Annotated in this window: 72 protein-coding genes and 1 pseudogene (1 of these 73 running past the window's edge); 39 read left to right on the top strand and 34 right to left on the bottom strand. The window is 47.3% G+C overall.

Annotation, left to right across the window (positions count from 1 at the left end; all coding sequences use genetic code 11):
• The 3 genes from EZE20_RS05300 to EZE20_RS05290 all read right to left on the bottom strand — a co-directional run.
• Positions 1-454 carry the 5' portion of an SdrD B-like domain-containing protein gene (locus tag EZE20_RS05300; protein WP_165933414.1) on the bottom strand. The gene continues 10,274 nt to the left of window position 1, outside the view, so 454 of the gene's 10,728 nt are visible here — the first part of the coding sequence; it begins with the start codon at positions 452-454; its stop codon lies beyond the left edge, outside the window.
• A 255-nt stretch (positions 455-709) separates the two neighbouring features.
• Positions 710-1,012, bottom strand: coding sequence for a hypothetical protein (locus EZE20_RS05295; RefSeq protein WP_132115276.1), 303 nt, complete (start codon positions 1,010-1,012; stop codon positions 710-712).
• Positions 1,013-1,305: 293 nt separating this feature from the next.
• A complete protein-coding gene (locus EZE20_RS05290) occupies positions 1,306-3,201 on the bottom strand; it encodes a tetratricopeptide repeat-containing sensor histidine kinase (protein WP_165933413.1) in 1,896 nt (631 codons plus the stop codon).
• A gap of 349 nt (positions 3,202-3,550) precedes the next feature.
• On the opposite strand from EZE20_RS05290, the gene EZE20_RS05285 reads away from it, so the two are divergent.
• From EZE20_RS05285 to EZE20_RS05275, 3 genes are all read left to right on the top strand, one after another.
• Positions 3,551-4,273 (top strand): LytR/AlgR family response regulator transcription factor, encoded by a 723-nt coding sequence (locus EZE20_RS05285; RefSeq protein WP_165933412.1) that lies wholly within the window; start codon positions 3,551-3,553, stop codon positions 4,271-4,273.
• A 139-nt stretch (positions 4,274-4,412) separates the two neighbouring features.
• Positions 4,413-5,240, top strand: coding sequence for a helix-turn-helix transcriptional regulator (locus EZE20_RS05280; RefSeq protein WP_165933411.1), 828 nt, complete (start codon positions 4,413-4,415; stop codon positions 5,238-5,240).
• A gap of 56 nt (positions 5,241-5,296) precedes the next feature.
• A complete protein-coding gene (locus EZE20_RS05275; protein WP_132115268.1) occupies positions 5,297-5,737 on the top strand; it encodes a helix-turn-helix transcriptional regulator in 441 nt (146 codons plus the stop codon).
• A gap of 58 nt (positions 5,738-5,795) precedes the next feature.
• On the opposite strand, the gene EZE20_RS05270 is transcribed toward EZE20_RS05275, so the two are convergent.
• Positions 5,796-7,367 (bottom strand): autotransporter outer membrane beta-barrel domain-containing protein, encoded by a 1,572-nt coding sequence (locus tag EZE20_RS05270; protein WP_132115266.1) that lies wholly within the window; start codon positions 7,365-7,367, stop codon positions 5,796-5,798.
• Between the two features lie 506 nt (positions 7,368-7,873).
• Between EZE20_RS05270 and EZE20_RS05265 the strand changes: the two genes are divergently transcribed.
• From EZE20_RS05265 to EZE20_RS05215, 11 genes are all read left to right on the top strand, one after another.
• Positions 7,874-9,118, top strand: a complete 1,245-nt coding sequence (locus EZE20_RS05265; protein WP_132115264.1) for a GDSL-type esterase/lipase family protein — start codon at positions 7,874-7,876, stop codon at positions 9,116-9,118.
• A gap of 64 nt (positions 9,119-9,182) precedes the next feature.
• Positions 9,183-12,635 carry a PVC-type heme-binding CxxCH protein gene (locus tag EZE20_RS05260; protein WP_132115262.1) on the top strand — a complete coding sequence of 1,151 codons (3,453 nt, stop codon included), beginning with the start codon at positions 9,183-9,185 and terminating at the stop codon, positions 12,633-12,635.
• Between the two features lie 216 nt (positions 12,636-12,851).
• Positions 12,852-13,178 carry a rhodanese-like domain-containing protein gene (locus tag EZE20_RS05255; RefSeq protein WP_132115260.1) on the top strand — a complete coding sequence of 109 codons (327 nt, stop codon included), beginning with the start codon at positions 12,852-12,854 and terminating at the stop codon, positions 13,176-13,178.
• A gap of 7 nt (positions 13,179-13,185) precedes the next feature.
• Positions 13,186-13,434, top strand: coding sequence for a hypothetical protein (locus tag EZE20_RS05250; protein ID WP_132115258.1), 249 nt, complete (start codon positions 13,186-13,188; stop codon positions 13,432-13,434).
• Positions 13,412-13,636, top strand: a complete 225-nt coding sequence (locus EZE20_RS05245) for a hypothetical protein (RefSeq protein WP_132115256.1) — start codon at positions 13,412-13,414, stop codon at positions 13,634-13,636. The genes EZE20_RS05250 and EZE20_RS05245 overlap by 23 nt, the downstream gene beginning before the upstream one ends.
• Positions 13,637-13,701: 65 nt before the next feature.
• Complete coding sequence (locus EZE20_RS05240; RefSeq protein ID WP_132115254.1) at positions 13,702-14,775, top strand: c-type cytochrome; 1,074 nt, start codon at positions 13,702-13,704, stop codon at positions 14,773-14,775.
• A gap of 48 nt (positions 14,776-14,823) precedes the next feature.
• Positions 14,824-15,555, top strand: coding sequence for a DUF2490 domain-containing protein (locus EZE20_RS05235; protein WP_132115252.1), 732 nt, complete (start codon positions 14,824-14,826; stop codon positions 15,553-15,555).
• A 128-nt stretch (positions 15,556-15,683) separates the two neighbouring features.
• Positions 15,684-17,882, top strand: coding sequence for an alpha-galactosidase (locus EZE20_RS05230; RefSeq protein ID WP_228713564.1), 2,199 nt, complete (start codon positions 15,684-15,686; stop codon positions 17,880-17,882).
• Positions 17,883-18,140: 258 nt separating this feature from the next.
• Positions 18,141-19,004, top strand: a complete 864-nt coding sequence (locus EZE20_RS05225; RefSeq protein ID WP_132115250.1) for a dienelactone hydrolase family protein — start codon at positions 18,141-18,143, stop codon at positions 19,002-19,004.
• A gap of 431 nt (positions 19,005-19,435) precedes the next feature.
• Complete coding sequence (locus tag EZE20_RS05220) at positions 19,436-20,293, top strand: sugar phosphate isomerase/epimerase family protein (RefSeq protein ID WP_132115248.1); 858 nt, start codon at positions 19,436-19,438, stop codon at positions 20,291-20,293.
• Positions 20,294-20,320: 27 nt separating this feature from the next.
• Positions 20,321-23,185 (top strand): PVC-type heme-binding CxxCH protein, encoded by a 2,865-nt coding sequence (locus EZE20_RS05215; RefSeq protein ID WP_132115246.1) that lies wholly within the window; start codon positions 20,321-20,323, stop codon positions 23,183-23,185.
• A 72-nt stretch (positions 23,186-23,257) separates the two neighbouring features.
• On the opposite strand, the gene EZE20_RS05210 is transcribed toward EZE20_RS05215, so the two are convergent.
• The 4 genes from EZE20_RS05210 to EZE20_RS05195 form a co-directional block, all read right to left on the bottom strand.
• On the bottom strand, positions 23,258-23,656 hold the full coding sequence (locus EZE20_RS05210) for a VOC family protein (protein ID WP_132115244.1): 399 nt from the start codon (positions 23,654-23,656) through the stop codon (positions 23,258-23,260).
• Positions 23,635-24,420, bottom strand: a complete 786-nt coding sequence (locus tag EZE20_RS05205; protein WP_132115242.1) for a sialate O-acetylesterase — start codon at positions 24,418-24,420, stop codon at positions 23,635-23,637. Before EZE20_RS05205 ends, EZE20_RS05210 begins: the two co-directional genes overlap by 22 nt.
• A gap of 120 nt (positions 24,421-24,540) precedes the next feature.
• Positions 24,541-25,551, bottom strand: coding sequence for a phytanoyl-CoA dioxygenase family protein (locus EZE20_RS05200; protein ID WP_132115240.1), 1,011 nt, complete (start codon positions 25,549-25,551; stop codon positions 24,541-24,543).
• A gap of 483 nt (positions 25,552-26,034) precedes the next feature.
• Entirely contained in the window at positions 26,035-27,894 is a 1,860-nt protein-coding gene (locus EZE20_RS05195; RefSeq protein WP_132115238.1) for a M61 family metallopeptidase, read from the bottom strand.
• A 247-nt stretch (positions 27,895-28,141) separates the two neighbouring features.
• Between EZE20_RS05195 and EZE20_RS05190 the strand changes: the two genes are divergently transcribed.
• Positions 28,142-28,747, top strand: coding sequence for a DNA-3-methyladenine glycosylase family protein (locus EZE20_RS05190; protein ID WP_132115236.1), 606 nt, complete (start codon positions 28,142-28,144; stop codon positions 28,745-28,747).
• 26 nt (positions 28,748-28,773) lie between these two features.
• Here EZE20_RS05190 and EZE20_RS05185 read toward each other — a convergent pair whose 3' ends face one another.
• Complete coding sequence (locus EZE20_RS05185) at positions 28,774-31,158, bottom strand: alpha-L-rhamnosidase-related protein (RefSeq protein WP_132115234.1); 2,385 nt, start codon at positions 31,156-31,158, stop codon at positions 28,774-28,776.
• 230 nt (positions 31,159-31,388) lie between these two features.
• On the opposite strand from EZE20_RS05185, the pseudogene EZE20_RS05180 reads away from it, so the two are divergent.
• Positions 31,389-31,687: pseudogene (locus EZE20_RS05180) on the top strand (HigA family addiction module antitoxin).
• 75 nt (positions 31,688-31,762) lie between these two features.
• On the opposite strand, the gene EZE20_RS05175 reads toward EZE20_RS05180, so the two are convergent.
• The 4 genes from EZE20_RS05175 to EZE20_RS05160 form a co-directional block, all read right to left on the bottom strand.
• Positions 31,763-34,240 (bottom strand): zinc-dependent metalloprotease, encoded by a 2,478-nt coding sequence (locus EZE20_RS05175; RefSeq protein WP_228713562.1) that lies wholly within the window; start codon positions 34,238-34,240, stop codon positions 31,763-31,765.
• A 139-nt stretch (positions 34,241-34,379) separates the two neighbouring features.
• Positions 34,380-35,804, bottom strand: a complete 1,425-nt coding sequence (locus EZE20_RS05170; RefSeq protein WP_132115232.1) for a sulfatase family protein — start codon at positions 35,802-35,804, stop codon at positions 34,380-34,382.
• A 268-nt stretch (positions 35,805-36,072) separates the two neighbouring features.
• Positions 36,073-37,146 (bottom strand): formylglycine-generating enzyme family protein, encoded by a 1,074-nt coding sequence (locus tag EZE20_RS05165; protein WP_228713560.1) that lies wholly within the window; start codon positions 37,144-37,146, stop codon positions 36,073-36,075.
• Positions 37,147-37,158: 12 nt separating this feature from the next.
• Entirely contained in the window at positions 37,159-38,685 is a 1,527-nt protein-coding gene (locus EZE20_RS05160; RefSeq protein ID WP_132115230.1) for a sulfatase family protein, read from the bottom strand.
• A gap of 229 nt (positions 38,686-38,914) precedes the next feature.
• On the opposite strand from EZE20_RS05160, the gene EZE20_RS05155 reads away from it, so the two are divergent.
• Positions 38,915-40,711, top strand: a complete 1,797-nt coding sequence (locus EZE20_RS05155) for a M61 family metallopeptidase (RefSeq protein WP_132115228.1) — start codon at positions 38,915-38,917, stop codon at positions 40,709-40,711.
• A gap of 6 nt (positions 40,712-40,717) precedes the next feature.
• Here EZE20_RS05155 and EZE20_RS05150 read toward each other — a convergent pair whose 3' ends face one another.
• Positions 40,718-42,727: a histidine kinase gene (locus EZE20_RS05150; protein WP_132115226.1), complete on the bottom strand. Its 2,010-nt coding sequence runs from the start codon at positions 42,725-42,727 to the stop codon at positions 40,718-40,720.
• Between the two features lie 303 nt (positions 42,728-43,030).
• On the opposite strand from EZE20_RS05150, the gene EZE20_RS05145 reads away from it, so the two are divergent.
• The 4 genes from EZE20_RS05145 (at position 43,031) to EZE20_RS05130 (ending at position 48,545) form a co-directional block, all read left to right on the top strand.
• Complete coding sequence (locus EZE20_RS05145; RefSeq protein ID WP_132115224.1) at positions 43,031-43,519, top strand: amidohydrolase family protein; 489 nt, start codon at positions 43,031-43,033, stop codon at positions 43,517-43,519.
• A gap of 836 nt (positions 43,520-44,355) precedes the next feature.
• Positions 44,356-45,591, top strand: a complete 1,236-nt coding sequence (locus EZE20_RS05140) for an AAA family ATPase (RefSeq protein ID WP_132115222.1) — start codon at positions 44,356-44,358, stop codon at positions 45,589-45,591.
• Positions 45,588-46,094 carry a hypothetical protein gene (locus EZE20_RS05135; RefSeq protein ID WP_132115220.1) on the top strand — a complete coding sequence of 169 codons (507 nt, stop codon included), beginning with the start codon at positions 45,588-45,590 and terminating at the stop codon, positions 46,092-46,094. Before EZE20_RS05140 ends, EZE20_RS05135 begins: the two co-directional genes overlap by 4 nt.
• 648 nt (positions 46,095-46,742) lie before the next feature.
• Entirely contained in the window at positions 46,743-48,545 is a 1,803-nt protein-coding gene (locus tag EZE20_RS05130) for a hypothetical protein (RefSeq protein WP_132115218.1), read from the top strand.
• 114 nt (positions 48,546-48,659) lie between these two features.
• Here EZE20_RS05130 and EZE20_RS05125 read toward each other — a convergent pair whose 3' ends face one another.
• Positions 48,660-51,602, bottom strand: coding sequence for a DNA polymerase III subunit alpha (locus EZE20_RS05125; RefSeq protein WP_132115216.1), 2,943 nt, complete (start codon positions 51,600-51,602; stop codon positions 48,660-48,662).
• Positions 51,603-51,607: 5 nt separating this feature from the next.
• On the bottom strand, positions 51,608-52,747 hold the full coding sequence (dinB, locus tag EZE20_RS05120) for a DNA polymerase IV (protein ID WP_132115214.1): 1,140 nt from the start codon (positions 52,745-52,747) through the stop codon (positions 51,608-51,610).
• Positions 52,748-52,820: 73 nt separating this feature from the next.
• On the opposite strand from dinB, the gene EZE20_RS05115 reads away from it, so the two are divergent.
• Both EZE20_RS05115 and EZE20_RS05110 read left to right on the top strand, forming a co-directional pair.
• Positions 52,821-53,660, top strand: coding sequence for an XRE family transcriptional regulator (locus EZE20_RS05115; protein WP_132115212.1), 840 nt, complete (start codon positions 52,821-52,823; stop codon positions 53,658-53,660).
• 97 nt (positions 53,661-53,757) lie between these two features.
• The gene (locus tag EZE20_RS05110) at positions 53,758-56,670 is read left to right on the top strand and encodes a DEAD/DEAH box helicase (protein ID WP_132115210.1); all 2,913 of its coding nucleotides are present in this window, start codon (positions 53,758-53,760) and stop codon (positions 56,668-56,670) included.
• Positions 56,671-56,698: 28 nt separating this feature from the next.
• On the opposite strand, the gene EZE20_RS05105 is transcribed toward EZE20_RS05110, so the two are convergent.
• Positions 56,699-59,083 (bottom strand): FtsX-like permease family protein, encoded by a 2,385-nt coding sequence (locus tag EZE20_RS05105; protein ID WP_132115208.1) that lies wholly within the window; start codon positions 59,081-59,083, stop codon positions 56,699-56,701.
• A gap of 773 nt (positions 59,084-59,856) precedes the next feature.
• Here EZE20_RS05105 and EZE20_RS05100 point away from each other — a divergent pair.
• The 6 genes from EZE20_RS05100 (at position 59,857) to EZE20_RS05075 (ending at position 69,550) form a co-directional block, all read left to right on the top strand.
• Positions 59,857-60,543: an RNA polymerase sigma-70 factor gene (locus tag EZE20_RS05100; RefSeq protein ID WP_132115206.1), complete on the top strand. Its 687-nt coding sequence runs from the start codon at positions 59,857-59,859 to the stop codon at positions 60,541-60,543.
• A gap of 114 nt (positions 60,544-60,657) precedes the next feature.
• On the top strand, positions 60,658-61,671 hold the full coding sequence (locus EZE20_RS05095; RefSeq protein WP_132115204.1) for a FecR family protein: 1,014 nt from the start codon (positions 60,658-60,660) through the stop codon (positions 61,669-61,671).
• Positions 61,672-61,706: 35 nt separating this feature from the next.
• Positions 61,707-65,204 carry a SusC/RagA family TonB-linked outer membrane protein gene (locus EZE20_RS05090; protein WP_132115202.1) on the top strand — a complete coding sequence of 1,166 codons (3,498 nt, stop codon included), beginning with the start codon at positions 61,707-61,709 and terminating at the stop codon, positions 65,202-65,204.
• A gap of 31 nt (positions 65,205-65,235) precedes the next feature.
• Positions 65,236-66,645 (top strand): RagB/SusD family nutrient uptake outer membrane protein, encoded by a 1,410-nt coding sequence (locus EZE20_RS05085; RefSeq protein ID WP_132115200.1) that lies wholly within the window; start codon positions 65,236-65,238, stop codon positions 66,643-66,645.
• Between the two features lie 81 nt (positions 66,646-66,726).
• A complete protein-coding gene (locus EZE20_RS05080) occupies positions 66,727-68,088 on the top strand; it encodes a sulfatase family protein (protein WP_132115198.1) in 1,362 nt (453 codons plus the stop codon).
• Between the two features lie 31 nt (positions 68,089-68,119).
• On the top strand, positions 68,120-69,550 hold the full coding sequence (locus tag EZE20_RS05075; RefSeq protein ID WP_132115196.1) for a sulfatase family protein: 1,431 nt from the start codon (positions 68,120-68,122) through the stop codon (positions 69,548-69,550).
• Between the two features lie 134 nt (positions 69,551-69,684).
• Here EZE20_RS05075 and EZE20_RS05070 read toward each other — a convergent pair whose 3' ends face one another.
• Complete coding sequence (locus EZE20_RS05070) at positions 69,685-70,410, bottom strand: zeta toxin family protein (protein WP_165933408.1); 726 nt, start codon at positions 70,408-70,410, stop codon at positions 69,685-69,687.
• 1 nt (position 70,411) lies between these two features.
• On the bottom strand, positions 70,412-70,705 hold the full coding sequence (locus tag EZE20_RS05065) for a hypothetical protein (RefSeq protein WP_132115192.1): 294 nt from the start codon (positions 70,703-70,705) through the stop codon (positions 70,412-70,414).
• Positions 70,706-71,382: 677 nt separating this feature from the next.
• Between EZE20_RS05065 and EZE20_RS05060 the strand changes: the two genes are divergently transcribed.
• The 9 genes from EZE20_RS05060 (at position 71,383) to EZE20_RS05020 (ending at position 89,785) form a co-directional block, all read left to right on the top strand.
• Positions 71,383-73,950, top strand: a complete 2,568-nt coding sequence (locus EZE20_RS05060; RefSeq protein ID WP_132115190.1) for a TonB-dependent receptor — start codon at positions 71,383-71,385, stop codon at positions 73,948-73,950.
• Between the two features lie 367 nt (positions 73,951-74,317).
• A complete protein-coding gene (locus EZE20_RS05055) occupies positions 74,318-74,992 on the top strand; it encodes an RNA polymerase sigma-70 factor (protein WP_132115188.1) in 675 nt (224 codons plus the stop codon).
• Positions 74,993-75,053: 61 nt separating this feature from the next.
• Positions 75,054-76,046 (top strand): FecR family protein, encoded by a 993-nt coding sequence (locus tag EZE20_RS05050; protein WP_132115186.1) that lies wholly within the window; start codon positions 75,054-75,056, stop codon positions 76,044-76,046.
• A 5-nt stretch (positions 76,047-76,051) separates the two neighbouring features.
• Positions 76,052-79,663, top strand: a complete 3,612-nt coding sequence (locus EZE20_RS05045) for a SusC/RagA family TonB-linked outer membrane protein (RefSeq protein ID WP_132115184.1) — start codon at positions 76,052-76,054, stop codon at positions 79,661-79,663.
• Positions 79,664-79,710: 47 nt separating this feature from the next.
• Positions 79,711-81,114, top strand: coding sequence for a RagB/SusD family nutrient uptake outer membrane protein (locus EZE20_RS05040; protein ID WP_132115182.1), 1,404 nt, complete (start codon positions 79,711-79,713; stop codon positions 81,112-81,114).
• Between the two features lie 106 nt (positions 81,115-81,220).
• Entirely contained in the window at positions 81,221-83,716 is a 2,496-nt protein-coding gene (locus EZE20_RS05035) for a PIG-L family deacetylase (RefSeq protein WP_132115180.1), read from the top strand.
• A complete protein-coding gene (locus tag EZE20_RS05030) occupies positions 83,716-84,867 on the top strand; it encodes an acyltransferase family protein (RefSeq protein WP_132115178.1) in 1,152 nt (383 codons plus the stop codon). The genes EZE20_RS05035 and EZE20_RS05030 overlap by 1 nt, the downstream gene beginning before the upstream one ends.
• A 106-nt stretch (positions 84,868-84,973) precedes the next feature.
• Positions 84,974-86,254: a Gfo/Idh/MocA family oxidoreductase gene (locus EZE20_RS05025; protein WP_132115176.1), complete on the top strand. Its 1,281-nt coding sequence runs from the start codon at positions 84,974-84,976 to the stop codon at positions 86,252-86,254.
• 66 nt (positions 86,255-86,320) lie between these two features.
• Positions 86,321-89,785, top strand: coding sequence for a DUF1080 domain-containing protein (locus EZE20_RS05020; protein ID WP_132115174.1), 3,465 nt, complete (start codon positions 86,321-86,323; stop codon positions 89,783-89,785).
• Between the two features lie 95 nt (positions 89,786-89,880).
• On the opposite strand, the gene EZE20_RS05015 is transcribed toward EZE20_RS05020, so the two are convergent.
• From EZE20_RS05015 to EZE20_RS04990, 6 genes are all read right to left on the bottom strand, one after another.
• Positions 89,881-90,060, bottom strand: a complete 180-nt coding sequence (locus tag EZE20_RS05015) for a hypothetical protein (protein WP_132115172.1) — start codon at positions 90,058-90,060, stop codon at positions 89,881-89,883.
• A 174-nt stretch (positions 90,061-90,234) separates the two neighbouring features.
• Positions 90,235-91,425: a glucuronyl esterase domain-containing protein gene (locus EZE20_RS05010; RefSeq protein ID WP_199879873.1), complete on the bottom strand. Its 1,191-nt coding sequence runs from the start codon at positions 91,423-91,425 to the stop codon at positions 90,235-90,237.
• 41 nt (positions 91,426-91,466) lie between these two features.
• The gene (locus tag EZE20_RS05005) at positions 91,467-93,581 is read right to left on the bottom strand and encodes a pyrroloquinoline quinone-dependent dehydrogenase (protein ID WP_132115170.1); all 2,115 of its coding nucleotides are present in this window, start codon (positions 93,579-93,581) and stop codon (positions 91,467-91,469) included.
• Positions 93,582-93,814: 233 nt separating this feature from the next.
• Positions 93,815-95,350: a SulP family inorganic anion transporter gene (locus EZE20_RS05000; RefSeq protein ID WP_132115168.1), complete on the bottom strand. Its 1,536-nt coding sequence runs from the start codon at positions 95,348-95,350 to the stop codon at positions 93,815-93,817.
• Between the two features lie 313 nt (positions 95,351-95,663).
• Positions 95,664-96,110, bottom strand: a complete 447-nt coding sequence (locus EZE20_RS04995) for a DinB family protein (RefSeq protein ID WP_132115166.1) — start codon at positions 96,108-96,110, stop codon at positions 95,664-95,666.
• Positions 96,111-96,287: 177 nt separating this feature from the next.
• Positions 96,288-102,272, bottom strand: a complete 5,985-nt coding sequence (locus EZE20_RS04990; RefSeq protein WP_132115164.1) for an SdrD B-like domain-containing protein — start codon at positions 102,270-102,272, stop codon at positions 96,288-96,290.
• Between the two features lie 877 nt (positions 102,273-103,149).
• Between EZE20_RS04990 and araD1 the strand changes: the two genes are divergently transcribed.
• Positions 103,150-104,154, top strand: a complete 1,005-nt coding sequence (gene araD1, locus EZE20_RS04985; RefSeq protein ID WP_132115162.1) for an AraD1 family protein — start codon at positions 103,150-103,152, stop codon at positions 104,152-104,154.
• Positions 104,155-104,170: 16 nt separating this feature from the next.
• On the opposite strand, the gene EZE20_RS04980 is transcribed toward araD1, so the two are convergent.
• The 9 genes from EZE20_RS04980 to EZE20_RS04940 all read right to left on the bottom strand — a co-directional run.
• The gene (locus EZE20_RS04980) at positions 104,171-105,457 is read right to left on the bottom strand and encodes a sensor histidine kinase (protein WP_132115160.1); all 1,287 of its coding nucleotides are present in this window, start codon (positions 105,455-105,457) and stop codon (positions 104,171-104,173) included.
• On the bottom strand, positions 105,457-106,827 hold the full coding sequence (locus EZE20_RS04975; protein ID WP_132115158.1) for a sigma-54-dependent transcriptional regulator: 1,371 nt from the start codon (positions 106,825-106,827) through the stop codon (positions 105,457-105,459). Before EZE20_RS04975 ends, EZE20_RS04980 begins: the two co-directional genes overlap by 1 nt.
• 81 nt (positions 106,828-106,908) lie before the next feature.
• Entirely contained in the window at positions 106,909-108,075 is a 1,167-nt protein-coding gene (locus tag EZE20_RS04970) for an ABC transporter permease (RefSeq protein ID WP_132115156.1), read from the bottom strand.
• A gap of 44 nt (positions 108,076-108,119) precedes the next feature.
• Positions 108,120-109,370 (bottom strand): ABC transporter permease, encoded by a 1,251-nt coding sequence (locus EZE20_RS04965; RefSeq protein WP_132115154.1) that lies wholly within the window; start codon positions 109,368-109,370, stop codon positions 108,120-108,122.
• 21 nt (positions 109,371-109,391) lie between these two features.
• Positions 109,392-110,054: an ABC transporter ATP-binding protein gene (locus tag EZE20_RS04960; protein ID WP_132115152.1), complete on the bottom strand. Its 663-nt coding sequence runs from the start codon at positions 110,052-110,054 to the stop codon at positions 109,392-109,394.
• A gap of 9 nt (positions 110,055-110,063) precedes the next feature.
• On the bottom strand, positions 110,064-111,506 hold the full coding sequence (locus EZE20_RS04955; RefSeq protein WP_132115150.1) for a TolC family protein: 1,443 nt from the start codon (positions 111,504-111,506) through the stop codon (positions 110,064-110,066).
• A gap of 6 nt (positions 111,507-111,512) precedes the next feature.
• Complete coding sequence (locus EZE20_RS04950) at positions 111,513-112,760, bottom strand: efflux RND transporter periplasmic adaptor subunit (protein WP_132115148.1); 1,248 nt, start codon at positions 112,758-112,760, stop codon at positions 111,513-111,515.
• Between the two features lie 226 nt (positions 112,761-112,986).
• A complete protein-coding gene (locus EZE20_RS04945; protein WP_132115146.1) occupies positions 112,987-114,618 on the bottom strand; it encodes a T9SS type A sorting domain-containing protein in 1,632 nt (543 codons plus the stop codon).
• A gap of 365 nt (positions 114,619-114,983) precedes the next feature.
• On the bottom strand, positions 114,984-115,343 hold a 360-nt coding region (locus EZE20_RS04940), incomplete at its 5' end, for a transposase family protein (protein ID WP_165933407.1).

Below are 115,343 nucleotides of genomic sequence, written 5' to 3'. Positions count from 1 at the left end.
CGGCCGCATTCAAAGCCAAGCCCATTGGTGTAAGGATGGTTGTGTTTTGGAAGATACGTACCCAAAGTAATTTACTACCATCAGGCGAGTATTTCGACAAACTCACGTAGGCCTGGTCAACACCACCTGTTCCGATGTACTGAATATCGGATGTCTGAAAAACAGGTATTACACCGGTCCCCTTCCTGCCTGAACCCAATACATACAAAAAACCCGTGGAGCTTCGTTCAATAGCAAAAGCTTTTGAGTTGGCATTAATAAATGAGTTGTTATGCCCGGTATACTGACTCCATTGGAGCGATTGCCCGAATGAGACAGAAGCTATAAAAACGCACCAAAGGCTGAACAAGGCCGACCACATGGTGTGCCGCCGTGCGTACATTGGCCGAAGCCAATAGAAAGAACCGACGTGCAACGAGCCGGATGGTTGGCGATTTAGGATAGATTTTATCATATTAGTTGACAATAGAAACATTACTGAGAACATTGTAAGTGGATTCAGTAAGAGAAAGAATGAAGGAATAAGTAAACTATTTGGTCCATTTTTTAACATTATGGATATAAAGTGAGAATGTATGCTTCAAAGATTATTGGCTTATGCCTGTTTATTGTTTGACTTTGAATCTACATTGCTTCTACTTTAACATAATGGCTCTAAAATCTTGGTTATTAAGGTTTTAGATTTTGATCAACCATGATCCCATCAGCATTAGTGATAATCGGAACCGTTTTGATTGCCCAACTGCCCCTGATTTTGTTCAAACCGCAGGATAGCGGCCTTTTTTTTCAGGGCATTTTCCATGGCTTCTACTTGCTGAGGGCTGAGGTCGGCCTTTTTGAGTCCTGGCGGAATTGCTTTCTCAGGGATACTCCCCGCTTTATCAACCCGGGCCAACAGCTGTGCGCTGACGTTTCCGGCAATCGCCAATAGAAAAATAAACAGGAAGCCTTTACGCCTCCAATCACTCAGGAAATTGAGAGGGGGTTTTGCTGTGTAAACTGTTGCAGTCATAAGCTCTGAACTTGAATGTGTCAACACAAATACGTGCAAACAAACGACCACAGAAGTAGACAAAACGTCATTTAAGACGCTCATTTAGTCTTTTTTTGGCTAAAAAGTTTATTTTGATCCTCGATGAATACAGGAGATCCAAATGCAGGTACAGTAGGGCTTAAAGCACTGTACATAAATAGCAGAAACAAAGTAGGGGCAATAATCGTACGGATAACGAAGACAAAAAGTCTTAAAATTGACTCATTTCGTCAATTTTAAGACTTTTAAATTTTTGATGATCGTGCCAATTGTCAAATGTGTATTTCAAAGGCAAGTAATCCATCCACGTAAGAAACCTGCACAGATGTCTGCAAACTATCGGCAAATTCTTTGATGAGGAGTAGTCCAAGTCCGGTATTATCTTCGCCGTAGATCAGTGGTTTTTGACCCGATAAATGCTGCTGAAGATCCAGCAACTTACCTTCTGAAAAATGGCTGACGGTATTTTGAATTATGATACGGGTGTGTTGGGCGGTGGTATCCATTAAAAAAATAACCGGCTTGCCGCGTTCGCAGTGTTTAATGGCGTTGTCGAGTAAATTCCTGACAATTGCCGACAACATATCCGGGTCAGACACAAGCGTCATATTCTCCGCAATCCGGGTTTCCAGCTCAACCCCTTTCACCAACGCGGAATCCTTATATACAGGCAAGAAACCATTCAGCCAGGAAGAAACATCGATGCTTTGCAGGCGCGGCTGAATTTGTCCCAACTGCGAGCGGCTCCACTCAAAAAGGTTGGTCAATAAATGAGAAAGATTCTGTCCGGTTTGATCAATTTGCCGTGCGACGGTCTGAATACGATCTACCTGTTGGCTTTTGATTAAATACCCCAAAGTGTCACTTAAGCCCTGATAGGTATTGATCGGACTACGCAAATCATGAGCAATAACCGTAAATAATTTATCCCGACTTCGGGTAATTGTTTGTAGGGCCCGATTGGTGGACCGAAGCCGAATAGCCAGAAAACTAACGATTGCCAAAAGCAGGAGTGCCACAAGCAAACTGCCGATTATGAGCCGGTTTCGATCTTCTATTAGCTGCTTTTCCAGATTCAAGGTATTGATTGTGGCTTGTTTCTTCTCCGTTTCGTATTTGGTTTGCAGGTTTAGCAGGTCACGAGTTTTTAATCGATCAGCACGGGCCCGGTTCAAGCCATCGTATTCAATTAAATAGGGCATAATCCGATCGAGCTTTTTGGTTTGAATGGCAGCTAATGCCAACCCGAAATTTGCTTCAATGTATACATATTCATGAAAATGAATTTTGGGAAATGGAGTTGCAATAATTTTCTCTAAAAGTTTTTCCATTTCATCATAATCTTCTAGTCCTTCGTTGGCCGACGCAAGATTTGAGTAAATCGTAACCCGGTTATACGGACTACAATGCGAAGCGTTCTTTAAAGATAAATTCAGCGTTTCGATGGCTTTTGTATATTTCTGATTAATTAAATAAAAGTAACTTAGGTTAAGATAAATATCCTTTAACATGAATGTCATTTCCGGGTATTTTCTTACCAATTGAATAATTTTCCTGAATTCTTTTTCTACTTCCGTAAGCGGCATTTCCTCATAAAAAAGATCTCTGTCAGCAAGGTACCGGGGCAGCAGACTAATCCGGTCGCGCTCATCAGATGACTTTTCTACCAGCTCAACGGTTTTATCAAAATAATACTTCGCTCCTTTTGTATCTCCAATACTATCGTTGAAATTATCGGTATTCAGCCGCACCAACGCAAGGTGACAATGCGCCAGGCCGGATGTGTCTTTTGTTCGTTCGAAATAGGAAAGCGCCTGCTGAAAATACCCAAGTGCCCGGGGAGCATCTTCGGATTTGTAGCGTAACCCTAGAATATAATGGTACATCGCCGTGCCAATTCCCGAGGGCTTTCGTGCAAGTAACCTCTGAATGCTGGATAGATCATTCCCGAAATGATCCGAAATTTTATACCGACTATATTCCAATCGCAGCAATTCGTGCAGGTATCGGTCCGGTTCATTTTTTCGGGTATAGACTTCCTTTTCAAGACTATCGGGATTCATGTTGACAATAAAGTAATCCCGAAAAGAAGTAGTTTTTTTTGGTTGAGAAAAGCTGTCTTGAACAAAAATCAAAACGATAAAAAATAGAACTAATAGATACTTCATAAAATAGAGGGTATGTAACAAAAAATTCCTTACTCGGAACAAAAAGGCGATTAAAGAATTGCTCTTTTTACAAAAAGTCATTTTAATAGCCAAAAAGTCATTTTTGGTGAAAACGCCGATTGAATTTCTTTTTAGTTTTTTAAAATCAAGTATTTTTCATCCGAAAGTCTTTTCTAAACTAAATGTAGAAATATTCTTTTAATTTTTTATTCATAAAATATGCAACATGCTAATTCAAGTACTAATTAATTTTCATAAAACAGATACATAAAAAAATTATATTTTTATGTATCAAAACATAACTTTGCCGAACTGGTTAAAAGCATACCTTCCCCCTACCCTATCCTACATGCAAGATATTACCCTACTCGTCCTCGAAGACAATGAGATTGATCAGATACAGATCGAAATGATGCTAAATGCTGAAATCAGCACAACTTATAAATACAGGGTACTAGCGTGGTGTACCTCGCTTGAAGAGCTTATCTTGGCCCTCGAAACCCATCAACCCGACCTCATCCTTTCCGATATTTTTATTGAAGGTAAACCGGAAGGGTTGAAGTTGCTTAAAAGTCTTAAGAACAGTACTATACCCATTGTCATGATGACAAGCTCCTCAGAATTATCGGTTTATCAGGAAGTAATGCATTATAAAAGACTACATTATCTGGCAAAACCTCTAAACAAATTCACCCTTCATTCTGCCCTGGAAAAAACCCTGGAAGAGTATTTACAAGCGAAACATTACAAAGTGCTGGACCGTCAGTTCATATATCTAAGTCATAAAACAGGGTATACCGAACGGGTAAATTTTCGGGACATCGTTTATATAGAAGCAGAGGGGAATTATGCTCAATTTTTCACCCGTGAACGAAAGTATGTACTTAAAAAATCGCTGGCCCGACTGCTGGAAGAAGACCTTGATGGTAGTTTTTTAAGGTTACATAATAAATTTGTAATAAATAACTTACATGTGCTAAAAATCACGGACAACTCCGTAATTCTAACCGGAGAAATTGAACTTCCGATTGGAAAAAGTTTTCGCAAGGAGGTTCATGCCTACTTCAAATAGGTCAATTTTTACTTGTATATATTACTTTCCTGGCAATTCATCACCAAAAAAAATCCAGTTATCACCCTTTTTGTGTAGACTTTTCTCAACACATATAGAATCTATTGAACTTGTGCATGTACTTCCTCTCCTACACACAATGATAGATAACAAAATAATTCTTAATCAACGAATCATTCACGGCCTTGAAAGTCAGGAAGAGATTTCCTACCTGAACCTTAAAAATATTATTCAACTGGAACCAAATGACGCACTTTTTGAACCGCATTTCATGGGCTTTCTCTTGAAATCTCCCCTTAGTATTGAACCTATTTGTAACCAAATCACTACCCGGATGGCAGGCAAACATGTACTGATTGCTCTTGAAAGTAGGCAGCTTACAGGGTATGTCTTTGTAAGTTATCAATGGTTAATCCAGGAGCTTAATGTATCTCTAACCCTGGAAAAATTTGCTGAATGTGCCCGATTATTGGCACTTCAATGGGAAAAGGAAGAAAGTATACTTGCCTTGCGTCACCGCGATTTTCGGTTACGCTACATGGTAAGTGCCTTTCCACGTTTGCTAACCCGCACGTACTTTGCCCAACAACTCTATTCGTATATTCAGGAAATCAGTCAGTTATTGCATAAACCTGGCCTGGATGTTGCCGTGGATAATGAATGTCAGCTCATTCTGGATCTGGAAGAGCGGATCAGTCACTCCTTTCATGTGCCTGTTCCGTCGGTGCAGGAAATGGCCCGACGTACGGGCATGAGCATCAGTAAGTTCAAATTGCTTTTTCAGGAATTATTCGGAGAAAGTCCGCATCAACATTTTTTAACCAAAAAAATGGCCTACGCTGATCTGTTGCTGCAATCAGAAAAGTATTCTCTTTCCCAAATTGCCTACATGCTTGGGTACAGTCATCCTTCCGGATTTTTACGAATATTCAATCGTCACCGTCAACACAGCAGCACACTTTTGTGATTCAAACCGAAACACGTACATTTTCATTTTTCAGTAGTCTTAAACAACTTTTATCTATGGAACCCTCAAACACACTGAACAGCCAAAAGAGCATCACTTTATCTATGGAAAACTCCGTAGGACTAGAAACACTCATTGATGCGCTACAGCAAAATTTTACAATTCAAATTTTAGATACACGACATTTTTCATTGTCAATAAAAGACAAAGGACAGCAAAGATTTTCCAGCAAGCTGATGTTTTCCACGACAGATGCCAGTCTATTGCCTGTGGTTCGGGTTGGCGCTCCTATTCAAAAATCCCTGAAGCCTCGGGATATTCGGATTTTGCAGTTATTAGATGAGGGTTGTACCTACCAGGAAATATCGCAGCAAATGAATATTTCGGTCAATGGCATGCGCTATTACATCAAAAAGATTTATAGGATGTTGGGAGCATCCAATTCCCGGGAAGCACTTCATGCCTACACGCAATTACAAAGTTCGCTTATGTCCTGAGCAGGCTGGTGAGGCGTACCTGCCTCACCAGCCTGCTCAGGGATTTGAAATGCGGTACTTATTTTTTCAGAACTATCTGTCGTAATTCATTTAATTCCTGCCGAAGCGCTGCAAGTTCTTCATTACTTTTTTGCAGGTCGATAATGTACAACGTCAATTCTTCAATTTTCCTGGTTTGAAGGGACAGGAATTCTTGAAGTGGTATACCGGCTTGTGCAATTTGCTCGGATGATGGAAAGTTTGGCAAATGCCGGTTGGCATGAATAAATCGTTCTAAATCAGCTAAAGGAAGCAGCCTATACGAAGGCTCAAACACATAATCAGCCCAGGAATTCGGATCAGCCGCCTGTACCAAAATATCCTGTATTTCAACCAAACCATCCTGATTTACTGTAAGGAACTTTTGGTCTGTTTGCTGATTTTTAAGCTGAGAAAATACCAAGCCTGAATTACCCGCTTGCCCGCTATTGATTTCTACCTTCGCCTGTGGGGTATGGGTGCCAATGCCGAGTTTTGTGCCTTCATTGCCCAGGATCAAGGTATTTTTTTGGTCAGAATTTAGCGCAACATCCAATCCCAAGGCCAGATTTTCTCGCTCATCCCACTGCAAAAGTGGTCGATTCTGAATCTGTATGGAATTGTCAAAAGCCAAAAAGTTGATATTCCCCCGGATAGTGAGCCGCTGATTCGGAAACGCCGTGCCAATTCCGACTTTCACCTGTGAGGTATCACCCAGCACCATGCCATCCTGAACACCCACTTTGGCATTATGACCAATAGCCGTAGCTCGCTGTAAGGTGGGTCCTTGATTTCCCAGGCCATCCGTCCCAAAACCAACGTAAGTATTGCCCGAACCGGCAGTATTTTGAAACCCTACGGATTTACCCAGAAAAACATTTCGATCACCCGTGTTTTTATAGCCCGTGCTATCGCCCATCAGGACATTGGCACTACCCATGCTTCCCGGCTGTTGGTTGCGCTGTCCGGCAAAATTTCCGATCACTATGTTTTCGGAGCCAATTGTATTGTAATAGGCAGCAAAACTTCCCAGGAATATATTGTCCCGTCCGACTGTATTGAGAAATCCGGCACTCCGTCCCAGAAAATTATTTCGTAATCCTGTGGTATTGTTGTGACCTGACTTACCACCAATAAATACATTGTTACTTGCAAAATTCTTAAAACCAGCACTATCACCTACCATTATGTTGTTGGTGCCAATACTGCCAAAGGTGCCATTGCGAAAACCAGTAACACTACCAATTGCGACATTCATGGAACCAGTGTTGTTGCCCTCCCCGGCGCGGTGGCCCAAAAAAACATTATGACTTCCGACGGTGTTGCCGAAGCCGGAATTATAACCCATAAAAACATTAAATCCTCCGGTTTGAGTAAAGCCACCCGCACTTCGTCCGATCATTATATTGTGTGAACCTGTGGTAAGGATTAACCCTGCGTGCTTGCCAATAACTACACTATTTTGACTTGTCATGTTGACGGCTCCTGCCGAACTACCAATCAATATATTGTCTGTTCCGAAGTTATTGACAACAGGCTCCACAACTCTAATAGTTTGAGCCCTGAGTTGAGTGGCGATCAGTACGAAGAAAAAAAGTAGCAGAGATTTCATAGATTTTGTCGGGTTTATTAGGGTGAAGTTTTTCCGGGAGCGTTCCACAGTTTGCTAAGTTAAACCTATCTATATAAAAAAATTTGTATACTGAGTAATTGGTTAGCTTTCCTGGTCATCAGGTATTTTTCCATTTTCAGGTGGTATAATCTGAAATTGAGACGTGCACGACATTTTAGGTTTGCAAGAAGACTTAGTCTACTATTTTCAACTGGTAAGGACTGGAAAAGACAGGTGAATGAAAACACTTGGTACTTCCAGTGCGCAGATAAAGCGCCTACATGTTATATTTTAAAATTTCGACCTAAATTTTCCAGCTCTTTTCAGTTCAAACTCAGAGTTTCCAGTGGACAGACACATCTTTTTTCCTAGTATAAGAATTGAGTTCCGGACTTTTTATGGAACAGACCGATCATATTTTCAAATTAGTAACTTATTTTTACATAATCATTCTGTCTAATTGCTCACATTAGTATACCCAAACGATTGAGTTGAATCCATTTTGTATGAAACAGAAAAAGGTGTTGGCCGCCTGTGGGCCATTTGTAGTACTTCTTGCGCTTTCCTTCGGCAGCGTTTTTGCCCAAAAAACAACCCAAAGTACGCTTACTTCTGCGGACGCCTTTATACTCAAAGAGCAGGAACGGGTGGTATTTCTGGGCAATTCCATTTTTGAAAATGACTTTCAGTTTGGCTATCTCGAACTCGCCCTGACAACTCGCTATGCCGGTCGAAACATTACATTCCGAAACCTTGGCTGGACGGGAGATAATGTATGGGGAGAAGCCCGGAGCACGTTTACCAATCCTCCCACACCCTACCAACACCTTATGAATCAGCTCAATAAAGCTCAGCCAACGCTGGTTTTTGTAGCGTATGGCGGTGTAGAGGCGCAGGAGGGAGAATCAGGTTTGCCCCGTTTCAGGGAAGGACTAACAAAATTGCTGGACCACCTCGACTCTTTGGGCGCAACCTCCATTCTGCTTTCACCAACGCCGGTACAATATGCCGATTCGTCGGCCAATGTGTCGGGAAGAAATGCTGATTTGAGACGCTATGCCGCCGAAATTTCTGCGACTGCCAAAACCCGCGGACTTCGGTATGTGGATATCCTGACCCCGCTGACAGAGATCAGTAAGTCACAATCTATCCTGGAAAATGGCGTTCATTTGAACGAATTGGGATATTACCATTTGGCGGGTATTTTAGAAAAAAATCTGGGCCTGACCCCACGCTCACAGTCGGTTTCGTTGCAAATGAAAAAAAACGGAGTAAAAGCTCCGGCATCAGTGCAAATCCTGGAATCAGAGCCCAACTCCATCATACGCTTTGCAATGGAGCCCGGTTACCTGCCGCTTCCTGCTCCTCAGTCCGGCCAACTACCAGATGGTATGCTCCCTACCCTCGCTATTTCTGGTTTAAGAAAAGGTGTATATGCCCTCACGGTTAATAATCAATTGGTCGCAACGGCTACTTCACACGCATGGGAAAAAGGGATTTCAATAACAGAAGGGCCTGCATTTGTACAAGCTGCTGCTATTCGGGAAATGATTATCAAAAAAAATGAACAGTTCTTTTTTCAATACCGACCCTTGAACCGAACCTACATTCTGGGCTTTCGTGCCTATGAACAGGGACGTCATGCGCAGGGACTGGAAGAACATAGTCTTATAATAAAATGGCTGGAAGGACAAATTGCGCTTAAAAGTCTCCCAAAATCAAATGTGTATCAACTTAGTCTGGTGAAATAGCATGAATCGCAACTCTTTTTTTACTGATAAATTTCGCAGCCTATGGTTTGCTTCCCGAAGCACTATGACCAAAATCTGCTTTTTGCCACTTTTGGTACTTATTACCGCCACAGCTCCGCTCGTTTCCACCTCCGATGATCCCGATCCGGATGTACAGCGGGAATTGGAATCCTTTAAAATTGCCGATGGTTTTGAAGTTACACTTTTTGCATCAGAGCCACTTGTCGCCAAGCCTATACAGATGAATTGGGATGCCGAAGGACGTTTGTGGGTGGTAAGCAGTACGGCGTATCCGCACCTGAAAACGGGCGAGGAAGCCAATGATAAAATATTCGTTCTGGAAGATACGGATGGTGACGGGAAAGCTGACAAATCAACGATTTTTGCCGAGGGCCTCATTACTCCAACGGGGATTTTGCCGGGAGATGGCGGTGTGTACGTAGCTAATTCAACCGAAATCCTGCACTTTATGGACACAGATGGCGACGGGAAAGCAGATAAAAAACGGCGGATTGCGCATGGGTTTGGTACGGCCGATACGCACCACCTGATTCATACTTTTCGCTGGGGTCCCGAAGGACATTTATATTTCAATCAATCGATTTATATATTTAGCCACGTAGAAACTCCCTTTGGCGTCAAACGACTGGAAGGCGGTGGCGTGTGGCAGCTCAACACCAAAAATCTGGATATGAATGTCTACGCCCGTGGGCTGATCAATCCCTGGGGTTTGCAGTTTGACCGTTGGGGACAATCATTCCTTACCGATGGAGCAGGTGGCGAAGGAATCAATTATGCCTTTCCGGGAGCAACCTTTGTAACTGCCCCCGGCGCGGCACGGATTCTCCGTGGACTCAATCCCGGGCAGCCCAAACACAGTGGTCTGGAAATCGTTTCGGGCCGGCACCTTCCGGATTCGTGGCAGGGCAGCCTGATAACTAACGATTTCCGGGCAAATCGCATCAATCGTTTTCAGCTGGAAGAACAAGGCAGCGGATATGCTTCCCGGCAAGTGGAAGACCTTTTATGGACCGATCACGTGGCGTTTCGACCGGTAGACATTTCCGTCGGACCCGACGGAGCGATTTATGTAGCGGATTGGTACAATCCAATTATCCAGCACGGCGAAGTAGATTTTCATGACCCGCGCCGCGATCAGCAGCGGGGGCGGATTTGGCGCATTGTGGCAAAAAACAGACCCCTGGTCAAAAAGCCAAATCTGGTAAAAGCCACAATTGCTGAACTCCTGGAAGCCCTGAAACTACCCGAAGACTGGACCCGCGCACAGGCCAAACAGGTACTGAAAGCACGCGGCAAAGCGGAGGTGATTCCTGCCTTGCAAAAATGGGTACAGGACCTTGACAAATCACAGGCCGACTACGAGCACCATTTACTGGAAGCTCTGTGGATGCACCAAACGTTTGATGTACTGAACGAACCTTTGCTTCAAACGCTGCTGGCAGCCCAAAAACCGCAGGCAAGAGCCGCTGCCGTTCGGGCGCTGGATTTGTGGTTCCCGCGTCTTTCAGATCCTGAAAAATTGCTTTCCAAAACCATTACCGATAGTCAACCGCAAGTTCGGCTCGAAAGTGTCATCGCCCTTCGAAAGGTAAAAACGCCGGAGGCTGCCCGTACTGCACTTTCAGTGTTGGATAAACCAATGGATGAATTTCTGGATTTTGCCCTGTGGCAAACCGTTCGTGAATCAGAACCTTTGTGGGCTGAGCAGTTGAAAACTACTCCAAATTATTTTGGAGATGTCAAAAAAACAGTATTTGCACTGAAATCTACCAGCAGTGCTTCGGCAGTTTCACAACTTACCGGACTATATGCAACGGATCAGATTCCGGAAGAGTACCGAAAGGATGTTCTTGGTTCGATCGCTAAATTTGGCAAACCGACTGATGTAACACAGCTATTCAATAAAGCAGTGCAGGATATTTCAACCCAATCCAAACATGCTGCCAACGAACTCAGTACGCTGGAAGATGCCGCAAGGCGGGGCGTAGTTCCTGCTGACGATATCCTTCGCATTAGCCAATTCATTACCCACGAAGACGATGCCGTTAAAAATTCCGCTATCCGGCTCATCGGCCTTTGGCGGCTTGATGCGCTCAATAATCAACTTGTAAGTTTGGCACAAAAAGGAAACAAAAGCGTCCGTCAGGCTGCTCTGGCAGCTTTGGTTTTGATGAAAAGCGAAGAGGCAAACACCGCCTTACTGGCAATGACTACCGGCAAAAATCCGGTCGATTTGAAGTTGGCTGCTACTGCACAGCTTGCATCTGCAAATGCTCCGCAGGCCGCTCGTATTGCAACAGAACTCCTGCGGAGTCTGCCTGCTGAAACCGACGTCACAGACTTATACAAAGCATTTCTGGGAAATAAAGTGGCGACCAAAGCACTGGCAACTGCCTTGAATTCTCAGAATATTCCGGAACAGGCCGCTATGGAAGGCCGGAAAATTCTTCAGCGTTCGGTACCCTTTAACCGTCGAAACGGAGAAGACGTGCTGATGCTCGTTCAGGCGCTTGAAGCGTCAGGGGGCGTACTGCCTATTGAAAAAATGCCTCAGGAACTTACCGACGCCGAAATCAGCAGTTTGGCCCAAAGCATCGCCACGGCAGACGCCGCCAAAGGTGAACTCATTTACCGGCAAAGCAACCTGGCCTGCCAAACCTGTCACGCCATTGGAGGAGCTGGCGGGCGAATTGGCCCCGATCTGAGCAGCCTGGGTACAAGCTCTCCCGCAGAAACGATCATTCGCTCCATTTTATACCCCAATCTTTCCATCAAAGAAGGCTATGAATTGCAGCGGATCATTAAGAAAGACAAAGGAGAAACCATGGGTTATCTGGTGAGTAACGGCACAGCCGATCTGGTGATCCGGGATGTAAGCGGGCAGGAAGTATCTATACCCAAAAGTCAGGTTGAGGCGATTGAGAAAATTCCTGGCTCGCTTATGCCACCGGCCCTAACCGCTGGTCTAAGTCAGGAAGAATTTAAAAACCTCGTCGCATTCCTTTCTAAAATGGGTGAATCAGGACCTTTCCGGGTTCCAAATAATCGCCTGATCCGCAACTGGAAAACGATCAGTCCGACACTCGGAACCCGGCAAAGTGTAGCCGCAGAAGGTCCGGTTTATATTGCCAAAATCAGTGCCCGGAGTGCCTTTTTCCCAGTTTTTAGTAAAGTAGCCGGGGATGTTCCTATGGCAGACCTCCCAATAATTGATGCCGGCACCAATAAAAAATATAGTTTTGTCCGTTTTGACCTTGAAGTAGTTAGTGCGGGTGTACTTGCGCTCGAATTTAATTCAAGCGCTGGAATTTCAGCTTGGGTCATGGGCAAAGAGGTGAAGCTTCAAAACAAACTATTGAGTACGAACCTTCCGGTAGGTGTACATACCTTCACTGTAAGTATTGACCGGGGAGTGTTTGTGGAAGAATCTTTGAAAATTCAATTGCAGGATGCCCCATCCGGCGGAGCCCAAACCCGGCTCGTGATGAGCAGGTAGCATAATTCAAAGCAAAACGCATGCAGCGCCTGTTGGGCGCTGCATGCGTTTCTTTTTTGCCAAATACCTAAAAATTTACGGGTCCGTCTGCAAGTATCTGTTTTTTTACTCAGAATAATCAAATTAAAAATGTCTTTGTAACAATTATCACGTTTTCGACCATTGCAATTATTCACCTTTGTCTTAGAATTAATTATCACGTAAATCTAAATGACCATGTTTGATTTTTTTAAGACTAAGAAAAAATATGAAAATGCATCCGCCGAGAAATTCCAGCAACTGATGCAGGAAAATCCTGACGCCGTGATTCTTGACGTTCGCACAGCAGGCGAATTTCGTCAGGATGCGATAAAAAAAGCCCGCAACCTGGACATGATGAGCTTTGACTTTGGCCAGAAAATCGGACAACTCGACAAAGATAAAACGTATCTTGTGTACTGCCGGAGCGGCAACCGCAGTGCCCGGGCCTGTGGTTTGATGGCTGATGCAGGCATCGAAAAAGTGTATAATCTTTCGGGAGGAATCATGAGCTGGCCCTACTGATCGAATCATGACTACACTACTCAAAAACTGGGATTTTATCCGCGTATTACGGTTGGCCATGGCTCTATGGATTGGATATTCGGCCATTATCGATCAGCAGCCATGGCTTGGAGTAATGGCGGCTTTCCTGGGCTATCAGGCAATTTTTAACGTCGGATGCTGCGGAACCGCCGGTTGTTCGGTGCCCGGACGCTCTATCAAAGACAATACAGCTGAAACAAAAGAAATTGATTATGAAGAAGTTAAGCCTTTATAAGTGGAAAATTGCCGGTACGTTGCTCGGTGGTTTGGGTGGATACCTGTATTGGAGCCAAATTGGCTGCCTGACCGGAACGTGTCCACTCAAATCGCAGTGGCAAACGATGGTTCCTTATGGATTGTTGATGGGTTATTTGTTAACTGACCTGATCGAAAATCTGAGCCAGAAGCTGGGCGGCAAGTCGGCTGATAGTATATAGTTTTTACCCACACTACCCTTCTTTCTCTGATTGATTTTTAATTTTCTAAAACCACTTTTTCTTGCATGGAAAACAAACCTCTAACAGAACCCAACCCATTTACCAAACGCCTGCTTCGAACCCTGAAAGTACTCAATACGCTTTTTGTGCTTTCGGTACTTTCAACCCTCGGGATCATTGGTATGTACTATTTTGGGATTCCAAACTGGTTTGAGCAAAAATCTGTGCAGGCCGAAGTCCCGGCAGAACAACCCAATCCTGACTTTACCGATCTTCTAACCGCACCTTCCGAAAGGCGCCTGCTGCGACTGCCCCCGGCACAGCGGCAACTTGTGGAATATGGTCGTGAACTCATAGCGCACACCTCCGACTACCTCGGCCCGAAGGGAAGCGTGCTCGCAAGTTCCAACGGTATGAACTGCCAAAACTGTCATTTAAATGCCGGAACGCAGCCTTGGGGCAACAACTATCTGGCCGTACAGGCAAATTATCCAAAATTCAGAGCGCGCTCCGGGCAGGTTGAAAATCAGGTAAAACGGGTGAATGACTGCTTTGAAAGAAGTCTGAACGGAAAAGCACTGGATTCAACAAGTCGTGAAATGCAGGCCATTCTGGCCTACATTGCCTGGGTGGGTACGGATGTTCCTGCGAAAACTACTCCCCGGGGTTCAGGCATATATAAACTAAAAAATCTGGACCGGCCAACGGACCCGGTAGCGGGTAAACAGGTGTACGAATTAAAATGCCAAAGCTGCCATCAGGCAAATGGTGAAGGAGTGATGGCCGCCAACGGTAAGAGCTATACGTACCCACCGCTATGGGGCGAGCACAGCTACAACTCCGGTGCAGGGCTTTACCGGATTTCAAATTTTGCAGGGTACGTAAAGTACAACATGCCTTTCGGCATTACTTACGAACATCCGCAACTTACTGACGAAGAATCGTGGGATGTAGCCGCATTTGTTAATTCTCAACCCCGGCCTGCCAAAGATTTGTCGGCCGATTGGCCCGACATCGCCGCCAAACCATTCGATCATCCGTTTGGTCCCTATGCAGATCCATTTTCCGAAAAACAGCATAAATTTGGACCCTACGGCCCGATTCAGGCGTGGAAAAAAGAACATGCAAACAAAAAATAGCGTAGGGTTGCTACCATGTAATTAGCCTGACGAATAGAATTTAGGTGTATGGCCACAAGAATATTTCTCTGCTTATTTATTTGCTTTAATTCCTTTCAAGATATTCAGGCGCAGGATATTCATCAGTCTTTTTACTGGATTCGGTATTTCAATACACTCCATTTTTCGCCCCGCTTAACCTGGCAAAATGAAGCCGATACCCGGCATTTTTTCAGTAATAATAAACAACATCAGGCGATTTTTCACAGCCGGCTTGCCTACAAAATCCGTCCGAAACTTCAACTAGCAGCAGGCTTTACGCATTCGCTCCAACGGCCTAATGATCCACAAGTATCGCCGCGTCAGGCCAAACCTGAGTTTCGCGGGGTACAGGAATTTACTTACAATACAGAATTCCTGCATCCAACCTTTGAACTAAATGGCCGCATTCGTACGGAACAGCGTTTTTTAGGCACAAAACCAATTGCCGAAGACCAAACCTACACGTTCCGATTCCGGCATCGCTACCGGCTTCAATTCAGTTACCTGCTCAAACCTGCCAAACTTGCTTTGCGGGTGTCGGACGAAATCCTGGTCAATACAACCGGAACTAATCTTTTTGGTGACCTCGATCAAAACCGGGTGTACGTGTGCCTTGAAAAGAGATTTTCTCCTGTTTTTGCTACCGAAATTGGCTACCTGCATTTAAAACAGCCAATCACCGACAAACCTCAGTCCTTTCAACGCGACATTGTCCGGCTGACATTCTACCATAGCGTGAATCTTGCCCGGGACCCGTAGAACCTGGAACTGTTCAAAAAGTAAAACTGGCAAAGTAAGCAGTCATTATTTCTAAAAAATCTGTTTGGAAATAGGCAAAAAAAACGGTTCTTTTCATTTCTAAACCGAAACCTCTTGCCCTTGTCATCATGCGCCATTTTCTATTTTTAGGTTTGTTGTTTTTTGTCTGTACCACGAGTCACGCACAATCACTTTCTGACAAACTTAAACAACTCCCGATTTATCAAACTTTCACCGATCCTCAGCCTGATTGGCTGCTTGACTCTCAGCCTTATACGGCCAGAATTTTTCAGGATTCGCAGGCCAAAGATCTCGTGCTTGGCAACGGACTGATCAAACGCCGCATCCGGTTGTCTCCCAATGCAGCCACGGTTGACTTTCAGAATCTCAAAACACAGGAGCAATTTATTCGCTCCCTTAGGCCCGAAGCACGGGTTACGATCAACGGGCAAACGCATGCCGTTGGCGGGCTGTATGGCCAACGGGAACATGCCTATTTCCGGGAAGAATGGCTTGATACCCTGCGCGCCAATACTTCTGATTTTCAACTCATTGATTTCAAAATAACTGACTTTACTCCTCGTATAGCCTGGAAACCTACCACCTGGTCTTCCTCTACGGCTTTGCTCAAAGGACAGCAAGTGACGTTATTTTTTACATCCTTACAAATTCCCGAGGTTTTAGTGCAGGTACACTATGCTGTTTACGATGGTATGCCGGTACTTTCCAAGTGGGTTACGGTGCAGTCAATTGGCCAGAAACCAGTGGTTGTTGATCAGATTGTTCACGAAATTCTGGCCACTCCCGAAGAAGAATCGGCCGTGGTAGGCTCGCCGGACCAAATGAAAAAACCGCAGAAATTGTACGTGGAAAGCACCTACGCGTTCAATAACGCCATGCGCTACGAACTTTCGGATCAGGCGACGCACTGGAAACGTGATTCGCTGTATAGCTCGCAGGTAAATTACAACTATGACACACCCTGTTTGCTGGAGGTTTATCCCAAAGGCGGAATTGGTCAAACGCTACAACCCGGCCAAAGCATCCGCTCGGTAGAAAGCTATGAACTTCTGCTGGATGGCTACGACCGCGAACGAAATGGGCTGGCCCGGCGACGCATGTACCGGAGCATTGCACCCTGGATCAATCAAAATCCGATTTTTATGCATTTGGTCAGTACGGAGCCTGAGCAGGTAAAAGCCGTCGTGGATCAATGTGCAGAAACAGGCTATGAACTCGTCATTCTGAGCTTCGGAAGTGGCCTGAATATGGAGGACACATCAGCAGTTAACATTCTGAAATTTAAGCAACTGGCAGACTACGCCCACGCCAAAGGCATTAAACTGGGGGGCTATTCACTGTTTAGCAGTCGGCGCATCGACGATGCCACTGACGTGATTGACCCCGTTTCGGGTTTGCCCAACAAAGGCGCCCAATTTGGTCATGCGCCTTGTCTGGCAAGTCAGTGGGGCCTGGATTATATACAAAAAATCAAAACGTTTATTTCCAAAACCGGCTTTGACCTTCTCGAACACGACGGCCCCTACCCCGGTGATTTGTGCGCCTCCACCATGCATGCCGGACATCAGGGTCTTGCGGATTCCCGCTGGGCGCAGATGGAGCTACAAAAAGAACTTTATAGCTGGCTGAACGAACGGGGCGTCTATATTAACGCTCCGGATTGGTATTTTCTGGATGGTACGCACAAAATTGCGATTGGTTACCGGGAAGTAAACTTCTCCCTTTCAAGGCAGCAACAAAAGATTCTTAACCGGCAAAATATCTTTGATGGTACCTGGGAAAAAACTCCTTCGATGGGATGGGGATTTGTGCCCCTGACTAAGTATCAGGGCGGCGGACCCGAGGCCGTTCTTGAACCTCTCAGCGAACATCTTACCGACTACCTGCAGCTCATGATGCAGTACTATGGCGCGGGCGTTCAGGCCTGCTACCGCGGACCAAGGCTTTACGATACGCCGGAAACCAAAGCCACCGTACAACAAGTCGTAAGTTGGTACAAAACCTACCGGCAGATCCTGAATGCTGACATTATTCACCTGCGCCGGGCCGATGGCCGCGACTGGGACGGAATCATGCATGTAGATCCAAATCTACCCCAAAAAGCCCTGATAATGCTCTACAATCCCTTAAAACAGCCCATTACCCGCAAAATTCGTATACCTCTTTACTACACCGGCCTAACTACGGAGGCACGCATTCGGGAAATGGACGGAGCTACACAAACGTTGACGCTTAACCGGGCTTTTGAAGTAGAGCTACCAGTCAGGCTGGCAGCGGAGGGGTACAGCTGGTTTGTCGTTGAGTAAAGAGCCATTTGTTATAAATATCTGTAACTTTTCAAATCCAATTCCCGCTGAAAACCTAATCCAGCTATCTCATTCGTATATATTTATTGAATTTTGAACACGGTTTAATAAAAAAACTATGACAGGATTTAATAGAATTTCCACAACGCATTTTGGTAAACTCGTGACAATTAGTGATTCAGTTATTATCAATTAGTAAAGTTTAATTCGTATTAAAAGTTTGTACATTTATACATACCTAAATCACAACCAAACGCTATGAAGCAGGAGATTATTAATCTGTACGACGAATATACCCACAAACCCCTAAGCAGACAGGAGTTTCTGGGCCGGCTCAGTAAGCTAACGGGTGGAATGACAGCCGCTTTGGCGGTTTTGCCTTCGCTGGAAGGAAATTACGCTCAGGCCCAAACCACCGCCGAAGACCTTGTCACCGAGTACATCACCTATCCGGCTGTCAGCGGTACGATGCGTGCCTACGTAGCCTATCCGGCAGCGGGACATGCAAAGGCCAAAAAATCCTATCCCGCTGTGGTAGTTATCCACGAAAACCGGGGCCTGAATGCACACATTGAGGATGTTGCCCGGCGCGCCGCACAGGCTGGATTTCTGGCAATTGCCCCCAATGCCATTTCTGTTTTGCCCGACAAACCTGCCAATGAAGATGAAGCCCGGGCACTTTTTCCCAAACTCGATCCTCAGGAAAGCATCACCAATTTTGCGAAAGCTTTTGACTATTTATCCACTCGAAAAGACACGACCGGAGCTTTTGGTTGTGTGGGTTTTTGCTGGGGAGGTGCCATGGCCAATAACCTGGCAGTTCAGGTTCCCACACTGAAAGCGGCTGTTGCCTTTTACGGTCGTCAGCCCGTAACTTCGGAAGTTCCAAAAATTCAGGCCGCCGTGCAGCTTCACTATGGCGGACTCGACGAACGCGTCAACGAAGGCGCCAAAGCCTATGTAGATGCCTTGAAAGCCCACGGAAAAACCTTCGAAATGTATATGTACGAAGGAGTAAATCACGCGTTTCATAATGATACCTCTGCCGCCCGTTACGATGAAAAGGCGGCTACTTTGGCGTGGCGACGAACAATTGACTTCTTTGAAAAATACGTCATTTAAGTAGCTATGAGCATTTAGCGATTAGCTGTTAGCTTTTTTATTTACTTGATTTTCAGGGTATTGTAATAAATTTTTTGTGTAAAACAGTATAATCTAATTCTGCACGATTACTTAAGTATTTGAGTAAATTTAAATTATGTCTGAAAGTACCACAAAGTCTTGATTTACAATAACATATCCCCTAATGGCTAATGACCTAATTCCTAACAGCTACTTTGGTAATTGAGTGTATTTATGATTGTCTGGGCATTAGAAATAACTTTCTTCTGGTGCCTAGACATCTTTACTTATACATAGTTAATATTTTTAGCATCCCTGACATTTTAGCTATTATTGTAAATATCTAGTCATTTTCTGCATATTTTTTGGGAGTTTGGTTAAAGATTTGGGCTATACTTTGCTTTTACCTATCTATACAACTTCCTGAAAATATGATTGATCGTCGAGAAGCCTTAAAAAAAGCGGTCCTGCTGGCAGGTGCCGGTTTTTCTCTTCCCTCTTTGCCACTTTTCAAGCCCCTGTACCATTTAGGTGCCTGCGATTGGTCTATTGGCAAGCGCATGCATGTCGAAACCTTTGAGGTTGCCCGCCAAATTGGTTTGCAGGGGCTGCAGATCAGTTTTAACACATCCGAAAACGAACGCGGACTAGCCGATGCGGCTACGCTTAAATCCATTCAACAGGCTTCACAGCGATCGGGAATTCCGGTTTCTAGCCTGGCAATCGGTGAGCTTAACCGCGTTCCCTATAAATCGGAGCCCAAAACCGAAGAATGGGTTTGGCAAAGTGTAGAGGCTGCCAAAGCACTGAAAGCGCCGATTGTTTTGCTGGCATTTTTTAATAATGGTGATCTGCGCAGCGACTCAGCCGGGAAAACCATGGTAATTGAGCGCTTGAAAAAAGTAGCGCCTTTTGCCGAAAAACAGGGTGTTACTCTCGGGATAGAATCCTACCTGAGCGCTCAGGAACACGTTGAGATTATTGAAGCCGTAGGTTCATCTGCGGTAAAGGTTTACTACGATTTCCGGAATTCGGCAGACGCCGGCTATGATATTTATAAAGAAATTCTGTTTCTGGGCAAAGACATGATTTGTGAAATTCACATGAAAGAAAATGGTCAAAGGCTTGGGGAAGGTACACTTGACTGGACCCGAATCGCGGAAGCAATTAAAAAAATTGAGTATAGCGGCTGGATGCAAATTGAATGGGCCACGCCAAAAGGCGTAGATATGGTAGAATGCCATCGCCAAAACCGCGCGTTTCTGGAACGTCTGTTTACTTTTTCCTGAATTGAATTTTCGTTAACAACCTGATATATGAAGTTAAATAAAAAGAGTACCTGGGCTCTCAGCGGCTTTTTTTTACTGGCCGGGGGGCTTGGGTTAGGATTGATTCAACCTACCGAAGATCCATCGCACTTGTATTTGCCCGATGATCTGGAAGCCACACTTTGGGCCGAAGCACCGATGCTGTACAATCCAACGAATATGGATATTGATGCCAAAGGCCGGGTTTGGATTACCGAAGCGGTGAATTATCGTGATTTTAAAACCAACCCCGAGGATCGTTTGTCGCATGCCTCCAAGGGTGACCGGATAATGATTCTTGAAGACCGTGACGGGGATGGCAAAGCCGAAACTTCGACGGTTTTTGTGCAGGATACTTTGCTGACTGCGCCTTTGGGTATTGCCGTTATTGGCAACAAAGTCTTTGTTTCCTGCGCCCCAAATTTAGTTGTGTATACCGACGAAGACGGCGATGACAAACCCGACAGGCGCGAGGTATTTCTGACGGGTTTCGGAGGGTTCGACCACGATCATTCGCTGCATTCGCTGGTGGCCGGGCCGGATGGCCGCTACTATTTCAATACCGGAAATGCCGGGCCTCATACCGTTACGGACAAAAGCGGCTGGACGCTCCGAAGCGGGAGTTTATACTACGGAGGAACTCCGTATAGTACATCAAATCAAGGCAATAGAAAATCCGACGATGGCCGGGTTTGGGTAGGCGGACTCGCCCTGCGTATCAACCCGGATGGAACGGGGCTTAAAGTGATGGGGCACAATTTCCGAAATAGTTACGAAGTTTGTCTGGACAGCTACGGCAACATGTGGCAAAATGACAACGACGATCAGGTGATTACCTGCCGGGTTTCGTTCCTGCCCGAAAATGGAAATGCCGGTTATTTTTCCTCGGATGGTACCCGCTACTGGCAGGCAGACCGCCGACCCGGACAGTCGATGTTTGATGCGCATTGGCATCAGGAAGATCCCGGTGTAATGCCGGCCGGAGATAATACCGGCGCCGGCTCTCCCACCGGAATCGTGATGTACGAAGGGGATGAGCTGGGGGCAGAGAACCGGGGCACTCTGCTGAGCTGTGAGGCGGGTCGCAATGTTATTTTTTCCTATAAACCCGTTAGTAAAGGCGCTGGATTTGAGCTGAACCGAACCGATTTTATCCGTTCTTTTCCCAAAGCCTCCGAGCGTTACGAGTGGTTTGAGACCGATACCGACACCCGAAAATGGTTCCGTCCGTCCGATGTTGCCGTGGGGCCCGATGGAGCAATTTACGTAGCCGATTGGTACGACCCCATCGTGGGCGGGCATGCCATGCAGGATAAAAAAGGATACGGCAGAATTTTTAGAATTACACCCAAAGGTAAAAAACTTCGGACCCCTACACTGGATCTCACCACCGTATCCGGACTGCTGAACGCCTTGAAAAGTCCGGCAGTAAACGTACGAATGCTGGGTTTTGAGGGACTTCGGTCCAAAGGCGACGCAGTGGCCGATCAGGTGGCGGCACTTCTTACCGCCCCCAATCCCTACCACCGGGCAAGAGCCATATATCTACTGGCGCAGCTCGGACCGGCAGGTAAAAAGATCGTCAGATCACAGCTCAGTTCTCCCGAAGCCGCACAACGCCTGACGGCTTTCCGCGCTTTACGCGCCATTGAAGACCCAAATAACCCCGACCTGTCAATCTATACCATCCTCGCCCGTGATCCCGATGCCGCCAATCGACGGGAGGTGAGTGTTGCCCTGAGGGATATTCCGTTTGAGAAAAGTAAACCGATACTTAACGAACTCATTTCCCGGTTTCAGGGTACAGATCCCTGGGAACTCGAAGCATTGGGGACCGCTGCCGACGGAAAAACCGAGGCCGTCTATGCGCTGGTAAAAGAGACCTTTGACTCCAAACCTACCGAATGGTCTGCCGCCCGGGCCAATCTAACCTGGCGCCTACATCCTTCATCAGCTGTGGATGATCTTAAAATCAGGGCTTCTTCTGCGAATGTAAGCGATACGGAGCGCCGCAAAGCCCTGACAGCTCTGGCGTTTATTCCACAAAAAGAAGCTGCCGATGCCATGCTTTCGCTGACCAATTCTACCTTGCCTGATGTCTCAACGATGGCACTTTGGTGGCTTGATTTCCGCAAAACCAATGATTGGTCACAGGTATATGACTGGGAAGAAGTAGCCGAAAAAAGTATGACGCCAGCCTATAAGGAAATGATAGAATTGCGAAAGGTGGTTATGAACAAAACCGCGACCGACCAGGAGCGTCAGCAAGCCGCTTTGCGGATGGCTCAGGACCCAAATGGTGGCAATATGCTCATCGAAATGAAATCGCAGGGACAATTGAGCGGATCTATTTCAAACGCCGTTGGTGAAACACTTTTCAACAATCCGGATCAGAACGTTCGGGTGCTGGCGAGTCAGTATTTTACCCGCAATGGCAAGGCGCTGAAAGTTGATTTCATTGCCCGAATGAGCTCCGTCCCCGCTCAGGGCAAAACCCTGTTTACAACCTACTGTGCTTCCTGCCATACCCACGGGGAGTCCGGTGGGGACATTGGTCCGGACCTGACGATGATTCACAAAAAATTTGATAAAATAAGCCTGCTTGATGCCATCATCAACCCTTCGGCCAGCATGGTTTTTGGATATGAGGCCTACACCTTTACGACCAAAAAAGGAGAAAGTATCTTCGGTTTTCTGCTTAGCGACGGGCCAACGATTGTCGTCAAAGATGCAGGCGGACAACGGCATACGCTAAAAGCGGATCAGGTAGTAAAGCGGGAAAAGCTTCCCAACTCGCTCATGCCCGACCCTACGGCGTTGGGGCTGGATGAGCAGAAATTAGCCGACATTTCTAGTTACTTACTCCAATTTTAATCAAATGCCCTGCACTTTCAGATAAATTTTAACCTGAAAGTGCAGGGCAATAATTTTCGTTAGAAAGGTAGCTTAGATGGGGCCTCGTTCGAGAATTTGGATCATATTTCCTTCTCCATCCAGCGCGGTACGGACTTTTCCCCCGCCAATTGCCTCAATTATTTCACTCTCCCAGCGAATTCCCTTACGATCCAGAAATGCTACGGCCTGCTCCATATCGGCAACTCGAATCGCCAAATGCGACCAGCCCGGTGTCCAGGTAGTGCGCGTCTGACGAAGCGTATCATCTTTGGGCATTACTTCCAGTAAGGTACCATCCGGTGCTTTCAGCATCCAAACGGGTTTTGGGTGTTTGAACCATTTCTCATACCCCAAAAATTCACAGTACCAGGCGCTGAGAAATTCAACATCATCAGCGGCAATTGCGGGATGATCGATTCCAATTACATTTAGTTTTTCTGTACTTCCCATAATATTTTTGCGTATCGTTTTCCCAGTTCCCGGGCCGAAGCCGTATCAAAATGCGTTTGGTCGCCTTTGTCGGTTAGCCCGGCAGCAGAAACCATGTATACATTCGGATGCGACTGCGGAAACTGAGTCATTATTTGGTTGATGGTGGCAGCCTGTGGTTGTTTATTGACAAAAAAATCTCCCAACGTCCCGATTAGTATCGGCGTTTTGGGAGCCTTCAACTCTTTGCGGAGCCGTTCAAAAAATTGTTCCAGTTTTTTTTCGTACACCTCGCTTTTCTGCACAGAACTATCCGACTCGCCCTGATGCCACAGAATAGCCCGGATTCGTCCCTGTTTGGTAGCTATTTTCACCCGTTCAATCATCGCGTCATAGGGGTAAATCCCCGTTTGGGCATGTTTGGCGCCCGGTTGCCAATCGTCGATTCCGCTGCCACCTACGGCACAGGGAATCAGGCCAATTGCTTTCGTATGTCCGTAGGTTTTTAAGGCCTCTGCAAAAGCAAGGCCCGGACCAACGCCCACAACTCCTGGTTTATCAAAGTGCAGCGGATCGCTGGCCTCCTTCCATTTCCCCTCCGCATTGATTGCCCATATTCCCGGCATTGCCTGATGAGCATCTACTGCGCCGCGGCCCGCCATGTTGGATTGGCCGATTAACAGATAGAGATCCATCTTTCGGGGAGCAAGCTGTGCACCCGAGAGCAGCATCCAGCTAAAAAAACCTAAAAGAAAAATACCCGGACGTTTGTTCAAAAGCTGCATACACTACTAATGTTTTGACTTGAAAACTACAAAAAAGGACGGCCCCAGGACCGTCTCGTTTTTGTGACAATGTACTTGGAAAAGCATCAGCAGACGTTTTTCTCCTTTCGTTGCTTTATTTTATGCAGGTAAAATATTCTCCTGATCGCTGTAATCAGGATGTTTGTAGATGGATACACCATTGTAGGTTTGAACAACAGGTTCCTGCTGAGGTTTGAAGCGATGAAAAGGCAAGGCTTCTTTGGTAGAATAATGGCAAACAAACGATTTGCGGGTCTTATCCGGATTTGTAATCAGGCCGCCGCCGTGGGCCAATGCCGAATGCCAAATGAGCACATCCCCGCGTTTTATCAGGAGGGTTTCCTTTGGATAGCCTTGTGCCACGCACTGCGTATCCAGGTAATTGGCAAATTCAAGCGGTGTTCTTTTGGATCGGTTCGTGAATAAAATTCCGTTGCTAAAATTAAATTTAGGTAGTTTGTGCGAACCCACATAGTAGTACAACGGACCCGAATCAATCGTAATATCTTCCAGAGGAATCCATGCCGCAGCCAAATGACTTGCGATTTTGGCGGTTACCCACGGAAAATCCTGATGCGTAGGCTGCTGACTCCCGTACATAAACGTCAGGCTTTGCATGACCACTACCTGCTGTTGAAAGATGGCTTCCAGAAAATTGGTAATTGCCGGATGCGTCATCAGGTTTTTGCCAGTCTCCGACAAATGATGAAAATCGTTAAGCTTTACGTACTTTCCTTTTAGATCTTCCTTGGGGAATTCGCCGATCAGCCGTTCCTGATTGGGCTCAAACTTAGGAAGGTCAATACGAGTCATGAGTTTATACTTTTCGGGATGTTCCAGCAACTCTTCCACATCTTGCCAATAGCGCGCAATCAACTCATCAGAAATGGCTTTCTCCAAAATTACATACCCATTTTTCTGCCAGAATCTCAATTTCTCTTCCAGATTGTAGGTCAGAGGAAAACGGGGTTTAAACTGTCGGACAAACGCTGCAACATCGGCAGCTGAATGATCGATCCAGGGTAGCTTTTTTGGATCAAACTCAGTCGGAGGAAACAGGTCTGCCTGAACCTGAGTTGCTTTTCGTTTCAGTTTCGCTAATAAACTCATAAGAAGTGTGTTAAGTTAGGGGATTGGTTGAACATTGCCGCTTTTGGGACGTCCTGGGAAATAATCTTTAAAACTACTAATTATTGGAGAATAGTTGAGGATAGTTAGTAAAAGGCATTGTATCAACTCTGTGAATTTGAGCCACTACGCTGTCATCGCCTGGTCTAGCCGAATAGAATACAAGCTGAAATTGGAAGTTTCTTTACAATTTTTGGGCTACCTGAGGTTTATATACGCCTTTGGTGGTGAGCTTACAGAATAATTGAAAAGAGGCCCGTAAAAGCCACTGCATTACCTATTTTATTCCACAAAATCCACTCCGGTTGAACGTGAGAATTAGAAAAGTAACGGATTATTTACGTCGCCGTTATTTTCAGTGATCTTGCCTGCGTCTGTTATTTTGTAAAAACATACATTCACGATTCTATAAAAAAAACCGCAAAGAACGAACTCTGCGGCTTTTGATAGAATACAAGTTATAAATTACCTGGCCGAATCACCCATCCAGGATTTGCGCAATTCGAGTTCTTTTGCCGTAGGACTCGCAACAGGTTCCAGGGTTGGGAAAGTAATCGTCGTTTCGCGCAGGTCGGCGGTAAGTTTTACTTCCGAAGCCTCATCGGCTGCTGCTTTGCGCTTTACGGTAAACGATACCACGTCACCCTTCTTAAATTCTTCGTCATAGCTCTGCAACACAGTCGCGTAAGTCTCCACTGTAAACGGCTGATCGTTTATTGCCACAATCTCATCCATTGGCTGCAAACCCAGTCGTTTGCCCAAATCCGTAGCCATGCTTGTGTTGGCAATCATGATGTTTTTTGTGCCGGGAACAAGGGCAAAATTTACACCAAACGCTTTTTCTACTTCCTGCTTTTGCCCTTCGGCTTCAAAGGTAATACCGATGTTAGCAAACAATTCTTTCAAAGGAAGCGGCTCGCCCCCTTCTACGTGACGACGGAAAAATTCGCGGATTTCCGGATAGGTTAGTTTAGTAATCTGATCAAATAGCTCATCATCTTTAAATGATTTATCCTTTCCATACATTTTGGATAAATCCTTCATCAAATCTTTTGTTCCGTAGGAGCCACCCGACAGCTGCCGTAGTTTTAGATCCAGGCTCAGTCCGATCAGCGCCCCTTTTTCATAAACATTGGCATATTCGTCTTTGTAGGTTTCCAGTACATTTTCTGACATCAACGTAAAAGACAGCGTATCACTGTATCGTGTGCGGGCATTTTCAATTTTTTCAGTTTGGCGATCCAGGTAGGTTGTCAAATCGATGATTCCGGCCTGCAATTGCGCATGATGTGCAGCGTATTCGGTCAGGCCTTCGTACAGCCACAGGTGTTTGGACATCTGTGGCTGTATGTAATCGAAATTGCCAATTTGCTCACTATGAATATTGAGAGGGGTCAGGATGTGAAAAAACTCGTGAGCGGCCACATTTTTCATCGTTTCCGACAATTGGGCAGCCGAAAAAGTTTCAGGAAGATAATAAAACGATGACAGCGAATGTTCCAGCGCACCGTAGCGGGTGAGGTCTTTGCGGTCAGACATGTAAATGATGAAGGCATACTTGTCAATCGGCAAAGTTCCGCCCAAATAATCTTTCTGCGCTTCCAGTACCGGTAAAATATCAGCAGCCAAATCTTTGGTAGCGAACTTGTTGTTGGGCGAAAACACCGAAACAAGAATATCGGCATTGCCCACTTTAAGCCAAACCGTATCGGGCCGGTTGTACATCATAGGTGCATCGGCCAGCTCGTGGTAGTCGCTGGTAACATATACGTCCGGACCAGCATTCCCTTTGGTTTGGTTGACCAGCGCGGTCGAGCCATAAAACCCGTCGGGTTTGGTAATGCTCACGCGGTAAGGCATTTTTTCCATGCCCGAAAAATACCCGAAAAAGCCAAATGAATTCAACACAAAAATCGTGTCTTCCTGGATATTGGTCCCACTTGGTTCAAATACGTCTTCTTTGATTTCCGGCGAATCCCAGGTATCATCAATCTGGTAGGAAATGCGGTGCAGTTTTTTTGCTTTGGCAATTTTCCAACTGTTTTTTTCCAGGCGCTCTACGCTCAAAGGATTTCCTTTTTTATCAAATGCCTGAAAATTACTGGCATAGGAGCCGTAATTATTGATAGAGTACGTGCCCGGCACAATTTTGGGTAAATTGTAAACCGCCGTTTTTTTCTTAATGGGTGGTGTCAGCAGCTCAACCGTAAGCTTATCGTCTTTTGGCTGCGTCAGGTCAAGAGAAAACTGGTATTCTTTTTGGGCGAATCCCGAAAGGCTGACCGTAAGCAGTCCAAGGAGAATCAGATAATTTGCTGTTTTCATTCTTTGAAAAATAGAATTATTTAATGTTCAGGTAAAAATTAGTGTAAACACTTGTAACGCAAAGTAAATATAAATAAGTATCTTCTTACTAGAATTACCCGGACAAACGGCTAAATTTCAGGATAAAACGGGACAACTGTAAACATAAATTTTTCATGGAAGATTTTACGCGACTAATGACGCCAAGCCTGGAAGGAAGTCTTTCGTTTGGCTGGGTTAAGTTTTCACATACAATAAAAGAAAATAAATGCCTGCGAATGCACAATCCTTAGCGGTCGCTGACCCCACATTGGCGGCAATTATCAGCCAAATTCCCGAGCCGAAGGTAGTTTCTACCATGAATGTTTTTCAGGATTTATTGAGCTGTATTATCGAACAGCAGATTCATTACCGAAGTACCAAAAAAATATTTGAACGCATGCTGAAGCGTGCGGACATTACTATTCTTACCACCGATAATTTTGAACAGTTTGAAGAAAAGGCACTTGTACACATAAAGGTGTCCCTGCGTAAACTTGAAACGGTGGTGGCGGTGGTTGATTTTTTTAAAGAAAATTCTGTTGACTGGAATTCGTTAAGCGATCAGCAGGTCAGAAAGAAGCTATCGGCGATTCGGGGAATCGGCGACTGGACAATCGATATGATCCTGCTCTATACGCTGAATCGGCCCAATATTTTTCCTGCGGATGATTTTCATCTCAAAGAACTGATGATCAGGCTCTATGGTCTGAATGCCGCAACAAAACTTAAAGCCCAAATGATGGAAATTGCTGAGAAATGGAGCCCCAATAAATCATTGGCAGTAAAATACCTTTTGGGTTGGAAAGAATTTCAGAAACAAAAAGGAAAATGAAAATGCCAGGCCGTTCTCCTCTTTTCTCACAAACTCAATTGATTCATTCCTTCTTTCAAAGCAATCGTTTTTCCTTTCCACACCAAACTTCCCGAAATCGTTTTTGGTAGCTGAATCTCAATTTTCCAGGCTCCGTTTTCCTGCTTGTAGGTGGTCGAAATCGTTCCTTTGGGATGAGGGATGCTGCCGCCAATGTCGGTAAACTTTCCCAAATGAGGCGCTATTTTTACTTTGGAAAAACCCAGTCCATCGCTGTCGATACCCAAAATTGTGCGGTAAAATTCAATATTAGGACTTGATCCCCAGGCATGACAATCAGAGCGGGTCGTGTTCACATCCGAGGTTTCGGCCCAGGTCGTCAGGCCCATTTGGATGTTCTCCCGCCATATATCCAGCCATTTCAGGTAATCATTTCCAAGCCCGGCCCTGATAAGTGCCTGATGCAAATAGTACTTAAAATATATTGACGCCGGTGCCATTTCTTTGTTTTGAAGCAACTGCTGCGCGATTCCTTTCATCTCCTGTGCAGCAGCCACGCCCGTCAGAATAGCCAGGGCGTTGGTATGCTGTGAGTACACATCTTTCTCTTGCCGATCTGCAAATAGTTTTTTTGTTGTATCCCAATATTTACTTCTGATAGTCTTTTTTAGCTGCTCGATTGAGACCTGATAACTCGCCGCAATTCCTTCAATTCCCAAATCAGTTTCCAGTTGGGCCGCCAGCTGAAACGCCCACAAAAGTTGCAGATCAAGCATGGCGGAAGTTCCATCGGCACCCATCGGGCCAATCCCGGATTTCCAGCCTTTTGACGAATCATCTACCCAATCCGTAAAGGTCCATTGCGGGAGGTTTTTTAGCGATCCATCGGCCTGCTGGTAGGATTTAAAGTAATCCAGTATCTGCCGCGTACCGCCCACTTTTTGCTTAATGTATTGAATATCTGACCCATAGCGACTGTAATCGTAAATCATTCCGATGTACCACAGCGAAAAGGTGGGGATATACTGCGGCGTGTAGGACGGGTGCCGGCTGAACGTAACGCCTTCGGGCTGCCGTGACTGATCCATCAGGTTTAGCGCATTCTTTACCAAACGATCATCCCCGCTGTTATAGAGCGAAACCATCGCCTGAATCCTGCCGTCGCCAATGTATTGTAACTGCTCATAATAGGGGCAATCCATGTAGGTTTCGGTGGCACACAGGCGAGCTGTACGCCAGCCAATGGCAAGCATTTGGTTGATTTCTGAGTCTTTGGTTGTGGTTGAAGATTGTAACTCAAATGGGTATCCTGTAAACGTACCCGAAAGATCATGAACTACCAAAGGCTCCTCTTGGGTAACAATTTTTAGCTGTACGTAGCGATAGGTCCGGTAGGTAAGCGGCGTGAATAGTTGCCGGGTAGTTCCATCAGAAATCAGACTATCGGTACGCCCTAAAAACACTTTTCCTTGGGTTTGGTCTCTGTTGCCTTTTGCAGGATAGCCCGTATACATAGTTTCGGCATAGCTCAGGCTAATCGACGCATTTTTGCCGTTGCTAAATTCTATCTGCGGGTAAGCGTTTGTTAAATAGGTTTGATCCAAAATAATCGTTGCCGCTGTGTTGGCCGGAACTGACCAATCCTTTTTTTGCAACGGAAATTCAGCCGGAATTCTAACACCTTCATTTGAGAACACCACGGCGCGCAGCCGCTCCGGTTTCATTTCCATAGGCGGAATAATTGAAGGCACAAGCATCCACCCGCTCATCGTACCGTAGGGCCCGAGTTGGTTTTTGGGCGTTCCGGCAAAAATCGCTTTCGCTTTTTGCCAGTTTGAGTCATTGAACGATTCGCTTTGCCAGTTTTTTAATGCGTTGGCCATTGTCCGAATTTCCCCGGGACCCGATACGTAGTACGCTTTTACCTGAAATGGCAAAGGCGCAAAACTTCGGTCCTGTTCACAAAGCCAGGTCGTGTTGGTATTCAGGATTGACTCTACCGACGTTGCTCCCTGCAAAATAAAGCCCGTTCGGTAGCTAATTTGGGCTTCGGGTTTAAAATTGCCTTCGTTCCATACCTGCGCGGCAATGATATTTTTTCCCGCTTTCAGATACGGAGAAATATCCACGGTTTCGTAGTTCCAGTGACTCAAATCGCCTCGGGCCGGACCCAGCGACACGAATTTTTCATTCACATACAACTTGTAGCGATTATCCGCTGAAACATGAATCACAAATTTTGTGGGCTTGGTAGGAAGATCTACCGATTTTCTAAAAACATATACCCCATACCCATCGGTTGTAGCCGTCGGAACGGTGATCCAAAGAGCCTGCCAGCTGTTGTTAAGCACATCCGGTTCGACTGTTTGGGCACGTGCTGTTCCAGAAATGAGAGCCAGAATTAACAGGAAAAGTGTATATATTCGATTCATAATGAATGGATTATCAGATTTTAGTTTAGGTAATTCCTTGCTACGATCATTTTCTGTTTCAGCTTTTTACTTTGAAAAAAGGAATCGTTGTAAACAATTTGCCTGGAAAAATTTAAAAAGGTACATTCACTAAATTTCTAATCCGTTGAAGACTGCCGGGTAACTTTTTATTGATGGTTTATAGCCTGAAAAGCAGCGACTGACTATCATTAACTATAAAAGAATAGAACATGGAAAAACTAGCAAACATACACCCTGGTGAAATTTTACATGAAGAATTTTTGCGTCCTTTTGGGATTACGGCTTACAGACTATCAAAAGATACCGATATACCGCAGACGCGGATTTCTCAATCAAAGGCAAAAGAAGAATTACGGCTGATACTGCCCTCAAACTAGCTGCTTATTTTGGAAAGACGCCAAAATTCTGACTTGGCTTACAGGATGATTTTGATATTGAGGAAGAGGGAGAATATATAAGCGAGCTTTTGATCAAAATAAGAAATAATGCACCTCAGCTTGCCGGTTAACAGATAATGTGCTAAAAAATCAATCATTAAAAAATCCCCAAATCTTAGTGTTTCAGAAGATTTGGGGATTTTACTTTATTCTCCTTTTGGCGTCAGGATTCGTTCAATCCTCACGAGTGCATCCTGCACGTGGTAGCGCGAAAGGTCATCCTTAAAACGGTTTTGGGAAGATTTTAACTGCTGCTGCAACTGGACCAACTCGGCCCGCACAATCGAACGGATATCCGACTGACTCACCGAAACGGGCGTGCCGTTGCGGCTGACCGTTGGTTTTTCGTTTAGCAAATACTGCATGCGGTCAAGATAAGCTTTTTGCAGATTTCGACGGTAAATATCAATGGAAGTTTCTTTGTAGGCTTCGTTCCAGATTCCTTTTTGCAGCTGTTCGACCATCGTCAGGGCCGTGTAAGGCACATCGTTGATTTCATTTTCCATTAACCGCGCCATCCGGTCAGGCGAAAGCAGATTGTTCAGATGTCGGGCCTGCAAACTTCGGATGCCGTCGACATAGCTGGCATGATGTACGTTGCGGGAAATTTTGGCCTGATGCAACCATTCCGGTGACGTAAACGCATGAGCCAAAAGCCAATCGACCGATGCTTTCTGCTGATTGGCAGTCACCGCCTCATACTTATAACCGGGCTGATTGGGACGCAGGCGATTTTCGTACACACCACCCACGTTCGTGACCACATGCCCGATGTACCGGCTCCATACGCCCATCAACTCGTCGTTGAGCTCTTCGAGATCATCGTAATCGTTAGTTTGGGCGGCGGTCCAGTCATAAAGATTTTTCGCCACAACTTTCAAATTATTAAGTCCGTAGGTGCTGGCTTTTACCACGTCATCTCCTACGCCTTCGGTCTGACTGCTCGGGTCAAAACCTCCGCTTCCGCTTCCAAACTGATAGATAGGATCGCCGCTTTTTTCATTGATCCAGCCAGAAAGAGTCGGTTGTTCCGCCTCGGCACTTTTGGCATCGGGCAAATACCGATAGCCCCAGTTGATAGCATAGTGGTCGTAGGGTCCCAATTGGCGCACGAAGCGTATGCCGGGGTCGCCGGGTTGCGCCACATAGTTATAGCGGGCGTAGTCCATAATGGTAGCCGCAATGCCGTACTTCTGCGTAAAAGGCCCAGACCGCAGCGAGTCGGTGGGGTATGCGGCACTGGCCTTCATGTTATGGGGCAGGCCCAGGGCGTGTCCAACTTCGTGGGTAATCACCTCTTTCATCATCTCTCCCAGCTCTTCCATCGGCGTATCGAGCGTACGAGCTCCCGGATTGGCCGCTCCGGTTTCGAGCAGGTAGCGATTGCGGTACGAGCGCAGGTGGTTGTGGTACCAAATGATGTCACTTTCAATAATTTCTCCTGAACGCGGATCCGATACACTGGGGCCCACCGCATTGCGCGTGGTACTGGCTACGTAGCGAATGACCGAATACCGTACGTCTTCGGGACTGAAATCGGGGTCTTCTTCGGGCGTTGGGGGATATTTGGCAAGAATAGCATTTTTAAAACCGGCTGTTTCAAAAGCTTCCTGCCACTGTTCCACTCCCGCTTTGATGTATGGTCTCAATTTTTCAGGAGTAGCCGGATCGAGGTAATACACAATCGGCTTGATGGGTTCTACGAGCTCGCCGCGCTTATAAGCGGCAATATCCTTAGGGACAAGTTGCCAGCGACGGATGTAGGTTTTTTCATCGGCCTTCAAAGCCTCCGAGCCGTAGTCGAGCTGTCGGATTGTGAAGTAGCCGACCCGGTAGTCGTTGATGCGCGGCTGCATAGGTACTTTGGGTAACAGCACCATCGACTGATTCATCAGGATACTTAGCGTTCCAGTGGCTGAATTGGTAGGCGGCTCAGCAGCGTCATAGGTAAAATCCTGCTTTACTTCCAGGTTCAGCGGAAAGCTCTTGACGCTGTAAATAAAACTGCGTGTATCATCTAACCGACTCACCTTGTAGGTTTTGCGCATGTCAGCATCCAGTCCGCTGAATGCTTTTACGTCGCTGCTCAAAAACCTGGTTACGTCAATAACGTAGCCTGCCGAGTCAGGTGCAAGCGCTGCAATATCAAACGCATACAGCGTTGGCTGATAGTTGTTGGCCTTCACCGACAAATAAATAGGCAGAGAATCAGCCGCTACTGAGCCGTACGATTTGGATTTTAGCAGAATTTTCTCGCCCCATTTCTGCCATTCCACCATTTGTTCATTCACCGAAGAACCTGCATTTACGTAACCGCCGCCAAGCCCGGAAGGCAGGCTGGCAAACCGGCTGATCCACAAGAAATCACGGCCCAGCAATGAGTCAGGAATCTGATAATAGTACTTTTCTCCGACGCGGTGTATGGTAAATACTCCCTCATCCGTAACGGCGTCTTTGCCGATAACATCCTTAAACTTTTTGATTCCTCCTTTCGCCGCAGGCTTTATTTCCTCTGTTTTGGCCGTTGGTGCGGCAGCTTGTGGTGGAGTTTTGGCGACATTACAGGCAACCAATGCCATTCCCAACAGACAGAGACATCCTATGGACTGGTAAAATTTTAACATTGTTTTTTTGTATTTATTGATGAAAAAAAGGAGCAGTAGGTACTGCTCCTTAAATATACAGGTAATTTGAAATACGAAAGACTAATTAACTATTTGTAACCTGTTATTAATTGTTAATTTTTATAAATTTACACAATCACTACTCATTCACTCGTCCCACAGCCCGGCGATTAGCTCCTGTTTTCTGGGTCAGATCGTCCCCCAAATCTTCCCGGGCTTCATCGGCAATTTTGGTCAGGGCAGCCACTACTTCCGGAAATTCCTTTTCAACATTGTAGCGCTCGCCGGGGTCGCGCCGCAGGTCGTAGAGCCCGCCTTGGTGGTTGAAGTTCTCGTTAGCTTTGCCAGGCATACCTCCTTTCCCCGGTAAAAATCCTTCATTGGTACGGCCCGGATGCGCAAAAACGAGCTTCCAGTTGTCATGCCGGACGGCTTGCAGCGAATTCTTTCGGTAGTAATACAGAAACGTCTGCCGGGGCTGCGCGTCAAGTTTACCTTTCAAATTAGCCAACAAACTCACCCCATCAATTTTTTTGACGGGCAATGTCGCACCCGTTGCCTCGGCAATGGTGGGCAGTATATCCATGCCCGCCACCATCGAATTACATACCGCGCCTGCCGGAATCACCCCCGGCCATTCCATCAGGCACGGCACCCGGTGGCCGCCTTCAAAGGTGGTTCCTTTGCCTTCCCGAAACCCTCCGGCGCTTCCGGCATGATCCCCGTAGGTGAGCCACGGGCCGTTGTCGGAGGTCACAATCAGCAGCGTATTTTTGTCTAAGCCCTGCTCGCGAAGGGTTTTTCTGATCTCGCCAATGCTCCAGTCAAGCTCCATGAGTACGTCTCCGTATAAACCCTGTTTGGATTTACCTTTAAATTTATCTGACACAAACAGCGGTACGTGCGGCATAGGATGCGCCAAATAGGCAAAAAACGGCTTGCGCTTATTGTCCTTTATAAACTGAATCGTCCGCTCAGTAAACCAGGTCGTAAATTGCCGCTGATCAGGATTGGTACCCACGACCTTGTCCTGTTCAATGAGCGGCAGGGGCGGGTAATAGTTTTTGTTGACCGGGTGATTGGGCCACATGTCATTGGAATAGGGAATGCCAAAAAATAGATCAAATCCATGATTGACGGGTAAAAATTCTTTCTGAAATCCCAGGTGCCACTTGCCAAAAGCCGCCGTGGCGTATCCTTTGGTTTTCAGCAGCTCGGCAATTGTTTCTTCGTCGGCATTGATTCCCGTTTTGGCCGTGTGGTCGGTGGCTCCACTAAACCCGACACGATTGGGGTAGCAACCCGTCAGAAGTCCGGCACGCGAGGCCGAACAAACCGCCTGTGGGGTGTAATAGTTGGAGAAGAACAGCCCTTTGGCCGCCATGTCGTCAAAATTTGGCGTTTGGTAGTCAATAGCGCCCGTGCGGCCCAAATCGCCAAAACCCATATCGTCAATGTAGATCAGCACGACATTGGGAGGGCGCTCTTTGGTAGAAAACTGAAAGGCAATTAAACCAAATATTCCGGTTAAAAGTGTTAAAAGTATGGCTGCTTTTTTCTTCATTTTCAAGTAGCGAATAGTTTATTTGCAATAATTTAAAAGGCTAGATTATAAGCATTTGTGTAAAGTCATTACCTCTGTTAGGAGTGGATAATTTACATTACCAACGGGTCGCTCCTAACGGAGCTGATGGGCTTTTGAACACAGAATGATACTACAAACAGGATGCCTCGCTGAGGCTGATTTTGTGTAATTCAGGCAAGAGTTTAATTCCATGATCTGATTTAAATCTTCAATATCAAGGTAAATAGTTGACATAAAATATCTTTTTTTACTTCCGATCCATCACGCAGCGAAAGCCCAGATTATCGCTACCACTTGTAACCTCACCTTTACCCCTACTCCCGGCTTTGTAACGCACGCAGTAGCTATCGCTGCACAGGAATGAACCCCCGCGCTGTACCCGTTTCACGACCCCCGGTTCGTCGGGATCGTAACTATCGGTGGGGCCCGTCGGGTTTTTGGCCGCGCTGTTCATATACGTATCCGGCCGGTACAAATCAAAGCACCATTCCCAGACGTTACCGTCCATATCATAGAGTCCGTACGGATTTGCAGGAAACGACTTAATCGGTGCCGCTTTGGCAAAGCCGTCTTCTGTGGTGTTTTTATCCGGGAAACTTCCCTGATAAATATTTGCAACCCATTGATTACCAGGCTTCAATTCTTCTCCCCAGTAGTATGTACGGTTTCCCTTTCCTCCCTGTGCGGCAAACTCCCACTCGGCTTCGGTCGGCAGGCGCTTGCCCGCCCATTTGGCGTAAGCAGCCGCATCTTCGTAGGAAACATGCACCACCGGATATTTTTCGCGACCTTTCCAGCTACTGCCTTTGCCTTCGGGCATCGCCCAATTGGCCCCCGCCACGTATTCCCACCACTGCAACGGATTATCCAGCGAAACGGGCTGTGAAGTAGAGGTAAATACGGCTGAGCCCGGCACGAGTTTCTCGACCGGAACGCCCGGATAATCAGCAGGGTTTAACGGCCGTTCGGCCACAGTTTTATAACCCGTAGCCTGCACAAATTCTGCAAACTGCTCGTTGGTGACTTCGTGGGCATCCATATAAAATCCATCGACGGTCACTTTATGCAGTGGCCGGGAATCGGGAAATTCGTCGGCACCCATCAGAAATGTCCCGCCCGAAATCCAGACCATGCCCGTTGTGTCGCCACCCTGAACCCGACTAAATCCTGTGTTATCTTCCGCCTGCGTAGATTCTGAGCTTGCGGTTGTATCCTTGTTTTTATCTTCACCCGACTGACAACCTAGCTGTAAAACAGCCAACATTGCCAGCACACAAACCACTTTTCCTCCTGGTTTTTTATACATTTTAATCGATTTCATTTTTATCATAAATTATTGTTTTGCCGATGCAAGTACGTCCATTGCTTCTTTATCTTCATAGGTTTGCATGAGCATTTTGAGGCTATCTTTTAGCTGTTTAGTGATTTTTTCCGTTCCTTTTTTACCGTACAGATTGGTCATTTCGGAAGGATCTTTTTGCAAATCAAAAAGCTCCCACGAATCGGCACCTCCATAGAAATAGGCCAATTTATAGCGGGTAGTGCGGATGCCAAAATGTGGATATACGTGGTGCGGCTGCGGAAATTCGTAGTAGTGGTAATACACATTTTTTCGCCAGGGAGTTTTGGCGGTTTGTCTGGAATTTAGTAGCGGGAAAATCGATTTCCCCTGCATATCGGCGGGGGCTTTCACCTGGGCAATATCCAGCACGGTGGGGGCCCAGTCAATGTTCAGGATCATTTCCTGCGGCCTCGAACCCGGTTTGATCACTCCCGGATATCGAATCAGAAAGGGCGTTTTCATGGATTCCTCGTAGATAAACCGTTTGTCGAACCAGCCGTGTTCGCCCAGATAAAATCCCTGATCCGAGGCATAAATCACCACGGTGTTTTTGGCTAATCCCTTCTTATCCAGGTAGTCCAGCAGCTTCCCAATGTTGCGATCCAGTCCGTTGGCGGTGGCGTAGTAGTCTTTGAGGTAACGTTGATACTTCCATTCTACGAGCGCTTTTCCACTCAGGTTTTTTTGGTTAAAATCTTCCTGAATTTTATCATAGTATCCTTTAAACACTTTTTTCTGTTCGGGTGTAAACCGGCTATAAATCCATCCTTTATCGTAGTCCGGCCCAACCTTCAAATCTTCTTTCAGGCGCATGGTTTTGTCAATCGTCATGTCCTGCTGTCGGGCCGACTCGCGCCCGGCGTACTCGTCGTAAAAATTGGCCGGAATTGGAAAATCAACGTCATCATACGCGCCCAAATCTTCCAACGCCGGTGACCATTCGCGGTGTACGGCCTTATGGCCTACAATCAAAAAGAACGGTTTGCTGGTGTCGCGTTTGTCGAGCCATTCGGTTGAAAACTGCGTAATCAGGTCGGACACATAGCCCGTGTAGCGGGTGGTGTCCTGCGGTTGACTGATAAAGTCAGGGTTGTAGTAGTGGCCCTGTCCAGGCAGAATATTCCAGTAATCAAAGCCTTTGGGCAGGCTGTTGAGGTGCATTTTGCCGACCCAGGCAGTTTGGTAGCCGTTCTTTTGCAACTCCACCGGAAACAGCGTTTGACCGGTATCAAAGAGCGTGCGGTCGTTTCGTTTGTAGCCGTTTTTGTGACTGTATTTTCCCGTCAGCAGCGTTGCACGACTCGGTCCGCAGATTGAATTTGTGACAAAACTATTGGTAAAAAGTGCTCCTTCCTGGGCCAAACGATCAATGTTCGGAGTTTTGACGATGCGGTTGCCGTAGGCACCAATGGCTTGATAGGCATGATCGTCCGAAAAAATAAATACGATATTTGGCCGTTCCGTTGTTTGCGAAAAACCCAGCAGCGGGGCCAGAAAAAATAGAATCAGGTACTTCATGCAGATGGCTGATAAAAGGATGGTGGCGGCACGTATCGTGCTCTAATTTTTTTGGTAGATTTCCTAAAAAAAGCAAGTTTCATTCAGAATTACTTTTCCGGAAGGTAAAAGCTTTTTACTTGCGGTTGTCTAGAAAGTGAAATCCGTATCTTGCAAAGATTCTGATTTGGGCTATTTTCGTCTTTCTGTTTTTTATATATGATCAACTTATTTTATAGATCTACCTTTCATGAACTATCTATTTTTGTTTTGTATAGCGCTCACGAGCGTATGTGCCCAAACCTATCACGACTATCAAATTTCTTTTCCGCAGGCAGTTCACCACGAGGCGCAGATTGCGGCTACCTTCACGGGCCTGGAAGACAAAACGCTGGAACTGCGCATGAGCCGCACCTCACCGGGGCGCTATGCCATTCATGAATTTGCCAAAAATGTCTACAATCTTAAAGCTACCGACGAAAACGGTAAATCTCTGACTGTGACGCGCCCCAACCCCTACCAATGGGACATCAGCGGGCACCACGGCACGGTGCGGGTGAGTTATACGCTTTTTGCCAACCGCGGCGACGGTACCTATTCGCAGATCGACGAAACGCACGCCCACCTCAACATTCCGGCCACGTTTTTGTACGCGCCGAAGTATCCGCAGCGGCCCGTTCGGGTAAAATTTGACGTTCGTCAGGACTTGAAATGGAAAGTGGCTACGCAGCTTAAAGACTTGGGCAACAATGTCTTTATGGCGCCGGATCTGGACTATTTTATGGATAGCCCCACGGAAATAAGTAATTTTTCGCTCCGGGAATTTACCGAAACTTCCAACGGAAAATCCTATTCCATTCGCTTTGCGCTGCACCACGGGGGCACGGAGGCCGAGCTGGATACCTACATAGCTCAGGTGCGCCGGATTGTGCAGCAGGAAAAATCGGTCTATGGCGAACTGCCCGATTTTGATTTTGGTCAATACACCTTTCTGGCCTGTTACCTCGGACATGTGTCGGGCGACGGCATGGAGCACCGCAACTCTACCGTACTAACCAGCACGAGAAGCCTTAAAGACGGTGGTATGAAAGGAAATGCCAGCACGGTTTCGCATGAGTTTTTTCACTGCTGGAACGTTGAGCGCATCCGGCCCAAATCGCTGCAACCCTTTGATTATACCGAAGCCAACATGTCGGGTGAACTGTGGTTTGCCGAAGGTTTTACGCAGTACTACACGAGCCTGATCCTGCGCCGGGCGGGGATTATTACTTCGCAGGAATACGTAGAAGGGCTATCAGGAAGCCTGAATTATGTCTGGAATTCGCCCGCACGAGCTTTTTTTACGCCCATCGAAATGAGTTATCAGGCACCGTTTGTTGACGCCGCTACGTCGCTCGATCCGGTCAACCGCGAAAATACCTTTATTTCTTACTACACCTACGGCAGTGTGCTCGGTCTGGCGCTAGACTTGTCGCTGCGAAACCTGGACAACGGACTTTCGCTTGATGGATTCATGCAGGCTGTTTGGCAAACCTACGGCAAACACGAGCAGCCCTATACTGTCCGCGACCTGCAACTGGCGCTGGAAACATATGCAGGAAAAGAGTTTGGTCAGTCGTTTTTTAGCACCTACATTTTTGCCTCCAATATGCCCGATTATAAGCGTCTGTTGGCTGGCGTGGGCGTTGATTTTGCGCAAAAAGATGCCTCACGCGCCGCTTTGGGCGTTTCGCTGCAAGTACAGAATGAGGCAGCTACGCTGGTCTCACATCCTACGCAGGGCAGTGCGGCCTACGCAGCGGGTCTGACCAAAGGCGACCGGATTGTATCGCTGGGCTATAAACCCATTGCGCCCGGTACTACCGCAGAAAAGCTCCTGGCCGAATTTAAAGTAGGCGAAACGGTTGAAGTTGGCTACGAGCGATTTGGAAAAAAGCAGACCACTAGCCTGACTTTTCAGGCAGATCCATCGTACCGTACTTCGTTGCAGGTGAGCCCGTCGGCCGCTGCTCAGAAGAAACAAAAGGAATGGCTGGAAGAAAAGTAAAAACCATTACGGAGCCGTCGGAATATCTACGTGCCGTTCCGACGACTCCGATTCGTAGTTGAGGTGGTAAGTAATGCGCACGAGGGTACCGACCGGGTCGACATCCAGAATATCAACCTGCATCTGAGAAACGTAGGTTTGATTAAACAGCACGATTCGCTGATTGATAATTTCCATGCCCAGCGATTTTTGAAATTTAAGTGAATGCTGCTTCATCTCTGCCGACTTTTTGCGGCCAATGCCATTGTCCTCAATTTCAATTAGCAGCGTGTTTTCGTTAGGTAACGTCAGACGTACGGCCAACGTTTTGTCGGGCAGCGGACTGGGCATCAGGCCGTGCCAAATGGCGTTTTCGACAAAGGGCTGCAACAAAAGCGGCGGAATAACGATCGCTTCCTGATCGATGTCGGGCGTAAGGTCAATGCTGAATCGGAAGCCGTCGCCAAATCTGTTTTTCTCAATTTCGAGATACAGTTTCAGTACGTTTAGTTCTTCCTGCAACGAAATGGTTTTAGCCCTGGAATGATTCAGAATCGTGCGCAGCAGTCTGGAAAATTTTGTTAAATAACTGGATGCCTTCGTGTTATCTTTGGTCAAAATCAGGTATTCCAGACTATTAAGACTGTTGAATAAAAAGTGTGGATTCAGCTGACTGCGCAGCGCTTTCATTTCGGTTTCGGCCAATTGCCGCTCGTAGCTGTTCTTTTTTTCAATCATTTGCAGATGCTCCTGCTGACTTACCTGCCGCTCATCGTTGAGCAGCTTGATGCGATGCGCCAGCGCCAGGGCAAACACCAGAATTTCTAGCAAAACCCCGAACGTAATCGTAAATAAATCGTCGACCGAGCCGGGCAATTTGACGCCCTTCAGCAGGATTTCGCTGCTGCGAAGCCAGGCCAGAATCCCCACCACGGCCAGCACGCTATATCCCCAAACGACATAACGCGTCAGCGGCGACTGCACCCGCAGGGCGATCCAGCCAATGGTGAATAGATGCACTACCAATCCAACAAAGCGAATAGCCCGGTAAGCAATCAGGTGAAACCCGCCGTCGTTGGTCATGCTCATCACTACACCATACAAAACCGCATAACCCATAAAAACCCAGGCCACTCGCCGCAGCCACTGATTAATCCGGGGATGGTTTTGGGGAAGTTCGAGCAGTTCGCTGATGAAGTAAAAATAGGCCGCAGTAGCCGCCCAAAGTACAACTTCCGGCAGGTGAGTGCGCAACATGGGTGCATAGCTAAGCCATTGGCCCAAAGGCGTGTACGTCCGGCTTTTGAGAATCGCATACAGAAACGCGCCGAGCACATATAAAGAGTAGTACTGATAGAGCCTGTGACGATGACGCAGAAAAATTAACCCTATAAAAACCAGCCAAAAGGCCAGCGCCCCCTGCACCCAGGTGCGGTACGAAAACTCAGGAAGATTTCCCCGTACGTCCGAAAAGTGGCGGCGGTAGTGGTACAGCTCACTTTCCATCAACAGGCTCAGCGCTGGTCGAGGCGAGTTCAGGCCCGTCCAGAAGGGCAGCCAGCTCTGTGCGTTGGCTACCCGGATCGTGAGCGGTAGGCTTCCTTTGGCCGGAATTACCAACGGAATGTACATGTCTGACTCCGCCGACGCCCACTGGGGAGTCGGGATCATCGAACCAGCCTGTACTGATTCAGCGCTTTCTCTGCTCGAAAAATAAACCGTAACTGTTTGATTTACTGTGGTATAAATGAAAAACTTCTTCTCTTGATCAGCGCTATTTTTCAGTACAACCCGCAGCCAGTACGCCCGGTCACTTCGGGTGGGGCTGTCAGGCTGAAGAGGTGCCCAGCCCGGGCGCGACAGCGCATCTGACAGGGAGGTTTCGAGGGAGGTTTCAAGTACCTGCGTACGCTCATATAAATAAAAGCGGTCGGGCAAAGTTTGCGTATCAAGCGTATCGAGAGGCCAGGCCGACAAGCTGCCGCTCAGTACAAACAAAATCCCCAGCCACAGGGCCCGAACCAACGTTTGAGTCATATAGGTAAACAAAAAGTGCGTACAATCATTGGCTCGATTGGGTTCATTTTTTTTCTTCCAGCCAAATACCACCGAAAGGTTATAGATTTTTTTAAAAATTACAATCAGCCATCGATCTACCGGTCATTTCAGGCAAAATTTCTGCCTGTATAGGCTTCGACAAATAGTGTCTTTTGGGTACAAAAAAAACTATTTAAATGAGCTTTTTACTACTGAAAATATAGTTGACAGGACTGCATTTCGTGCCATAAATTTTATCTAAGTTTGTCCTCATTTTTCACAATTTAATCCAAACTAACTCGTATGAAAAACCCCTTCACTATCCTTTCCCGCCTGCTTTGTTTGCTCATACTTACGGGTACACTCTCCCCGGCAGCTCAGGCACAAAGCACCTTTCAATGGGAAGATTACCGCCTGGAAATCACGGTCCCTGATGATTTTAAGGTAAATAAGAACACAAGCGAAACCTTCGAAATGAGCGGCGAAGGCATGGAACTGATCATGGAAATTGTAGAAGAAGACATTACGCTCGAAGACCTTGAAGAGGCCACCGTAGCCGGTGCCGAAGAAATGGAGCTCGACGAAATCGATGAAGCCACGGCAGTTTCTTCCAACGGGCTGAAAGGCTTTTATGTAGAAGGTGTCAAAGATGGCTCGCGGATTATGTTTGCAGGCATGCTTGACCCCCGCACCCAAACCAATTTTTTCATCGCCATCGTATTTGACGACGAAGACAAGCAGGCTGAAAAAGACGCCATCAAAATCCTCAACAGCATCAAGCGGATGCGTTGATTGTTTGGTTTTAACCGCTATTTTTGCCATAAAAGCCAAAATAGCGGTTATAGCTTACATAGGGCAGAAATGAAGTACGCTAAGACTTTTGTATTGTTTCTTATATTTATTGGATGCTCAAAAGAGTATGAATGTGGAGAAACAGAACCGTTCTCTCCACTGTCTTCCACATATATTGTGCTTCAAAGTATAGAAGGAAAAGAATATTGCATTTCATATTCAGAATTAACCAAAGTAACTACGTTTGATTATCTAAAATTAATGGTAGGAAAAGAAGAAAGAGTCAAAATATTTTGTGGAAGTATAAAACTCGATATAAATGATTTTAATAAAATGATGAAAGATCCTCATTCTCCGTTTATGAGGTTTTTCATTCACTTAGCAAGGAAAATTCAGATAGCCTCGCTAATTTAGCATTCGAACATAGCGGTGTAGTGCAATTAAGTAAGATTCCATATAACCAAAGGGGACATATTATAGCATTAGGCATTAGTAAAGGGTATATGACGCATTATGATGATTATAGGGGCGAGTATTATTGGACAAAAAAGACGTTAACTGAGTAACCAAACATTCCACGATCTATGAGTATTTTAAAAAAATCTCCTCTACATCATTAATGTTAATCTAAATAACTTCTGCCTTGGTAAAAAACCTTTTAAGATAACTAATAGTTAATTTTATAAAAGAAAATTTAGCTTTCAAATCAGCTCATTTTTAAATTGAAGTAAATGTTTTCAATTTAAAACAGCTAGCTATACCAAGATATTCATGTGCCGAAAATTTTTAAAAAAAGAAAAATAATTAAACTTTTAAACCACATCACCATATCAGAAATGAGCAAAATAAAGATAAAAAATTTCGGACCAATCAAAGACGGTTATCAGGATAATGATGGGTGGATTGAAATTAAAAAAGTGACGGTCTTTATTGGAAATCAAGGTTCGGGTAAAAGCACGGTTGCTAAGCTTATTTCTACTTTCAGTTGGATAGAAAAAGCCTTAGTGAGAGGCGATTATAACAAAAAATGGTTTGAAAGAAAAAATAAACTCAAAAACCAGTATTTAAATTACCATCGGCTGGAAAACTATTTCAAAGTTAACGGTATTGATCATTCTGTTATTGAATACAAAGGCGAGGCATTCAATATAAACTATGAAAATGGTTCTCTTTACATTGAAGAAGTAAATGATACCTCCTATCAACTTCCTCAAATAATGTATGTTCCTGCGGAGAGAAATTTCATTACTTATGTCAAAACACCAAAAGAATTAAAACTTTCTTCCGATTCGTTAAAAGAGTTTTTAACTGAGTTTGATAACGCAAAGAATGATTTAAAAGGATTGCTCCGATTGCCAATTAATAATACAGAAGTTGAGTATGATAAACTGAATGACACACTAAATCTCAAAGGAGAAGGGTTCAAAGTCAAATTGACCGAAGCATCAAGTGGATTCCAATCACTTGTTCCTCTGTACTTAGTTTCTCACCACCTGGCCCATTCCGTTAAGAAACAAAGTGACTCTGATAAAGAGCCCATGAGCAGTGAAGAAATGCAACGTTTTAAAAAAGGAGTTGAAGATATTTGGAGCAATGACAACTTAACTGACGAACAAAAGAGAATCGCACTTTCGGTTTTATCATCTAAATTTAATAAAACAGCTTTTATCAATATTGTTGAAGAACCAGAACAAAATCTTTTTCCTTCTTCTCAACAAAAAATGCTTTTTAGTCTTTTAGAATTTAATAATATCAATAAAGGAAATAAATTGATAATTACGACTCATAGTCCGTACCTAATTAATTGCTTATCGCTATCGGTAAAGGCCAATTTTATTAAAAACAGAATAATAAACGATACGGATCTGGAAAAACTCAATGATATAGTCCCAGGCAAATCGACTTTAAATGGAGATGAACTTGCTATTTATGAGCTACATGAGAAAGATGGCTCTATAACAAAACTTGAAACTCAAAATGGGCTTCCGTCAGACGCTAATGAACTGAATGAACAACTCGATGAAAGCAATGAACTATTTGCTCAACTACTGGAAATTCAGCAAGGGATATGAGTATCGAGTTTGAAATAGCCAGCTGTCAGACTCAATCTGACAAAAAAATCTTTGGGCTTTGTGACAACCCGGGTCCTGCCAAAGACCCTGCTTACATTGATGAACTTGATGGCGCTAAGTGGATTGCAGTGGTTGAAAATGAAAATAGGCATCAAACTACCTTCACGGCAATTGACAACTGTATTGAAATTAAGGGAGCAGACGGAAAAATGGAAAAGCGTTGTGATGGTATGTTAACTTACAACTCTACTGTAATTTTTGTCGAACTTAAACAACGTGGTGCAAAAGGCAATTCCTGGGTTGAAGAAGCTGAGCTTCAATTAAAAAACTCAATAAAACATTTTGAAAAGACTGAATTTTCTGAAAGTTTCAATCAAAAAAAGGCTTATATATCAAACAGTGAGCATCCAAAATTTAAAATAAGCCAAATTGGACGAATGGAGAAGTTTTTCCGCGACACAGAGTACATTTTAAGAATTGAAGCACGAATTAAGTTAGTATGAGATGAAAAGAATACTAGCTCCAACCAGCAGTTTGGTTTGATGCGTGTAAGTGGATTTTAATTCAATTTCAGGCAGCGGCATTTCGAGGATTTCATAGAAGGTGGGAATTATGGAATGCCCTAATGATGCAATCGGTTGACGATAATCATTTGTATAAATTGGCCAATTTTGATAGACGTAATCTATGAATTTATATAAATTTGTAGATTATAATCTGTATTTTATACTAAAATGATTAAAAAACAGCTGGAAAATCTACTTAGAAAATGGTGGAATTCGGGAAATTTATTGTATTGAGGAATTTGGCGGCTGCATGCATTTGAGTTTAAATGGACCCCCAAAGCCAAGGCAAAGTTTTCAAAAACGTTTACCGAAGCCTACCCGGATGCGATAACCCAGGTCATTTCAAGAGACAATTTTGAGGAGTTTTTAAAATAGAATGGTTCGTTAATTTACGAATTTCTCTCCCTTAATCCTTCACCCCCAACCTTATATTCAATAACGGCAAACGGCACCACAACCACCCTACACCAACCTCCAAAATGACCTATGTCATAAATCGGGCTGGTGTGGGTCAATTTTTTTGGGGAAAGTTCCGGGTAGTTTTGAGCCAAACTATTTTCCATTGAACCACTCACTTTTTATAGGATGATGCATACCTTTCATATTCCGGTTTTAGGACTTGGCTACTCGGTTGATACCCCCCTAAAAGTTTCTCCTCTTGGCATTTCTTCGGTGGCCTCTATCGTCGATGATGAAATGATTGAACGGATGCGCAAGTACCATACCATCAAAAACGGCGAGACGTTTACGCCAATCGCTACCACGGAGCCCGATTTCAGAAGTCGGCGCATTACGGCCTATCTGGATTTGATGCAGCGGATGGTAGATAAAAAATTTGCCGACATCCAGCAGCAACCTTTCACGCCGGGGTCGGATATTACCCGCTATTTTGAGCTTTTGCCCGATCATTCGCCGTTCAAAAAACGCTATCTGCACTATCTCCAAACGACGGCACCGGACCAAAAAGCACTCCTGGAAGACGAGCTGAGAAACGGACTGATGAAGGGCGATATTGATGTGAATATTATGTCAAAAGTCGATAAGTTAAATAAGGATGTGTTGGGAGAATCGCTGGGTGATGAGTTTTCGGATGCGTCGGCGGCCCTGCGTGGGTTTGCCCAAAGTACGCTGCGCTCGTCGCTGATTTTGTCGGCGGGCATGAACCCCCGACTGTATAATTACCTCGAACATTTTGAAGATTTTTTCCCGGATGAAACGGGGACGCTTCGCAAAAAGATTATTCTGAAAGTCAGTGACTTCCGCTCAGCATTTATACAGGCCAAGTACCTGGCCAAAAAAGGGATTTGGGTGTCTGAATTCCGGATTGAGTCGGGCTTGAACTGCGGCGGGCATGCCTTTGCCACCGACGGCTATTTGCTCGGGCCGATTCTGGAAGAATTTAAGGAAAAGAAACAGGAAATGCGCGACGAGTTGATGGGTCTGTACGCGGCGGCTCTTGCCAAAAAAGAGTTGGAAATACGCGTAGCGCCGGTGCAGAAAATTACCGTTCAGGGCGGCATTGGTACGGCCCAGGAAAATGAATTTTTACTCAAACACTACGAAGTAGACGCCACCGGCTGGGGGAGCCCGTTTTTGCTGGTTCCGGAAGTTACCAATGTAGACGATCAGACGCTGAAAAATCTGGCAGAAGCCGACCGCTCGGATTATTACGTCAGCAATTCATCGCCTTTGGGGGTTTTGTTCAATAATTTCCGGCGAAGCAGTGCCGAAAGACAGCGGCTTTCCCGCATTGCCAAAGGCCGGCCGGGCAGTCCCTGCAAGAAAAAATACCTGGTTTCCAATACCGAATTCACTGCTGAGCCCATCTGTACGGCTTCCCGGCAGTATCAACACCTGAAAATCAAACAGCTCCACGCGCAGAATCTGCCGGAAGCGGAGTTGCAACAACAGGTGGAGGCCGTCACCGAAAAACTCTGCCTGTGCGACGGACTGAGTACGGCAACGCTCATCAAAAATCAGCTGCTGATGCCGCGCGAAGACAAAGCCGTTTCGATCTGTCCGGGGCCAAATCTTGCCTGGTTTTCAAGGGTTTATTCACTGGACGAAATGGTTAGTCATATTTATGGTAAAATGAATTTGCTTAGCCACGTGACCCGCCCAAACATGTTTATCAACGAGCTGAGCCTGTATCTGGAACATTACCGTAAAGATCTCGAACTCAACGCCCGGCAGTTTACTGATAAAAAAGCCCGCTACCTGTCCAAGTTTAAAGAGCAGCTGCTGGTAGGTATCGACTATTACAAAAGGCTCATTCCGCAGCTGAGCAATCAGGCAGCGGCCTATCAGCAGGAAATGACCGCTCAGCTAAAAGCCATTGAGGAAGAGTTGCTGCAGGTAGGTCAGTCGCAAACTGTTACGGCTGCCTGAGTTTAGTTTTTTGCCGCAGGTCGGGTAGTAATTTTTGAGAAAATTTCTATCCTTAGCCGGCTAAAATACATGCTCATTTTAGGCCAATTACTCCTGCCGGATGCCGGCTGCGCTCTATTCACTCCGGGGATCGGGCCACAGCGGCATCCGGCCAATTTTTCGTACATCGAGCGAGGGATGGCCAAACTCGGTGATGATTTTACCTTCAATCAAAAAAACACCGTGACCCGCTAACGGGTACCTTTTGAGGGAAGGCGGGAAGTGAACCGTATCGAAGAAATTGCCCTCTATGTCAAGAAATGTACCAAATTTCATGTAGCTGCCGTTGCGGGTCGGAACGGTTTTGGAGCATACAAACTCTCCAACCATTCGCACAAGCTGCCCGTCGTGATTTTTCATGCTTTGGGCTACCACGTTGCCGGTGTAGTCGCTTTTGGTCAGGGTAAACATGGGTTTACTTACAGGAAAACCCAGGAGTTCCAGCTCATCGTACAGATCTTCCAGCGGCGAAGTTTCCAGGGGCGGTAAGGTAGGTTTCTGCGCTTCCCGGTGCTCAAAAAGTGGCTGCCCTTTCGGCACGACGGCGGAAGAATTCATCAACAGGTGTGCTTCCCACAGCAGTTCTTTTTTGCCAATGCCCGTAAACCGAAACGCCCCGACCCGAATCAGGATAATCAGCTGTTCGAGGCCTGCCCCCGTACGCATGACGAAATTTTCCAGGCCCGAAAATTCTTCGTGCTCTCTTCGGTGCCGGGCAATCTGCTGCCCGAGTTTTGCTTCCAGATTCAGCAGGCAGTCAAAACCCAGATAAATGTCGCGCCCGTAGATGCTGGTTCGGTACTCGCTCTTATTGACACAAGGTAAACAGATAATCCCTCCTGCCCTGCGGGCTTCGTTGACGTATACCATGCGGGGGTAGAAGCCTCCGTAGTTGTTGAGAACCGCCACCATAAATTCCCGGGGAAAGTACGTTTTCAGATAAAGACTTTGGTAACTTTCCACGGCAAAGGAAGCGCTGTGAGCCTTGTTGAAGCTATATCCGGCAAAACTTTCCATTTGCCGCCATATTTCCCGCGACGTTTCTTCGGCGTAGCCTTTCTGCCGGCAGTTGGCAAAAAACTTATCCTCGATTTCTTCCAGATGTTTTTTACTGCGGCTTTTGCCCGACATCATCCGCCGCAGCACATCCGCATCGGCCAGGTCGAGCCCGCCGTAGTGGTGGCCGATGCGCATAACGTCTTCCTGATACACCATGACCCCGTAGGTTTCTTTGAGTTCGCGTTCCATGACTGGATGTAGATACTGCACCGCGTCCGGGTTATGATGCCTTTCAATGTACGCTTTCATCATGCCACTCGACGATACACCCGGCCGAATGATGGAACTTGCCGCCACGAGCGTGAGGTAGTTGTCGCACCGCAGCTTGGAGAGCAGCTGCCGCATCGCGGGACTTTCAATATAAAAGCACCCGATGGTATCGGCGTTGCGGAGCTGAGTTGCCAGCTGAGGGTCCTGAAAAAAAGGCTTTGGAGTAGATACATCCACCCATTTCCCCTGATTTTTCTCAATCAGTCGAACGGCCTCCTTGATGTGGCCGATGCCGCGCTGCGAAAGAATATCGAATTTTTCAAACGCAATATCCTCCGCCGTATACATATCAAACTGAACCGTTGGCAGGCCCTTGGGCGGATAGTCCAATGCGGAGTAGCACGTAAGGGGTTTTTCGGAAATCAGCACGCCTGAGGCATGAATGGTTCGCTGATTGGGAAAATCGGCCATTTGTGAATACACCGACAGAATCAGGTCGGTGATTTCGTTGCGGTTCAGGATATTGTCGGGCTCATGCACCAGGCGATCAATATCAGCTTTGGGCAGTCCGTACACCTTTCCCAGTTCACGAATAATGGAGCGCGAGCGAAACGTACTCATGGCGCCCATCAGGGCGGTGTGGCCCGTTTGGTAGCGGCGAAAAATATAGTCGTACATTTCATCCCGTTCATCCCAGCTAAAATCGATGTCAAAATCGGGGGGAATTTTGCGTTTGGGATTCAAAAAGCGCTCAAAGTACAAATCCAGCTCGATGGGGTCCACGTCGGTAATTCCCAGGCAATAGGCAACAATGGAATTGGCCCCGCTGCCCCGGCCCACGTAGTGAAAATTACGCCGGGCGGCGTACCGGCAAATATCATCGGTAATAAGAAAATAAGAACTAAAATGCAGGTTATCAATGATTTCCAATTCCCGGGCAATGCGCTCGCGGGCTTCTATGTGGTCGTGGGCGTAGCGGCGCTGCAAGCCATCCATGGCGTAGCGGTAGAGGAGTTGTTTGTCATCATAAAGATTTCCGGTAAAGGTTTTTTTATTTTTAACTTCCTTAAAATCAAAGGAAAAAGAACAGTTCTGAATGAGCCGTACGGTTGTCCGGATTAGCTGCGGAAAATCGCGGTAAAGACTCATCAGAGTTATTTTTGGAATAAAACAATGGGAAGCATCCGCGCATTGCTCCACCCCAAGCTGACTTATCAGCAGGTTGTGTTGAATGGCCCGCAGCTGCGTGTGCAGCCGAAACGACTCCCGGCTCTGAAAACTCACCGGATTCCAGATCACGTAGCGATCCAGCTCGGCGGGAGGTACAAACGACAGGCGGTTCAGAACCATGTGGGGCACCCCGATGTACTCAAAGTCGCGCAGGTCGGCGGGTTGTTTTTTACCAAAGGGATAAATCACGTACACCTGCCTGAACTCCGGCGCCGTATCAGGCGGCTCCGTATGCGCACGGTTGGCCTGCGTCATGTGTTCGTTCAGTTCCTGAAAGCCGGTTTCGTTGATCGCCACCCCAATAAAAAGGAGCTCATCAGCCCGGCGAAATTCCATCCCGGCCAGGCCATAGAGTCCCCGCTCGCGGCAGGCTTTCACAAATTCGAGCACACCCGTGCTATTATTGATATCGGTCAAAACGGCTGTGTCGTAGCCATTTTGGAGCATTCCCTCCACAAGCTCCCCGATGCTCATGGTGCCGTAGCGCAGGCTGTAATAGCTATGTAGATTGAGTAGCATAAGCCTCAGAAGCTAATGCCCCGCACCACCGACCGGATCCCGTAGCGAGCGCGCAGCAGGTCGAGGGCCTGCGACAGATTAAGGTCTGTTTCGGTATCCTCAAACAAATCCACCTGATGACTCCCCTGCACCAGTCCGCTGAGCTTGACACCGATCAGCAGGATGAGCATCCGACGGGAGTAAAGTTTGCCGAAAAGTTCGAGGGCTTTTTCGGACAAAACCCGCTCGGAAGACGTATACGCTACGTGCATCTGAATGGTATGCGTATCAAAATTGCTGTACCTGATTTTGAGCGTCAGGCAGGAGGTCAGGCGTTTTTGGCGGCGCAGTTCAAAGGTTAGTTCATCGAGCATGACGTGGAGAGTCTTGTGCAACACCGGAATGTCGATGGTGTCGCGCTGAAAGGTATGTTCCTTGCCAATCGATTTTCGCTCCGAAAAAGGCTGCACGGGCGCATCGTCCAGGCCATTGGCTTTCGACCAGATCGTTACACCATTAGCTCCCAGCACTTTCTGCATGGTCAGCACAGGCATTTGTTGCAACGTGGCTACTTTGGAAATCCCCATGTTGCGCAGTTGCATGTAGGTTTTGTTTCCAATAGACGGAATCTTGCGAATCGAAAGTGGCGCCAGAAATACTTTTTCGGTGCCCTGATCGACCTTTTTCTCCCCGCAGGGCTTGGCCTCGCCCGTAGCGATTTTGGATACCGTTTTATTGACCGACAGCCCAAACGAAATCGGTAGACCCGTTTCGTGCATGATCTTGTGGCGCAGTTCCTGCGTCCATTTCCAGCAGCCAAAAAAACGATCCATGCCCGTGATGTCAATGTAATGCTCGTCGATACTCGCTTTCTCGACCAACGGCGCGGCTTCGGATATAATGGCCGTTACCATGGTTGAATATTTGCTGTACTGATCCATATCGCCCCGCACCACGATTGCTTCCGGGCAGAGCTGCCGGGCCATGCGCATGGGCATGGCGCTGTGTACACCAAACTGCCGGGCTTCGTAGCTGCACGAGGCCACCACGCCCCGGTCGCTGCTGCCGCCAATGAGTACGGGCTTGCCCGTCAGCGATGAGTTTAAAAGTCTTTCTACGGATACAAAAAAAGTATCCAAATCACAATGTACGACCTGTCTTTCCATGGTTTTATGAAATTTTATTTTACCTTTGACACGATTAGTGTCAAAGTGTTGATCGTAATAATAACAAAGTATTATGAATGAGCAAAAAATATTTTTTGGGACGAACATCAAATTCCTGCGCGAACGCAAGCGATTGAGTCAGGAAACATTAGCCGAAAAGCTCACGCTGACGCGCTCAAAGCTGAATGCGCTGGAAAACGGGCAAACCAAAGCGCCGCAGCCGGAAGACTATATTAATTTTTCCAACTTCTTCAAAATCAGTGTAGACACGCTCCTGAAAGTAAATTTGGCGCAGCTCTCGGAGTTAAAAATACGCGAGCTGGAAGCTGGAAATGATCTGTACATGACCGGCAGCAACCTGCGCGTGCTGGCCATTACGGTCGATGGGGAGAATCACGAAAACATTGAGTACGTGCCCGTCAAGGCCAAGGCGGGCTACCGCAGCGGCTATGCCGATCCGGAGTTTCTGGCGGCATTGCCTAAGTTCCGGCTGCCCAACCTACCCACCGGACATACCTACCGGATGTTTCCTACCACGGGTGATTCGATGCTGCCGATTCCGGAAGGGAGTGACATTCTGGGCCAATACATCGAAGACTGGACCTCGATCCGACCCGGTACGCCCTGTATCGTTATCTTAAAAGGCGAGGGAGATTTTGTGTTCAAACAGGTGAGCGTTCTAGACGATGGCACGCTGTACCTGGGTTCTTTCAATACCCTTTACGAGCCCTACACGGTACATGCTTCGGAGGTTTTGGAACTCTGGAAATACCATAGCTTTCAGAGCCGGACCCTGCCCCTGACCGAAACCAATATGGATCAGATCATGCGGGTGATACTCGATGTAAAGCGGGAAGTACGCGAACTACGAAATGGCCAAAGTTCCGACAGTGAGCTGGCCGGGGAAGGTTGAACGCACGGCTATTTTCTTTGGAACAAAATGCGTAACTCCCGCCACTTGCCGTATTTTTATCTAAATTTTAGTAAAGTAAAGAAACCGGATCAAAGCATTGGACAAACCACAGGACGCAGGCATCGGACCATCACAGGACGCACAGGAAGCCCTGCTCCATTTTCTCTCCCTGAGCAGTCAGCCGCAGCCCGCCGATGCGCAGGCTGTGCGTGTGGTCGTCGTTGGGCGGCACAAGTACTACGAGCATTTTAATGCGCAGCTGGTAGAGTTTCCGCTAAGTGCCAACGGGGAATTTCGGATGCCGTATACTACGCTGCAACCGCTGGATTTGGTATGGCAGGCGCAGCGGCCCGACGAGCTGAAATTCTATGCCGCACTGGCACGTTTTCAGGGATACTATGAAAAATCTCCGGGCGACCTGGAAGGACTTAAAGCTTTGGTTGCCAATCCTTTTGGATACAGTTTTTACTGGCACGATGCCAGCGTTTCTGAAAAAATAACACCTCGTGCCCTTTCGCCAATCGATCTTACCAAACCATTGCTGGACGTGCAGGTACGGATTAGTTTGGGTGAAAAAAAATACCATGTGCAGGCCGAGCTGTCGATTGACGGTACGTTCTGTCCGCTGTCGCTGCTGACTCCGCGCTTTGAGTATTTTCTGGTGCGCGATCATACCTGGTTTTTGTGCGTGCAGCCGCCCGTGATGCAGGCGATTCTTTACTTTAAAAAATACCATTCAACCCTTCTGCTGACGCACGATGAGTTTGCGGGTTTTCAGCAGCAGGTCCTGCCCGAGCTGGAAGGCCACGTGCGCGTGGCGCACGAGTACATCAAACCTGCGACAAAAATTCAGAAAAAGAGCGGCGGGTTCGACCAATCGCCCCAAAAACTGATTTACCTCTCAGACCTGGGTAATTACGTCCTGATTAACCCCGTCATGCTCTACGGACAGGTGGAAATTCCGGTACTGACCAAGCGGCAGATTTATGCGCAGGATGCCCGCGGTAACTACTACGGCATCAGTCGCGACGGGCAGGCCGAAGATGCCTTTGTGGCGCTGCTCATTCGTCAGCACGCTGATTTTCCCGAACAACTCGAAAACCCTTTGCTCTATTTTTACTTGCACAAAAGTAGGTTTCTGGACGAAAACTGGTTTCTGGATGTCTTTGAAGAATGGGGCGAAAACGGCATTCAGGTGCTGGGTTTTAATCATTTGAAAGGAAATCAACTCAATCCACACAAAGCCAAAATAAACATACAGGTAGCAAGCGGGCTCAACTGGTTCAATGCGCTGGTGAAGGTGCGCTTTGGACGCAGGCACGCTTCGCTGAAACAGCTGCATAAATCCATTAAAAATAAAAACAAATTTGTGCTGCTTGACGATGGCACGCTGGGGCTGATTCCGCAGGAGTGGCTGCACCGTCTGGAAAGCTATTTCAGCGCCGGAGAAGTGGTCGACGAAACCATTCAGATTTCTAAAATAAAATTCCGGACCATTACCGAGCTTTTTGAAAAAGCCATGCTCGACCAGCAGGTTCAGCAGGAAATACACCACTTGCAGCACCGCCTTTCCAGCCCGGAAGCGATTGCGCCTGCGCCTATCCCGGAAGCGCTCCACGCCACGCTGCGCCCCTACCAATGGCAGGGACTGAGCTGGCTTGACTTTCTGGACGACAACAGTTTTGGCGGCTGTCTTGCGGATGATATGGGCCTGGGAAAATCGGTGCAGCTGCTGGCTTTTTTACTTCTCCAACGCGAAAAACACCCCGAAAACAACACCAATTTGCTGGTCGTACCCACCTCGCTGATCCATAACTGGCTGGAAGAGATTGAGAAGTTTGCACCTTCCTTGCGGGTTCAGGTGCTGCACGGCCCGGCGCGTGCGCGCTCCTCGGCGGGTTTTGCTGACTACGAACTGCTGTTGACTACCTACGGGACGCTGCTTTCGGATATTTTTTTCCTCAAAAAATTCGTATTTAACTACGTCGTGCTGGACGAATCCCAAAACATCAAGAACATCAGCTCACAGCGCTACAAAGCCGCCCGGCTGCTGCAGGCCCGCAACCGGATCGTGCTTTCGGGCACGCCCATGGAAAACAACACCTTCGATATTTACGCACAGCTATCCTTTGCGTGTCCGGGTTTGCTGGGTACACGGCAGTATTTCAGAGATACCTACGCCATTCCCATCGACCGTTTCAAGGAAAAACGCAGTGCCGGGGCGTTGCAGGCACTGATCCGTCCGTTTGTGCTGCGCCGTACCAAAAAGGAAGTGGCTCATGAGCTGCCCGACAAAACGGAAGTGGTGCTTTACTGCGAAATGGGTGCCGAACAGCGGCAGGTGTACGACTCCTACGAGCGCGAATTTCGGGACTATATTTCGTCGAATAAAGAAGAAGAAATTGCCAAAAATGGCATGCACGTGCTACGGGGAATTACCAAGCTCCGGCAAATATGCAACTCACCTCTACTTATTAAAGATGATAAACTATTTGGCGATGCTTCGGCCAAAATCGAGCGGCTCATGGATCAGCTGCGCTCGCTCACAAGCGTACACAAAGTGCTTGTTTTCTCGCAGTTTGTGTCTATGCTTGACCTGATTAAAAAGGAACTTACCCGCGAAACTATCGGCTTTGCCTACCTGACGGGCCGCACCCAAAACCGCAGCGAAGTGATCCATCAGTTTCAGGAAGATGAGGCCACGCGGGTGTTTCTGATCAGTCTTAAAGCGGGCGGTACGGGCCTGAACCTGACGGCCGCCGACTACGTGTTTCTGGTAGATCCGTGGTGGAATCCGGCGGTGGAAAATCAGGCCATCGACCGCAGCTACCGCATCGGACAGCAAAAAAACGTAATTGCCGTCCGGCTGATTTGTCCCGATACGGTGGAAGAAAAAATTCAGGTGATGCAGCAGAACAAGGCCAAACTCGCCACGGATCTGATCGGCACCGACGAATCATTCTTCAAATCCCTGACCAAAGCCGACTGGCTGGGGCTGGCGGGCGGATAGGGCTTACACTTTCAATTTATAATCTATCCTACTCACTCCGCAGCGACTTAACCGGGTTCATCAGCGCCGCTTTGAGCGACTGATAGCTGACAGTCAGCAACGCAATACCCACAGCCACTATACCCGCCACTACGAAAATCCACCACTGGATATCGGTCTTATAGGCAAAATCCTGCAACCACTGATTCATGGCATACCAGGCAATGGGCGAGGCAATCAGAAGCGCAATAACAATTAACCGAAGGAAATCCAGCGAAAGCAGCGTCAGGATATTGATCAGGCTGGCACCCATTACCTTGCGAACACCGATTTCTTTCGTCCGGCGTTCGGCGGCAAAAGTACCCAATCCAAATAATCCGAGGCTGGAAATTAAGGTGGCAACCAGGGCAAAAAGCCCAAACACCTGTCCTGCCTGCCGGTCGGCCTGGTAGGTGCGCTTGAAGAAGTCGTCCAGGAACTCGTAGTCAAACGGCGTAGCCGGAAACGTGGCCTTCCACAGCCGCTCGACCTGCTCCATGCTGGCCGGTACAGTACCCGCTTCCAGTTTAACAGAAAGATGATTTTCCGAACCATCCACCAGAGAAAACAGCAGGGGTGGGATAGTGCTTTTCAGGTTTTTCTGGTGGTAGTCGGTCACCACGCCCAGTACAGGGCCCCGCTGAGGTACTTCGCGGTAGCCACCTGCGGGGTCATACTCGAAGGTGTAGTAACCCAGCATTTTTCCTTCAATATTGCCCCAGCCAAAGTACCTTAAGGCCGCTTCGTTGATCAGAAAGCCCTTGCTGTCAGCGGGACGGTTAGGGTCGAGGTTACGGCCCTTAACAAGTTTTATCCCAAAGGTTTCCAGATAATTTTCGTCTATGGACTGAAGACTAATGCTCAGGTCTGTCACACCTTTGGGAGCGTAGTCGGCCACAAGTTTTTCACCGCGCAGGCTGCCACTGCCCGGTACGCTGTAGCTCTGTGTAGCCGACACCACGCCCGAAAGCCTTTGTACTTCCTGTTTGAAACGCAGCTTAGCTTCCGGGCTGGCATCGTGCAGGTTCATGACCAGTACCTGCTCACGCTGATACCCCAGGTTTTTGGTTTGTACATACCGGAGCTGACTGGATACTACCAGCGTAGCCACGATCATCACGATGGATACAGCAAACTGACCGACCACCAGCGCCTGCCTTAGCCTGGGAGTGCGGGTACCTCCGGGTAGCCCGCTTAAACTGCCCTTCAGCACCGCTGCCGGACGGAACGATGACAAGACAAAAGCAGGGTACCCTCCGGCCAGAAAGCAAAGAACCGTCAGGCCCAGCAGCAGCCCGGCCATCCTGCTTGTGGTAAATAGATCGTTGAAATTTAGATCTTTATCAGCCAGCTCGTTAAAAGCAGGAAGCACCGTAGGTACCAGCAAAGCCGTCAGAATCAGAGCTACGACAATCAAAAGGATTGTTTCCAAAAAGAACTGACCCCACATCTGCCACGACGTAGAACCAAGTGCCTTGCGAACGCCTACTTCCCGCGCCCGTTGGGTAGCTACGGCCGTAGCTAGATTGACGTAGTTGAAAGCCGCCATCACCAGTATGAGCAGTGCTATCACGGAGAAGATAGTCACGTACATCAGGCGGTTGGGAGCCACCAGGCTGGTACGGAGGTAGAGGTCTGTCAATGGAATCAGTTTGAGCTTCCAAACGCCCACGTTTGGGTCGTTGAGGGATTTGAGGTAGGCCGGAAATTGCGCTTCAATGCCCGCCTGACTGGCACCGGGCGACAGCAGCAGGTAGGTCCAGGTACTGCCGGCCCAAAGGTTGGTAGTGACGTCCCAGCCCATTAGCTCATTAGCATTGGCGTAGTTGGCCAGAAAGTCAATCTTGTGGTGGGAGTTGCCTGGCAGGTTGCGCATTACACCTGTCACACGCAGGGTATGCTTGTTGTTGTAGCGTAGGGTCTGGCCCAGGGGATTTTGTTTTGGGAAATATTTTTGAGCCATGGCTTCCGACAGTACCAGGCCGTAGCGCTCAACCAGAGCCGTTTTTGGATTTCCCAGTAACAGGGGCACTGTGAATAGCTCAAAAGCGGTACTATCGGCAAAAAAGAAGTTCTCTTCGAACGATGCCAGGGCCGTGCTGCCCAGTAAAGGAACTGCTTGTTTGAGCCGTGCTACCTGTTCTACCTGCGCAAACTTTTCCTTGAAATCAGTCGCTAGTTTACCTCCGCTCACACCCGATTCCTCAAACTGCTGTAGCAGCATGATGCGGTCAGCCTTGGTATGGAAACGGTCATAGTTCAACTCATCGACTACATAGACCACAATGAGCAGGCCGCAGGTCAGGCCGAGCGTAAGGCCCACTACATTCAACCCAGCGTAAAGCGGGTTGCGCCAGAGGTTACGAAGGATAATTTTAAAGTAGTTTTGAAGCATGATGAATGGATTGGATTTTTAGCGAATAGGTAGATGGCCGGTAGGTTTTAAATGCCGCAAACCGATAAGCAAACACCGGTTCGATAGATTGTCTTTACCAACGCTATGCCAGCGAACTATGTTCTTAATTATCAAGGTGTTAATAAAAATATTTTCCAAGATTTGTTCATTTTCGGACATTATTCTGTACGGTTTTGAACAGGGGAATTTAGGGCAGACAGGTTTGGGCAGTAAAAAACCGGGGAGCAGCGTGCTGCACAGGATGCCAATACGTTTAGGAAGATAGCAGGACGGGCAACTGGAAGATAGCAGGACGGGCAACTGATTGAAATACCGTGTAATTCTGATCAATTACTTTCTTATTTTTATAGGAAAAACATCCATCGGAAGGGTTACGATCGAACCTCTCAGGCTTAACAATAAACCACTAAAAAACCTTAGACGGGCATTCCTTGCAATACAGGAGCATCCTCCATTAAGTAAGTAGGGCTAATTCTATTTATACACCTACATTATTCTTCAATTAGTATAAAAATCTCATTTATCGGAGCACTTCATTTGGCAAAAATGTAACAAGTGTTTGACAAATTGCGCGGTGAATCCTGACAAAAGCGAATAAGTTTCTGCTTCACTTTCTTTGCTGCATAGCCCAAAAAAGGCCTTCCCCTTTGGTAAATCAAAATAAATAGTGAAATAATTAAAAATACTAAGGGTTATTTTGGCAGAAGTTGTCTCTCCTAATAGACACTAAACAGGCCGGAAGGTGTAAGCTAATGCAAACACGTGTAACCATTGAAACGTTTGAAACTACACCTGCTTTCTGGCCGGCTACTACTGCCGGGCTAAGTACAGGCCCACAAACGCAGGAGACCGCCAAGCCAACGGATATTTCTGAGCTTTTTATTCGTAAAACATTTGAAGAATGCCCCGAAAAAGGGTGTGAATTGCTGTTCAGTCGGTACTACGGCATTTTGTGCAGCCACGCGGTCCGCTACGTATACTCCCGCGAAATTGCCGAAGATCTGGTGAGTGATGTGTTTTGCAAATTTTGGAAAAGTCGTTCGTTTGAGTCCGTCACATCTTCCTACCGATTCTATTTATTTCGCTGCGTTCGTAACGAAGCCTTCAACTATTTGCGGCTGGAATTTAAGAAACTGGAAGGCATAGAAATGGCTGAATCCAGAGAAACAGCCAACGGGCAGCGTCCAGACCACATGATGCAGTTTGAAGAAGTATTCACACGGGTAGAGATTCTGGTCGAATCCCTGCCTCCACAATGTAGAAAGGTGTTTTTGATGAATCGTTTTGAAGGCTATAAATACAAAGACATTGCCGATGAACTGGGGATTTCGGTCAAAACCGTGGAGGCCCACATCAGCAAAGCACTCGGCACGGTAAGGCAGGGGCTGAAAGATTATTGGCTCGTAGGAGCTGCCTTGCTTCCTCTGATGAACTTGTAAGCTCCAATAAAATTTCAGGATCAACTCCACACGTAAATATTCCCTGATGTACCATGGCTCTGGATTCAGGAAGCATTTGGCCCGAATCCATAACGTAGCCCAGAAAACCACGACATGAAAGCAGACATTTCCAAACAACTGATTTTTGACCACTTTGCCCGAAAGTCATCGCCCCTGCAACGGCAAATGATAGAAGCCTGGCTGGCCACTCACGAGCACGAGGAACAGTACTACGAATGGCTGGAAGAATGGGAGCGAACCAATCCGCAGTACGTAGCGACAACGGCACTTGCCTGGGAAAAATTCAGGGAGGTAATCAATGTCTCAGCGGACACGCTGGAATTAACAACCGAGGACAGCCAGCCTTCGGCAACTCTACCGATTCGGCGTGTAGCGTTTGGCCGACAGCTGACGGCTGCGGCGGTATTTATTGGGTTTCTGCTGCTGAGTGGCTGGTTTTTTCGTGAGCCCATCCTTTTCAAAACCTACCAAACAGCCTACGGAGAAATCAAAACGTTTCGGCTGTTGGACGGCAGCATCATTAAACTAAATACCAACTCATCGCTGCGGGTGCCCCGATGGGACTTTGGGCGAAAAACCAGGGAAGTACATCTGGAAGGGGAGGCCAATTTTTCGATCACGCGGACGGCTGATAACAAAAAATTTATTGTCAAAACAGCCAAAGATTTTGAAGTTGTAGTGCTGGGAACCGAGTTTACGATGTATGCCCGAAAGCATAATTCCAAAGTCGTACTTAAAGAGGGAAAAGTGCAGGTGCGCTATCAGGAAGCAAATTCAAAAAAGGAAGTGATGATGAAACCCGGGGATTTGGTTACTCTGGACCGGCAGAACCGCATGGAGCTTAAAACTACCGATCAGGCCCAAAAATATTCGGAATGGGAAGAAAAACGCTTTGTTTTTGAAGAAACAACCCTCGAAGAAGTGGCGTATCTATTGCAGGAAAATTACGGCCTGGAAGTTGAAATTATTGGAAGAAAATTATCTGAGCGGGTCCTCATGGGGTCATTTAAAGCCAACAACGCTGATGAGCTTTTACTTTCTATTTCTATCCTCCTCGACATTAATGTAGTGAGGCAGGGAAACTACGTCCAACTCTCTGATAAATAAATATTTACTACCAAAAATACCTAAATCCTACGTGTATGAATTTACTTTTTCGCCGAGCCTCAGGTGTGGGGCTACTTCTGATCGTATTGCTTATGGCGCAACAGTACGGTTTCTCGCAGTCGGTTGTTATGGCCCGAAACATGCAAAAAGCACCCCGACAATTGCCAGCCAACTCCCAAATTAAACTTAAAGACGGGCTGGATCATTTGAAGAATCATTTTCAGGTTGATATTCTTTTTGAAATGAAAGTCATTGAGGGAATACTCATTTCATCGGATGCCATTAATCGCAGCCAGAACCTTGAAAAAAACCTGGAACGTATTCTCAAACCTTCCGGACTTCTATACAAGAAGGTAAACAACAGTTCATACCTGATTTTTGAAAACCGCAAACCCGCTCAGAAAGCAAACGCTCGGGAGGAATCTAACGATAGTGCCTTGCAAACGGATGAAAAAGTCGAAGAAAACCCTCGTGCCAGTACGCAGAATTCTGACAAAATCCGTGAGCAAAGTCAAACTACCGCCCAGATAGACCGTGAGATTAGGGGCAATGTGCAGGACGAAACGGGCGCCCCGCTACCAGGCGTGAGCGTCGTCATGAAGGGAAGCCAACGGGGTACAACTTCCGACACCGAAGGCAAGTACACGCTGAGCGTGACGGATCAGGGCGCGGTCCTTATCTTTTCCTTTGTTGGCTACATGCCGCAGGAAGTGACCGTTGGCAATCAGTCGGTGATTGATGTAAAAATGAAAGCGGATATAAAAGCACTCGAAGAACTGGTCGTGGTGGGCTATGGTACTCAGAAAAAAAGCGACTTGACCGGCTCCGTATCGTCCCTGCGTGAAAAAGATTTTAATCCCGGTGCCAATGCATCGGTAGATCAGATGATGTTGGGCCGCTCGGCGGGAGTGCAGATCAATCAGACCAGCTCTGAGCCCGGAGGCGGGGTATCTATCCGGATCCGGGGAGCCAACTCGCTTACGGCCGGCAGCGAACCACTGTATGTAATTGACGGACTACCCATCGACAATGGTTCGTTGCTTTCTGCTTCCAGCGGTGGGGCTGGTACGGGTACCAACAACAACCCCCGTAACCCGCTAAACTCCATCAACCCCAATGATATTGCCTCCATAGAAATTCTCAAAGACGCTTCGGCTACCGCTATTTACGGATCGCGGGGGGCCAATGGGGTCATCCTTATTACGACGAAAAAAGGCAACAAAGGAAAAATCGGGGTTAGCTATGACTTTAACACCGGTGTTCAGACCGTTCCGAATCAAATGGACGTGCTCAACGCCAGTCAGTACATTCAGTTTATGAACGATTTAGCCACGGATGAAGGTCGCGCGTTGGATTTTACAGATGCCGACATTAGCCGAATTGGAGCCGGTACCAACTGGCAGGATCAGGTGTATCAGAAAGCGCCTCTAAATAGCCACAACATATCGGTATCGGGCGGGGACGACAAAACAACCTTTTTCTCTTCCCTCAATTACTTCAATCAGGAAGGAGTCGTCAAGCGGTCAGGAATCAAGAAATACATAGCCCGCCTGAACCTGGAAAGAAAGCTGGGCGATCAGGTTAGCATTGGTATTAACATCAATACCAGCCTGGTAAATGATGCCAATAGCATCGACGGGGTCAACAACAATGAGAACTCGGGACCCATCAACTCGGCCCTGCTGTATGACCCTACCGAACCCGTTTATGCCCCGGACGGCCAGTTTTCTCAGTCCAAGAACCTGACCATCAACAACCCGATGAGCCTGGTAGAAGGATTGACGAGCTCCAACGTGACTAACCGTACGATGGGTAATATTTTTGTAAAATACACCATCCTGCCCGGACTGGACGCCAAGCTTAACTTTGGTTCAGACCGTCAGACTTCCCGTCGGGACCTCTTCAATTCTACCAAAACCCTTAATGGACTTTCTGCCAAGGGCATTGCCAATATTGCCACCATCGAGCGTTCCAACGTACTGCTGGAATATACCATGAATTATAGCAGGCAGTTGACCGAGAAAAGTACACTGAACCTGCTGGGCGGGGTTACCTACCAATATTTTAACAATAAAAACTTTTCAGGAATTATCAGAGGATTTCCGTCCGATGCACTCTCAACCAATAACCTGGGCCTGGGCGACACTAACCTGGACAACCTGTTTAGCGGACAGGAAGATAACAGTATTTTGTCCTACCTGAGCCGGGTCAACTACACGCTCAACGACAGGTATCTGTTTACGGCCTCTCTGCGGGCGGATGGCTCCTCGCGTTTTGGGGCCAACAACAAGTTTGGCTATTTCCCTTCGGTGGCCGTTGGATGGCGTCTGAGTGAAGAGGGCTTTTTACCCAACTTTTTTTATGACCTGAAACTTCGGGCCAGCTGGGGACTGACAGGTAACCAGGAAATCAACAACTATGCTTCTCTGACGACCTACACCACCGGAGCCAGCGCGGTTTTCAATAACGCGGTTCTGGTAGGTACCCGTCCGTCGCGCATAGCCAACCCAGACCTGAAATGGGAATCGACCGAACAGACCAACATTGGTATTGATGCCAGTATTCTGCAGGGACGCATCAGCGCTACCATTGACTACTTCGTCAAGAATACCCGGGATATGCTGATTGACCTGCCCCTGCCGCGGGCAACGGGCTTTAATTCCATTTTATCTAATGTAGGAAAAATGCAGAACAAGGGTGTGGAAGTAATGGTGAGCTCTACTAACATCAAGAAGGGACAGTTTTCGTGGAGTACAACGCTGAACTTCGCCGCCATCAAAAATAAAATCACCGATCTGGGCGAGGTAACCAACATCATTACCGGCTCTATTGAGTCCATTGGTCCTACCACTATCGTTACGGTGGGCTATCCGGCCTTCTCGTATTATGGCTACGAAGTTACGGGACTTTTTCAGCAGGGTGATAATATTGCCGGCTCAGCTCAGCCCGGTTCCAGACCCGGTTACCCTATATTCAGGGATGTGAACGGCGACAACCGAATCACGCCACTTGATCAGCAGATCATTGGCAGCCCATTCCCTGCGTTTACATTTGGGGTTAGTAATAATCTTACTTTCAAACGATTTCAGCTGGATTTTTTCTTTCAGGGACAGCAGGGAGCGGATATGCTGAACATCAACGTTCTGGAAAGTATGTATCCTAACAATGCCCGCCGCAACCGGATTACCGAGCAGGCACTCGACCGCTGGACTCCCCAAAATCCGGGTGCCAAATGGCCGTCAGGCGTGCAGCCTTCGGCCTACGGTGGCGGAAAAGTAAACACACTGGCCCTGCAGGACGCCTCCTACATTCGTCTGCGCAACCTCTCGGTGGGCTACAACCTGCCGGTCGAAAAAGTAAAATTCATTCAGTCGGCGCGTGTGTACGTTGTAGGTCAGAACCTGGCCACCTTTACCAATTACGTCGGGTTTGATCCGGAGGCTAATGCCTTTGGCCGCAGCAACGTGCGGATAGACTACAACGGGTACCCTCTGGCCCGCACCTGGATGCTGGGCATCAATGTAGGTTTTTAATTATTCCCCATCGAAAAAATTCAGAAATTCTATGAAACGAAATAGCATAAAAGTACTGCTGCTGGTACTACTGATCCAGGCCTCGGGCTGTGAGAGCCTGCTGGATGAAACCGTATATTCTGAACTAACCCCAGGTAACTTCCTCAATACTCCTACCGGAAAACAGGCTGTACTTACCTCCGCGTACGGAAATATCCAAATGCGGGGACATAACTACCTGTTTCTGTCGGCCCACACCTCGCAGGAAGTATGGAATCAGGGGGGAAGCATTGAAGCGCTGCTGACGCCCCTGACCAACTTCACATGGGACAGCAACCATCAGTATTTTAGTGATGCCTGGGGAAGTCAGTATGGAGCCGTTCGGGACGCCAACATTGTTATTGATAATACCAGTTCGACCGATGCAACCGCCTTTGACAAGCAGCTCAACGCCGAAGCTCGTTTTGTTCGCGTGGTGGCCTACAATCAATTGTACGATTGGTTTGGTCCCGTTCCGCTATACCTTACCTCGACCCCCTCCGAATTCAAGCTCTCGCGCGCTACCGATGCGGAGATGAAGGCTTTCATCGAGAAAGAATTGCTCGAAGTAGCGGCAGAGTTGCCCCTAAGTCAGGCGCAGTACGGAAGAGCCACCAAAGGTGCCGCCCTGGGTATATTGGCCAAGTTCTACCTCAATACAAAGCAGTGGCAGAAAACAGCGGATATAACAAAGCAGATAATGGACTTGAAAAAGTACTCGCTGATTCCCAACTACAAAAATGTATTTGCCATTGCCAACGAAGGCAACGCCGAAATGCTGTGGGTAATCCCGGCTTCGGCCCAGGCCGGTCATAACCTGGTGGCGCTTACTTTTCCAACTGATTATCCCTTGCCCCAGCCAAATCAGCAGGTATTTGCCGCACGCTCATACTTCTTCGACAGCTTCGTGAATTCCTTTGAGCCGGGAGACACGCGCCGGGACCTGATCATTACCGAGTACACCAGCACATCGGGTAAGTTTATCAAGCTGCTGGGTATCAATCAATCTCTTTCCGGCAAGTACGAGTTTGACCCAAACGCAGCGGGAGCCGTTCAGGGCAACGACATTCCGGTGGTTCGCTATGCAGATATTTTACTGGCAAGGGCAGAAGCACTTAATGAGTTGAATGGACCTGCGCAGGAAGCTATTGACCTGATCAATCAGGTGCGCTCCCGAGCGGGAGCTGCCCCTATTCAGGTAGGCAATTTTACCAAGGAAACGCTAAGGGACCGAATTTTGCAGGAAAGAGAGTGGGAATTTTATACCGAGATGAAACGTCGGGAAGATCTGATTCGTCACGGAAAACTCATATCCAATGCCACTGCGAAGGGGAAAAAAGCGCAGCCGTTCCACGTATTATTTCCTCTACCAATTACCGAACTGAACGCCAATGCTAACCTGGAACAGAATGAGGGGTATTAATTGAGAAAAAAGCATCATGTAAAAGACATAGTTTCTGTTTACATGATGCTTTACTATACAAACTTCCGACTCCTGAATATTATGAAAAATTCCTGCTTATGGCTGATGGCTTTGCTTCTGTCCGCGTTTGGTAGCAGTGCCCAGCAGACTACTCCCTCCAAACCCAACATTCTGGTGATTCTTACCGATGATCAGGGCTTTCATGATGTTTCTTACTACGGTACGAGCGACCTGCGCACGCCTCATATTGATCAACTGGCCCGTGAGGGAATGCGTTTTGATAATTTTTATGCCAATAGTACCGTCTGTTCGCCTACCCGGGCGGCGTTGCTATCGGGGCGGTATCAGGATCAGGTGGGCGTGCCGGGGGTAATCCGCACCCATGCCGACAATAGCTGGGGCTACCTGGCACCACAAACCAGTCTACTGCCGGCCCAGCTAAAAAAAGCAGGCTACCACACCGCCATAATCGGCAAGTGGCACCTGGGGCTACAGTCTCCCAATACCCCCAACGAACATGGTTTTGACTATTTTCATGGCTGGCTGGGCGACATGATGGATGACTACTGGCTGCACAGGCGCCACGACATCAACTACATGCGTAAGAATTCCCAAACGATTGATCCAAAGGGACATGCGACCGACCTTTTTACCCAATGGTCAGTGGACTACATCCAACAGCAGGCCGAAGATGCACAGCCATTTTTTTTGTATCTGGCCTATAATGCCCCGCATACTCCGGTACAACCACCCACCGAATGGGTGCAAAAAGTAAAAGCACGCCAACCGGGAATCTCGCCTAAAAGAGCCGAACTGGTAGCCTTAATTGAACACATGGACGATGGCATCGGCAAGGTCATTGCGGCGCTGAAAGAAAGTGGTCAATACACCAATACGCTTATAGTCTTTACAAGCGATAACGGCGGCTACCTACCCAGCCTGGCCAACAACGGCCCCACCCGCAACGGCAAAGGCAGCATGTACGAAGGTGGCCTGCGTGTACCGGCGAGTATTGTCTGGCCGGGCCAAATCAAGCCTGGGTCGGTTTCTGATCAGGTAAATCTTTCTATGGATGTTTATCCTACCTTACTGGAAGTCGCCGGAATTACTCCCGATGTATTGCTCAACGGGCGAAGTTTTTTACCAACGCTGCGTGGTCAATCTGCTCCACCCGAAGAACGCCCGCTCTATTTTACCCGGCGGGAAGGCGGCACAGACTACGCCGGACAGTGTATTTATGCCCTGCGGCTGGGCTCCTGGAAACTGCTCCAGAATACACCCTACGAACCCATGGAACTCTATAACCTGGATGATGATCCTCTGGAAAAAAAGAACGTGCGGGCGCAGCAGCCTGCGGTGTATAAAAAACTAAACGGTTTGCTGATGCAGCATATGCAACAAGGCGGAAAAGTACCCTGGCAAAAACCCGATCCAACCAAGTGAAGCTTTTATTTCTTTCTTAAACCACCAATTCATGATAACTCCTGCAACTTTTTTTTCATACGCCGGCAAACGACTGGTTTGCCTGGCCGGACTCGTAGCCCTAACCGGTTTGTATGCCGTTCAGGCACAAAAAAATGCCAAACCTAATTTCATCATCATCTTTACGGACGATCAGGGCTACGGAGATTTGGGCTGCTATGGGCACCCGACGATCAAAACGCCGAACATCGACCGTATGGCGGCTGAGGGACAAAAATGGACTAATTTTTATGTAGCCGCAAACGTTTGTACCCCTTCGCGTGCCGGACTGCTGACGGGCCGCCTTCCTGTCCGGACGGGTATGTATGGCGACAACCGACGGGTACTTTTTCCGGATTCAGACGGGGGACTTCCCCAAAGTGAAAATACCATTGCCCGGCTGCTGAAAACCGGTGGGTACAGCACAGCTGCCATCGGCAAGTGGCACCTGGGACACCTGCCGGCCTATTTGCCCACAAGCCACGGATTCGATTCCTACTACGGAATCCCGTACAGCAACGACATGGACCGGGTCAATAGCGTCGAATATACGGAGGCGTTTTTACATCCCAAGACGGAGTATTTTCAGGTGCCGATTTTGCGCAATACTCAGGAAATTGAGCGCCCGGCCGATCAGACCACAATCGTGAAACGCTACACGGCTGAGGCGATTACGTACATTAAAGCCAACAAAAAGAAGCCGTTTTTTTTGTACATGGCGCATTCGCTGCCGCACGTGCCGCTGTTTGCCTCAGCTGATTTCCTAGGAAAAAGTGAGCGGGGATTGTACGGCGACGTGATTGAGGAAATTGACTGGAGCGTCGGCCAACTTCTGAATACGCTGCGTAGCGAAGGACTGGACAAAAATACCTACGTAGTTTTTACCTCTGACAACGGTCCCTGGGCTATTTTCAACGAACATGCAGGCTCAGCGGGGCTGTTGTATGGAGCCAAAGGTACAAGCTACGAAGGCGGCGTACGGGTTCCGGCTATTTTTTGGGGACCGGGCCGCGTCAAGCCCGGGGTGGTGTCGAGCATGGGCAGTACGCTCGACTTGCTGCCTACGTTGTGCAGACTGGCCGGAGCTACTTTACCCAACGACCGTGTCTACGACGGCTTTGACCTCTCGGGCGTGTTGCAGGGCACAGCGGCTAATCCACGCAAGGATATGTACTTCTACCACGGCTCGAAACTGTTTGCTACCCGGCAGGGCGACTACAAGCTCTACTACTACAAAAACAACCCCCTGGGATATCCGGCCAAGGTCGAAAAACTAGACGAAGTTCAGCTGTTTAACGTTCAGCACGACCCTTCCGAAAAGTATAATCTGGCCGCCAAACACCCCGAAATTATTAAGCAAATAGAGCAGCAGGTCAAAGCGCACACTGCCAACATGCCTATCGCTGCAAGTGTTATTGAAAAGAGGATTCAGGCAAAAAAGTGACGGGAATAGCTGTACTAAAAATCCCTGGCAGAGTATCTGTCGGGGATTTTTATTTTTTGGGGGGTAAGTGAAAGTAATCCTGACAATTATAATTTAGATAGTCAACCTGAAACAAATAGTTTTATTCAACATTATCAGTTAACCACATAGTCAACGAACCAATTGGGCACATAGTTTGAGTCAAGTATATGGACTTCACTTCCATCTGTGATTTCTGCAATTAATAAACTGGCAGCACCAGAATTGTCCCACAAATAAGCCCTACTACTTTTCTTGATAGCTTTTTTTAGCTGTTGCAAACTTTTATAGTATCGAGTAGTCACTAATTCAGGAGCAACAAAGTGTCCATGCTGTGCTACTCTGATATTTACACGACTTACGTTAATTTGAGGGTCCTCCGTTGCGACAAAATATAAGTAGACCCGGTACCCACTGTCAAGGGCTCGTTGCAAAAACTTAACCTTGCTTTCATGACTCATTACGGTTTCGTAAGTAAACGAAATGCCATTCTTTAATAAACTTTGCCTGAGAAATTCAGACAGATCTGCTGCCAAATAAGAATCTACAAAGGTATCTACGAACAACACGTTATCTTTTACCGTTAGTTTACTCCATAAATCGGGTTCGGCTCTTTTTAATGGTGAAAAATTACTGGTTTTAAAATAATCATGAAGCTCATCTTCAATTACATAAAGCTGAAAACTGGAAAACAACATTACCCGAGTTTCTTTCAATTGACTTTCTATATCATCGGCATTCACATAAATACCAAATCCTATTTCGCTTCGTAAACTATTAACAATGGTGGTTTTCCCCGAACCATTTGGGCCCGCAAACACCCTCATCCGCTTAATAGTCATCCTATTTAAGTTTAAAGTGTTCAGGTAGTAGTGGATTTGTCTTCGCAAGGTTTCTGACAAAATGTTTGCTTCCGTCTGCTTTAATTTCATATAAGACGTTGTTTTCTTCTAAAAACATCGGCAGGTTGTTTTGCAAGGCGTGCTGATTGGCCCTGAATGTGGCCAACAGGGCTGCACCGGCCAAAGCGCCAATAGTAGCACCATTTTCTTTATTTTCAGATACCAACGCCCCGAGTGCTGCTCCAATAATCCCCCCTTTAATGAGCGTATTTACTATTTCTTCATCTTGTTTCATAGTTCTGCCCAGTTAAAAATAATCTAAAAATCATGCTAATTGACCTGCCCTTCTTCCTGCCAATGTAATTGCCACAGTGTACTAAAACCACTACTATTCCATATTTAATACTCCCCTAAATTACAATTTACTGCCAAAACTACCCAAATTTATTTCTGTTTATGAAAAATGAAACATCAGAGAGCAGTTTTTGAATCGAAGCATTTAAAAGTCGAAACTCTTACTCTGTCAGCTTCAATGATCCTGCATGTCTACTACTAACCGATAGCCTCAATATAACTTCTGAAAGTCGCAGACTTACCTTCCTAAAAAGTAATAAATTTTATTAGTCTATAAATTTGGTAGATTAAATAGACTTATTACCTTTGCTCCTGATTTTATTGTATAGTCAAATCTAAGCACCTGAAATTTTAAATAAACAACGATGAATCTGTTCTTCCCACCCAGGACACCACACGTACAACTTGCCCCACGCAGTTTCAACCCACTGTATGCGCCGTTCTTTTTTCTAATGACCTGTCCATACGGCCTGGCCACAGGTTGTTGACTCCATTCGTCATTTTCATCTAAAACCATTAACTAAACATCTGTTTACAAGCTAGTTATTGTATTCCAGCCAAACTCATCTTTGACTGGAAACAGAATCCTTTTGTCTTCTAACAAAACAAAAATACCCCATGAAACAACTTCTAAATTTTGCCTTTTTGCTGGGAATTTTTCTATTACCGCTCCTTTTGTCAGCTCAGGACAACGCGGTCATCAATGCCACAATCAGTGGCCAGGTGCTTGACTCACGATCAGATGAAGCTTTACCTGGGGCCACGGTTTCAATTAAAGGCACAACCAATGGTGCAACCACCGATGCAAATGGGGAGTTTTCATTACTTACCGGACAAAAGCTACCCTTCATACTCGTGGTATCCTATGTGGGATATGTAAAAAAGGAAGTCCTGATTACCACCAACCGCGTAACCATCCCATTGGATGAGCAATCGAACCAATTGGAGGACGTACTAATTACCTCCCGGCGGCGTCAGGAGTCGCCGCAGGATGTACCCATCCCAATCACCGTTATCAGAGGTGCAACAGCCGAAGACGCCGGTGCCTTTAACGTAAATCGGCTCAAAGAACTGGTCCCTACGGTACAACTTTACTCATCAAATCCACGAAATACCACTCTGAATATCCGTGGCCTGGGGTCTACTTTTGGACTAACCAATGATGGCATTGACCCCGGTGTCGGTTTTTATGTGGATGGCGTATATTTTGCCCGGCCGGCTGCAACAACCCTTGATTTTATTGATATAGAACAAATAGAGGTACTCCGCGGTCCACAAGGTACCCTTTTCGGAAAAAATACTACCGCCGGTGCGTTTAACATAACCACGCGCGCACCTGGTTTTCAGCCCGGCGCAAGCTTTGAAGTAAGCTATGGTAATTTCGGCTATGTACAGGCCAAAGCCTCGCTCACCGGCCCCCTGAGTAAAAAACTGGCAGGTCGGGTTTCTTTTTCGGGGACACAACGCAACGGGCTGCTTACCAACGTTGCTACGCAAAGTTCTGTTAATGATTTGAATAATCTGGGTTTTAGAGGACAACTGCTCTACACACCTTCTGATAAAATACGAGTGACACTCGCCGGGGATAACTCCCGCCAAAATCCCGATGGCTATGCACAGGTAGTTGCCGGTGTGGTCAGTACCCGGCGGGCAGCGTACCGGCAATTTGCTGCCATTATCTCTGACCTTAACTACTCGCTGCCCAGCAGCAATCCGTTTGACCGAATCATCGATCACGACACGCCATGGAGATCCAAAAATGAATTGGGAGGTATTTCATTGACAATGGATGCTAAAATCGGGCCGGGTACACTTACCTCAACCACCGCGTGGCGCTACTGGAACTGGGGCCCCTCCAACGACCGCGATTTTACCGGACTACCCGTGCTGAGTTTGTCACAGGCACCTTCCCGGCACGAGCAATGGACGCAGGAGATTCGGTATGCCGGAAACCTTTCGTCCAATTTGAGTGGGGTCGTTGGCGTGTTTGCCATTTGGCAGGATCTAAAAACCGATCCTTTCCATACCGAGGAATCTGGCGCAGCGCAATGGCGATTTGCCCAGAACTCTACAAATCCTCTTTGGCAAACACCCGGATTGCTCGATGGGTTTGGAATCCGAACCCGCTCGCAACTTCAATCTTTCGGCGGAGCAGTCTTTGGACAACTTGACTGGTCCATTACTGATAAACTTCACCTGCTGCCCGGAATTCGGTTTAACTATGACCAAAAGGATGTGGACTTTACCCGTCAGACCTATGGCGGATTACAAACCACCAATCCGGCATTAGTGGCCATTAAAAACGCTGTTTATTCCAATCAGGCCTTTTCAGCCAGCGTCAACGAAAATAACTTTTCGGGTCAGCTGACACTGGCCTACAAGGCATCAAAGGCAGTAAATGCCTACGCTACCTATGCCAATAGCTACAAGCCAGTTGGTGTCAACCTGGGCGGATTGCCAAGTGCCGGCGGCCAGGTATTGATCGAGCTTGCGGAGATAAAGCCTGAATATGTAACGCACTATGAGCTAGGTGTAAAAACCCGGCCAACACCGCAGTCAACGCTGAACTTCGTGGTGTACAATACGGATGTCCGGGACTTCCAAACACAGGTACAAACCGCAGAACTTGGGGTGAACAGGGGGTATTTGGCCAATGCCGAAAAAGTCAGGGTGTCGGGTGCGGAGATGGATGCAAGCGTACGGCTAAATGATCATTTTACGTTTCAGGGAGCGATTACCTATACCAATGGAAGGTACATATCCTTTACCAATGCGCCGGTTCCGCTGGAAGAAGTCGGAGGAGAATCGGCCTTTAAAGACGTATCGGGTGGAGAATTGCCCGGAATTTCAAAATGGGCCGGTTCGGTGGGTGGAGAAGTATCAGGAGCAGGTAAACTGATTTCACTGAAAGGCAGGTACTTTCTGGCGCTTGACGGCTACTATCGTTCCTCCTTTTCTTCCAGTCCGTCGCCCTCGGCCTTCCTGAACATTGACGGCTACACACTCCTGAACGCGCGGGCTGGTTTTCGGGCATCCAACGGATTGTCAATTCTGATTTGGTCACACAATCTGTTAAATAAAGACTACTTCGAGCAACTACTCCCCGCTGCCGGCAGTGCCGGGCACTACGCCGCCGTTCTGGGCGATCAGCGAACCTTTGGAACAACCCTGCGATATAGTTTTTGAACATCCAGGTTGTGGGTAGTAAATCGCACCGGGTTAATCCGTTGTATCCCTGATCTAGTGAGTAGGGATACAACGGATGCATTTCTGTATACTGATTCCATAGGCTACTTTATTTCTCTTTTTAATGAATATTCGACAAAAAAAGAAGTAACATGAGATCTCAATCGCTCTATAACACCCATTCTTTTCCCAACTATTTCTAAAATCAGGATTCTTTCAGGAAACAATTTTGCTAAACGTATATTTTTCCAATTAATATTTTGAATAAAAAACAAATCGCAAATTTTCCTCTATGTTAGTATAGGGAAAAAACTGTTTCACTTGTCTGTGGCACGTAGAATCCAACCCTGACACCGAAAAAGCGACTATGGCATTGACTGAAAGGCAAACTAGTAGTGTACCAGAGCAGCCCCTCCGGACTTCGGAAGAACCGTTTTTGGAAAATCAGCCGTTCACCACCCTGATGCCGGATGATGAACGGTTGCTTAGAGAAACCTTTGCCAGTCATCCTCAGGATGGCTGCGCACTGCTTTTTAACCGCTACTACGAAAGTCTGTGCAGCCACGCCATTCGGTTTGTGCATTCCAAAGAGATTGCGGAAGATCTGGTTTCTGAGCTTTTTGCTGCGTTTTGGCAGGACCGGATTTTTGAGCAAATCACGAGTTCTTACCGGGCTTACTTATACAAAGCCGTGCGTTTTCGGGCCTATAACTATTTGCGGTGGCAGCTCAAACGCAGCGATTCGCTGGATTCAATCAATCTTCCACTAACGGCCCAAACCGTAAGCCCGGATGATGCCCTGCAATATACCGAACTTCACCAACGGGTCGAAAAGATCATTCAGCAGCTACCCCCTCAATGTCGCCGGGCGTACCTGCTAAAACGGGTCGAAGGGAAAAAATACGAGGAGATTGCCGCCGAGCTTCAGATCAGCGCCAAAGCTGTGGAAGGGCTCGTCAGCCGTGCGCTGTTTAAGCTCCGCAAAGAGCTGAAAGACAATTGGTTTCTGAGCATTCTATTCGCTTTGGCACAAGGATTCTGAACCACTTAGTTGTTAACCTATCCAGCCATTTTATTCCTAAATTACCGAAATACCAAGTTACATGAAAGAATCAGTTACGAAGCAGCTTCTGTTCGACTTTTTTGAAGGAAAAACCACCTGTGTGCAGCGAAAACTTGTGGAGGAGTGGTTGGGGAGCAGTTCGGCCCATGAAGAACTGTTTTACCAGCATTTGGACGAATGGGAACGGAAATGCCCGCAGTTTTACCCAGACGCAGAGCGAGCCCGACAAACCTATGACGAACTGCTGCACGGTCGTTTATCTGCTGTTAAATCCGTTGAATTTTCACCGCTCCCACGCCCAAGGACAGGTCGTGTGTGGGCGTTACGGTTGGCTGTTGCGGCTTCGGTGCTGCTTGTGGGGTATTTCTTCCGGTCAAATTTGCTTTTTCGTTCCTACGAATCAGCTTCCGGTGAGTCGTATGCATTTGCTTTGCCCGATGGCTCACAGGTTACGCTCAATGCCAATTCCTGTTTGCGCGTGCCTCGCTTTACATTTGGTCATCCGTTACGGGAAGTGCAGCTCAGCGGCGAGGCAGAATTTAGCGTTACGCATACCAAAGACCACACGCCCTTTCGGGTGGTGATGGACGATCAGTATCAGATCGACGTGCTGGGGACGGAGTTTACGGCCTACTCGCGCGAGCGGGGCAAACGAGTGTATTTAAAAGAAGGAAAAGTTAAACTCAATCTTCCCAAAGGCGAGCAGATTTATCTCAAACCCGGCCACTGCTTTTCTGCTAGCCCGGACGGCGATTTCTCCGTGAGCATTCCCGAACAGCCGCAGGCGCTAATCGCCTGGAAAGAGCAGTCCTTTTACTTTGACAACACCTTACTGTCAGAAGTTGCAGAGCAAATCAAAGAGCGATTTTCAGTTACCGTTCGCATCCGCGACTCTGCCCTGGCCAACCGCCGCATTGGCGGCATGTACCGGGCTAAAAATGCCGACGAATTGCTAAGTATTTTGTCTGAATTACTGGAAATGACCATTACCAAAAAATCAGATTACATCGAATTACATACTACCAAACCTTAGAATCTATGAAAATTCAAGTTTTACAAAATTGGCTGCTGAGTCTGCTAGCCTTCATTCCATTGGGAACACCCTCCCTAAACGCTGCTACGCAGGATTTGACGTACGCACGAAAAACGTCACTGCCCCGAGCTTCCGAACTTCGGGTGGCTGAAAGCCAGAAGTTAAAGGATGCGCTGTTGGAATTGGGACGAAAATACCAGGTAAATATTCTTTTTGAAGAATCCACGCTCACCGGTATTTATGTACAAGCCGAAGACAAATCGGCTGATCCGAGACTGGAAAAAAAATTGGAAACATTGCTGAATCCCAATGGCTTAACCTACAAAAAAACGGGCAAGAATGCCTATTTGATCTGGAAAAAAAGTGAAGAAACCCAGAGCCGGGCGATTCCGAAATCTACCTCCGCCACTACCCAAAACAAGCTCGTACTCGAACAGGTAAGTCCGCTGCAACGGATGCAAAGTCCGGTGGCCGTAGACCGTGAAATAACCGGACAGATTACGGATGAAAACAAGATCGGTCTGCCCGGTGTAAGTGTACTGATTAAGGGCACCAACAAGGGAGCCGTTTCGGATCAAAACGGCACGTATTCCATCAGCATTCCTGACCAGTCAACGGTGTTGGTTTTTTCGTTTATTGGCTACATCAGCAAAGAATTAACGGTAACCAATCAAAGTCAGCTGAACGTGCAGCTTGTCCCGTCGATCAACAATCTAAGTGAGGTGATGGTCGTGGGCTACGGTACGCAGCGCAAGGGCGATATTACGGGTTCGATAGGGTCGATTTCGGCAAGAAACATTAAGGAAATTCAGGTAACCAATTTTGAAAACGCCCTGCAGGGACAAATTGCGGGTGTGCAGGTACAGGAACCCAGCGGCGAGCCCGGCGCGGCTACGACCATTCGGGTGCGCGGACTTGGCTCTGTGTCTGCCGGAAACGAACCACTCTACGTGATCGACGGATTTCCGGTCACCAAAAACATGGACCCCGGCATTCAGGGCGACATTACGCGCCGGACCACGGCATTTGCCCTGCCGGCGTCTAACCCGCTCGGGACAATTAACCCCAATGATATTGAGTCAATTGAAGTATTGAAAGATGCTTCGGCAGCGGCAATTTATGGTTCGCGGGGCTCAAACGGCGTCATTTTGATTACCACTAAAAAAGGAAAACTCAGCAGTAAACCCGTCGTCGGATTTGATGCTTATTTTGGTGTGCAGAATGTGGCTAAACGAGTAAACCTGATGAATTCAGAGCAGCTGACGGCTTATGTAATTGACTCGAAAAACAATGCTTATTTGCAGGATGTGCGCGGGGCAAACATCAACGACGACAACGCCACGCGCTATACCAAAACAACCAATGGCAGTTATTTTATTCCAGACGACTACGCCAATCCCGACGGTACAGATACCGATTGGCAGGATTTGATCTTTAAAACTGCGCCCGTGCAAAGCTACAATGCATCCGTTTCGGGAGGCAGTGAATTTGTAAAGTATTACTTCTCAGGCGGTTATTATAATCAAAAAGGAATCATTGATCGCAGCGGATTTGAGCGGTATAGTTTTCGGGTAAATCTGGAAGCCAACCCGGTGAAACGATTAAAAATTGGACTGGGACTAAGCCCTTCCTTTACAAACACCGACCGCTCACCAGCGGGAGCGCCCTATTTTGCCGATCCTCCCGGCATTGTGTATTCGGCCCTCGTAACCTCCCCCACGGTGAGGCCTTACCTTCCTGATGGCAGCATCAATCAGTCAGATAATCAGTCGCACCTGTTTACCGAAACCGGACGCGGCGCCAACATGACCGCTTCCAGCAATCCGTTGGCCATCATTGAACACGTAACGGACGATCTCAAACAATTCAGAATTTTTGGAAATGTGTATGCTGAATACGAAATTCTGGACGGATTAACGTATAAACTCTACACTGGAATTGATGTAAACAGCTACAATCGCTCGTTTTACATGGCACGGGCCTTTCGCAACCGGGCAGCCACCGCTGGTGATCCTTACGCACAGTCGAACGCCTCGCTCAACTATAACTGGGTAACTGAGAATACCTTGTCTTACAACAAAACCTTTGGACAACTACATAATTTCTCAGCGGTAGTTGGATACAGCGCCCAAAAAGACCGGTTGGATGCCAATCAGGTTTATGCCCAAAATCACCCCGACGACCTGTCGCCTACCATCAGCGGTGGACAGGTGACGAGTGGCGGCGACAACCGGCAGGAATGGTCGCTGGCTTCGGTACTGGCGCGGGTCAACTACTCGTTTCGGGATAAATATCTGCTAACGGCTACCATCCGCTCGGACCGATCATCACGCTTTGGCGCAGGAAATAAAACGGGCACTTTCCCTTCCGTTTCGGCAGGATGGCGAGTGTCGGAGGAATCATTCATGAAGGGTGTGACGGCAATCAGCGATCTGAAATTCCGGGGAAGCTGGGGACAAACCGGTAACTTTTTGATTCCCAACTATGCCGCAATTGGCCTTTTGAGTTCGTATAATTACATTTTTAACAACGTGCTTACCAATGGCATTGCACCATCGACGATCAGCAATGAAAATCTGACCTGGGAAAAAACCACGCAGGTAGATTTCGGGCTGGATTTCGGGCTCTTCCGCGAGCGGATTTTCATCTCAGCTGACTGGTACCGAAAACTCACGTCGGATCTGCTGCTTAACGTGCAGGTGCCGGCGGCAGTTGGTTTTTCTACCGCGCTGCAAAATATTGGGGAAGTAGAAAACAAAGGCTTTGAGCTGACCGTCAGCAGCCGAAATCTGGTAGGTGCTTTTGGCTGGACCACTGATTTTAACTTCTCTGCCAACAAAAACGAAGTGCTCAAACTCGGCCCAACCGGCGATCCGATTCTGAGTTCAGGTGGCGCTGGTATTCGGCACATAACTGAAATTGGCTCACCCATTGGCAGCTACTACGGCTACGTGGTCGAAGGAATTTACCAAAGTCAGGCAGAAGTTGACGCGGCCCCCAAAGATGCGCTTGCCCCGGCTGCCCGTGCGGGTGACTTTAAGTTCAAAGATATTAACGGCGATGGTAAAATTGACGCATCCGACCGCACCGCTATTGGAAACTATCAGCCCGATTTTATGTGGGGAATCACCAATCGGTTTAGTTTCAAAGGGATCGACCTAAGCGTTTTCTTTCAGGGTGTAGAAGGTTCAAAAATTCTGAATCTGACCCGCCGCCACCTGGGCAACGGCGAAGCGGCCACCAATTCCTACGCCGACTGGACCGAGCGCTGGATCTCTGCCGAAAATCCAGGCAATGGCAAAATCCCGCGTGCCGACCGCCTGTCGGATCTGCACAGTGGCAACAACCGTCCTTCTACGTTTCAGGTTGAAGACGGCTCTTACTTCCGGCTTCGCAGCCTGGCGCTGGGCTATACATTCCCCAAGGCGCTTCTGGGAACCAAAATTCAGTCGTTGCGGGCCTATGCATCCGGAACTAATTTATTTACAAAAACTGATTACATCGGCTACAACCCCGAAGTAAACAATCAGGCCGGATTAACCGGGGTACAGGGCGAGGATTACGGCGCTTATCCGTTGTCGCGCAACTTCACCTTCGGACTAAACGTGACTTTCTGAGTTGATTTTTTCAAAGAAGTAAAGCCATTTAACTTTATCCAAAAGACATGAAACTAAAAAAATTATATAGCCTACCGCTGCTCGCCGGAGCCCTGCTCTCATGCAGCGAAGATTTCACGAACCTAAATCCGGTGTCACAGCGGAACGTCAACGGGTTTTACCAAACAGCCGGAGATATGAACACGGCCATAAACGCAGCCTATAAAGTGCTGCAAATGAACGGCACCTACAATCAGAGCTACTGGATCATGCACGAGATGCGGACCGACAACACCGATCAGGGGCCGGACGGAACGGGGCTTGGTGCCGAGCTGACGGTGATTGACAATTTTTCCGAAATCGCTACGAGTGAGATCATTACGGCCGCCTACACCGATTCGTACCTGGGCATTGCCCGAAGCAACATTGTGCTCGACCGTATTGAGGCCATAGCCATGGATCAGGCAACCAAAGACCGGATTAAGGGCGAGGCACTGTTTCTGCGTTCGTTGTTTTTCTACAACCTTGCCGTTTCCTTTGGCAATATTCCAATGCCGCTCAGTGAAGCCAAATCGGCGGATGAAGGGCGCGCACTTCCGCAGGTACCGGCTGCCGAAATTTATCGGCAAATCAGTGCCGACCTGCTATTGGCCGAAGGATTTTTACCTGTCAAATACGCCGCTGCCGCTGATCTGGGACGGGCGACCAAGGGTGCTGCCGCGGCTTTGCTGGGGAAGGTTTACCTGACTGCCGGAGACAAACCCTCGGCCGCAGCGGTTTTAAAGCGGGTGGTAGACACCTACGGCTATTCGCTCGTGCCCGACTACGCCAACATCTGGGGACTCACCAACAAAAATAACCGAGAGTCAATTTTTGAAGTGCAGTACAAAGGAGGTGGTACCGGTACAGGAAATGGCTTTACCAACGCTTTTTCACCCCTGCTTCGGCAAACCACCGGTGCCTACAAAAACCGCCCAACCATCGAGATGATGAACGCTTACGAACCGGGTGACGACCGCTTTTTGAAATCAATGGATACCAGCTACGTAAACGCACAGGGCACACTGCTGACCAACTCGGCTAATAACGTCCGGTTTATTACCAAATTTGGCAAAGAAAATGGCTTCAACGAAAACGATGCTTCCTACAACTTCATGGTGCTGCGCTATGCCGATGTATTGCTGATGCTGGCCGAAGCGCTGGGTGAGTCTGAGGCTGCCTACGGATACATCAATCAGGTACGGGCCCGGGCCAAACTGGCGCCTATCAGTGCATCTACTCCGGGTACATTTGCCGATAAACTCCTGCACGAGCGCCGGGTAGAACTGGCCTTTGAAAATCATCGGTGGGCAGATCTCCGCCGGTTTGGCAAGGTAACCGAGGTCATGCAGGCGCAAGGTAAAACGGCTCGCCCGCTGTATCTGATTCCGCAGCGTGAACTGGATATTAATTCGTCCTACATACAGAACTAACCTTTTCTATACGAAACCGTCCTCTTTTTTACTTCCCCGATTCGGGTAAACAGTAGCCCGGATCGGGGGCTCCGAACGTACTTTATACTGATTTTATTTCTAAACCATGCATAACAAAATACTTAAAGCGGGGCTTTGGCTAATCTTTACCTTCGGCTGGGGCACCCTGACCGCTCAGGCACCGCAGCGATTGCCATCTTCCAAACTGGCACAGGACATCAAAAAACTCAATGTGCTGGGCAATGTGTTGTACATGGCGGCTCACCCCGACGATGAGAACACGACCTTTATTGCCTACATGGCCAATGAAAAATTATACAATACCAATTACCTGGCGCTCACCCGAGGCGACGGCGGCCAAAACCTCATCGGACCGCAAATCCGCGAGCAATTGGGGATGATTCGTACGCAGGAACTACTGCAGGCCCGAAGAGTCGATGGCGGGCGGCAGTTTTTTTCCCGCGCCAACGACTTTGGGTTTTCTAAAAATCCGCAGGAGGCCTTTATGATTTGGGAAAAAGAACAACTCCTGGCCGATGCCGTGTGGGTGATCCGGCAGGTGAAACCCGACGTAATCGTAACGCGTTTTCCGCCTGACAGCCGGGCCGGGCACGGCCACCACAGCGCCTCATCCATTCTGGCCGAGGAAGCATTTGACGCTGCTGCCGATCCAAAACGTTTTCCCGAACAACTCAAATTCGTTGAACCCTGGCAAGCCAAACGACTCCTTTGGAATATCAGCATGTGGTCGATAACCAATCGGGCTGAGTTTATAAAAAATGCGGGACAGTATCTGCAAATCGATTTGGGTGGGTATAATCCCCTGCTTGGAAAATCCTACGGCGAGCTTTCGGCAGAAAGCCGCAGCATGCACCGAAGTCAGGGTTTTGGCTCGGTCGGTACGCGCGGAACATCGGTAGAATATTTCCAGCACACCAAAGGCGACAAAACCATGACCGACCTGTTTGAAGGTATCGATACGTCGTGGAAACGGGTGAAAGGCAGCGCCAAAATTGAACAGCTCGTACAGCAGGCTGCCAGAGAATTTGACGCCACCAACCCCGCCGGAAGCGTACCGCTGCTGCTGTCAATCCGCTCGGAGTTACAAAAATTACCGGATGGCTTCTGGAAAACATCCAAACTAGCCGACGTTCAGGAGCTGATAAAAAATTCAATGGGGCTTTATCTTGAAGTAACGGCCACCGAATTTGCCTACCCGCCCGGCGCTACTTTACCCCTCACGGTAGAAGCCATCAACCGCTCATCGGTGCCGGTTTCGCTGGAAAAAATTAAACTGCCTTTTGCATCAAAAGATTCTGTCATCCGTGCGTCGCTGGCGTATAATCAGGACCTAACCTTTGAAACCAACGCACTCATTCCTGCTAAAACTCCCATTTCCCAACCGTATTGGCTGCGTAAGGAAATTGGGTACGCGGGGCTGTTTTCGGTCGATAATTTGCAGGAAATCGGCTTACCCGAAAATCCCCCCGTTGCCCTGGTGACCTTTGATTTGCTCGTAGCGGGACAACCTCTGCGCGTGGATGTTCCGGTGGTTTTCAAGAAAAAAGATCCTGTTTTGGGTGAAATTTATCAGCCGTTGGTAGTAACTCCTCCGGTATTTGCCACAATTGCCCAGGAAGTGTACATGTTTGACACAGCCGAACCACGGAAAGTTGATGTGACGATCAAAGCTGGAAAAGATAACTGCTCGGGTGAAGTAAAACTGGCACTACCCACAGGATGGAAATCCATTCCCGAAAAAGTCCCCTTTGCTATACAGGAAAAAGGCGCTGAGCAGACCGTAGAATTTCAGCTCTTTCCCCCCGCAGACCCGCAGGAGGCCAACGTCCGGGCCGTCGTAACGCTGGAAGGCAAAGAATACGACAAAAGCTTTGGCCTGATCAGCTACACGCACATTCCGGCACAGGTGTTTTTCCCCACCGCCTCGACCAAAGCCGTCAAGCTGGATCTGGTTAAAAAAGGTACCAACATTGGCTATATCATGGGCGCAGGAGACTTGATTCCGCAGAGTTTGCGGCAAATCGGCTACCGCGTCACACTGCTTGAAGATCAGGACATGACGCCCGAAAAGCTGGGAACATTTGATGCCATCATTACCGGCGTTCGGGCGTATAATACCAACGAACGCATGAAACATCATCAGGCAGCGTTGCTGAAATACGTCGAAAATGGCGGCAATCTGGTGGTACAATATAATACCAATATGGGCTTAAAAACAACTGAACTGGGCCCCTACCCTTTTGAACTTACCCGCGACCGCATCACGGAGGAGACTTCCGAAGTACGGTTTATCAAACCCGAAAGTGCGGTGCTGAATTCACCAAACAAAATTACGGCTGACGATTTCAACAGCTGGGTACAAGAGCGTGGATTATATTTTCCGCAGAATTGGGCTCCTGAATACGAAGCCGTTATTTCTTCCAACGATCCCAACAGCCCGCCCCTGGATGGCGGTATTCTGGTAGCCCGCTATGGCAAAGGAAACTACGTCTACACCAGTTTGTCCTGGTTTAGAGAACTCCCCGCGGGGGTGCCGGGGGCTTATCGACTTTTTGTAAACCTGCTTTCTATCGGCGACTAATGACAACTGTTCAAACCACCAAAATTCCGGCAAACGCCCCTACACGAGTGGCGCCCCAACGTCTGCAATCGCTCGATACCCTGCGGGGATTCGACATGTTCTGGATTACTGGCGGCGGGCAGCTTGTTCATGCCCTTACTGCCGCCACGGGCTGGGTGTGGCTGCAAAGCATAGATAATCAGCTACATCATCCCGAATGGCACGGCTTTCGGGCCTACGACCTGATTTTCCCGCTCTTTATTTTTATGGCGGGTGTGTCTACGCCATTTTCGATGGATAGCCGCCTGGCTAACGGCTACTCACGCTCGCGCCTGGCCCGCAAAGCCGTGCAGCGGGGTCTGATTCTGGTAGCGCTGGGAATTTTGTACAACAATGGTTTATTCAAAACCGAATGGGCAGATATGCGCTACCCGAGCGTGTTGGGCCGCATCGGTCTGGCCGGAATGTTTGCGCAGCTGCTCTACATTTACAGCCCTACGCGTGCACTTTACGTCTGGTTTGGGGGAATACTGCTGGGATATTGGGCCTTTATGACTCTTTTCCCGGTGCCTGACTGCGGTGCTGGTTTGTTGACTATTGAGTGCAATCCGGCAAGTTATCTGGATCAGCTCCTGGTGCCCGGTCGATTGCACAACAAAATCCATGATCCCGAAGGATTGATTTCTACCCTACCCGCCATTGCCACGGGTTTACTCGGAATTTTTGCCGGAAAATTCCTGCGGCTTTCCCCACAGCAGGTGGCCCCGGCCCGCAAAGTTTGGCTCCTGTTGGCAGCCGGCGTGGTTTGCGTGGGGCTGGCTTTGGTTTGGAATTTGTTTTTTCCAATAAATAAAAATATCTGGACAAGCTCTTTTGTGCTGCTGACCGGTGGGTTAAGTTTTTTATTGCTGGCACTATTCTACGGTGTCATTGATGTGTTGCAATTTCGCTCTTGGACTTTCTTCTTTGTGGTCATCGGCATGAACTCCATTGTGATTTATATGGTCAAAAAATTCATTGATTTTTCCTTTACCGCCGATGCGCTCTTTGGGGGCTTGCTGAGCTTTTTTTCAGAACCGGTACAAATTGTTGGCGCGGTGGTAGCCTATATTTTCATTCAATGGGTATTTATGTGGATTCTGCATCGCAATAAATTATTTCTAAAAGTGTAATTTGTCGATAAATTCATTTGCTTAACCTTTAAAAATATCTATTTCCCGCTCAAACCGCCTGTTTTTCAGGTGTGCTTTGGGCGGGATATTCAAGTATTCAATCCTTATGCAAGAAAAAGATTTTACGAAAAAAGGAATTTCCAGGCGCGACTTCGTCAAAGGAACCGCCGCTACTCTGGCCGCTTTTAGCATTGTTCCCCGCCACGTGTTGGGGAAAGGGTTTCTGGCGCCAAGCGATCAGCTGACCAAAGGCATCATTGGAGTGGGTGGGATGGGACAAGGCCACATTCCCTACGCCGGCACCCGCGTGGTGGCCATTTGTGATGTAGACAAAAGACATCTTTCCTCTACCCTAGCCAAGCTTGATAAAGGCACCAAAACATTCAGCGATTACCGAGAACTGATTCAGCTTCCAGAAGTGGATATTGTTCACATTGCCACGCCCCCGCACTGGCACGGCATTATGGCCGCCGACGCCGCCCGTGCCGGAAAAGATATCTGGTGCGAAAAACCCATGACCCGCACCATCGGGGAAGGCAAACGAGTGATGGAGGCCGTACAGCAGCACGGGCGTATTTTCCGGCTCAATACCTGGTTTCGGTTTGAATCCAATTTTTACGGAATGAACACCACCGTAAAACCCATCAAAAAACTCGTCGATAGCGGCATGCTGGGCTGGCCCCTGACGGTCACCGTTGGAAAGCATACGGGTTTTGACTGGAAGTTTTACTGGGTAGGCAAAACGGATCTCACACCGCAGGCCGTGCCGGCTGAACTCGACTACGATCAGTGGCTGGGCCCTGCACCCTACAAACCCTACAACGCACACCGCACCCACGGGACGTTCCGCGGCTACTGGGATTACGACGGTGGCGGACTCGGCGACATGGGACAGCACTACATCGACCCGATTCAGTATTTTCTGGGAAAAGATCACACAAGCCCCGTGCGGGTAGAAGTAGACGCTCCTCAACAGCATACCGACGCCGTAGGCACCTGGCGACGGATTGAATTTACCTACGAAGATGGCTGCAAGATTATTCTTGACGGCGAAGGAAAAGACGTAAACGCGCCCTACATTGCCGGTCCCAAAGGCAACGTGTATAATGGTTTCCGTTGCGACATTCCTGATTTTGAGAAAAAATTAGCCGCTTTTCCCGATCCTGAGCCTCAGGTGACAGATTTTGTGGAAGCAGTGAAAAAACGGCAGAAATTTGCGCTCAACGAAGAAAACGGCCACCGTTCCTGCACGATTGTAAACATGGGACTGGCCGCTCTGCGGCTGGGAAGATCGCTGTCGTTTGATCCGGTAAAACAACAGTTTATCGACGATGAAGGTGCCAACCGTCTCATTGACCAACCCATGCGCGCACCCTGGAACGTGTAAGAAAGTTTTGTGAAAAGCAAGATTTACTGTCTTTACTTTTCCCCGTTAAGTTTGTCCTAATGCCTCATGAAACTACCCAAAGAAGTGAAAAAATATATCTTTAATACCATCCTGTTTTGCCTGCTGCTGACTCCCGCCTGGGCGCAGCAACTAAACACAAATCGAACCACCGCCACGCGCATCGCGGATCTGCTGGCCCAAATGCCTGCCAAAGACGCCAAAGCGCTGGCCAAAAATGCTGAAGAAACAGCTGCCCTGGGCAAAGACGGCCTGGCGCTGCTTATCTCGCGGCTTTATCCAACCGGCCACGGCGACAACTCGGCGATTCAATATGCCATCGGTGGATTTACTTACTACGTTACCCAACCCGGTAAAGAAGCCTGGCGCCAACTAGCCTCCGAAGCATACGCGCAGGCCTTGCCCAAATTGACCGATAAAACTAATCAGGCTTTTGTCCTTTTTCAGTTGCAGCAGGTTGCAAAAGCCGAAGCAGTTCCAACCCTGATTACTTTTTTAGAAGATAAAGAACTGGCCGGGCCCGCTGCCCGCGCGCTGGCAAAAGCCGCAACTCCACAAGCCGGTCAGGCCCTGATGGCGGCGCTGGAAAAACCCTGGGGAGACAATCACCTGTCGTTTATGGAAGCTTTGGGCGATATGCCCTACCCTGAGGCGGCACCCGTTGTGGAGCGCCTGGCTGCAAACGAGGATCCAATAGTTAAAAATACGGCTAATTATACCCTGGCTCAGCTGGCCATGCCGTCCTCAGAAAACCTGCTGCAACAGGCTGCACAAAAGAGCGGCTACGTATACAGCGAGTCCAACGGTACGGCCTACTACCTTCGGTATCTGACCCTCAGACTGGCCAAAGGAGAAAACGCCGCCGTAGCCAAAGCCGCTCAAACGCTGCTCAACCAAACGACGGCTGCTACACAAACAGCTACCCGCACGGCCGCACTCAAACTTCTGGCTGATGCCACAGGCGAGGCCGGAGCAACTATTCTGGTAAAAGCTGCCGAAAGTGCCGACGGAGAATATCGTGCCGCGGCCCTGAAATACCTGCAACCTCTGGCAAGCCCGGCAAATACAGCGCTGCTACTAAAAACGCTGGCCAAAGGTTCTCCGGCGGTGAAGGCGGATGTTATGAGTTATTTTGGAAAGATCAATGCCAAAGCGGCCCTGCCTGCCATCCTTAAATTGCTTTCAGCCAAAGACCAAAGCGTTCAGCTGGCAGCAATTGATGCGGCTGGAAAAATCGGAGATGAAAGTGCTATCCCTGCCTTTCTACCTCTGCTCAAATCCGGAAACAGCGAAACAATTCGGGCGGTAAAAACAGCCATTTTGTCCATGAAAGGCTCAAAAGTTGTCGATCAGGTGGCGGCCGCAACTCCGTCGCTTGTGCCGGCAGCGCAGGTAGCTTTTGTTGAAATTCTGGCTGCCCGCCGGGCTGATACGCAGATGAGCGTCATTTCGGCCCTGCTCAAAAGCCCGAATGCAGACGTGAAAACAGCCGCCTTTACGGCTTTGAAACAGGTCGCTACCGGTCAGGATTTACCCCAACTTTTTACCCTGCTGAATACGACCACCGATGCGGGTCATCAGGTATCGGTGCAGGAAGCAATTAAAGCGACGATTGGGTCGGCAGGAAAAGTGGATCAGCAAACGGATCGCGTGATGCAGCAAATGGCCTCCGCTCCTATGCCCTCGGCATATTTGCCCATTTTGGCGGCAATTGGGGGTAAGAAAGCATTGACTGCCGTAACGACTGCCTACAAAAGTTCCGATCAGCAAATGCAGCAGGCAGCTATTGGTTCGCTGGCGTCCTGGTCTACGCAGGAAGCAGCCGGAGAACTATATACAATTGGAACAACCACAACCAACGACAGCTACCGCGATGCGGCTCTGAAAGGATTTGTGAAAAGTATCAGCAGCTCGCCGGCCACTCCCGTTCAGAAAGTTCTGTCGCTACGCAAAGCACTGACTTTCGTCAAAACAGCTGAACAGAAACAGCTGGTTTTGAAAGAATTACAAAAAAATAAAACCTTTGAGTCCCTGGTTGTAGCTGGCAAATACCTTGACGATGCACCCGTGCAGCAGGCTGCCGCACAGGCCGTCATGAGTATTGCCCTGGCCAACCCCGACTGGAATGGTTCGGTGGTGAGCGGCCTTCTTAACAAAACCATGCAGGTGCTGGCCGGACAAGATAGTGAGTACCAAAAAGAGGCCATACGCAAGCACCTTTCGGAGCTGCCTAAAGGCGATGGTTTTGAGGCAATTTTTAACGGAAAAGATTTGACCGGCTGGAAAGGACTCGTCGAAAACCCCATCAAACGCGCCAACATGCCTGCCGATTCGCTTCGCGCCAAACAAGCCCTTGCGGACGAAAAGATGCGTACCGGATGGGTGGTGAAGAATGGCGAACTGGTCTTTACCGGAAAGGGAGATAATCTATGTACCGAGAAAAAATATGGCGATTTTGAAATGTACGTAGACTGGAAAATCGAACCCGAAGGCGATGCCGGAATCTACCTGCGGGGCACCCCACAGGTGCAGATTTGGGATACCTCCCGTGTGAGCGTGGGCGCACAGGTGGGCTCGGGTGGATTGTACAATAATCAGAAAAATGAAAGTAAGCCTTCGCAGGTAGCCGATAACGCCGTGGGCGAATGGAATACATTTTATATCAAAATGATTGGCGACCGGGTAACCGTCGATTTAAATGGTATTCGGGTGGTTGAAAACGTAATCCTGGAAAACTATTGGGATAAAAATCTGCCGATTTTTCCTACGGAACAACTTGAATTACAGGCCCATGGAACGCAGGTCTACTACCGGGATATTTATGTCAAAGAGCTTGCCCGCCCCGAGCCGTTTGTGCTTCCGGAAGATGAAAAACTAGCTGGTTTTAAACTACTTTTTGACGGTACCAACATGCACGAATGGACCGGAAATACGCAGGATTATGTCATCGAGGAAGGTGTCCTGGTGACCCGTCCCACGGGTCGCGGCAACGGAAATCTATATACGAAGGAGCAATACCAGGATTTCAATTTTCGGTTTGACTTTCAGCTGACGCCCGGTGCCAACAACGGTTTGGGCATTCGTGCTCCGCTTTCGGGCGATGCCGCTTACGTGGGCGCTGCCGAGTTACAGATTCTGGACGATACCGCGCCCATTTATGCTAACCTGCAACCCTATCAGTATCATGGGTCGGTGTACGGCATTATCCCCGCCAAACGCGGTGCCCTGAAACCCGTTGGCGAATGGAATTCAGAAGAGGTAATCCTTCAAGGCAATAAAATAAAGGTAATCTTGAACGGAACTACGATCATTGACGGCGATTTGGCAGAAGCTACCAAAAACGGAACAGCCGACAAAAAAGATCATCCCGGCCTGACTAATCCCACGGGTCATATCGGGTTTTTGGGCCACGGAACGGTGGTGAAGTTTCGGAATATTCGGGTGAAGGATTTGACGGTAAAAGAAGCTCCTGCACCTGTGGAGGAAACGAAGAAAAAGCGTCGGAAGAAATAAGCTTTTGTAAGGTTTAATTTTTAACAGAAAAGGGCTGATTTGCGCATGTGCAAATCAGCCCTTAATTATTAGTAACCAGCCAATTTCTGAATAGTTCAATCCACTAAAAAGTCTGTTTGTTCCCCGTTTCTTAACGCAACAAATGCCCGTTCGCGGGAGTCAGAGGAATTGAAAAGCCAAATTTCGGACCGTCCGCTTTTGTAGTTAAACACAAGCGCATCTTTCCCATTATTATTAATCTTTGAAAGCGATTCTACCTGATCTAAATTAATCATGAAACCTGTTCCTTCTAAATGAACCAACTTTGCCATAAACGACACAAAAATTAAAGATTACTAGCCGTTGAAATTCCTACGTTGGAATCAACTTTACCCAATGTACATAACTATGGGCAATAGCTAATGTACAAAGGCGGTTTCTTTTTTACCAAACCTTACGTAATTCAATGTTTATCTGGTTTTTTTGAAATAGACATCCGCAAAATCCATGTATCGCTCCCAGTCAAAAAGCGTGAGTCCATGCCCACCCGGCCGCAAATGATATCCCAGTGTCTGACTGACTACGGCCTTCCCGATAGTCGGTTGCGTAGCAGTCGGCAGTGGAGACAGCCCAAAAAGTTTAAACACCGGCTCGGCATATTTTACCGACAAAAATTCCCCAACAGGATCCGCCCAGGCATCTTCCGACGCGCTCGCAACGTAGACCGCCCGCGGGGCCATCAGGGCGATGAGCATGTGCTGATCCACCGGCAGCTCTTTCTCGCGGTCATTGAAGGTTTTATAAACCTGTGAAAACCAGTGTGGAAAATTTGTGTTGATGACTTTCACCGTTTCACCCACCATCCGGCGCGAAAGGGCCGCACCTGTGCAGCCCGAGTCGTTGGAGATCGTCAGTGCGAATCGCTCGTCCTGCGCACCACACCATAAGGCCGCTTTGCCACCGCGGGAATGACCCACCACGGCCACGCGTTGTGGATCAATGGCAGCGTCGGTCACGAGGTAATCCATTACCCGACTTGCGCCCCAGCCCCAGGCGCCGATTGCCCGCATGCCATTGGCGGCCTGTTTTTGATCCGGATACAGTCTTAATACCTGCTGATCGTAGGTATTTTTATTATCCGCAGCCACATCAGCGACGTGAAACGCCGCTACGGCATACCCGCGCTGAATAATTTCTTCGGCGGGCCAGAACTCCATTTTCACCTTCCGTGTCGGATCCATATTTGTGGTATCCCGATGATTAATCAACAAAAATACCGGCGGGGCTATTGGTGTATTGTCAGGAATAAAAAGCACCAGCCGAATAGTCACAAAATCGCCGCCGCGGTAGGCCTGAATATCAACTTCTTTGAGCGTAGCTGTGCCGTTCATGACACCCTTCTGTACTTTTTTGGTATAAAAACGCAGGCTGTCCAGCTCTTTGGGTACCTGACCGTAGACATTATCCTCAAACAGTTTGACCACTTCTGCCCGGCGCGCATTTTGCCAATCTGCTTTATTCTTCACCCTTTCACCCGATTCGGTACGCAGCAATTCTGGCAGATTCAGCGAATCACTACCAGACTTCTGCGCCACAGCGGTGGACATTGTACCAAAAAACAAACAGAAAAATAACCTTTTGTATACTTGAATATGTATCATAAAAAATCCTTTATGCTAAATGAGCTATAAATAAACCAATTTTAATCAAGTGCATACGCAACGTACACATCACCTGAAGCAGATTTTAACTTACCACCTCCGCAGGCAATTACCACGTATTGCTTACCATTCACCGAATATGTAGCGGGTGTTGCGTAGCCAGCAAACGGCAATTGGGTCTGCCACAGAATTTTGCCCGTAAGGCGATCAAAGGCACGAAACTGCTCGTCTTTGGTAGCCGCAATAAACAGCAGTCCGCTACTTGTAACGAGTGGTCCGCCATAATTATCCGTTCCGGTAGGTGCAATTCCCCGTTCGGTCAATTCTTTATACTCACCTAGCGGCACCTGCCATTTGTGCTCGCCTGTATTGAGATCAATTGCTGTGAGCGTCCCCCAGGGTGGTGCGCTCACCGGGTATCCATCCTGATCGTACCACCGGTTATAACCCGTGTGCTTGTAGGGAAGCCGGCCGCTGTTTGATTTCGCCACGACGGAAATAGATTTTTTATCCGATAGAAAATCCAGAATCGCTTTTTTTTCTTGTTCCGAAATATGAGAAAAAGAAGGCATCATACCCTTCCCCTGCTCCAAAACCTGCCGAATGGCCTGCGGCGAAAGGCGACTACCGATGCCCACCAGAGACGGATACGATCCGTCGTGATTGCCCTGTCTTTCGTTGCCATGACAAGCCGAGCAGTAGCGGCTATATAATTCTTTGCCGGTCTGATTGGCCGGATTTGCAGCCTGCTCAATAGGTACGAGCGACGAAAAGCAGGGATTTTCTTTTGCCGGAATATAGAGCACTCCTTCGGGATCTGACGCCGCGCCGCCCCACTGAGCCCCACCGTCCGTTCCGGGAAAAAATAAGGTCATTTGGCCCGTTATCGGAATGTATGGACTGCCCGTTCGGGCCGTTTTCAGCGTTTGGGCGATGCTGACTTTGTCTTTTGACCAGGGATTAATATCTTTTTCGGTAAAGGACTGCCTGGTAAATGGAGCCGGTTTTCGGGGAATTGGCTGCGTTTTGGCGGTAGTTTCACCCGGCATGGCCTCATAGTCAAAGGATTTTTCATCAATGGGAAAGAGTGGTTCGCCCGTTACCCGGTTGAACACAAACACCTGCCCCTGCTTGGTAATCTGTGCCACGGCATCAACTTTTTTTCCCTGATGCAATACGGTTACCAAATTGGGTGTAGTGGGCGGGTCACGATCCCAGATGTCGTGATGCACCAGTTGAAAATGCCACAGCCGCTTGCCCGTGGCGGCATCCAGGGCCAGCAGACAATTGGCGTAGAGATTATCGCCCGTGCGGTTTCCTCCGTAAAAATCAAACGCCGCCGATCCCGTAGGAATGTACACAATGCCCCGGTCCCGGTCAATGGCCATACCTGCCCAGGCATTGGCACCGCCCAGCCGCTCGCGCGGGTTGGCCGGCTGCCAGCTGGAATACCCAAATTCGCCCGGCTTTGGAATGGTATGAAACGTCCAGACCAAGGCTCCACTGCGGGTATCATAGGCCCGTATATCGCCTAGCAGGGCAAACTCATTTTCAGACACCCGCGCACCCACGATCAGCAGATTTTTATAAATCGTATTGGGCGTGTTGGACCGAATGTAATCATCTGCACCAGGCCGTTCTACACCCGTTTTCAGGTCAATGCGTCCGCCGGTTCCAAAGTCAGAAAGTACTTTTCCGGTTTTGGCATCCAGCGCATACACCCATTTTCCCAATCCAAAAAAGATTCGTTCGTCCTTTCCGTCCGACCAGTAGGTAACGCCCCGGCTCGTCATGCCACCTTGACCTTCAAATTTTGTTTTCCAGCGTTCTTCTCCCGTAGCCGCATCAAGGGCAAATGCCTGTGTATCTGCCGAAACGCCATACAGAATACCCTTAATTATGATGGGGTTGCATTGCATTTGGCTGCGGTTGCCTACCGTATCGGCACCACCGGATGCATACGTCCATGCAACTTTCAGGTTTTTTATATTTTGTGGGGTAATGTTGTTGAGTACCGAATAATGACTTCGTTCTGCATCGCCCTGATACTCCGGCCAATCCACGTCCTGATTTACCGATTTGCCGTTAAATCCGATTGTTAGGGTCAGCAACAGGATGCCGATGCCATACCACATCCATGTACGTTGTTTTTGCATGATTGTTTTAATTTTCGTTTAAAGCACGCAGGGCTGCACCCTGCGCTGATAGATTGCGCCCTTTTAGGGCTTGGAGGGTTTTTATAAAAACACATATGCCTCTTTTTCTCCTGTAATTAAAAGTGAGTTTATCCGAAATTTCCCGGTAGTCTTGGTAATAAAAATTTTACCAAAAAAAGACCTCTCCGTTTGGGGAAAGGTCATTTGGTCATATCTAGGAAAGTTTGGCTCCATTAGTCCAACATGACCTGATAGATGGGATCTTCAATAATGTTTACATCCACGACTTTTTCGGCTTTTCGGAGTCGTTGCCGACAATCGGCGCTGAGATGTTTTAAATGTATCTTTTTACCCGCAAGTTCGTAGCGTTCTGTCAATTTATTCAAGGCTTCAATGCCTGACATATCCGCCACCCGACTTTCTTTGAAATCAATAATCACCTCCTCAGGATCATTTGTAACATCAAACTTCTCGTTAAATGCCATGACCGATCCAAAAAACAGTGGCCCCATGATTTGGTAATGTTTGACTCCGTTTTCATCCACAAATTTTCTGGCCCGAATGCGTACGGCATTCTGCCAGGCGAAAGTTAAGGCAGAAATTATAACGCCAATCAACACAGCAAGCGCCAGATTGTGTAGCAGAACCGTAATGGCTGCCACCAAAATTCCTACAAAAACATCTGCCCTGGGCATGCTGCCAATCATACGAAAACTTGCCCATTCAAACGTGCCAATAGACACCATGATCATCAGGCCAGTAAGGGCCGCCATAGGAAGTTGCTCGACGAGCGAAGCACCAAACATAATAAAAAGCAGCAGCGAAACCGCCGCCACAATACCCGACAACCGCGCCCGGGAACCCGCCGAAATATTAATAAGGCTTTGCCCAATCATCGCACAACCGCCCATACCCGAGAACAAGCCGGTTAGAATATTGGCCGCTCCCTGTGCCACGGCCTCTTTATTGCTACGGCCACGGGTTTGAGTTATTTCGTCAATCAGGTTCAGTGTTAGCAAGCTTTCGATAAGACCAACTCCCGCCATAATTGCGGCATAGGGAAAAATAACTTCGAGGGTTTGGAAGTTCAAGGGGACGTTAGGAATATGGAAAGGAGGAAATCCGCCCTGTATGGAAGCAATGTCGCCAACGGTTCTTGTATCAATCCCAAAACCAATGACCAATGCTGCAATAATCAGGATTGCTACCAAAGAAGAGGGAATGGCTTTGGTAAATTTGGGCAATGCCCAGATAATGAACATCGTAAGTAGTACCAAACCCAGCATCAGGTGTAGACTCGGACCTGTCATCCAGTGCAAAGTGCCGTCGCTTCCCAGAGTTTTGAATTGATCAAGTTGGGATAAAAATATGATTAAGGCCAGGCCATTCACAAACCCGAACATCACTGGATGGGGCACCAAACGAATGAATTTCCCCAACCGCAATACACCGGCCAACACCTGAATTAGTCCGCTCAAAATGACGGCAGCAAAGATGTACTCAACCCCGTGTGTCTTGGCCAGCGCAACAATAATGACCGCAATAGCACCCGTTGCACCAGAAATCATCCCCGGTCTGCCGCCAAAAATCGCCGTTACCAGTCCCATCATAAAGGCCGCATAAAGCCCGGTCAAAGGCGAAAGGCCTGCAATCAGGGCAAAGGCAACGGCTTCTGGAATCAGGGCAATTCCTACGGTAAGACCCGCTAAAATTTCGATTTTATAGTCTACTTTTTGAGAAAATTCAAATAGCTTAAAGTATTGTTTCATGTAATTTTATAAAAAATGAAATGCAGTAAACACGTACTTACCTGGCGGGCAAGCCTTGTATTTATTTAGAAAAAAGAATGAAAAATTAGTACGAAGTGTACCGGGAGAATGGGACAAAGAAGAAATTCAGGGTGGAGTACAAAATACCTCGGTCATAGCTAGTCAATTCAGAATAGCTGCAAAAGTGACGAAGATCTTAGAAATATACAATTTATAGAGTCTATTTATAAAATTTGACGTATAAGTTCTTTATAAAAGCTAATTCTAGGCACTTATAACCCTAACAGTACTAAGGTTGAGCGAAAGACTTTGGTCATTTCCCATATTTCAAAATAATTGCTAGTTGCCCGGCATGATAAGCAGTATGCGAGACGATCCGTCCCAAAGCTTCGGCAAGCGTTTTGGTACCAAACTCTTTGGTTGTGATTTCCCTTTGCCAATCAGCCTCTGTTTGGGATAGAATACCGGATTTAAGCATATCAAAGGCATGTTGCTGATAGATCAACAATTCTTCAAGATCAGTCCATTCGCCGGTATCTTTTTGTGCAATAACCGTTTTGGCTGAAACTTTTAGTTCTTTTTGTCCAAATACATTTTTACTGAAAAGAAGTTCCACATCCGCTACATGCCGAATCAGAAAGCCTGCGCTATTGGGACAATCTCCTATCCTTTTATGTACATCATCCTTAGAGATGCTGCCAAGAAGATTTGAAAACCGCGTCCGGGCTTCCAGCCATAGGTGAATGTTCATTGATTGCATTGCGGTTGGTAGTAAAGTTTGCTTCCTATAAATGATTCAATTCATTACGCAATAGTAGTGTTTTAAACTTTTTTTACCCCTGACCGAAGTCACTTGCAGGACTAATTAAAAATCAGATGTACAAAAAAAGTGCTCCCGCCAGAAAGCAGGAGCACCAAATTCAAAGAGGGTTTACGGTTATTTTACTTTTCGGGTAATCACAAATGGTACACAAACTTCCGCCGGGCAGCAGTCTTCTACCACCACTACCACCGGACAGCAACCTTCCGCCGGGCACGTTCCCGACGTAGATGTGAAGGTGTACTCGTAGCTTCCCAGTTCGGTTTCGCTTGCCGTGTAGGAATTGCCAATTGCCACTTGCACGGGTTGTCCTCCCTGCTCTTGTCGGAACCAAACCACACCGGAATACTCCTGTGGAACGTTTAGAACCAAAGCACTTCCCTGACCGCGGCACAGTAGTATTGGTACCGTAAAGCACTCACGATCTATGTCGTCTTCCGTTTCGTCGCCGTTGCCGGGTGTGCTGTCTACGTCTTCTTCGGTCATGTCCGTGATCTCGGCTGTGTTGAACCATACGCCTGCGGCTATGATTTTCACGCTGATTTGCAAACTTGCCGTATCGCCAACTGCGAGGCTGTCGAAACTCCATTTTTTGGTCAGCTGCGAGTAGGTTCCGATGTCAGCCATACTGCTCAGGTACTGAACTCCGGCACTGAGACTGTCAGTTACTTCTATGCCGTGAACAGTCCCCTCTCCTTCGTTCCAAACCCGGATTGTGTAGGTAACAGTATCCCCCAGCATCGCCAGTTTTTTATCGATTGCTTTGTCCAATGCCAAATCGTAAATCTTGTCGCAATTCAATCGCTGAACAAGTATCGTATCGCTGCATTGTCCATTGCTAACAATGAAAGCGTAGCTCATGTCTTCTACAGCCATGCCAGTGATTTTACCATCCGCCGTGATCGTCGCCAGGTTTCCAGCCGCTACCGTCCAGGTAGCACCCGCTACGGATGGCAGCGTAAGCGTATCAAAACAGGTCGTTTGGTTGGGTAGTTCGAGTACACCCCGGAAAACGAAAACGGTATCTGAACATGTACTACCCAATGCAGCATCACGCAGTATGAACATGTACACACCGCTTTCGTTCAGACCGCTAACAATTCCGGTTTGAGCATCTATACTCACACCTACCGGGTTAAGTGCTGTACTGATCCATTCTTCACCGGCGGCAGCGTCGGGAAGATCGGTAGTGGTTTCGGGCTTGCAAACGAACACATCGGCACCCGCCGCAGGCTTGACGCACACCTCGCTGCAATCCCGGAAAGGAATCGTCAACGTGATGTCGGTGAAACAATCATCTTTTCCATTAAAAATCCGCACAATGTACTCCTGACCGCTCGCTGAACCAGGATTGGGTAGGCCATTGATGGTAAAGGATGCGCCATTTAATGAAGTAGCCGCTGCATAAGTTGACAATCCGGCCAATGAGGTAGCGTAGGTATAGCGGTTACCGCCAACAATTCCACTTACACTGAAAGAAGCATCGGTATTAGCCGTTTTGCCATCACAACTTGCCGCCACCGGATCGATAGAAGCAACGACCGGCTGTACACAAGGCGAATATAAACCCGCATCGATTGTTGGATTATCCTTATCTAAACCTGTCAGCGTTGGATCAAGACTTACCACTTCACTCAAACCTTCGGTAGTGAAATCGTTGTCTTTCGTTTCATCACCGCCTTCGTTTTGCTTCGATGAAATCAGGCATGAATCGGGAAGCGTCGTTACGTCGATTTGTACAATATAATCACCAGCCAAAAGATTCGTAAAGCTGTACGCGCCATTTCCGGCGGTGGTGGTGGAATCGAGTTTCGAATTTGGCGCACCGCCAATAGCTGACCACAGAATGATTTTAACACCATTCACACCCGGCTCGCCTGCGTCCTGTTGTCCGTTGTCGTTCAGGTCCTTCCAAACGAAGTCGCCTAATGAACCTTTGGGAGAAATCAGACCAGCGTCGATTGTTGGGTTGTCTTTATTCAAGCCCGTCAGCGTTGGGTCAAGACTTACAACCGGCGAAAGTCCAGCGGTGGTAAAGTCGTTGTCGCTTGCGTCATCACCGACATTTTGCTTCGGTGAAATCAGGCATGAATCGGGAAGTGTGGTTACGTCGATCTGAACAATGTAGTCGCCCGCCAACAGATTCGTAAAGCTATACGCTCCGTTTCCAGCGGTGGTGGTGGAGTCGAGTTTTGCACCCGGCGCACCGCCAACAGCTGACCATAGAATCACCTTCACACCGTTGACACCCGGCTCGCCGTCGTCCTGCTGCCCGTTGTCGTTCAGGTCTTTCCAGACGAAGTCGCCCAGGCTGCCTTTGGGTGAAATTAAACCCGCGTCGATTGTTGGGTTGTCTTTGTTAAGTCCAGTCAATGTTGGATCAAGCGTAACAACGTCGCTCAAACCTTCGGTTGAGAAGTCGTTATCTTTTTCGTCATCACCACCTTCATTTTGCTTCGAAGAAATCAGGCACGAGTCAGGCAGCGTAGTTACGTCTAATTGTACGATGTAGTCGCCCGCCAGAAGATTCGTAAAGCTATACGCTCCGCTTCCGTCGGTAGTTGTTGAGTCGAGTTTCGCATCCGGCGCACCGCCAACAGCTGACCATAGAATAACCTTCACACCATTCACACCCGGCTCGCCGTCGTCCTGCTGCCCGTTGTCGTTCAGGTCTTTCCAAACGAAGTCGCCCAGGCTGCCTTTGGGTGAAATTAAACCCGCGTCGATTGTTGGGTTGTCTTTGTTAAGTCCAGTCAATGTTGGATCAAGCGTTACAACTTCGCTCAAACCTTCGGTTGTGAAATCGTTGTCTTTTTCATCGTCGCCACCTTCATTTTTCTTCGAAGAAATAAGGCAGGAATCGGGAAGCGTCGTAACGTCGATTTGTACAATATAATCACCAGCCAAAAGATTCGTAAAGCTGTACGCGCCATTTCCGGCGGTGGTGGTGGAATCGAGTTTTGCACCCGGCGCACCGCCAACAGCTGACCATAGAATCACCTTCACACCATTCACACCCGGCTCGCCGTCGTCCTGCTGACCGTTGTCGTTCAGGTCTTTCCAGACCAAGTCGCCCAGGCTGCCTGTGACACATTCTTTCCTGGGCAAAATCACCAGCACATCTTTATAGCAGCATTCCCCATTGTATAAACGAACCATAAATGTATCCTGAGCAGCTTCGGGATTTGCCAAATCCGAAATTAGAAGGCTATCCCCATCAAGGACAGTTGCAGCTGCGTACGAAGGACCTGTAAAGGTAGCCCCCTTGGAGAATGCGAATTTATCTGCACAAACAATCGAAGTTATTTTAATTTTTCCATCATCATTAGAGGTATTTAAATCACAGGTGGCAGGAGTAGCTACAACAGTTTCAGCGGACGGGAAAACGCAGTAAAACCCAGCGTCAAGTGTATGATTGACCGTACCAAAAACACCGGTTGTCACGGTATCTACCGGGTACATGCCACCCGCAATAGAAAACATGAATGCATCTGAATCAATTCTGTCATTCCCCCCGTCGTCAGTACTATTTTGAACGGTCAGGATGAATTTACCAACCCCATCAACCCGCAAAGTATCATCGGCAAACTGTCCGTTTACCCCATAAACGACGGTATATTTCGTATTTGGAAGCAGGACCGAATCTGCGTCAGTTCCAACCCATGTCCCTCCAATTAATGAGGCCTGACTACGGAATAAATACTCTCCGTCTGCATTTGTTTTGGTGGTTGCGATCAGCGAATTGTTCTTGTAAAGAGCCACAGATACATCTTTCAGCGCTTTTTCGCAGGCATCCTGCACCCCGTTTTTATCCGTATCTACCCAAACCCGGTTACCGATTTCAATAAGTTCAATTGTCGAACAACTCAGCTCAATATCACCTAAGCCGGTTGCTTTGGCAAAAGTACCGGGGTTTTGATTTCCATCCGGACCACGAGTAATGTATACCGCATACGCACCTGTTACCAGGCCGGTCGTGTTGTCCATGTACCGTACACCACCCGCAAAAGGATGCCTGTCGACAGGGTCAATTGTCGTTACAACAACGCTTCCCGAGCCGGGTTTTAGAGCCAGTCCGCCCATCACTTCTTCGGCGTGATAGACTACCGTACCATTTTCCTGAATCCAGTCGTCGTTATAAAACTCGCCAAAGCCTGGTCCCTGCGAATTATTCACGCCGTAACCTGTATTCGGACCTGCCTTTGCATTGTTTTCCAACACAAATGTACCGTTGGAATTGTATGCCCTGAGCACATCCCCTGCCTGTGAATTTGTCTCATACAAAGTTGTAGTGGTCACGTAGGGGCGGTAGTTTTGATCGCCTCCCTGCCATCCAGTCCGGTCGCCAAAACCCAGAACCATCGACCCATCAATATCAAACTCTATATCCGTAAACATCGGCACCGGGTGTCGAAGGGTTCTACTGCCATCCAGCAAATCTGCAAAAACGTCCGTCCATGGATACCACCCGGTTATGTTGATACTCCCGGCGGCGGGGTATCCTTTTGGGTACGTTAACGGGAAATCGAAAATTTGGGTAAATGAATTTCCATCCAATTCATAAACTGTTGCCCGCAAATCTGATTTGTTGCCGGAAGTCTGAGCATCACATACACCTCCCACGTATACTTTGCCATTATAAACCTTCAATGCCCACGGGCGATACTCCCCCCCGACGCAGGTTGCTGGTATGGCCATTGAGTCAACATTTGTGAGTGTAGGTTTGGTAATCCCGTCTGTATTGTACTGGGAAATGTCAATAGAATACAATTTTTTATTGTTCATATTGACAAACCACAGCTTATTTCCATCATCAGAAATATCCAAATCTCCGATGCCAATTTTTCCAATTTCTGCAAAAGATTGAGAGTCCCGGCTAGGCTGGGTTCGGTCACCCACCAAACCCCGATCAGAATTGCTATCAATTGAGCCGATTTCAATACCGAGGTCATCTTTCACATTCAGGAAAGGACTCGTAGTTGGCGCTGCGGGGATGGAATAATCTGTTACGTATAATCCACCCAAACCCAGTGGACCAAGTCCGGCATGCCGTTTCAAAGTAGCACTTTGAAAAAGTTTACGTGTATATTTATTGTAGGCCAATCCCCATATCGTTCCCACTTCACTTGCTTTGGCAATGGGCGCCTCTCCTTCAAATGTAAGAGACGAAACGCCATAGGGGATTGTCACGAGTGCATCCGAATCGTAGGAACTACTTCCCACAACCAGTGGATCACCATAAGTAAAGCAGGGAACGAACACATTCAGATTTTGATCCGAACAAAAATCAATCGGATTGATGATACCCAAATCAACCCCGCAGTCCGGAGCATTGACAAACTGAACCGATGTCCGGGAATCCGTCCCGCTTACACCTAAATTATAGACAGAGGGAATGTTGGAAAACTCTACCCGCACGGGATACTTATCCGTCGGAATAGGCATTAAATAATTCCCGAATCCGTCCGTAGTTGCGGTAAACACCGTTCCGTCACAAGCCGTTGCCGTAACCAATACATCGCCTACTCCGGCAGTTTCACCCGGAGCACGAATACCATCATCATTGAAGTCCTTATACACAATCCCACCCAAATGTGTACCATCGCAGAGCTGAACAGTGCATGCGGAAGGCACATTATAGGTAGCCGTAACACTGCATGATGTAGTATTTTCAAAGGAAACTTCCACGAGGTTGTTAGAACTTCCATCCGCATCAACCTCAAATGCGACTACTTGTGGTGTCACAATTGTCGTAGTTCCGATACGGTCCGGGTTCCCGGGTACTTGTGGATAAACGACAGTAATCAAGCCCGGTTTAATGGTCCTGACCTGCCCGTCAAGTGTTACTTCAATACTTTCACCCGAAGGTGCGTTGGTCCAGCCAATTTCTACGCTAACGGTTGCTTTACTTTGACCGCCCACGAGGTAACAGCCCGAAACATCCACTTTTTGAATTAGAAGTGAACATTGTGCCTGAGCTTTCGGAGAAAAACCTGCCAGAAATAAAATCGTAAGACACAGCAAATACAACGCCTGCGGATTAATTCCATAGCGAGTCTGCTTTCCGGAATTGCCCGGAAATGGACGTAGATGTTTCATCATACTTAGTTGTAAATTAGGAAAGAGTGTATGGAAAGGCACCGTGGATTGACCACGAGACAGGAAAAAGGGAAGTGCATACAAAGAGTTTTATTAGTGTGATTAAAAAACTGATAGACCTGGCTAAGCTTAAATCCATCGCAACAATACTACATCTTTAAGCAATTAAAGTGCCATTTTATGTATTTTTTGACTTACAACCAAGGTGTCTTATACTAACTTTTTAGTTATATTTTTTTATTGTCAATTAGAATAAATATTAAACCGAGAAGTATTATTCACAGCACTTTTTTCACACACGAAAGAACTTCAAATAAGTTCTCTATGTCACATCTGTTTTTTTATCAATTAGTTAAATAGTAAATATTTCAGAATGTAAAGACCTAAATAGAAGTTTTGGCAAATTAACAATTCTATTTTTTAGTTACATTTTTAATTCATTTTTTAAACAAACCAGAACTATCAACAGTACTACATCAACCCTATTAAATTTAAAATATACAACATTTTCATGCTTTCTTCTTAAAAGATTCAGGACGCCAATAGAGGTTTTTCTTAGAATTTTGCTACATTTTCAGGAGATTTTGGTTTACAAAAATGATACCATTTTAAATTTCTATACGTCAGAAACTCTCAACGCAGTCGCTTTTTGCAACCTATCACTCAACCCAAAAATACATCGCTACTGTAACATGTAGCTACACTACATCTTTTTATACATTCCCAGGCAATCCAAATACAGTAACACGAATACAGAAAATGGATGAAGTGGGGATGCCGTGAGGGGATAGGTAGGGTGAAGAAGTTTGTAATACAACATTGTTAGTGCGGTACAAGCGTAGGATTGATACCAAATCTGCTTTAAATAATAAACCTTACAATGCGACTGGTTCAACTTACACATCCCGATTACGGCCGCCGGGTAGCCGTGGTAGAGGAACCCGATTTACGGGTCATTCTCACGTTTGACAGTATTTTTTCATTGGCCAAATCGGCAATTCAACAGCAGCAATCTCTCATTCAGCTCATTGGTGATTCACTTTCCAGCCAAACGATCCGGTATGAACAGGTGTATATAGGCCAATCGGAATGGCAGTTGCTGCCGGCTGCGGATCATCCGCAGGATGCTCGGTTTTGCATGCTTTCCGGAACTGGACTTACCCACAAGGCAAGTGCCGAAAACCGTCAGAAAATGCATGATACTGCTTCTCAAAAAGAACTAACCGACAGCATGAAAATGTATTTGTCGGGTGTAGAAGGCGGGCAGCCTGCTGCCGGACAAGTAGGTGTGCAACCCGAATGGTTCTATAAGGGTAATGGTCGGGTTCTGAAAGCCCATAACGAAACACTGCTTGTGCCCAATTACGGCATGGATGGTGGAGAAGAACCTGAACTTGCGGCAGTCTATATCAATGATGATCAAGGAGTTCCCTGCCGTATTGGCTTCGCCACGGCCAATGAATTTTCGGATCATGTGATGGAAAAGATGAATTATTTATACCTGGCACCTTCCAAAATAAGAACCTGTTCACTCGGACCCGAGCTGGTGTTAACGGCTGATTTGCCCCAATTTTCAGGCCGGGTTGCCGTACTGCGGGCGGGTGAAATTCGGTGGGAGAAAAGCATTCATACCGGGAAAAGCCACCGGACACACAGCCTGGAAAATCTTGAATATCACCATTTTAAGTATGAAAATCACCGCATACCCTGGGATATGCACATCCATTTTTTGGGAGCAGATGCCTTCAGTTTTGGCGAAAATATCTCCCTGATCGATGGCGACGAAATGCTTGTTAGCTGGGAAGGGATGGGTCGCCCGCTGCGAAATTTGATTCGCTATGATCAATCTCAGGAGCGACCAATTGAAGTGAAAAGTCTTTACTGAGTTTTCGTTATCAATTTTACAAATTAATAGTGAATTGAGTCCAGCCGTCCGCACCGGTTTGGAGCAAAAACGTAAAGCCATGTTTATGCAAAATTTCACGGCTCAAAGTCAGGCCAATTCCTTGTCCGTGCGGTTTGGTGCTGTAAAACGGCTGAAAAAGATGCGCAGCTTCGTCGGGTAAAATGGGTTTGCCGTTATTACGAATGCAAATTTGCTTTGCATTCAGTTCAATCAGGACCTGCTGTTCGGGCTGACAGCTTTCCAGCGCATTTTTGAGTATGTTTACCAGCACCTGCTCTAATTGTGCGGCATCGGCCATTCTTCGTAGTGGTACTTGCTTTTCAATTTCAATATGAATTTTCCTGGCTTCGGCCAAAGGTTGCATAAAGTGGACAATATCGCGTATCAATGTTGTGAGATCAACTTCTTTTAATTGAGGATTAGGCAGCCGCACCACATCAGCAAAATTTCGCATGAATCGTCCCAATCTTCGGTTACGTTCGCTGGCAACCCGTAACGCGTCCTTTATATCAAATGGATCATGGTCTGGAAAAAACTCAATGGCCGATTGAAGAATAGAATCCGTAGCACCCAGCGTATTGTTGACTTCGTGCGCCATCATTCGAATCACTTTTCCATAGGCAATCTTTTCAGATTCAAGCAGTTCGGTGGTCAGTTCTTCAATCATCAAGAAAGACCTGCTGAACCCCTGATCTATAAAATTTGAGCGCTGAGCCTTAAACGTTTCCATTCCATTCTGGCGAATGATCCGTGATTCGCCGTTGGGGATTTGGTCGAGTTGCTGCAACAACGGCACGTTACTTTCTGAAAGAAATTTACCAACAAGCATTCCAGCTTCCGCTCCAAACTGCTGCTGAGCCTTATGATTTAGCTGCTCTACCCGATTGTCAAAGTCCAGAATAATGATCGAAATGGGAGATGCAGCAATGAGCTTTTCGAGAAAGAAATGCTGCTCAAACAACCGGGTTCGTTCCTGCCGAAGCTGGTCAATCATTAGATTATATACCTCAATTAGCGCATCAACTTCACCTTTTCCGGTGGGTACAAATTTAACGGTAAAGTCCTTATCTTTAATGGCTTCGATTCCCGAGCGCACAAAGGCATTGGGCTGCATAAAGCTTCGGAACAGGATAATGGAAACGATTACCGAAATCAGCAGAAATACCTCTGAGGCAATGAAATATACTTTATCCGCCGCCAGCAAACGGTACATTAAAAACAGCAAAACGGCGTGTAAAACCACTATGTAGAGGATATATTGCCGACGAACAGTCCATTTCATTAGTCTTCGGATTCATAGGTGATACCATATTTTTCGAGCCGCCGGTACAGCGCAAATCGGGTGATGCCCAAAGAACGAGCTACTTTGGTAACTTTATTCTGATGAAACTCCATAGCCCTACGGATCATTTGATACTCCATTTCTTCCAGGGTTATACTTCCCACTTCGGGCAATGTCTGACGGGAAAAGGAAGGTTTCTCGGGATGCATGTTTTTCTGAAAATCCGCTACTTCCAGTACATTGTGGCGCGACAGCAGAACCGTCCGTTCCACCATATTTTTTAACTGCCGGATATTGCCGGGCAGAGGTAGCGTTTTGAGCCATGCCGCAGCCGACGGTGCAAGTTGCAGGCTGGGACGCTGATAGATCGTTTTTAGATTATTGATGAAAAACTCTGCAAGTAAAGGAATATCCCCGGCCCGCTCACGCAGCGCCGGTAGTTTAACTGTAATCAAATTAATCCTGTAAAAAAGATCTTCGCGAAACGTACCCTGCTGCACCATTTCGTCCAGATTTCGGTTGGTGGCGCACACCACGCGCACATCGACTGTGCGGCTTTTGCTACTGCCCAAGGGTTCAAAGGTCCGCTCCTGCAACACCCGCAGAAGCTTAACCTGACTCGACAAATCAAGCTCACCGATTTCATCCAAAAAAATAGATCCCCGATCTGCCATTTCAAATCGTCCGGCACGGTCGGTACGGGCATCGGTAAAAGCTCCCCTAACGTGTCCGAAAAGCTCACTTTCAAACAAAGTTGAAGAAATTCCGCCCAAATTTACTTTTATAAAGGGCCGGCCTTTGCGTTTGCTGTTTTGATGAATCGCCTCAGCGATCAATTCCTTCCCGGTACCGCTTTCTCCCGTTATCAGCACGGGCGCATCCGTTGCTGCCACGCGGCCCACAGTATCCAACAGTGCCAAAAGCTGAGCATCGTTTCCAACCACCGAATCGAAGGCATAGTGCTGATCCAACTGCTGCCGGGTTGACGAAGGACGAGGCGTTTCTTCCAAATGCAATAACGTACGAATTGTCTGCAGGACATAGGAATTTTGCCAGGGTTTAGTAATAAAATCCCTGGCTCCTAGCTTCATTCCCTTGACAGCCAGCTCGATAGATCCCCATCCCGTGATCAGGATCACGGGAACGTGCGGACGTATCTCTTTTATTCCTGCCAGCAATTGCAGGCCCTCCGCTCCGGAGGTTTCGATGGAAAAATTCAAATCCAGAATGATTAATTCGGGAGTTTGACGGCTAATAAAATTCAGCGTTTCCTGCGGAGAAGAGGTCCCCTGCACGGCAAACCCTTCCTGCCTGAGCAGCAGCGACATAGAAGTTCGAATCGCCGGGTCATCATCTACTATCAAAATCATAACGTATCTGAAAAAATTTCTATGAAGCCTAGAACCTTTCGGAATCGATAATATAAATTGTACTACACGCCTAAGAATTTTCTACTCCTCATGCAAAGCTGTGGCCGGATGAATGCGGGCAGCTTGTTGACCAGGGTACCAGGCACAAAGGGTTACAATGACAAAGATAGTCAGCAGAGCCGCAACCATTGCCCACAGGTACACGCCTGCTGCCAAATCGAAAACATGCAGTAAAGGAAACTGTACGGCAAAGAGCAGGCCGATGAGGATGCTAAACAGGGAAAGCGTCCACATTTCACCCAAAATCTGCAAGGTCACATTCCAGCCTGTTGCACCCATTGCGCGACGCAGACCGATTTCGCTGCGCCTTCGGGAGATGTTCAAATTGAGAATTCCAAATAAACCCAGCGCAACATTTGTCAACAAAAATCCGCTGATTATCAGAAAAATGATTACTGGAATGAGTGTCAATTTATGTCGATTTTGACGACTTTCAGTCATATAACTAACCTCAATTCCCCAGCCGGGTGCCAGGGCAGCAATATCTTTGACAAGCCTGGCTTCAAAGGTGGCGTCGGTACCGGGCCGGGTCCTGATTAAAATGGGTTGCACCCAATCCGACATTGATTCGTTTTGCACGAAAATAGCGGGCGCATTGCTCATAAATTCACCCTTAGCTTTGAAGGTATCCACGATTCCAACGACTTTAAATGGCTTTTTGTCCTCCTTGCTGAGAATTTTTCCCAAGGGGTTTTCATCCTGAAAAAACTTTTCTGCCAATACTTTATTCAATACCACGGGCCGGAACTTGGATACCTGATCTTCCTTTCGATACCACCGTCCGGCCAAAAGTTTTAAATCAAGGGTTTCGTACAGGTTATCATCCGTTTCGTACATGTCCGGTACGGCTGAAATCTTATTGTAGGTAACGTTATTATTCATTTGATTAGCAGAAAAGGGCGTGTTGTTGGACATACGGCTGGCGCTTTCCACTTCGGTATACGCAGAGATCATATCAAAGATCCGCTGATTTTTGGCTGCCACCCCAACCGTATCCTGATTATTCGACAGATCCACCACCCACACCCGATCGTAGGAAAAACCAATGGGTTGAAGGTAGTTTGTAAAATTGTAAATGATCAGCGAAAGCACCCCAAAAAGCACCATGAACGATGCCCATATCTCAATGATTAACAGGGAATGCGCCCCTTTTTTGTTCCAGATTAATTTAAATAAATGACGGATCATGGCTAATAAAATTTTAAAATGTCAAATTTCCCAATGAGTAAAATCTAGGCTTTTAATGCGTCCACAATTTTGAGCCGTGACATTTTCAGCGCAGGAAGTACCCCCGACAACAGCCCAAAAAGTAGACAAACTCCCAGGCTCGTAACAAATACTACCCAATTGATCGTCAGGTCGGCATAAGCAATGAGTCCGCTGCTATTGATGTAGTAAATAATCAGATACGAAAGGCCCAGGGCAAATACACCGCCGATGAAGGTAATGAAGATATTTTCGATGATAAACTGCCCAAGGAGCGTCTGAGAAGGAGCTCCAAAAGCTTTCCGTACTCCGATTTCTGAGGCACGTTCGAGCATTCGGCTAACATTTACGTTAACCAGATTAATGGCCGGAAGACCCATAAACATCAGCAAAACAAGTGACGCTATTCCGTAAAATGCCAGTCGATTGGGTTCATTATCGCTCCGTAGGAAGGTGCGTAAAAAACCATCAAAATAAGTGTCTGCCTTAGCCACAATGACTGAAAAAGTAAAGCCATTCTCTTTGGCCGGGAGAGGAATCTGCCGGATGGCGTTGTCATATTCGGCCTGAATTTCTGGCCGGTCACCTGGCGTTTTGGCCAGAACGATTGCCTGATATCCGCCCCGCATGCCAGCATTCTGGTAGTTGCTTTTGGGTGCGGTGTACGGAAAAAATACATCGGCGTAAGTATACACCCGGGTCGGTGGCCCGCCCCGGACCACACCCATAACTTTATAAGTAATGCTCTCAATTTCAATCGTTTTACCGATCACCGATTCCGTAGATTCCTCGAAATATTGTTTTTTAAGATCATCTGTAATGACAACTACACGTTCGCCCTGAGCAATGGTTTGGTCGTTGTAAGGCTTTCCCTCCAAAAATTTATAGTTGGTCACGTGCCAAAAATCTGCATCTGTAAATTTTGTATTGAGTTTAATTCGCTTTCCACCCACGTAAGAGTTACTAAACCCAAACATGGAGGCAATCGAAACCCGCTCGGCACTTTTCAAGGTCTTGGCATGGCGCTTCAAAAATTGAAACGAGTACGGACCCGTATTTACCGATTCCCGCGCTGAGTCAGTTTGCATCATCATCGTGATATACAGCGAGCGGTTGCGGTTCCCTTCGGGGTAATGTGCCCCAAAAAGGTGATCCAGAAAAGATGTCAGCACCATCAACACGGTGAGTGTAAGCGTGATTCCAAAAAGTGTTATAAAGGTGTAGAAAGGATGCCTTAGCAAAACTTTCCAGGCTATTTTCAGGTAATTGAGTAGCATATCTGGGCAAGAGTTAGAGTGTTATAAAACCTGTGAACCATCAAAAAGACGAACAAGACGGTGTGTCCGTTTGGCCATAGCTTCATCGTGAGTAACCATCACAATGGTGGCGCCTTCGGAATTGAGCTGTTGCAAAATGCTCAGAATTTCGTTGCCCATAGCGCTATCCAAATTTCCCGTTGGCTCGTCGGCCAGAATAATTTCGGGGCGTCCCACGATGGCGCGGGCAATGGCCACCCGCTGCTTTTGCCCTCCCGAAAGCTGCCTGGGAAAATGGCTCATGCGGTTGCTCAACCCTACTTTTTCCAGGGCCTGCTGTGCCAGCAATCGCCGTTCCCGGGCACTGCTGCGCCGGTAGAGTAAAGGAATTTCAACATTGTCGAGCACCGACAGATCATTGATTAGGTGAAAGCTCTGGAAAATGAACCCAAGTTTTTCATTACGTAGCCGGGCGAGCGCCTTATCCTGAAAATTATTTACCGGATTTCCATCCAGTTCCATCGTTCCCTGACTTGGCGCATCGAGCAGGCCCATGATATTGAGCAGCGTACTTTTGCCACAGCCCGACGGTCCCATGATGGAAACAAACTCCTTTTTTTGAATGTGTAAATTGATGTTGCTCAGTGCAAGGGTTTCAATTGAACTCGTGCGGTAGACTTTTTCAACGTTCTTTAAATGAATCATGGCGAATGGTTAATTTAGTTTTTGTTTTTTTTCAAAATCATAAAGCGTGTACAAGCGAAGGGTAAAATAGGATTGCCAGTAATCGCGAAGGGCAAGAATATAGTCCCGGCGGGCACGGTCTTTTTCCTGCATGGCAATGCCCAAATCCGTTACACTGAGGTTGCCCAGAACGAAGCGCTCCTGTGCAATCTGGTAGCGATTGGCCGCAATGCCGTCGGTCAGGCGGGTGAGTTGTGCCTGTTTTTGCAGCATTTGCAGCAAGGTAACCTGCGTAAAGATTTCCTGCTCAAACGTCAGCTTATCCTGCTCTACGGCCTGTTGGGCAAATTCCTGGTTGGCTTTGGCAATTTCGGTGCGGGCTTTGTTACGGCCCCAGGTCATGATGGGAAGCACAAATTGAAGCTGCACAAATTCCCGGTCCTGTGGATTGATGTAGACATCTTGTGGGCGTGAGCCCTGATTGGACAAGCCGAAAGTCGCTTCCAGAGCGGCATTTAGTCCGTTTTCACGAATGGCCCGTTGGGTTTCCAGCTCAGCTTCCAGCAATCGTCTTCTAAATCCGATGGCATCTGCCCGGTTGGCAAAGGCTTCGTCAAGTGCCTGCCGGGGGTCAATGGCAAATTGTGGCGCTTCCTTGGGTATATCCAGCCGGATTGCCTCCTCATGCCGAAGCCCTAAATACATTTTCAATCGCAGCGTCGCCACTTCTACGGCCTGACCGGCTGAGGCCGCGTCTTTCTGTGCTGTAAGCAGCCCCATTTGGAGTTGTAACAAATCACTTTGGGAAATTTTGCCAAGCGTGAGTCGTTCTTCGGCAATTTTAAACAGAGTGTCGCTATTTTCCTTATTTTTTTGAGCCATTTGCTGATTAACCTGCGCTACCAGTAAGTCAAAAAAAAGTGAGGTAGCCTGCAACGAAACTTCTTCCAGTCTGCCGACGTAACGTTGATTCCCTTCCTGAAATTTAAGTGGTTCAATCTTCCGATCCCACTTCATTTGGTTGAACCGAAACAATGGCTGAATCAGGCCAACGGCAAAAGGTACGCCATTGTAGCGGGTGTTCTTGCGGGCAAAGTCATCAAATCGCTGCAGCTGTTGCTGGACAAAAACCGTCCCGCCGGTCAGGCCGATATTTTGACTTAATGCCAGATTCAGCTGTGAATTATTGTTGGAAACTTGTTGAAAAGCAACCGTACCGTCAGGTTGGACCACTTCAACAAACGATCGGGTAAAACCCGGAAGCGTGCCATTGAGCGCGAGTTGGGGTTTAAAATCTGCCTGAAAAGACCGGAATTGCCAGTAATTGGTTTTCTTTTCGGTGGCTGCCTGCTTGCTTGCCAGCGACTGCGAACGTGCCAACTCCACAATCTGTACCAGCGAATACTCCTGAACCTGACCGAAACTTCGCTCAATAACCCAAAGTAAACTTACAAATAGAAGAAATTTTTTCATGGCGGATCAATTGGTTAGGGTTATTTCCTGTAAATGCTCATAGAGGTTCAAATCCGACAAAATCACCGTTTCTCCTTCTTTTAGCCCACTTTTAATCTCCACAAAATCAAAATTTGAAAGCCCGATTTCAACCTCCCGCCGGATTGCTTTGTTACCCTGTCTGACAAACACATACTGTTTTCGTTTACCCGTAAAGGCCGGGCCATTGGCCACGCGCAGGGTTTGGCTACTTTGGCTCGTGATGATATACACCTCCACGTTCATATTGGGCCGCAAGAGTTCGCTGTTTGCCTGCACTAATTGAATCGTGAATTGGATGATGCCGTTTTTGACGGCAGGCTTTACCTGTGTAATCAGTCCGCGGAGTGTTTTATCGTTAATTTTTACCAGTACCCCAAGCCCGGTCTTGACCTGATCGGCGTGCACATCCGAACAGGAGCCTTCGACCCTGAAACTACCTAAATCCGCTACTCGTGCCAGCATTTCTCCTTCGTTGACGGACACCCCTATGGTTTCGTTTACCCAGGTAATGACGCCCTTCCGGTCAGCGATAATGTCTGCTTTATGAAGCTTGTTTTGCAGCTCGCGCAGGTTTTTTTCTTCAATTTGCGCCGCCAATTGGGTTTCCCGCAAACTTGCCGACATCGAAACCCGGTTGTAAGTCAGGTCATTTTCGAGTTGTTTCTTTTCTAATTCCGCAATTTTCAACGCATTTTCAGCGCGGGTAATATCTTCGAGCGTGCCCCCTCCTACTTTTTGCAATCGCCGGGCATCTTCCAAATCGGCTTTTAGTTTGCTGATATTCAGCAGTTTTATTTTGTCGCTAATTTCTGCATCAAACAAGTTTTTGTTTAGTCTCAAACGTAGTTGTTCGATACTATTTTTTTTCAATTCCAACTGATCCTCATTTTTTTCAACTTCCAGCTGTGTCATCGATTTATCGAGTTCCAGAATCGCCATGCCGGGCTCAATCGCCGCCCCCGGTTGTAACAAAACTCGCTTAATACTTGCCCGAATCGGGCTGATCATGATTTGCTCATAAGCCGGAACCACCTCGCCGGTTGCGCTTAACGTATTTTCAACCGTTCCCCGCCCCACTAACCCGGTCCGGATTCGGGAAAGTTCGAGGGTACTGCGAATGGAATCCCGGAAAAAATAGAGGGCAACTGCCAGTACCAGTAAAAGGCCTACGCCCAGCAGCCATTTCTTTCGTTTTTCTTTTGCCACCAACTCTGGTGCAACCTGACGATCCATATGAGAAAATTTTTAGGGTAAATACAACTTGTTTTCATGGCTAATTACCCCTTCTTATTACAAGATCATGCCAGAATTTAATACATTCATTATCAGTAATTTATATAGCATACCACTAAAAAAAACCGTGCGAAATCGCACGGTTTGTGTCAAATAGAACGTCTTTGTTTTGTCCGGATTTTCAAGAGATCTAATCCCTAATTATCTACATGCCAGAAAATGTTTCTTACTTTTTTATAATCTTCTCCATAAACCGCCCGCCGTCCAATGTCTGTACTTCAACAAAATATAACCCTGACGGAAGCGTCGCCAGCGAAAGTCCGTAAGCCGGATTCAGATTCACATTCATGGGCTGACCGGCGGCATTCAGAACCTGTACTTTTTGTATATCTGTCCCTGCCGGCATGCGGATCGACAGATCATTTTCGACCGGATTAGGATAGACCATAAAGGCATTTTCACCCAAAAATCGCACGGCAATAATGCGCGATTCTTCGTTGCCGCCATCCAGATCCAGCTGACGAAGTCGGTAGTAATTGATGCCCATTTTAGGTGCCAAATCTTCAAAATCATAACTTTTCGTACTTTTTGAATCGCCGCTTCCCGCCACATAACCGATGCGTTCCCAGCTTTTTGAATTCGTGGAGCGCATGATTTCAAAACCTTTGTTGGCGGTTTCTTCCGAAGTACTCCATTGCATCAAAATAGAGGTTGGCCCGCTGCCGCCCGTAAATTCCAGCAGTTTGACTGGGAACGGACTGGGGTTGTAGGAAAACGGGACCGAAAAAGAACACGTTCCATTGTCAACCAATGCATATAATGTAGTGGCGGTACTGTTAGGAGTAAAAGTATTGGTACCTGTAAAGGTACCAGCCAATGTAGTGGCGGCTTCGTCTGTATATATATCGTCTACCGAATAATTATTGCCATCACCATAGGCAAAAATTGGATTGGGATGGGTCACCGTGCTGGAAATTTGAAGACCAAAATTGGTGAAATTCGTAAAACTCGATGCTTTCAACACGCCTACGTTTGAAAAAGTACCCGTATTGGTTATACTTCCCGTCGTTTGGATCAGCCCGTTGTTTATGATGCTCCCATTTACAGTAACGTTGGCACTTCCCAGATCAATTTGCCCGCAGGCTTCGTTGGTAATAGTATACGCCGAATTCTGTAATGCAGGAAACCTATTACTATTGGTGCGCATCGTACCACTATTGATTACAGTCATATCTGGTCCTACAAAATTGAACAAAACGCCTCCTGTTGTTGATTCAAATAACCCTCTATTGGTTAATGAACCATTGGTACCCCTAAGAGTGAGCATAGGACTAGTAACAACAGCACCTGACAACCTGATTATACCTGTACCATTATTAATGATCGAATTGTTTGAAGTAAAATCTGCAAATGTAAAAAACTGAGTGTATTCGCTAGTCATCGTCCCATTGTTTATTATCTGGCTATCTCCAAAAAGAAATATTTGAAGAGGTATACCCGGACCAATGTCTGCATTTTCAACCGAAAGATTCCCGTTGTTAATTAAGGTAGCTCCTTCTAAATTCAATGTAAAAGTGTCATTAGTATCGCCATTTAGTAATAAGGAACCAGTCACCCCAATTGTCAGGGTACCATATAAATATATACCCCGTAAAGTAGCCAGGGTATTAAGTGTTGGCTGATTGGCGGGTGCTACCGGTATACTTATTGAATATTCAGAAGTTGGTACACCCATTGGATTCCAGTTGCCAGGATTTTCCCAGTTGGTGTCAACGGCTCCTGTCCATCTTTTAGAGGGTGTTTGTGCCTGTATTTGTAAGGAGACTAAGATTAGAACTATGTAGAAATTTTTTTTCATATTATTTTAAATGCTTAATGGTGATAAAAATACAGTTCAGGGCATTGGCTGCATGCCACCCACATCTGAGGTTGAACCGATTTTGAGCGTTAGCTGTCCGACCAGCCCGTAGGTAACGAGTTTGGGTTTTTGGTATTTACTTTTTTCCATATTGTACTTGTTGCTTTTGTTAAATTTGATTAGTCGAAAATACCCTACAACCTCCTTTTCATACTTGCCCTATTGTTCCATCTTTTGCTCTATTGTTCCATTTTGAAAGTTTTAATGAAAATCTCCCAATTGTGTCCATTTTTTTATAATAAATCACTAGTTACATGTATTTGAAGGGACACTTTACAGAATTAGACTTGATGCAATGCTGATTTTCAATTAGATAAGTAAAAATTCCATAATCCAGCACATGCTTCCAAGGCTGAATCGTGGTTGTCAAGATTATGCGCTCTAATACGGTCAGATATGATACGATATCTTTTCATTCCACCTATACTGTGCTCGATACCAACACGTTGACTTGATAATTGTCTATTGAAATGTCTTTGATCTTCTGTCAATGGGCTAGATTTTTTGGATTTTGAAGGCATAAAAATAGATTTACAGCAATAATCTTTTGCAAATCCTAAATACCCTAAGTCTAAATATACGTCCAAATTCTTAAACCAATTAAGTAATGGAGATAACTCTTCTTTTAAAATTGTATAATCATGTGTTTTTCCAGCCCAGTATTT

Origin of the sequence: Arundinibacter roseus, assembly GCF_004348825.1 — a bacterium.
Classification (GTDB): domain Bacteria; phylum Bacteroidota; class Bacteroidia; order Cytophagales; family Spirosomataceae; genus Arundinibacter; species Arundinibacter roseus.
The sequence above is the reverse complement of the archived record's forward strand: the minus strand, read 5'-3'. Positions and strand labels throughout refer to the sequence as shown.

Bases quoted from the DNA above. Each gene is read 5' to 3' on its own strand.
- EZE20_RS05225 (WP_132115250.1), top strand. From the start codon at position 18,141: ATGAAGCAGGAGATTATTAATCTGTACGACGAATATACCCACAAACCC.
- EZE20_RS05285 (WP_165933412.1), top strand. From the start codon at position 3,551: ATGCAAGATATTACCCTACTCGTCCTCGAAGACAATGAGATTGATCAG.
- EZE20_RS05130 (WP_132115218.1), top strand. From the start codon at position 46,743: ATGATGCATACCTTTCATATTCCGGTTTTAGGACTTGGCTACTCGGTT.
- EZE20_RS05170 (WP_132115232.1), bottom strand. From the start codon at position 35,804: ATGAAGAAAAAAGCAGCCATACTTTTAACACTTTTAACCGGAATATTT.
- EZE20_RS04950 (WP_132115148.1), bottom strand. From the start codon at position 112,760: ATGGATCGTCAGGTTGCACCAGAGTTGGTGGCAAAAGAAAAACGAAAG.
- EZE20_RS05140 (WP_132115222.1), top strand. From the start codon at position 44,356: ATGAGCAAAATAAAGATAAAAAATTTCGGACCAATCAAAGACGGTTAT.
- EZE20_RS05150 (WP_132115226.1), bottom strand. From the start codon at position 42,727: ATGACTCAAACGTTGGTTCGGGCCCTGTGGCTGGGGATTTTGTTTGTA.
- EZE20_RS05060 (WP_132115190.1), top strand. From the start codon at position 71,383: ATGAAACAACTTCTAAATTTTGCCTTTTTGCTGGGAATTTTTCTATTA.
- EZE20_RS05270 (WP_132115266.1), bottom strand. From the start codon at position 7,367: ATGAAATCTCTGCTACTTTTTTTCTTCGTACTGATCGCCACTCAACTC.
- EZE20_RS05175 (WP_228713562.1), bottom strand. From the start codon at position 34,240: ATGTTAAAATTTTACCAGTCCATAGGATGTCTCTGTCTGTTGGGAATG.
- EZE20_RS05165 (WP_228713560.1), bottom strand. From the start codon at position 37,146: ATGAAATCGATTAAAATGTATAAAAAACCAGGAGGAAAAGTGGTTTGT.
- EZE20_RS04960 (WP_132115152.1), bottom strand. From the start codon at position 110,054: ATGATTCATTTAAAGAACGTTGAAAAAGTCTACCGCACGAGTTCAATT.
- EZE20_RS05290 (WP_165933413.1), bottom strand. From the start codon at position 3,201: ATGAAGTATCTATTAGTTCTATTTTTTATCGTTTTGATTTTTGTTCAA.
- EZE20_RS05185 (WP_132115234.1), bottom strand. From the start codon at position 31,158: ATGAATCGAATATATACACTTTTCCTGTTAATTCTGGCTCTCATTTCT.
- EZE20_RS05125 (WP_132115216.1), bottom strand. From the start codon at position 51,602: ATGCTACTCAATCTACATAGCTATTACAGCCTGCGCTACGGCACCATG.
- EZE20_RS05200 (WP_132115240.1), bottom strand. From the start codon at position 25,551: ATGAGTTTATTAGCGAAACTGAAACGAAAAGCAACTCAGGTTCAGGCA.
- EZE20_RS05040 (WP_132115182.1), top strand. From the start codon at position 79,711: ATGAAACTAAAAAAATTATATAGCCTACCGCTGCTCGCCGGAGCCCTG.
- EZE20_RS05210 (WP_132115244.1), bottom strand. From the start codon at position 23,656: ATGGGAAGTACAGAAAAACTAAATGTAATTGGAATCGATCATCCCGCA.
- EZE20_RS05055 (WP_132115188.1), top strand. From the start codon at position 74,318: ATGGCATTGACTGAAAGGCAAACTAGTAGTGTACCAGAGCAGCCCCTC.
- EZE20_RS05280 (WP_165933411.1), top strand. From the start codon at position 4,413: ATGATAGATAACAAAATAATTCTTAATCAACGAATCATTCACGGCCTT.
- EZE20_RS05145 (WP_132115224.1), top strand. From the start codon at position 43,031: ATGAAAAACCCCTTCACTATCCTTTCCCGCCTGCTTTGTTTGCTCATA.
- EZE20_RS05195 (WP_132115238.1), bottom strand. From the start codon at position 27,894: ATGAAAACAGCAAATTATCTGATTCTCCTTGGACTGCTTACGGTCAGC.
- EZE20_RS04990 (WP_132115164.1), bottom strand. From the start codon at position 102,272: ATGATGAAACATCTACGTCCATTTCCGGGCAATTCCGGAAAGCAGACT.
- EZE20_RS05265 (WP_132115264.1), top strand. From the start codon at position 7,874: ATGAAACAGAAAAAGGTGTTGGCCGCCTGTGGGCCATTTGTAGTACTT.
- araD1 (WP_132115162.1), top strand. From the start codon at position 103,150: ATGCGACTGGTTCAACTTACACATCCCGATTACGGCCGCCGGGTAGCC.
- EZE20_RS05240 (WP_132115254.1), top strand. From the start codon at position 13,702: ATGGAAAACAAACCTCTAACAGAACCCAACCCATTTACCAAACGCCTG.
- EZE20_RS05015 (WP_132115172.1), bottom strand. From the start codon at position 90,060: ATGATTAATTTAGATCAGGTAGAATCGCTTTCAAAGATTAATAATAAT.
- EZE20_RS05135 (WP_132115220.1), top strand. From the start codon at position 45,588: ATGAGTATCGAGTTTGAAATAGCCAGCTGTCAGACTCAATCTGACAAA.
- EZE20_RS05020 (WP_132115174.1), top strand. From the start codon at position 86,321: ATGAAACTACCCAAAGAAGTGAAAAAATATATCTTTAATACCATCCTG.
- EZE20_RS05035 (WP_132115180.1), top strand. From the start codon at position 81,221: ATGCATAACAAAATACTTAAAGCGGGGCTTTGGCTAATCTTTACCTTC.
- EZE20_RS05255 (WP_132115260.1), top strand. From the start codon at position 12,852: ATGTTTGATTTTTTTAAGACTAAGAAAAAATATGAAAATGCATCCGCC.
- EZE20_RS05075 (WP_132115196.1), top strand. From the start codon at position 68,120: ATGATAACTCCTGCAACTTTTTTTTCATACGCCGGCAAACGACTGGTT.
- EZE20_RS05090 (WP_132115202.1), top strand. From the start codon at position 61,707: ATGAATTTACTTTTTCGCCGAGCCTCAGGTGTGGGGCTACTTCTGATC.
- EZE20_RS05205 (WP_132115242.1), bottom strand. From the start codon at position 24,420: ATGCAGCTTTTGAACAAACGTCCGGGTATTTTTCTTTTAGGTTTTTTT.
- EZE20_RS05115 (WP_132115212.1), top strand. From the start codon at position 52,821: ATGAATGAGCAAAAAATATTTTTTGGGACGAACATCAAATTCCTGCGC.
- dinB (WP_132115214.1), bottom strand. From the start codon at position 52,747: ATGGAAAGACAGGTCGTACATTGTGATTTGGATACTTTTTTTGTATCC.
- EZE20_RS05190 (WP_132115236.1), top strand. From the start codon at position 28,142: ATGCCTGCGAATGCACAATCCTTAGCGGTCGCTGACCCCACATTGGCG.
- EZE20_RS05160 (WP_132115230.1), bottom strand. From the start codon at position 38,685: ATGAAGTACCTGATTCTATTTTTTCTGGCCCCGCTGCTGGGTTTTTCG.
- EZE20_RS05215 (WP_132115246.1), top strand. From the start codon at position 20,321: ATGAAGTTAAATAAAAAGAGTACCTGGGCTCTCAGCGGCTTTTTTTTA.
- EZE20_RS04965 (WP_132115154.1), bottom strand. From the start codon at position 109,370: ATGCTACTCAATTACCTGAAAATAGCCTGGAAAGTTTTGCTAAGGCAT.
- EZE20_RS05105 (WP_132115208.1), bottom strand. From the start codon at position 59,083: ATGCTTCAAAACTACTTTAAAATTATCCTTCGTAACCTCTGGCGCAAC.
- EZE20_RS05050 (WP_132115186.1), top strand. From the start codon at position 75,054: ATGAAAGAATCAGTTACGAAGCAGCTTCTGTTCGACTTTTTTGAAGGA.
- EZE20_RS05295 (WP_132115276.1), bottom strand. From the start codon at position 1,012: ATGACTGCAACAGTTTACACAGCAAAACCCCCTCTCAATTTCCTGAGT.
- EZE20_RS04975 (WP_132115158.1), bottom strand. From the start codon at position 106,827: ATGATTTTGATAGTAGATGATGACCCGGCGATTCGAACTTCTATGTCG.
- EZE20_RS05010 (WP_199879873.1), bottom strand. From the start codon at position 91,425: ATGATACATATTCAAGTATACAAAAGGTTATTTTTCTGTTTGTTTTTT.
- EZE20_RS04995 (WP_132115166.1), bottom strand. From the start codon at position 96,110: ATGCAATCAATGAACATTCACCTATGGCTGGAAGCCCGGACGCGGTTT.
- EZE20_RS05245 (WP_132115256.1), top strand. From the start codon at position 13,412: ATGAAGAAGTTAAGCCTTTATAAGTGGAAAATTGCCGGTACGTTGCTC.
- EZE20_RS04980 (WP_132115160.1), bottom strand. From the start codon at position 105,457: ATGAAATGGACTGTTCGTCGGCAATATATCCTCTACATAGTGGTTTTA.
- EZE20_RS05235 (WP_132115252.1), top strand. From the start codon at position 14,824: ATGGCCACAAGAATATTTCTCTGCTTATTTATTTGCTTTAATTCCTTT.
- EZE20_RS05070 (WP_165933408.1), bottom strand. From the start codon at position 70,410: ATGACTATTAAGCGGATGAGGGTGTTTGCGGGCCCAAATGGTTCGGGG.
- EZE20_RS05100 (WP_132115206.1), top strand. From the start codon at position 59,857: ATGCAAACACGTGTAACCATTGAAACGTTTGAAACTACACCTGCTTTC.
- EZE20_RS04945 (WP_132115146.1), bottom strand. From the start codon at position 114,618: ATGAAAAAAAATTTCTACATAGTTCTAATCTTAGTCTCCTTACAAATA.
- EZE20_RS05025 (WP_132115176.1), top strand. From the start codon at position 84,974: ATGCAAGAAAAAGATTTTACGAAAAAAGGAATTTCCAGGCGCGACTTC.
- EZE20_RS05065 (WP_132115192.1), bottom strand. From the start codon at position 70,705: ATGAAACAAGATGAAGAAATAGTAAATACGCTCATTAAAGGGGGGATT.
- EZE20_RS05030 (WP_132115178.1), top strand. From the start codon at position 83,716: ATGACAACTGTTCAAACCACCAAAATTCCGGCAAACGCCCCTACACGA.
- EZE20_RS05275 (WP_132115268.1), top strand. From the start codon at position 5,297: ATGGAACCCTCAAACACACTGAACAGCCAAAAGAGCATCACTTTATCT.
- EZE20_RS05080 (WP_132115198.1), top strand. From the start codon at position 66,727: ATGAAAAATTCCTGCTTATGGCTGATGGCTTTGCTTCTGTCCGCGTTT.
- EZE20_RS05095 (WP_132115204.1), top strand. From the start codon at position 60,658: ATGAAAGCAGACATTTCCAAACAACTGATTTTTGACCACTTTGCCCGA.
- EZE20_RS05155 (WP_132115228.1), top strand. From the start codon at position 38,915: ATGAACTATCTATTTTTGTTTTGTATAGCGCTCACGAGCGTATGTGCC.
- EZE20_RS05250 (WP_132115258.1), top strand. From the start codon at position 13,186: ATGACTACACTACTCAAAAACTGGGATTTTATCCGCGTATTACGGTTG.
- EZE20_RS05005 (WP_132115170.1), bottom strand. From the start codon at position 93,581: ATGCAAAAACAACGTACATGGATGTGGTATGGCATCGGCATCCTGTTG.
- EZE20_RS05000 (WP_132115168.1), bottom strand. From the start codon at position 95,350: ATGAAACAATACTTTAAGCTATTTGAATTTTCTCAAAAAGTAGACTAT.
- EZE20_RS05230 (WP_228713564.1), top strand. From the start codon at position 15,684: ATGCGCCATTTTCTATTTTTAGGTTTGTTGTTTTTTGTCTGTACCACG.
- EZE20_RS05260 (WP_132115262.1), top strand. From the start codon at position 9,183: ATGACCAAAATCTGCTTTTTGCCACTTTTGGTACTTATTACCGCCACA.
- EZE20_RS05045 (WP_132115184.1), top strand. From the start codon at position 76,052: ATGAAAATTCAAGTTTTACAAAATTGGCTGCTGAGTCTGCTAGCCTTC.
- EZE20_RS05085 (WP_132115200.1), top strand. From the start codon at position 65,236: ATGAAACGAAATAGCATAAAAGTACTGCTGCTGGTACTACTGATCCAG.
- EZE20_RS04970 (WP_132115156.1), bottom strand. From the start codon at position 108,075: ATGATCCGTCATTTATTTAAATTAATCTGGAACAAAAAAGGGGCGCAT.
- EZE20_RS04955 (WP_132115150.1), bottom strand. From the start codon at position 111,506: ATGAAAAAATTTCTTCTATTTGTAAGTTTACTTTGGGTTATTGAGCGA.
- EZE20_RS05220 (WP_132115248.1), top strand. From the start codon at position 19,436: ATGATTGATCGTCGAGAAGCCTTAAAAAAAGCGGTCCTGCTGGCAGGT.